This is a genomic window from Micromonospora sp. WMMA1976 (assembly GCF_027497335.1).
Taxonomy (GTDB): domain Bacteria; phylum Actinomycetota; class Actinomycetes; order Mycobacteriales; family Micromonosporaceae; genus Micromonospora; species Micromonospora aurantiaca.
In genome coordinates, this window is record NZ_CP114912.1 from 2,328,886 (window position 1) to 2,444,228 (window position 115,343).

Here is a 115,343-nt window from a genome sequence, read left to right on the forward strand (position 1 = left end):
GCCCGCGCGGGCCCGGCGGACGTCCGTTCGAAGCCCCGCCGTCCGGGTAACCGCCGCCGGACGTACTCGGGAGGGAGATCGGATGACCGGCACACCATCACCGCGCGGCGCGCCCGGATGACGGGGGTCACGGCGGCGACCCGGCTGCCGCCGATCGACGTCAGCCGGTGGGTGAACTCGGCGCCGCTGACGCCGCAGGAGCTGCGTGGGCGCGTGGTCCTGGTGGACGTCTGGGAGTACACCTGCGTGAACTGGATCCGCACCTCCCCGTACGTGCGGGCGTGGCACCGTGACTACCGCGACCTGGGGCTCACGGTGATCGGCGCGCACGCGCCGGAGTTCGGCTTCGGCCGGCTTCCGGAGAACATCGACCGGGCGATCCGCGACCACGGGCTCACCTACCCGATCGCGATCGACGACGACTACACGTTCTGGCGTGCCCTGCGCAACGACGCCTGGCCGGCGAGGTACCTCTTCGACGCCGACGGGCGGCTGGCCGACCGCTGGGTCGGCGAGGGCGGCTACGACCGGACCGAGTCGCTGATCCGGCGGCTGGTCGAGGCCGCCACGCCCACTCCCGCGCTGCCGCCGGTCACCCCGGAGGTGACCGCGTTCGTGACCGGCCCGCAGCCCACGTACGCGGGGATGACCCCGGAGACCTATCTCGGCGCGGACCGGGGTGTGCCCGGCACGTACGAGCTGACCGGCGACTGGCGGGTCGAGGGCGAGTACGTCGAGACGGGCGGCGCCGGTGCGGAACTGGTCCTGCCGTTCACCGCCGGTGAGGTGAACCTGGTGGCCGACCCGGGACCGGAGGGACCGGTAGTGGTTCGGGTGCTGCTGGACGGGAAACCGGCAGCCGACGCGCGCGGCACCGACGTGGGACCGGACGGCCGGGCCCGGGTCGACCGGGCGGCCATGTTCCGGCTGGTCGACGGCGCGACGCCGGGGGAGCACCGGCTCACCCTGCGCGCCGAGCGGCCCGGTCTGCGCGCGTACGTCTTCACGTTCGGTCCCTGACCCGACCCGAGGAGGACAGCCCGTGGCCGTCAAGACCATGACGCGTACCGGCACCGACATCCGCGAGTTCCGTGTCGACGTGCCGGAGGAGGACCTGGCGGACCTGCGGTCCCGGCTCGCGGCCACCCGCTGGCCGGAGCGGCAGACAGTCGACGACCAGTCGCAGGGCGTGCCGCTGGAGACGAGTCAGGCGCTCGCCCGCTACTGGGCCACCGAGTACGACTGGCGCAAGGTCGAGGCGCGGCTGAACGACCTGCCGAACTTCGTCACCGAGATCGACGGCCTGGACATCCACTTCATCCACGTCCGGTCCCGGCACGCCGACGCGCTGCCGCTGATCGTCACGCACGGCTGGCCGGGGTCGGTGATCGAACAGCTGAAGATCATCGGCCCGCTCACCGACCCGACGGCACACGGCGGCAGCGCCTCGGACGCGTTCCACCTGGTGATCCCGTCGATGCCCGGCTACGGCTTCTCCGGCAAGCCGGACCGGCCCGGCTGGGACCCGCAGCACGTCGCCCGCGCCTGGACCGAGCTGATGCGGCGGCTGGGCTACACCCGCTTCGTGGCCCAGGGCGGCGACTGGGGCGCGCTGATCACCGACATGCTCGGCGTGCAGGCGCCGCCGGAACTCGCCGGCATCCACACGAACATGCCCTGCGTGGTGCCGCCGGACATCGACGCGCTGCTGCAGAGCGGCATCACCGGCGTGAACAACCCCCTCGAGGAGCTGCCGGCCGGGCTCTCGACCGAGGAGCGGGCCGCCTGCGAGCGGATCGACTTCTTCTGGAAGCACTCCGCGTACGCGCTGATCATGACGACCCGTCCGGAGACGCTCACGGCGCTCGCCGACTCGCCGGTCGGCCTGGCGACGTTCATGCTCGACCACGACGCGGCCAGCCTGGACCTGATCTGCGCCGCCTTCGCCGGGCGGCCCGGCGGGCTGAGCCGCGACGACATCCTGGACAATGTCACGCTCTACTGGCTGACCAACACGGGCGTGTCGTCGGCCCGGCTCTACGCGCAGAACGCGCTGTCGTTCTTCGCTGCCAAGGGCGTCCAGGTGCCGGCCGCGGTGAGCCAGTTCCCGGACGAGATCCTGCTCGCGCCGCGCAGCTGGGCGGAGCGGGCGTACCCGAACCTGATCCACTACAACACGCTGGACCGGGGTGGGCACTTCGCCGCCTGGGAGCAGCCGGAGCTGTTCGCCCAGGAGATGCGGGCGGCCTTCCGGTCGCTGCGCTGACCGACGGCGGACGCGGCCGGGTGGGGCGCCCACCCGGCCGCGTCGGTACGCCCGGACTCAGACCTCGGTCAGCCGGACCGCGTCGGCGATGACCAGGCCGGCGGCGGAGCTCCACCGGCTGACCGCGACGCGGTTGGCGTCCCCGGCCGGCAGCGTGAACGTGCCGAGCGAGCGCCACTGCCCGCCGGTGGCCCGCTGGTCGACCACCACCGTCCGATTGCCGGTGGTGGTGGCGACGATGTACGGCGTGGCCGCGTTGTAGCCCGCGTTCGCCGGCCACCACGCCTCGACCCGGTAGTTGCCGGTACGCGGGACGTTGAACTTGTACCAGGCCGCGTCGCTCGCGGCGACCGGGTCCGCGTAGCGGTAGTCGGCGCCGTAGCGCTGCCCGGAGTACGTCGAGGTGCCCCAGCTCGCGCTGGCGGTGAACCGGCCGGCGGTGGCGTTGTCCACGATCGACGTCCAGCCGGTGCCACCGCCGGCCATCTTGGCGGCCACGTCGGCGCGCATCGTGTTCAGGTCGATGAAGGACGGGTCGATCTTGCCGGTGGTGCTGGTCTCCCGGTGGCCGCGGGCGTAGCTGGAGTCCCGGCCGAGCCGCTTGAGCACGGCGGCGGTGGCCGCGATGCTCGCGTTGTACTGGGCGGTGGTCATCCGCTGGTCGACGCCGTTGTAGTCGATCTCCCACCCGATCATCAGGGTGTTGCCGTCCCCGGCCGGGATCGGGCCGCTGCCGCCGCTGGTGCCGGCGTGGTTGCACCGGCCGGCGGAGATCACGTGGAACACGCCGTGGTAGTCCACGAGCGCCTGGCAGAGCGGGCCGGGCAGGTCGGACCGGCCGTTGATGCAGATGTTCAGCGCCGGGTGCGGGTTGGTGGCGCTGGACGTGGCGGCGGTGTGGTGCCAGAGCACGCCGATCGGGTCGAACGAACCGGAGCGCATCCGGTTGAGCCAGTCGCCCTCGACCACGACCTGTACGCCGGCGCCGCGCAGCACGTCCACGAGCCAGGGAATGGTGGCCATCACTGCTCCCCGAGCAGGTCGGCGAGGCACTCGGCCTTCGGCGCGGCGTGCGCCGTACCGGGACGGACGGCCACCGCGAGGGCGGCTGCCACCAGGGCGGGTACGCCGAGCAGACCTCGGCGTCGCAGACGGGGGGATCGTGACGTGGACATGGCGCTCCTCGGGTGACGACGCTCACCGATCGACGGATGTGAGTGCGGGCACGCTATACCGGCACCCGCCGTTCTGTCGATACCCTTCAATGATCGTTTCCGTCGTGAAAACTTTCGCCACCGCCATCTGTCGCCATTCGTCGATGCGTGGTAGAAATCCTGCCCAAGTCTCGCCGTCGAGCGAGGAATCCTTCACAGGAGGGGCGCCGATGAGAGCGATCGCCACGGCCCTGACACTTCTCGCCGTGCTCGCGGCCACGGCCCCGGCCGCGCCTGCCGCCGCGGCCGGGACGCCGGCCGCCGTCGCCGCGGTCGGCCCGCAGCCCGGCACCTTCACCGGCAAGGGCTTCGACACGTGCACCGCGCCGTCGCAGGCCGCGATGGACGCCTGGCTGAGCGCGTCGCCGTACCGCGCGGTCGGCGTCTACATCAGCGGCGCCAGCCGCACCTGCGCCCAGCCGAACCTGACCGCGACCTGGGTCGCCGACCAGACCCGCAAGGGCTGGCGGCTCATCCCGATCGAACTGGGCTACCAGGCACCGTGCGGCACCCGTACGCCGAAGATGTCCGCCGACCCGGCCACCGCCCGCGGGCAGGGGAGGACCGCGGCGGACAGCGCGGCCGCCGCCGCCGCGGCGCTCGGCATCGGCGCGGGCAGCACGCTCTACAACGACGTCGAGCAGTACCCGTCGAACGCGAGCTGCCGGGCCGCCGTGCTCTCCTTCCTCTCCGGCTGGGTCGAGCGGCTGCACACGCGCGGCTACCTCGCCGGCATGTACTCCAGCGGCTCGTCCGGCATCACCGACGTCTGCGCCGCCTACGACGACACCCGGTACCTGCGCCTGGACCAGATCTGGATCGCCTGGTGGAACGGCGTCGCGGACACCGACGGGGGCACGTACTGCGCCGACGACCGCTACGCCGACCAGCAGCGCCTGCACCAGTACGCCGGGGACGTCACCGAGACGTGGGGCGGCGTGACCATGAAGATCGACCGCAACTACCTCGACCTCCGGGCCGGCACGGCGACGCCCGCGCCGTGGAGCGTGACAGTGGACAACGCCACGTCGGGCGGGTTCAGCGCGGGCGCGGCGTGGGGCACGTCGGCGTACTCCGGGCAGCGGTACGGCGCCGACTACCGCTTCGCCACGCCGGTGGCGTCCAGCGACGTGGCCTGGTTCCGGGCGAGCCTGCCCGCGACCGGCTCCTACGAGGTGTCGGTGTGGTACCCGGCCGACCCCGGCTACAACGACCGCACCCCGTACCTGGTCGCCACCACGACCGGCAACCGGTCGGTGGCGGTCGACCAGCGCACCGGTGGCGGACGCTGGGTCTCGCTCGGCGTGTTCACGCTCGCCGCCGGGACCGGGGACAAGGTCGGGGTGAGCCGCTGGAGCGCCGGCGCCGGCTACGTGGTCGCCGACGCGGTCCGCATCACCCGGGTGTGAGGCCGCCGAACCGTGAGCCGGCTCCGCCTCGGCGGGGCCGGCTCACGGCGTGCTGTCAGCTCAGGTGCGCCAGCAGGGCGGTGGCCATGCCCTGCTCACCGCGGGCGTTCGGGTGGAACGGCGCGGCGGAGTTCTGCGGCACCAGTCCCTCCACCCAGCGGGTGCCGCTGCTCTTGCACGCGTCCCGCCCGATCGACGGCGTGTAGACGTCGGCGTAGCTCGCCCCGCCCGCCGCCGCGGTGTCGGCGAGCATCGTGTTCAGTGCCTTCTGGACCCCGCGCAGGTACGGCACGTCCTGGTAGGCGATCGGCACCACCGGCCAGCAACCGTACCCGCTGTCGGGCAGGATCGCCGGGTAGCCGAGCACCACCACGCGCGCGTTCGGCGCGGCCTGGCGGACCGCCCGCAGCACGGCCGTCACCTTCGGCGCGGTGGCGGCGATCCGGGCCCGCAACTGGTCCGTGCCGCCCGCGGTGAACCGGTCCTTGCAGGGCGACCCGAGCGGGCTGCTCACGCTCGCCTCGGCGCAGTCGCCGATGATGCCGGAGAAGCCGATGTCGTTGCCACCGATCTGGACGGTCACCAGCGCGGTGGCCGAGGTGACGGCGTTCACCTGCGGCGGCAGCGCGATGCCCAGCGCACCGTCCCCGCCGTACAGGATGTCCTCGGTGGTGGCGCCGGAGCAGCTCACGTCGGCGAACGACGACGAACCGGCGGACGTCGCGACCAGGGACGGGTAGTTGCGGTTGGAGCGCAGGCAGTTCAGGTCGACCTGGGTGGGCACGAGCGGGGCGGAGGTGTAGGAGTCGCCGAGCGCGACGTAACGCCCGGCGGGTGCGGCGGCGACGGCGGGTGCGGCGACGGTGAGCAGCACGCCGGCGGTGGCCGCGGCGACCGCGGCGAGTCTGGTGGCGGTCCGCATCAGCGGCAGGCGGGGACGGATCATGGGGCCCTCCCGGAGGGGTCCTGGTGGTGGTGCTGGGATTCTGTCCGCGCCTGTGACATGCGTCAATATAGACGATCCTCACTAAGTGGCGGTCCAGGATGTGGTCCGCCGCCGCCCCGCCGGCGTCGGCCGGTGTCGCGTACGTCACACTTTTCGGCGTCGTGGATGCCGGGTACAGGTCGATCGCCGATCGGTCGATCCGTTGCGTCACAACGGTCCCCGGCCCGTCACGCCTGATGGGCGGGCGGATGCCGGATCCGGGCGCGCACGCACCGGAGTGACCCCGGCACGGCTGGTGAAGAACGTATCGAATGTCGGCGATCGTGAATTTGCAGGCGTCATTACGCTGCGGGGTGGTTGATCGCCGGAACCACGGACGACAGGTGGAAGAACCTCAGATGAGTGACAATCACCCTCCCTACGGAGGCTATCCGGACCCGAACGCCGGAGCGTGGGGCAACCAGCCCGACCCGAACGCCCCGTACGGCGCGCAGCCGGCCTCCGGCGCACCCTACGGCTCGCAGCCGGCATCGGGTGCGCCCTACGGTGCGCAGCCCGCGTCGGGCGCCCCCTACGGCGCCCAGCCGGGGTCGGGTGCCCCGTACGGCGCGCAGCCGGGGTCGGGCGCTCCGTACGGCGCGCAGCCCGCGGCGCCGTACCCGGGTCAGCCGGGCTACCCCGGGCCGGCGCCGTACGCGCCCACCCCGCCCCCGAGCGGCGGCAAGAGCAAGGGCCTCATCGTCGGCCTCGCGGCCGGCGCGGTCACGCTGACGCTGCTGTGCTGCGGTGGCGGCCTCGCCTACGTCGCCTTCAACGGTGACGAGGAGGACCCGAAGCCGGTTGCCTCGGGCAGCGCCACCCCCGGGCCGGACAACAGTCCGTCCGCGACCCCCAGTGCGGGCGGGCCGGAGTCGACCGGGCCGGACGGGCCCACAAACAACGACTCGATCACCGCGCGGTACGCCAGCGAGATGTCGGCGGTCTGCGACGGGGGAGCGATCCTCAACGCCGCGCCGTACACCGCGCCGGCGGGCTCGAAGGCGTACGTCTTCTCCAACTCCCCGGACCGGCCGTCGTTCTGGTCGCAGAAGACGATCAGCTCGGCCAAGCCGTACTACGCGAAGTCGGCCGACTTCGCCACGGTGTCGGTCATCGGCTGCCTCAAGATGGTCGAGGGCAGCGAGGGCACGCCGAAGAAGTGCCAGTACAAGAACAGCGAGGACAAGGTCGTCACCGTCGACTACATCTCCTCGCGGTACACCCTGACCTTCCACGCCGCCAAGACCGGCGAGAAGGTCGGTGACGGCGGCACGGTGACCGCGCCCGCCGCCCGGTGCCCGAGCTTCATCTCCTACAACAAGGTGACGATGAAGTCGTACGCGTCGCCGGACAGCGGCACCATCGAGGCCGCGCTGGACCGCTTCCTCAAGTAGGTGACACCCGGTCGCGGTGTGCGGGTCGGACCGACCCGCACACCGCGACCGGCGTTCAGGCCGGACGCGGCCGGCCGTGCGCGTCCACGCGCTCGCGGGCGAACAGCCGCAGCAGCTCCGGCAGGTGGAGACGCTCGTCCGGGGCGCCGGGGTCGACCGGCACCAGCAGATTGTGCTGGACCAGATGCTCCACCATCCGGTTGGCCTGCTGCCGGGGCAGGCGCAGGATCTCCACCGCGCTGGCCGGGGTGATGAACGAGTCGGTGCGGGCCAGCGCGTGCAGCGCCCGGCGGGCGTCGACGTCCAGCGCCTGGTAGCTGACCGAGAGGCTGTCGCGTACCGAGATGTCCCCGACGGACAGCTCGGACAGCCGGTTCTCCTCGTCCTCCAGATGCGCGGCGAAGCCGGGCAGGGCGACGTCGGGCTGGGTGACGAGCCGGCTGCCGACGATCCGCAGGGCCAGCGGCAGCCGGTCGCAGGCCGCCGCGATCCGGCCGAACACCTCCGGCTGTTCCCGTACCCGGCGCTCGCCCGCGATCGTGGCGAGTAGTTCCACCGCGTCGGCCCGGTCGAGCGCGCCGAGCGTCAGCCGCCAGCCGACGTCCAGGTCCAGCAGGCGCTGCCGGCTGTTGATCAGCACCAGGCTGCGACCCGCCCCGGGCAGCAGCGGACGCACCTGCTGCGCGCAGTCGACGTCGTCGATGATGAGCAGCAGCCGCCGGCCGGCGAGCGCGCACCGCAGCACGGCCGAGCGCTCCCGGATGTCCTCGGACACGTCGGTCAGCGGCACGCCCAGCTCGACCAGCAGCTCCCGGATCAGCTCCCCGCTGCCGCGCGGCGGCTCGTCGCCGCTGTCGAAGCTGACGAAGAGCTGACCGTCGGGGAAGAGGTCGGCCAGGTCGTACCCGCTGCTCACCGAGAACGACGACTTGCCGACGCCCGGCGCGCCGGAGACGAGCACGACCCCGGCGTGCTCGTCGGCGCCGGCCGGGTCGGCGATCCCCTCGGCGATGGCGCGCAACTGGCCCGCCGTGGTGTCCCGGCCGACCAGGGACGGCGGTTTCATCGGCAGGGCCTGCGGGCTCGGCGGCGGGTCGGGCGGCGACGCGGGCCCGGCGCCGAGGGCCGCCGGCCAGCCGGCCGGTGGACGGACCTCGGCGGACTCCGCGTCCAGTGCGGTCTGGAGGGCGCCCTGGAGGGTGGGACCGGGGTCGACGCCGAGTTCGTCGACGATTCCGCGCCGGGCCTGCTGGTACACGGCCAGCGCCTCGGCCACGCGCCCCTCCAAGGTCAGCGCGGTCACCAGTTGCGCCTGCCGGCGTTCGTCGAGCGGCTCCTCGGCCACCATCCGGCGCAGCGGCGGGATGACCCGGGCCGGCTGACCCAGCCGCAGGCGCAGGTCGATCAGCTCGGTCGTCATCTCCCGGTGCTGTTCCCGCAGCGCCGTGACGGTCGCGCCGAGGTCGGTGCCGAGATCCGCCAGGTCCTCCAGCGGATGCCCGCCCCACAGCTCGACCGCCCGGTCGAACAGGTCGGCGGCGGCCTCGGGGCGGTCCCCCCGCGCGGCCCGGCGGGCCTCGTCGGCGAGACGCCGGAACCGCAGCAGATCCAGCTCGTCCTCGTCGACCCGCAGGTGGTAGCCGGTGCCGTCGTGGACCAGCCGGTCGGCCGAGTCGCCACCGCGGTCCAGCGTCTGCCGGAGCCGGTGCACGTACGTGCGCAGGTTGCGGACCGCCGACGCGGGCGGCGCGTCCGGCCAGAGGCCGTCGACCAGCCGGGATGTGGGGACAGTACGTCCCGGGCTCAGCAGCAGCACGGCGAGCAGCAGGCGGGGTTTGGTGCCGGTGAGCGTGACCGGCCGGTCGTCCACATGAACTGTCAACGGGCCGAGGACACTGAACCGCATCGATGCATTCCCCCGCTCCGCAGTACCGTCCACAGTGTGGTGTACCGATGGATTTCCCACCTTCGGCTGGGGAATGCCTCGCTCCCAGATGGTGCAAGTAATCACCGTTCGGTGTGTACTTCGTGACCCGGTGTCAGCTGTGCCGTCGCCCGCCGCGCCGCGTCGAGCACCGCCACCGCGTCCGCCACCCCGGCACCCGCCGACCGGCCCTCCCGGACCAGCCCGGCGAAGTCCTCCGCCTGACGGGCCAGGGCCGCGTACATGGTGGCGTCCCCGTCGGCCGGGTCGAGGAAGGTCAGCCGCTCATGGTCGCGGGTGCCGAAGACCTCCACCGTCGCCATGTCGCCGCCCCGGTGGTGCCGGCCGAGCGACACCAGCGCGGTGCCGCCGCCGGACAGGCCGAGCAACGCCTGCGCGCTGTCCACGTCCCGGCCGCGTACCGCCGGGTCGGTGACCGGCCCGGCCGGCTGCACCGCGAGCCGGTCGATCTCCTGCCCGGTCAGCCACCGGATCTGGTCGAACTCGTGCACGCCCATGTCCACGAAGATCCCGCCGCTGCCGGTCCGGAACGCCGCCGCCGGTGGTTCGCCGTCCCACTGCGCCGCGGCCACGAACAGCACCTCGCCGAGCTCGCCGCCGGCGATCCGCTCCCGCAGCCGTCGTAGCTGCGGGACGAACCGGCGCCAGTAGGCGACCTGGAACGGGATCCCGGCCGCGGCGGCCACCCGGCCCGTCTCCGCCGCCTCGGCCGGGCCGAGCCCGGCCGGCTTCTCGCACAGCACCGGCAGCCCTGCCTTGGCGGCCGCCGCGACCAGCGCGCCGTGCCGCCCGGTGGGCGCGGTCACCAGGAGACCGTCCGGCACGGCGTCCGCGAGCAGGTCCTCCACGCTCGGGTACGCCGGCAGCCCGGCGGCGGTGACCGCCTCCCGTGCCGCCGGAACCGGATCGACCACGTACCGGATCCGGACGGCCGGGTGGTCGGCCAGGGCCCGCAGGTGGTGGTGGCCCATCCGGCCCGCCCCCACCAGTGCCAGCCGGAACTCATCGCTGCCGGTCATCGTCGGTGCCCCTCTCCTCGTCGCTGTCGGTGCTGTCGTCGCTGTCGATGCCGTCGCAGCCGTCCGCGCCGTCGTCGCCCAGCCAGCCGGCCAGCGCGGCCACCACGGCCGGCGCGCCGGTGGCGAAGACCACGAACCCGTCGTGGGCCCACCGCCGGCTCACGCCGCCGGCGGCCTCGACCAGCGCGGCGCCGGCCGCGATGTCCCACGGCGCGGGGTCGAAGCTGACGAACGCGTCCAGCTCGCCGCGGGCCACCGCCGCCAGGTCACAGACCGTGGAGCCGGTGTTGCGCAGGTCGGCGACGCGGGGCGCGACGCCCACGAGCGCCTGGTACGCCCGCCGTCGCGGCCCCGGCGCGTTCGGCACCGCGAACGCGACCAGGGCGTGCCCCGGCTCGGCCTCGCGGTTCACCGCGACCGGTGCGTCGCCGTCGAGCACGCCGTCGTCGTCGAGTACCAGGCAGGCGCCGGTGGCCGGTTGCAGCACGGTGGCCGCGACCACCCGGCCGTCGCCCACGTCGCAGCCGGTCGCCACCGCGATGCTGACCGCGTAGCGGCTCGCCCCGTGGCTGAAGTTCAGCGTGCCGTCGAGCGGGTCGACGATCCAGCGCAGGCCGGAGCAGCCGTCGCTGGCCCCGGACTCCTCGGCCAGCACGGCGTCCTGCGGCCGGTCGCGGGCGAGCAGGCCGAGGATGGCCCGTTCGCTGGCGTGGTCGGCGCTGGTCACCGGATCCTGGGCCGCGCCGCCCTTGTGTTCGGTCTGCAAGCCCTTGCCGCGCGCCTCGCGGATCGCGTCCGCCCCGGCCCGCGCCGCGCGCAGGCTCAGGTGGCGCAGGTCGCCGGGAGCGGCACCGATGCTCATCGCGCCACCTGCGCTTCCCGCGGCGCGGCGACCCGCGCGTAGTCGCCGTCCACGAACAGCAGCGGAGGGGTCGGCCGGAGCAGGCCCGCGGAGCGGACCTCGCCCATCAGCACCGCGTGGTCACCGGCCGGATTCGCGGAGACCGCCTCGCAGCCGAAGTACGCCACCCCGTCGGTCAGGCGCGGGCAACCGGTCGCCCGCTCGTCGTCGTACGCCACACCCGCGAAGCCGTCGGCGCCCGCCGGCCGGCCCCGGCTGGCGAACCAGGCCGCCTCCTCGCGCTGGTCGTCGCCGAGCACCGTCACCGCGAACCGGCCGGTACGCCGCACCGCGCCGAGCAGCCGGCAGTCCCGCCGCAGGCAGACCAGCAGCATCCGGGGCGACAGCGACACGGTGGTGAAGGAGTTGACTGTCATCCCCACCGGTCCGTCGGGCCCGACGGCGGTCGCCACCGCCACTCCGGTGGCGAAGCGCCCGGCCACCGAGCGGAACGCCCGTTCCTGGTCCTGTCCGTTCCCTGTGCCGGTCATCACCGTGCTCCTCTCGTCGCGCCGCCGACCAGGTCGGCGGCCCGCCGCCGGTCGGTCTTGCCGTTGGCGTTCGTGGGCAGCGCGGCCACGTGGTGGATCCGCGCCGGCACCATGTAGGCGGGCAGGCGCTCCGCGCACCTGCGGGTCAGCTCGCCGGTGATCCCGTCGGCGCCGGTGTAGACCGCCCGCAGGGAGACGTCGTCGCCCGCGCCGAACGCCAGCACCACCGCGTCCTGCACCCCCGGGTGGCCGCGCAGGATCATCTCGATCTCGCCCAGCTCGATCCGGTAGCCGCGCAGCTTCACCTGGTCGTCCAGGCGCCCGTGGTGCACGAGCGTGCCGTGCTCGCGGCGGACCCGGTCTCCGGTGCGGTAGTACCGGCGGCCCGCGTACGTGACGAACCGGCCCTCGTCGTCGGCCGGGTCGAGGTAGCCGTCGAACCGCTGCGGCCCGTGCACGCACAGCTCACCGTCGTCCACGCCGACGGCACCGTCCTCGGCGCGCAGGATCGCGTCCAGCCCGGGGTGCGCGTCGCCGATCGGCACGGTGCCGTTGGAGGTCGCCGGCCAGTCCGCCGGATCCGCCGGCAGCCGGTGACCGGTGCAGGTCACGGTCAGCTCGGTGGGACCGTAGAGGTTCTCCACCACGCTGCCCGGCGCCGCCGCCGCCCACGCCCGCGCCTGCTCCAGCGTCAGTGGCTCGCCGGCGAAGAGGCTGTGCCGCAGGCCGGGCATGGCGCCGGGGGAGAGCATCCGCATCCGGCGGGCCAGCGAGACCACCGAGGGCACCGAGAACCAGTGCGTGATCCGCCGTTCGTTGACGAACCGTACCGGCGTCAGCACCTCGTCCGGCTGCGGCACCACGAGCGTGGCACCACCGCCCCAGGCGACGAACATGTCGAACACGGACGGGTCGAAGGTCAGGTCGAAGGTCTGCGACAGCCGGTCACCGGGGCCGACCGGGTAGCGGTCCCGGCAGTACGCGAGGAACGCGTCCACGTTGCGGTGCCGGACCGGCACGCCCTTGGGCCGCCCGGTCGAGCCGGAGGTGAACAGCAGGTACGCCACGTCGTCCGGCGCCACCGGGGCGGCCGGCGGCGCGACGGCGGGCGCGCCGTCGAGGCGTACCGTAACCGCGTCGCCCGTGACCTGCGCCGCGGTCGCGGCGCCGGCGTCGTCGACCACGAGCGCGTCCACGCCCGCGTCCCGGCACTGCCGGGCGGTGCGGGCCGGTGGGAAAGCCGGGTTGAGCGGCACCACCACCGCTCCGGCACGCAGCGCGGCCAGATAACCGGCGTACGCGGGCAGGCTGCGGGCGGCCAGCAGGCCGACCGCGCGCGGGCGGTGGCCCACCACGGCGTGGATCCGCCCGGCGAGGCCGTCGGCGAGGTCGCGCAGCCGGCGATAGGTCACCGGCTCCCCGCCGACCTCCAGCGCGACCGCTTCGGGCACGCGTGCCACGGTCTGCTCGAACCAGGAGTAGAGACTCACGGCGTTGCTCCCTTCACTGTGCTGTCGTCGATCGGTCTTCCGGCGCGGGACGCCGCGCTCAGGTCACCGCGCCCGCCAGTTCGTCGGCGTGGTCGGCGATGCCGGCGAGCATCGCGCCGGTGGCGCCACCGGCGATGCCGAACATGGCCGCCTCGGTACGCAGCTGCGCCTCTCCGCCGTCGCGGAACGCGTCCGCGCCGCGCAGGCGCACCGCCTCGGCGGCGACCCGGTCCACGGTCTCGGCGGCGCTGACCTTGAGCAGCATCCCGGTGACCGCGGACGGGACGGCGGCCGGCGCGTCCAGCAGCGGCGCGCACAGCGCGTCGAGCTGGTGCGCGGCGACCAGGCACCGGGCGTACCGCTCGCGGACCGCCGGGCGGTCCCACAGCGTGCCCGCCCCGTCCGGCCGCCGCCGCAGCCAGTCGTGCAGGCCGGCCAGCATCCGGTGGCACATCGCCCGGGCCCACAGCGCCCCGGCGACCCGTTCGACGCCGACCTGCCGGGCGAACCCGGCCAGCGCCCGGCCGGGGCGGCCCAGCACGGCGTCCGGGCCCAGCGCCACGCCGGCGAAGCGCAGGTGGCCCACGCCGGACCCGGCGAACGCCCGCCCGGCGGACCCGACCGTCACGCCCGGCGCGGCGGCGGGCACCAGCACCCAGCAGAAGCTGGTGAAGTGCCGCGCCTCGCGGTGCCGGGCCAGCACCAGTGCCGCGTCGCAGCTCGTCGCGTTGGTGATCCAGTCCTTGCCGCCGTCCAGGACGGCGCCGTCGTCCCCGGGCTTCACCCGGGTCGTGGCGTCGAGCAGATCCGAACCCGAGCCGGCGGCGTCGGTGACGGCGAGCGCCACCACCGTCTCGCCGCGCAGCATGCCGCGCCGCGCGGTCTCCGCCGCGCCGGTCACGCCGGCCAGCAGCGGCAGTACGGTGGCGACCTGGACGCAGACCGACAGCGTCACGCCGAGCGGGCACCGGGCGTCCAGTTCGGTGAGCAGCGCCGACAGCCGCCGGGGGTCCGGCTGGACGCCGTCCGGGTAGAGCGCCTCGATGATCCCGGCGGCGCCCAGCGCGCGCCACACCGCGCCGGGGTCGGTGGGGTCCGCGCCGGACAGGGCGGCCCGCACCGCGGCGGCGTCGTCCCCGGCCGGCGTCGGCTCAGGCAAGACGCACCCCCGGGTCGCGCAGCGACAACGCCCCGTTGGCCAGCCGCAGCCGGTCGTTGGCGTAGTTCAGCGAGGCCGAGCGCAGATCCCGGAAGGTGCGCTCCAGCGTCAGCGGCGAGTCGGTCAGGTAGCCGTGGCGCAGGCCGGTCAGCTCGACCAGCTCGTCGGCGGCGGCGAAGGACTCCTCGGCCGCCCGGATCTTCAGCGTGTTGAGCAGAAGCTGCACCGGCGCCGCCGACATGTCCGGTGCGTCGGTGACCACTGCGACGGTGTGCCGCAGCAGCGCGTGCGCCGCGTCCAGCCGGGTGCGGATGCCGGCCAGCCGCAGCAGCACCAGCTCGGAGGAGGGGGCGAACTGCCGCCGTCCCGCCTCGCTGCGGGCGTGCCGCAGCACCCGGGCGTACGCACCGGCGGCCGCCCCGATCCAGGCCGCCGACCAGCCGACGTGGGCCAGCGGCGCGAAGACCCGGGTGGCGATCTCCCGGAACCCGCCGTGCTCGCCGATGACCTGCCACTGCGGCACCGCGCCGCGCAGCCGCATCGGCACGCTGTGCGTGGCCCGCATGCCCAGCGGGCGCCACCCGCCGGTCACCTCGGTCTCCACCTGGTCCCGGTCGGCGTAGACCAGGTCCACCTGGGCGGCCGAGCCGGCCCCCGGCGCGCGGGTCGTGATGAGGAAGGCGTCCGCGTACGGACCGCCGGTCACGATCGGTGCCTGCCTGTCGATCCGCAGCATCTCGCCGTCGTGCTCCAGCGCCGACTCGGCGGTCAGCAGGTGACCGCCCTTGCCGGCCTCGGTGGTGACCGAGCCGAGATACCGCTCGCCCCGGGCCACCGTCGGCAGCACCTCGGCGCGCAGCTTCTCGCCGCCGTACGCGGTGATCGCGGCGACCTGCTGGCAGTGCATGGCGAAGACCATCGCCACCGACATGTCCACCCGGCCCAGCGTCAGCGTGACGTCGACCAGGTCCGTCAGCGTGCCGCCGGCACCGCCCTCGGCGGCCGGGACCAGCAGCCCCAGCAGCCCCGTACGGCGCATGGCGGTCAGCGCCTCGGTCGGGAAGGCGGCGTCCTCGTCGGACTGGCGGGCGTGCTCCGCAGCGACCTCGGCGACGGTCTCGGCGGCCGGGGCGTACCCGGCGGTCGCGGTCATCGGGAACCACCGCCGACCGGGGCGCGCAGTTCCTCGACCACGCCCCACAGCCCGCCGGCCGTGGCGAAGGTCGAGTCGACCAGCTTGTCGTCGGGCACGGCGACTCCGAACGTGTCCTCGATGGCGAACAGCAGCTCGATCTCGCGCATGGAGTCCAGGCCGAGGTCGCGCAGGCGCGACTCCTCGGTGATCTCGTCCGCGCCGGCGAACTTGAGGAACGGGCGGAGCAACTCGGTGAATTCGGCGTTCATTGACGTCACCTTTCTTCTCGGGTTTCGGCAGTGGCGCCCGGCGCGTCGACCGGGTGCCGCGTCAGGGTCAGCCGGGACGTCTCGACGACGCGGTCGCCGTCGCAGACGACCTCGACCGGCGCCGGGTGGCCGAGGAAGGCCAGCAGGCTCGCCGAGAGCCCGTACGCCCCGACGTTCGGCACGGCCAGCACGTCGCCCGGCCGCACGTCGGGCAGGTTCGCGGCGCGGGCCCAGGTGTCCAGCGGCGTGCACAGCGGCCCGGCGACGATCGCGGCCTCCAGCGGCGCGCCGTCGCGGCCGTCGGCGGCGTGCAGGGCGGGTACGAGCGGCGGCAGCCGGCGCAGGCCGGACATCCCGCCGAGGTGGTTGATGCCGGACTCCAGCACCACCACCGGCGTACCCTGCGACCGCTTGACGTCCAGCACGCGCGTCAGCAGCGTGCCGGCGGTCGCGGTGAGGAACCGTCCGGACTCGAAGGCGACCGTCGGCGCCCCGTCGCGCCAGCCGGGGAAGAGCTCGTCCAGGGCCGCGGCGACCCGTTCGGCGAGGCCGGTCAGGTCCGCGTTGCGGCCGGGCCGGGCGAACGGCGCGCCGAAGCCGCCGCCGAGGTCGAGCAGGGTCAGGTCGATGCCGAGCAGGTCCCGCAGCCGCCGGGCGGTACGCGCCGCCGCGGTGAACTGGGCCACCAGCGCGTCCACCGAGTCGACGTTGCTGCCGGTGTAGAGGTGGAATCCGCGTACCGGGGCCGACGGGCGGGAGCGGAACCGTTGCGGCTCCTGTTCGATCCAGTCGGCGTCGGCGCCGAACTGGGACGCGACGCCGGTCATGGTGAGCCCCTGACCCGGGTTGGGCACCCGGTCGTTGACCCGCAGCAGGCACCGCACTTCGACGCCGTGCGCGGTGGCGATCCGGTCGGCCTGGTCCAGGCCCTCGGGCGAGTCGACGGAGAACCAGCGGACACCGGCGCGCACCGCCTCGGCCACCTCGGCGTCGCGCTTGCCGGGTCCGGTGTAGAGCATGCGCTCGCCCGGCACACCGGCCCGTAGCGCCGCGGCCAGCTCGCCCGGCGAGCAGATCTCCGCGTCGCAGCCGGCGGTGTGCAGCGCCGCGACCAGCGCCGGGTGCGGGTTGGCCTTGAGCGAGTAGAACAGCCGGCTGGGCGCGGGCAGCGCGGCGACCAGGGTGGCGTGGCTGGCGCGTACCCGGGCCAGGTCGTAGCGGTACGCCGGGGTGTCGAAGGGCAGGTCAGCCATCGTGCTCACCCGCCAGCCGGGCCAGCGCCCGCCGGTCCACCTTGCCGTTGCCGGTCAGTGGCAGGTTGGGCAGCACGACGCAGCGCGCCGGCACCTTCATCTCCTCCAGCTGTTCCCGCAGCCGGCGCAGCACGTCGGCGGGGGTCAGCGCGGCCACCACGAACAGCGTCGCGCCGTCGCGGCCGTCGGCCGGCGGCAGCACCCCGGCCGCGTCCACGCCGTCGACCCGGTACGCGGCGGCCTCCACCTCGGTGGCGCTGACCCGGGTGCCCTTCTCCTTGTAGACGTCGTCGCGGCGGCCGGCGAAGTGGACGTACCCGTCGGCGTCCACGTGACCGTGGTCGCCGGTGTGCAACTGCGGGAACAGCCCGTGGGCGCGGCGGAAGCGTTGCGCTGTCAGTTCGGGTCGCCGCCAGTAGCCGGCCATCACGTGCGGGCCGCGTACCACAAGCTCGCCGCGGACGCCCGGTGGCTGACGCCGCCCCTCGGCGTCCACAGTGAAGATCTCGGTGCCGGGCAGCGCGCGCCCGCAGGCGCCGGGCCGGCGCAGGTCGGCGTCGGGCGGCATGATCGCCGCGCGTTTGCACTCGGTGAGGCCGAACATCAGCTGGACGGCCAGGCCGGGCAGCAGCCGGCGCAGGCCGGCCAGCACCTCCGGCGGCATGGCGGCGCCGGTGTTGGTGAGCAGGCGCAGCGGCGGGCGCGGCGCGCCGGCCCGGCCGAGCAGCCGCAGCAGGTTGATCGCGAGCGACGGTACGCAGGGCAGCACCGTGGCGCCGGACTCGACGAGGGTCGCCAGCAGGCGGCCTCCGGTGTCCCCGGGATCACCGAGGCGCAGCCGGGCGCCGGCCACGGTGCTCAGGAAGATCTGGTAGAGGCCGTAGTCGAACGACGGCGGCAGCAGGACGTGCACCACGTCGTCGGGCCGGTAGCGCAGCTCCGACTGGATCGCCCGGACCGCGAACGTGACCTGGGCGTGCGTGGACACCACGGCCTTCGGCATGCCGGTGCTGCCGGAGGTGTAGATCAGGCAGACCGGGTCGACCGCGAGCGGGGCCGGGCCGGTGGGCGCGTCGCCGATCGCCGCGGCGGACGCGGCGTGCCGCGCCTCGGCCGCCCTGTGGACCGGGACGCCGCGGGCGCGGGACAGGCCGGTCAGGACCGGGTCGTCGGTGAGGACCAGGCCCGGTTCGGCGTCGTCGAGCACGTGGGCGAGGGCGACTTCGGGGGCCGGCGTCCGGAGGACGACGAAGACCGCGCCGGCCCGGGCGACCGCGTACAGCAGCGCCGGCAGGGTCGCGTCGGCGGGCAGCGCCACCAGCACCCGGTCGCCGCGCCGGACGCCCTGCCCGCGCAGCCAGCCGGCCAGGCGCAGGCTGTCGGCCCGGACCTGACGGTACGTGAACTCGACGGTCCCGTCCCCGGCGGCGGGCGCGTCGGGCCGCGTGTCGGCGGTGCGGTCCAGCAGGTCGTGCAGCAGTTCGGTACTCATCGGGCACCTCCGGTGGCGGCGCCGAACATGGCGCACAGGGAGCCGACGTCGCGCAGGTCGGCCGCGGACAGCGCGGTGGCCGGCACCTCGACGCCGAGCCGGCGTTCGACCCGGTCGATGACGTCGACCAGCCGGAACGAGTCGAAGCCGGGCAGTTCCCGGAGCACGTCGGTGGTGCGCAGGGCCGAGCCGTCCAGGTCCAGGGTGTCGCCGAGCGCGCCGAGCACCGCCGCCCGTACCCCGTCGTCACCGGCCCTCTCCGGCGCGGGCGGCGCGGCGTCGTCGCCGGTCGCGCCGGCCGGTCCGGCGATCGACTCCAGCGCGGCCAGGTGCTCGGCGATCAGCTCGCCGAGCGCGTCCGCCAGTTCCGGCGCGGCCGGCCGGCCCGCCTGAGCCCGCCGCAGCGCCACGTAGCTGCGCGTGGCGAGCTGCTGCCAGCGCGCGGCCTGCCCGGCCAGCGCGGAGGCGGCGTCGGGCGCGACCGCGGCGAGCCAGCGTTCGTGCAGGTCGCGGGCGCGGGCCAGCAGCCAGACGTCGAGGACGAAGCGGTGCAGCCCGGCCACCGTGTCCAGGGCGGCGGTGCGGGTCAGGTAGCCGTCGATCTCCGGGCGGGCCCGGCCGGCCCGGGCGGCGTTGCCGGCGAGCATGGCCGGTACGTCGAGCTCCGGGGCCGGGTGCGCCGTCACCGCCAGGGTGTGCGCGCCGCCGGCCAACGCCGTGTCGAACACGGCGTCGGGCAGCCGCCACACGCCGGGACGCGCGGGACCCCAGGCGGTGTCGTTGTGGTACGCGTCGACCACTGTGACCTCGTCCGGCGCGGCGGCCGTGACGAGGAAGCTGTGCCGCATGTGCTCGTGGTCGTGGTAGGGGCACCAGGGCAGGTCGTACGCGTCGGCGGTGACGTAGAGCGGCTGGCCCGGGGCGGACAGCCGGCGCACCTGTGGCCCGTCGAGCTGCATCCACCGGCCCTCCACCCGCAGGCCCAGCAGGTCGACCGCCTCGGCGGCCCGGTCGTCCGAGGTCGCCTCGACGGTGACCAGGCCGTCCTTGTCCCGGGTGTGGAACCCGAACCGGGCGCCGAGGGCGAGGTGGCTGCCGGACCCGTTCGCGTGGTCGGCCAGCAGGGCGAAGCTCGTCTGGAGACAGTCCAGCGCGGTCGCGTGCAGACCGGTCAGGATCGGTGTCCACACCGGATCCGTGCTCGGCCGGTCCGGCGCGTTCGGGACGTGGTGGGACATGGGAACTCCTCGTTACGGATACGTGGGCGGGGCCGCCGGCGCGGTGGGTGCCGCGCCGGCGGCCGGTGCGAAGGTCAGCTGTCGGTGCGGCCGTCCAGCCCGTTGGCCCAGGTGGCGAGCGCCTGCGCCTGCTCGGCGAGCGCGTGCTCGTCGGTGCCGATCGGGTCCTTGAAGAAGAACCCCAGCTCCTCGATCGGGCCGACGTGCCCGGCCCGGTGCGCCGCGGCGGTCAGCCGGGCCAGGTCGAGCACCAGCGGGGCGGCCAGCGTGGAGTCCACTCCGCTCCAGGTCAGCTGCATGGACATCCGGACGCCGAGGAAGCCCTCGAACGAGACGTGGTCCCAGGCGGTCTTGTGGTCGCCCAGGTCCGGCACGTTGTCGATGTGCAGCGGGGCGGTGACGTCCTCACCGAGCAGCGCGGGCAGCACGCCCGACTTCGAGCTGAGCTTGCTGCGGGCGTTGCGCGGGTCCTCCAGCGTCGCGCCGTCACCGCCGCCGAGCAGGTTGACCCCGGCCCAGGAGAGCACGTGCAGGGCGCGGGAGGTGAACATCGGCGCCAGGGCGGTACGCAGCAGCGTCTCCCCGGTCTTGCCGTCGGAGCCGGCGAACGGCACGCGCTCCCGCTGCGCCATCATCTCCAGCGCGGGCAGCCGGGCCCCGGTGGACGGGGTGAAGTCGACGAAGCCGCAACCGGCCTGGAACGCCGCGTACGCGACCACCGAGCTGGCCGGCAGCGCCTTGTCGTCCGGGTCGGCCATGGCGCGGGTCAGCGCGTCCAGGTCGTCGTACTCGGGCCGGTGGTCGGCCGGCGGCTCGGTCGAGGAGACGTTGATGACGACGACCCGGGACAGCCCGTGGCGGCTGCGGAACTCCTCGATGTCGCCGGCCAGCCGGTCGACCACCTCGGCCAGCGGCGCGGTCTCGGTACGCGCGTCGTACCCGGTGCGCAGGTTCTGCTCGACCTCGGGCAGGCTGCCGCGCACGGCGGCCAGCACCGGCGCCGGGATGACACCGGAGTCGACGAGCGACTCGGCCTTCTTCTCCAGCGGCGTGTCGACGATGTCGTGCCCGCCGACCACCATGTCGTTCCAGCTCGCCAGCGGCGCGTCGCGCAGCATGCCGGTGTCGGTGACGCAGCCGGTCGAGTCGGCCATGCCGGCGCGCAGCGCCAGCAGACCGGTGATCGCGGTGGTGGCGACCGAACCGCGGGCGCCGTTGAGCCACACGCCGACGGGTGCGTCCGTGTCGGGGGACGGGGCGTGCGAGGTCTCGCGTTGGGTGACGGTCACGGGAAGACTCCTTCTCTGGGTGCGCCGGGACGGCGCGGTTCAGCGGGTGAGCACCTTGGTGACGGCGGCGGCGATGTCCTCCATGTCCTGTTCGGTGCCGAGGAAGGTGCTGTGGTGTGTCTGGACGGTGTGGGCGGCGAGCCACTCGGTGTTGGGGTACGTGCGCTCCCGGTGGATCGCCGCGAAGCGTTCGGCCAGCGGCGCGAGCAGCGGCTTCGTCCACGGCTGGAGCAGCCGGCTGCGGTGCAGCGGCTCGTCGGTGCAGTAGAACCGCCGGCCCAGTTCGGCGGTGAGCGCGGCGGCCGCGGCGGCGTTGTCCATGCCGGCCGGCAGCTCGTCGAAGACGATCGTGCCCTCGTAGATCGAGATGCGCGTCTGGTCCGGCGCCGGTTGCAGCAGCCGTACCCCGTCGACGCCGGCCAGCAGCTCGCCGAGCAGCCGGTAGTTGTGGTTGCGCACGTCGTGCTGCTCGTCCAGGGTGGTCAGCTGGGCGCAGGCCACCGCGGCGGAGAACTCGTTCAGGCAGAAGTTGGCGCCCTGCACCCCGGCGCTCTCCTCCAGGTCCAGCTCGCCGGCCGGCGTCCGGTCGCCGCGGTAGCGGCGCGAGTCGGCCCGCAGCTCCTCGAGCACCGGCGCGAGCGTGTCGTCGTCGGTGACCACGGCCCCGCCCTCACCGCAGGTGAGCACCTTGCCGTGCTGGAAGCTGAAGCAGCCGAGCCGGCCGAGCGAGCCGGCCTGGCGGTCCTGCCAGGTGGCGCCGTGGGCCTGCGCGCAGTCCTCCACGACGGAGATGCCGCGCGGCCGGGTGACCGCGTCGAGCGCCGGCACGTCGGCCATGTTGGAGGCCCAGTGCACCGCGACCACGGCGCGCGGGTCCACCGACAGGTCGATGTGGTCCGGCCCGACGCAGCCGGTGTCGCGGTCGACGTCGACGAGCACCGGGACCAGGCCGGCGCGCAGCGCGGCGGTCGCGGAGGCGGTCCAGGTCAGCGCCGGTACGAGCACCGTCTCGCCGTAGCCGAGGCCGAGTGACTCCAGGGCCACGACGAGGGCGCTCGATCCGTGGTCGACCGGCACGCAGTGGCGGGTGCCGACGTAGCGGGCGAAGTCGGCGGCGAAGCGCCGCTCGTACAGGCCGGTGCCGCCGACGGACGGGCTGCTGATCGCCCACCGGCCGCCGGTCAGCACCGCGGAGAGGTTGCCGGCGGCGTCCGGCGCGGGGATCGGCCAGCGTGGCCACGGACGGTCGGGCGGGCGGACCGGCCGGCCACCGTCCACGGCGAGCCGCCGGTCGAGAGGAATGGAGGTCGTCATGTCCTCGACCTTGATGCCCATCGATACATCAGCGGTACACACGCGGTAGCCGGCCCGGCCGGCGCCGTGTATCGGCGTTGTATCCGGGTGGTCGAACCTCGGGACATGAGCCGATCCGCATCGCACGTGAGCGAACCGACCGAACCCCGCGCCGTCACGCGCGGCGTCTCCGTCGTCATCCCGGTCAAGGACCGGGTGGCGGAGATGCGCCGTCAGCTGCGCAGCCTGCGTGACGCCGCCCCGAACTGCCCGGAACCGGTGGAGGTGGTGGTCGTCGACGACTCGGCGCCCGGCGCGGCCGCCGCGCACCGCGCCGCCTGCGCCGAGTACGGCGCCCGCTACGTGCGCGGCCCCCGGCACGTCGGCGCCAAACGGAACCTGGGCGTCCGGCACGCCCGGTACGACCTGCTGCTGTTCACCGACTCCGACTGCCGGGTGCCGGCCGACCTGATCACCCGGTACGCGGCCCGGCTGCGCGCCTCCGGCGAGGAGGTCGCCGGCGTCACCGGCCCGGTGATCGTCGAGCCCGGCGACAGCGCGTTCTTCCGCGTGATGCGCCGCTCCTACCTGCTGCTCGGCGACCTGACCCGGCCGCTGCACTACGAGCGCGTGTCCTGGGGCGCCGGGGCGAACATGGCGGTGAAGCGCTCCGTCTTCGAGGCGGTCGGCGGATTCCCGGAGGACTCCCCGATGCCGCTGGGCGGCGAGGACCTGCACCTCGGGCTGCTGCTCACCGACGCCGGCTACGTGCTGCTCACCGACCCGGACGGGGTGATCACCCACGACACCGGCGTCGCCGACACGTTCCGCGCTGTCGCCTACCGGTTCACCACGTACGGGCGCTCCGAGCAGTGGCTCTGCCTCGCCCACCCGCACCGGCGCAGGTTCGTGCTCAACACCGCCAGCACGCTCGCCGTGACCGCGCTGGCCGGGATGCTGACCGCCCGGCGCAGCGGTGGGCGCAGCCTGCTCGCGGTGCCGGCCGTCGCGGCCGCAATGATCGCCGCGAAGACACCCGGCCGGCTCGGCGGCGACCGGGGACCGCGCGCGGTGGCCGAGTCGATGGCCTGCGCGGCGATCGAGACGCTCTTCGACGGGGCCGCGTTCGTCACGTCGCTCCGGCTCGGCCGCCCCGACCTGCTCTTCACCGGCTTCCGCGCGCCGGACGAGGCCGACTACCAGCCGTACGGGGCGGACCACCGGCCGGTCGCGCCGGTGGCCGTGCCGCCGGTGGCGGCCTGACGGAGGGAGTGGTGGTGCCGACGACGTACCCGCTGGCCCCCGGCCAGCAGATGATGTGGGAGTTCATGACCGCGCTCGACCCGGGCCACCCCGGCGCCTCACGGCTCGTGGTGGTGGAGTTCCGCCGGCTGCGGGGCACCCTGCGGGTCGACGTGCTGCGGCAGGCGATGCAGGACGTGGTGGACCGGCACGACGCGCTGCGGATGCGGTTCGACCGCATCGGCGTGCAGCCCGAGGTGCGGATCCTGCCGCACGTCGAGTCGCCGCTGGAGTACGTCGACCTGTCCGGCCTGCCGCCGGCCGAGCAGCAGGCCCGCGTCGAGCGGATCGCGTACGCGCACCGCAACGACGCGTTCGACCCCGGCCGGGCGCCGCTGTGGCGGGCCGCCCTGGTCCGGCTCTCCGAGACCGAGCACGTGCTCGCGCTCTGCTTCTTCCACATGGTCTCCGACGGCTGGTCGTGCCGCGTCGTGGTGGAGGACCTGTGCCACGCGTACTCGGCCCGGCTCGGCGCGGCCGATCCGCAGCCGCCGCTGGGCGTGGATCCCACCGCGCTCGCCGCGCTCCAGGAGGCGGAGCAGGCCGGCAACGGCGTCGACGCCGCCGCCCGGGCCGCGTACTGGCGGGACCGGCTGCGGCCGGTGGAGCCGTACCAGCTCTTCCCGGCGTCGCCGCCGGCGCCGGACGTCGCGCTCAGCGCCGAGGTGGCCACCCGTTTCGCGTTCCCGCCGGAGGTCACCGCGCGGCTGCGTCCGGCCGCCCGGCGGGCCCGCACCAGCCCGTACGTGCTGCTGCTCGCCGCGTACCTGGTGCTGCTGTCGCGGCGGGCCGGCCGGTCCCGGGTGGTGCTGGGCACCACCACGCTGGGCCGGGAGAGCCCGCTGTCCCGGCAGCTCGTCGGTCAGTTCACGAACAACGTCTACCTGCCGGTCGACGTCGCGGCGGACGCGCCGATGAGCGCGGTGGTAGGCGCCGCGCACACCTCGCTGGCCGAGGCCGTCGCGCACGCCACCGCGTTCCACCGGCTGGCCCGGGCGGTCCGCCCCGACTTCGCGGCGATCCGTCCCTGGCCGGACAACCACCTGTTCGACGCCTGGTTCCAGTCCGCCGCGTCGGCGTCGCCGGTGCTGCACTGCCCGGGGCTGCGGGTGGAGCCGGTCGACATCACCGCCCGGCCCGCGCCCGGCACGCCGCCGCCGGTGGTCGCCGCCGACGTGCCGCCCGAGTGCCTGCCCGTCTGGGTCAAGCGGGGTTCGCCGATCGTCGTGGTGGACGACGACCGGGCCGGCGGCGTGGTGATCCGCAACCGGGGCGTCTTCGGCGACGACCTGGTACGCGGCCTGATCGACGACTACGTCGCGGTGGTCTCGGCGCTCGTCACCGACCCGGGAACCACCCCGGAGCGGGTGCGCCTTCCTGACGGTGCGTGCTTCCTCGACCACGCGATCGGGTAGGAGTCCCGACGGACCGATCGGAGAGAGGTACGACGACCATGACGGACACCTCGACGAACCAGCACACGGCGGAGCAGCCCGCGCCGCCGGTGCCACGCTCGGCCGTACGGGCCCGCTGGTCGGTGGCGCTGCTCTTCGTCATCATGGGCCTGGCCATCGGCGGGTGGTCGGCCCGCGTACCGGAGGTGCGGGACGCGGTAGGCGTCGGCAACACCGGCTGGGGCCTGGCGAACATCGCCACGAACGCCGGGGAGCTGGTCTCCCTGGTCGTGGTGGCGGTGCTGATCAGCCGGATCAACACCCGCCGGCTGGCGCTGGCCGGGGCCGCGCTGATCCTGCTCAACGCGCCGCTGCTGGCCGCGTCCACCACAGTGGTGGCGCTGGTCGGCGGTCTGGCGGTCTGGGGCTTCGCGGCGAACCTGCTGGCCACGCCGATGAACGCCCAGTCGGTAGAGGTGCAGAAGCGCTACGGGCGGCCGATCCTGTCCACGTTCCACGCCGGCTTCAGCATCGGCATGCTGGCCGGTGGTCTCTGCGGCACCGGCGCCGCGGCGATCGGGATGTCCCCGTCGGCGCAGATGGCCGTCACCAGCGTCCTGCTGGGCGCGCTGCTGGTCGGCACGCACCGCTGGCTGCCCGATACGCCCCGGCAGGAGACGAAGGACGGCGAGGACCGGCGCCGGCTGCGCGACCGGTTCACCCCGCAGCTGCTGCTGCTCGCGGTGATCGCGTTCCTCGCCTCGTTCATCGAGATGGCCGGCGCACAGTGGAGCGCGCTGTACGCGACCGAGGTGGCGGGCGCCGCCGCGGTGCTCGCCGCGGCCACGTACACCTGCCTGTCGCTCGCCGCGACCGTCGCCCGGCTGGTCGGTGACCGGCTGGCCGGCCGGTTCGGGCGGATCCGCTTCGTGCGGCTGTCCGCGCTCGTCGCCACAGTGGGTGTGGCGCTGCCGGTGGCGTACCCCCATCCGGCCGCGGTGATGGCCGGCTTCGGACTGCTCGGCTTCGGCCTGGCGTGCGTGACCCCGACGGTGCTCGGCTTCGCCGGCGAGCAGCCGGGCCTCACCTCCGGTGAGGGCGTCTCGGTGGTGGCGATGGGCCAGTGGCCGGGTGCGTTGCTCGCGGCGCCGGTGATCGGCCTGCTCGCCGGTGCCCTGAACCTGCGCAGCGCGTTCGTGGTGGTGGCCGTGATGGCGATCGCCGTGGTGGCGTTGATCGGACGGGTCCGGGCGACGGCGCTGCCCGGTGAGAGCCCGGTCCCGCCCCGGCCGTGACGGCCGGGGCGGGGGCGGCGGTCAGAAGTCGTCGTCGAAGGTGACCGACCCGGTCACCCCGACCTGGTACGCCGACACCCGGCGTTCGAAGAAGTTGGACAGCTCCTGCACGTCCTGCAACTCCATGAACGTGAACGGGTTGCCGCTGCCGTACATCGGGGCGATGCCGAGCACGGCGAGGCGCCGGTCGGCCACGTGCTGGAGGTACTCGCGCATGTCCGCCGGCGACATCCCGGGCACGCCCTGCCCGAGCAGGTCGTCGGCGAAGCTCACCTCGCACTCCACCGCCTCGGCCAGCATCTCCTTCACCTGCTTCTCCATCTCGTCGTCGAACAGGTCCGGTTCCTCGGCGCGTACGGTCTCCACCACGTCGAAGGCGAACGCCATGTGCATCGACTCGTCCCGGAACACCCAGTTGGTGCCGGAGGCCAGCCCGTTGAGCAGGCCCCGGGAGCGCAGGAAGTAGACGTAGGCGAACGCGCCGTAGAAGAACAGGCCCTCGATGCACGCGGCGAAGCAGATCAGGTTGAGCAGGAACGCCCGCCGGTCCGCCCGGGTCCGCAGTTCCCGCAGCTCGAAGACGGAGTCGATCCACCGGAAGCAGAACTCGGCCTTGCGGGCGATCGACGGGATGTTCTCCACCGCCGCGAACGCGGCGAACCGTTCCTTCTCGTCCGGCACGTACGTGTCCAGCAGGTTCAGGTAGAACTGGACGTGCACCGCCTCCTCGAACAGCTGCCGGGACAGGTAGAGCCGGCCCTCGGGGGAGTTGACGTGCTGGTAGAGGTTGAGCACCAGGTTGTTGGCGACGATGGTGTCGCCGGTCGCGAAGAACGCCACCAGCCGCGACACCAGGTGCCGTTCGGCGGGGGACAGCTTCGCCAGGTCGGCGAGGTCCGAGTGCAGGTCCACCTCCTCGACCGTCCAGGTGTTCTTGATCGCGTCCTTGAACCGGTCGAAGAAGCGCGGGTAGCGCATCGGTCGCAGGGTCAGGTCCATGCCGGGGTCGAGCAGCATGTGCCGGGTCGGTGCGGTGGTGGTCACTGGCATGCCTCGCAGCTCTCGGGGTTCTCCAGGGAACAGGCCAGCGCCTCGTCGTCGCTCACGGAGGAGACCACGCCGGAGACCGGGGCGAGCGCCGGCGCGACGGTGGCCTGCTGGATGCGGGTGGCGGGACGGGAACGCAGGTAGTAGGTGGTCTTCAGCCCGGCCTTCCAGGCGTACAGGTACATCGAGGACAACTTGCCGATGGTCGGCGCGCTCAGGAACAGGTTCAGCGACTGGGACTGGTCGACGAACGGCGCCCGCGCGGCGGCCAGGTCGATCAGCGCCCGCTGCGGCAGCTCCCAGGCGGTGCGGAACAGCTCCCGCACCGGCGCGGGCAGCTCGGCGATGTCCTGCACCGAGCCCTCGGCCCGCTTGATCCGGTCGCGGACCTGCGGCGTCCACAGCCCGCGCGCCTTCAGCTCCCGCACCAGGTACGTGTTGACCTGGAGGAACTCCCCGGACATGGTCTCGCGCTTGAACAGGTTGGACACCTGCGGCTCCACGCACTCGTAGCAGCCGGCGATGGAGGCGATGGTGGCGGTCGGCGCGATCGCCACCAGCAGCGAGTTGCGCAGCCCGTGTGCGGCGATCCGCTCGCGCAGCGCCGCCCACCGTCCGGCCTGCGCCGGCTCCGCGCCCCACAGGTCCGGGTGCAGGTCACCCTTCGCGGCCCGGGTCTGCGGGTACGCCGGATGCGGCCCGAACCGCTCGGCCAGCCCGGCGGAGGTCTCCAGCGCGGTCAGCAGGATCTCCTCCTGCACCCGGGTGGACAGTTCCTTCGCCTCGGCGGAGTCGAACGGCAGGCGCAGCGTGAAGAACGCGTCCTGCAGGCCCATCAGCCCGAGCCCGACCGGCCGCCAGCGCGGGTTGGACGCCGCCGCCTGCTCGGCCGGGTAGTAGTTGATGTCGATCACCCGGTCGAGGAACACCACAGCGGTGCGTACCGTGGCGCGCAGCCGCTCCCAGTCCACCCCGTCGGCGCTGACGTGTGCGCCGAGGTTCACCGAGCCGAGGTTGCACACCGCGGTCTCGGTGTCGTCGTTGACCTCCAGGATCTCCGTGCACAGGTTGGACAGGTGGATCACGTTGCCCGGCTCACCGGTCTGGTTGGACAGCCGGTTCGCGGCGTCCTTGAACGTCATCCAGCCGTTTCCGGTCTGCGCGAGCGTGCGCATCATCCGCCCGTACAGGTCCCGGGCCTTCACCGTGCGCACCGCGTTCTTCTCGGCCGCCCGGTACGCGGCGTCGAACGCCTCGCCGTACAGGTCGGGCAGCTCCGGGGCGTCCGACGGGTCGACGAGCGACCACTCGCCGTCGGCCTCGACCCGCCGCATGAACTCGTCCGGGATCCAGTTGGCGAGGTTGAGGTTGTGCGTCCGCCGGGACTCCTCGCCGGTGTTGTCCCGCAGTTCCAGGAACTCCTCCACGTCCGGGTGCCACGGCTCCAGATAGACGCAGGCCGCGCCCTTGCGCCGGCCGCCCTGGTTGACCGCTGCCACCCCGGCGTCGAGCGTCTTGAGGAACGGCACGATGCCGTTGGACCGGCCGTTCGTGCCCCGGATCAGCGCGCCCCGGCCGCGCACCCGCGACCAGGCGATGCCGATGCCGCCGGAGAACTTCGACAGCTTCGCCACCTGGTGGTACCGCTCGTAGATCGAGTCCAGCTCGTCGCGCGGCGAGTCGACCAGGAAGCACGACGACATCTGGGTGTGCCGGGTGCCGGAGTTGAACAGCGTGGGGGAGCTGGGCAGGTACGCGAGGCTGGACATCAGCCGGTAGAAGCCGACCGCCTCGCCGGGGGTGCGGGACAGCCCGCAGGCCACCCGCAGCAGCCAGTACTGCGGCGTCTCCACCACCAGCCGCGACTGCGGGTGCCGCAGCAGGTAGCGGTCGGCCACCGTGCGCAGTCCGAAGTACTCGAACCGCCTGTCGGCGTCCGGGTCCACGGCGTCGTCGAGCTTGCGGGCGTGCCGGGCCACGAACGCGGCCGTCTCGTCGCCGATCAGGCCCAGCCCGTGCGCGTACGCGATCGACTGGCTGAAGCTCGCCACGCCCTGACCGCGGACCTCCTTGTCCACGTACGCGGCCAGCAGCCTTGCTGCCAGCTTCGAGTACTGCGGCTCCTCGCCGATCAGCTCCGCCGCGGTCTGGATCGACAACCGGTCCAGCTCGGCGGTCGTCGCCCCGTCGTAGAGCCCGCTGATCGTCTTGGTGGCCACCCGCAGCGGGTCCACCTCGTCCAGGTCGGCGACCCAGCGCTCGACCGCCCGGACGATCTTGCCGACGTCCACCGGCTCGGTGTCGCCGTCCCGCTTGCGTACCCGCATCGCCGGCCGGCGGGCCTCGGACCCGCCGGTGGCGGACGGGGGACTCTCCTGCACGACAGTCATGACCTCTCCTCGCTGTCACCGTCTGGAGACGGCGGGAGACGCCAACGGGCACGGCGCGGCCGGCCCGGCTGCTGGCGTCGGTCGTCCCGCGCGACCTCCGGCCGCCGTACGCGGAGGCGTACGGCGCGCTGGCAGGTCTTCGGACTCGCGGGCCCGACCGGGGTCGCCGGTCGCCTACCGGCCGTCGCTTCCCAGGCCGGTGGCCCAGTGCTGTTGACGGCTGTCGTTCCCACTCACCGCTGCGGGGCAGTCCCGGATTCCCACCGGGTTCCCTCTTGCCTCGGCCCCGCCCCGGAGGGCTCGGCCGAACCAGCTGCGGCACCACCATATATGGCGGTGAGGGCTTGTGTGCAACACCAGATGTCGTGTCGGCGTGTCGGAATGATCTCACTGTCCACAGTGCCTACCCCCGATTCCGGCGCGACCCGGCGGGCGCGATACTCGGCGTATGGGGAATACCGGGCGCCGCTGGGCGTGGGTGGCGGTCCTGTTCGTCGGCGTCGGGCTTCACCTGCTGGTGCTGGAGACACTGGCCGGCACCGGGACCGTCACGTTCGTACCGGCGCTGATCGTGCTCGGCGCGTGCGTCGCGCCCGCCACGTTCCTGGCCTTCGCCCAGGGACGGCCGGCCCGCCGCCCGGTCCCCGGCTCCGTCGTCGGCGTCGCCGCGCTCCTCGGCGGCGTGGTCGGCGTGGTCGCCGCCGGCTGGCTGGAGTACGGCACGCTGCACCGCCTCGGCGTCCTGCCGATGGCGCTCGTCGGCCTGGCCGAGGAGACCGCCAAGCTGATCGTGCCGGCCGGCATCCTGCTGCTGTGGCGGCGGCACCCGTCCCCGGCGCAGGGCCTGGTGATCGGCGTGGCCTCCGGCGCCGGGTTCGCCGCGCTGGAGACCGTGGGGTACGCGTTCGCCGTCTTCGTCGGGTCGGAGGGCAACCTCGGCGCGGTCGAGCGGACGCTGCTGGTGCGCGGTCTCACCGCGCCCGCCGCGCACCTGGCCTGGACCGGGCTGACCGCCGCCGCGCTGTTCACGTTCGCCGCCGCGCCCGGCGGCCGGAGACTGGCGGCATTCCTGCTCACCTTCGCCGCCGCCGTCACGCTGCACACCTGCTGGGACACGTTCGGCACCCAGCCCGCGTACGTGTTCATCGGCGCCGTGTCGCTGGGCTGGGTGTTGCTGCGCCTGCACCTGGACCGCGAGCGGCCGCCCGCGTCCGGGACGCCGGTCGTGCCGGCATCCCGGGAGACGGCAGCGCGTGCCGGCTGAGCCGGGCGGCCGGCCCTCCGGCTCCGCGCCGCCCGGCACGTCAGCCGACGGCCAGCCGGACGCCGAGCGCGACGAAGGCGACAGCGCAGAGCCGGTCGACGCGCCGCGACCAGCGGCTGTCGCCCCACCGCCCGGCGAACCGGCCGGCGCCCACGCCGAGCGCCAGGTCCACGGCGAGCTGCACCGCGACGAACAGCGCCCCGAGCAGCACCAGCTGCGCCGCCACCGGGCCCGCCTCGGGCCGGACGAACTGCGGCAGGAACGCCACACTGAACAGGATCATCTTCGGGTTGAGCAGGTTCGTCAGCAGCCCGCGCCGGAACGCCCGCCCGGCGCCGCCGTCCGGGCGGTCCGCCGGGGCGCCGGGCCGGCCGGTGCCGCGCAGCGCCCGCAGGCCCAGCACGATGAGGTACGCCGCACCGGCCCACCGGATCGCGGTGAACAGCACCGGGGACGCGGCGATCAACGTGGCGAGCCCGGCCACCACGGCGGCGACGTGCACCGCTTCCCCGGCGGCGACCCCGAGCGCGGCCACCGCGCCCGCCCGCGGGCCGTACCGGGTGGCGTTCGCGAGCACGAACATCATGTCCGGCCCCGGGGTGAGCATGAGCACCACGATCGCGGCCAGGTAACCGGCGAGCGTGGCCGCCGACAGTCCGAGCACCGCTCAGCCCTCCCCGGCGCCGTCGAGCAGCGCCCGGCGCAGCGCCAGCCGGTGCTCGCGCCGGATCTGCGCCTCCCGGTAGCGCCGCCGGTCACCGTCGGTCTCGGCGTGCAGCGGCGGCACCGGCCGGGGCTGCCCGTCGTCGTCGACCGCCACCATCACCAGGTGCGCGGTCGCCACGTCCACCGGCGGCACCGCGCGGTCCCACCGGTCCGCGCTGACCTTCACCGCCACCTCCATCGAGCTGCGGCCGGCCCAGGTGATCCGGGCGTCCACGTGCACCACGTCCCCGACGCGTACCGCACGCAGGAACGCGGTCTCGTCGATGGCGGCGGTGACGGCCGGGCCGTCGGAATGGCGGGCGGCGACCACACCGGCGACCGAGTCGATCAGGTTCAGGATGCGCCCGCCGTGGACCGTGCCCATCAGGTTGGTGTGGTGCTGGTCCATGATCTGCGACAGGGTCAGGTGCGAGGCCGACGGTGGTCGGCCGGTGAGCGTGATGGTGTCGGGCACTGTGCGGTTCCGTCCTCGCAGAAGCGGACCGCCGACCGGCCGGGGTGTGCACGTCGAGGACACGCCGACGGCCCTGCGTACGACGTGTCACCCGCCCGACCCACCCGCGAGGTCGACGGCGGCGCGCACCGGTGGTACGCGCGACGCGGGCAGGTCTTCGGACTCGCGGGCGTGACACGAGGTCGCCTACCGGCCGTCGCTTCCCAGGCCGTGGCCCAGTGCTGTTGACGGCTGTCGTTCCCACTCACCGCTGCGGGGCAGTCCCGGACTTCCACCGGGTTCCCTCTTACGACACCCGGCCGTCGCCGACCGGGTGAACCAGCGCTTCCCGCAGCGTAGCCCAGCGCCCGAGGCCGGCGGCACAGGCGTCAGGCCGGCGCCGATCCCGTCACAGCGGCAAGCGGCGCCGCGCCGAACGACACCGCGAACCGCTTGCACCAGATCGACACGCTGCGCAGGCCGTCCAGGTCCACCGACGCCGGGATGTCGTACGCCTGATCGCCGATGTTGCCCTTGAGCCGGCCCAGCTCGACCCAGCGGCCGTCGTCGAACACCTGCCAGCCGGCCCGGCCGGGCAGCACCTTCCGGTCGGTGAGCCACACCCGCAGGTCGGGCCCGTCCGAGGTGTCCAGTCCGCGCAGGAGCAGCTGACGGCGGCCGTCGGCGAGACGGACCAGCTGCGCCCGGCCGGACGTGTCGTGCTCGTGGGTGACGAAGTCACCGGCGGCGAGCACCACGTCGGCGGGCGGTGCGCCGGTCGGCGACGGGCCGGCCGCCGGTGAGCCGGTCGTGCCGGCCGGCTGCGGCTCCGCCACGGTGGGCAGCGCCTCGCGTACCTCGCGGTCGGTCACCAGCCGCCACGGCTGGAACAGGTACAGGCTCACCCCGAGGCCGGTGACGGCCGCGACGGCGAGCACCGACAACACCACACGTCTTCTGCCCATGCTCCGACGGTAGGCGCGGACCCGGCGGAAAGATCTTTCCGTCCGCTTACGGCTCGACCGCGGGCCGCCGCGCCGGGACGCCGATGGGTAGCGTCTGGCGCATGGGGCGCTACGTGCTCGTCGTCGACGACGACCGGACGGTGAGCGACGTCGTCCGGCGCTATCTGGAGCAGGACGGTTGCCGGGTCCGGCTGTCCTTCGACGGGCCGGACGCGCTCGCCGCGGCCGAGGAGGAGCCGCCCGACCTGGTGGTCCTCGACCTGATGATGCCGGGTCTCGACGGCATCGAGGTGTGCCGGCGGCTGCGGCGCCGGCTGCCCGGCCTGCCGGTCGTCATGCTCACCGCGCTCGGGGACGAGGCCGACCGGGTCGCCGGGCTGGAGGTCGGCGCGGACGACTACGTGACCAAGCCGTTCTCGCCGCGCGAACTGGTGCTGCGCATCAGGTCGGTGCTCCGGCGCGCGGCCCCGCAGGACCGGGGACCGGCAGGGACGCTGCGCGACGGCGACCTCACCGCGGACACCGGCCGCCGCGTCGCGGAGCGCGGCGGGCAGCAGCTGTCGCTGACCGTACGGGAGTTCGACCTGCTCGCGTTCCTGCTGGCGAACCCGGGACGCGCCTGGTCACGGGCCGAGCTGCTGGACCGCGTGTGGGGCTGGCGGTTCGGCGACCAGTCCACAGTCACCGTTCACGTCCGGCGGCTGCGGGAAAAGATCGAGGACCACCCGGCGCAGCCGCGCCGCATCGTCACCGTGTGGGGCGTCGGTTACCGGTACGAGCCGTCGGAGGCGTCCCGGTGAACGAACTGATGGTCATCGGGCTCTACGCCCTGCTCGCCGGCGCTGCCGTCGGCGCGCTCGGCGTCGGCGCGTTGCGGCTGGTGCGCCACCGGTCGATCCTCGCGCACATCGCGGTGCTGCTCGCGGTCACCATCGCCTCGGTGACGGCGGGCGTCACCGCCGTCGCCCAGGCCATGTTCCTGTCCGCGCACGACCTCCAGGTCGTCCTCGTCACTGTCGCGGCGTCCGCGGCGCTCAGCCTGGCCGTCGGGGTGGCGTTCGCCCGCCGCCTCGCCCAGGCGGCGGTCTGGGCCGACCAGGCCCGGCAGCGGGAGCGGCAGCTGGAGGCCGGCCGCCGCGAGCTTGTCGCATGGGTCTCCCACGATCTGCGTACGCCGCTGGCCGGGCTGCGGGCGATGGCGGAGGCGCTGGAGGACCGGGTGGTCGAGGAGCCGGCGGCGGTGGCCGAGTACCACCGCCGGATCCGGGTCGAGACGGACCGGATGACACGCCTGGTCGACGACCTGTTCGAGCTGTCCCGGATCACCGCCGGAGCGCTGCGGCCCGCGCTGTCCCCGGTGCCGCTCGGCGACGTGGTCTCCGACGCGATCGCCGCCACCGCGCCGCTGGCCGCCGACCGGCGGGTCCGGGTGCTCGCCCCGGAGACCGGCTGGCCGACCGTCCGTGCCGCCGAGGCCGAACTCGCCCGCGTCGTGACGAACCTGCTCGTCAACTCGGTGCGGTACACGCCACCGGACGGCACTGTGCGCATCGACGCCGGGCGGGACGACGACGACGCGTGGCTCGCCGTCTCCGACACCTGCGGCGGCATTCCCGAGGCGGACCTGCCCCGGGTGTTCGACGTGGCGTTCCGGGGCACCCGCGCCCGTACCCCCGCACCGGCCGGCGCCGACGAGTCGGCGCCGGCCGGCGGCGGGCTGGGTCTGGCGATCGTGCGCGGACTGGTCGAGGCGCACGGCGGGCGGGTGCACGCGCACAACGTGACCGGCGGGTGCCGGTTCGTGGTCCGCCTGCCGGCGGTCTGACCGGGCCGGTCAGGCGGCGTCCGGGGGACCGGTCTCCACCAGGCGTCCGTCCGCCAGGCGCAGCCAGCGGCCCACGTCGATCGCGGCGAGGAACCGCTCGTCGTGGCTGACCACCAGCAACGCGCCCCGGTAGGCGTGCAGCGCGCTCTCCAACTGGCCGACGCTGACCAGGTCGAGGTTGTTCGTCGGCTCGTCGAGCAGCAGGAGCTGCGGGGCCGGTTCGGCGCCCAGCACGCACGCGAGTGTGGCGCGCAGCCGCTCCCCGCCGGAGAGCACACCGACCGGAAGGTGCGCGCGCGGGCCGCGGAACAGGAAGCGGGCGAGCAGGTTCATCCGCTGCGCGTCCGGGGCCTGCGGCGCGAACGCGGCCAGGTTCTCCGCCACGGTACGGTCCAGATCCAGCAGGTCCAGCCGCTGCGACAGGTACGCGATCCGGCCGTCCGCGCGGGTGATCCGGCCGCTCTCCGGCTCCAGGTCGCCGTCGATCAGCCGCAGCAGCGTCGACTTGCCCGCGCCGTTGTCGCCGAGCAGGGCGATCCGTTCCGGACCACGGATCGTCAGGTCGACCCCGTCGGCGGCGAACAGCGACCGCTCGCCGTGCCGGACCTGCACCCCTTCGGCGCTCAGCAGCGTGCGTCCGGCCGGGACGGTGGTGGCGGGCAGCTCCACCGTGATCGTCTTCTCGTTGCGCAGCGCCCGCTCGGCCTCGTCGAGGCGCGCCCGGGCGTCGTCGACCCGCCCGGAGTGCATCTCGTTCGCCTTGCCCGCTGCCACCTGCGCGTCCCGCTTCAGGCCGCCGGCGACGATCCTCGCCAGACCCGCGTTCTTCAGGTTCCGGGAGGCGTTGCCGGCTCGCCGGGCCGCCCGCTCGCGGGCCTCCTGCAACTCCCGCTTCTCCCGCTTGAGGTCCTGTTCGGCGCTGCGGACGTTCTTCTCCGCCACCTCCTGCGCGGCCCGTACGGCCGCCTCGTACGAGGTGAAGTCGCCGCCGTGGAAGCGCATCTCACCGCGATCGAGTTCGGCGATGCGGTCCATCCGGTCCAGCAGCGCCCGGTCGTGACTGACCAGCAGCAGGCAGCCGTGCCACTGTTCCAGCACGTCGTAGAGCCGGTGCCGGGCGCCCAGGTCGAGGTTGTTCGTGGGTTCGTCGAGCAGCAGCACGTCGGGCTGCTTGAGCAGTTGCGCCGCCAGCCCGAGGGAGACCACCTGCCCGCCGCTGAGCGTGCCCAGGCGCCTGTCGAAGGCGAGGTCGCCGAGGCCGAGCCGGTCGAGTTGCGCGCGGGTGCGCTCCTCGATGTCCCAGTCGGCGCCGATCGTGGTGAAGTGCTTCTCGTCGGCGTCGCCGGCCTCGATGGCGTGCAGCGCCGCGATCAGCGGGGCGATCTCCAGGACCTCGGCCACTGTCAGGTCGGCGGCCAGCGGCAGGCTCTGCGGGAGGTAGCCCAGCACGCCGTCGACGGTCACCGACCCGGCGGCCGGGCGGTACTCGCCGGCGATCAGCTTGAGCAGCGTGCTCTTGCCGGCGCCGTTCGGCGCGACCAGACCGGTCCGGCCGCCGCCGAGGGTGAAGGAGAGGTTCTGGAAGACCGGGGTGTCGTCCGGCCAGGAGAAGCTCAGGTTGGAGCAGACGATGAAGGAATCGGACATCGGGAAGACGACCTCGACGATGAGGGCGGGCGGACCTCAGCCGCCCGGCGGGGGACACGGTCTCGGGGTACGACGGAACGACCACGGCGCTCGCCTGCGGTCGGTCACATGTCCGGTCTCACCCGGAGATGTCGTCGTCACCCGCCATGTCTGGTCTCCCTGCCTGCCTGATCGCCACTGGATCACTCCGGTCCACCGTAGCACCGGCGGTGGTCGCCAGGCGGTCCTGGAGACGGGCGTGCCGGAACTGGTAGACCGGCCCCACCGTGCGCAGCACCGACCGGCGGTGCGCGTCGTCGAGGAATCGGAGCAGCCGCAGCGGCGCCACCCCGGTACGGCGCAGCTCGACCATGACGAGCAGGGCGCGCCAGGTCTGCGAGGACGTCACGCCGAGCAGGAAGCCGCCGACGATGCCACAGGCGATGCCACCTTCCGCCGATCCGGCGAGCCGCCCCACCAGGCCACCCAGGACGCCGAGCACGGACCCGAGCCAGAGGCCGCCGCCCACCGCGGACCACAGGTCCCGCCGCCAGGACAGCCGCGACGACACCGGGTCGTCCTCGTCCGCCGACCCGGCCATCGCCAGGTACACGCCCAGGGAGAGGCAACCGAGGAAACCGGTCGCGGTGAAGGCGAGGAAGACCGGGAAGGCCCGGCCGGACCCGATGCCTGTGACGTCGGCGCACGCGGCGACGAGGAGCCCGAAGAAGCCCAGGAACAACGCACCGGTGAGCCCGGCGCCGAGCACGTTCTCCATCCGCTGACGGCTGATCACCCGGCTCCACCTGATCCGGCGGAGCCGCAGTGGACGCCGGCCGATCAGCACGTCCCGGGAGAGCTTGGCGGTGAACGTGAGCACCAGCCCGAACGCCAGCCCGGCCAGGACGCCGAACGCCGGGCCGGCGAGCAACCCCGCGCTCAGTCCGGCGCCGAGGCCGGTGACGAGCACCGTCGAGACCGCGTACAGGTCCCAGGAGGTGAACGACGCCAGGTGCCACCACACCAGATCGCGGCTGCCCACCCGGTTCATCAGGTGGGCGAGGTGACCGAGCCAGCGCGCCGCCTGCGCAGCCGTGTAGCGCGGCTCCGGTACGCCGGGCTGGACGGCGTACGCCGCGGGGAGCACCCGGTCGAGCAGGGCGTCCTCCACCGCCTCCCGGCTGTGGTAGCGGTCGAGCAGCTCCGCGGCATCGTCGTCGGTGGTCACCGTGTCCCGGAACAGGCTCAGCATCAGCGGGCTGCGCAGCGCCTGCGCGACGGGACCGTCCGGCCGGTCGCGCACCTCGTCCACCAGCCGTTGCCACCCCGGCGGCAACGGCTGGGTCCGGCTCCTGGTGACGTACGCGGCGATGTCCGCGCCGGTCAGCGGCTCCAGCTCCAGGGCGGCGGCGCCGGAGAGGTGCCGGGCGGCGGCCACCGCCTCCACCAGCTCGCGGCTGCGGGTCGTCACCACCAGCCGGAACGTGGTCTGGACGTCGAGCGCGCGCAGGGCGACCGGTCGCAGCTCCGGCGGCAGTTCGTCCAGCCCGTCCAGGAAGAGGGCCACGTGCCCGCCCGTGACGAGCCGGCGGGCCGGTTCGAGCCCGCCGAGGACATCGTGATCGGCGGCCAGCCGGGCGGCCAGCCAGTCGGCGACCGGTTGCCGGCGCGGATCCCAGCCGGACACGGTCAGCAGCACCGGCACGGGTACCCGTGCGCGTTCCTGCTGCGGCAGGCGCTGCCGGTGCTCCAGCGCGTCGATCAGCAGCAGGACGACCGCTGCCGACTTGCCCGCACCGGGCCCGCCGAGCAGCAGGAGGCGGCCGGAGCCCAGGCCCGCGTACACCCGGAACAGGTCGTGCAGGTCGCCGTGGGCGAGGTCGGCCGCCCGCACCGGCGGGACGGCCGGCAGGGGCGGGAACCGGACCAGGTCGCCCTCGGTCGCGGCGGCGTCCACCGGCCCGGTGACCGGCCGGTCCGACCACCGCCAGTGGATACGGATCGGAACCGGCGCCCACAGCCCGCGTTCGGTCGCCGCGCGGCTCCACTGCGCGAGGACGGCGGCGGCCAGCTCGTCGGCCGCCCGCTGCGCCGCGGGGCCGGGGCGGCGTGCACCCCGGTGGTTGCGCCGCCACAGCCAGCCCAGGATCGGCCCGCCCGCCGCCAGGACGGCGAGGACCGACTGCAGCAGGGTGAGCTGCCGGTCGGTGGCGTTCGGCAGCCAGGCGACCGACGCGCCGAGCCCGGCCGCGACGAGCATCGCCAGCACCGACCAGACCCCCCGCCGCATCCCGGTAGTGTGCCAGCTGGCCGGCTGTCCACACAGGCCCGTTCGCCGAGCCGGGAGTGTTCCGGCCCTATGCTCCTGGCCATGTCCCAGGTGACTGCGAGCCGCTGGTTCGGGCCGGCCGGATCCACGGCCGGTGACGCCCAGGTGTTCGTCTTCCCGTACGCCGGTGGCGTCGCCGCCTCCTTCGCGCAGTGGCGGGACCTGGCCGCGCCGGAGCTGTCGGTGCAGGTCGCGCTGATGCCGGGCCGGGGCGCCCGGCTGCACGAGCCACCCGTGGGCGACCTCGCGGAGCTGGTGGACGCGCTGGCCACAGCCGTCGCCGAGCGGGCGTCCGGGCCGTACCTGCTGTTCGGCCACAGCCTGGGGGCGCTGGTGGCGTTCGAGGTGACCCGGGAGCTGCGCCGCCGGGGCGCGCCCGCGCCGCTGGCGATGCTGGTCGGCGGCGCGGAGGCGCCGCAGACCCGGCTGGTACGGCGGCGCGTGCACGACCTCGACGACGCCGGTCTGATCGACGCGCTGCACGACTTCGGGGCCACGCCGGCCGCGCTGCTGGCCGATCGCGACCTGATGGAGCTGATCCTGCCCGGGGTACGGGCGGACTTCGCGCTGTCCGAGCGGTACGCCTACCGCCAGGGGCCGCCGCTGGAGGTGCCGGTGCACGTGCTGCTCGGCGACCGGGACGAGCACGTGGACCCGGGCCGGGCCGCGGGGTGGGCGCGGGAATGCGTCACCGAGCCGCAGTGGCACGTGTTTCCCGGCGGGCATTTCTTCCTTACCGACCATCTGCCGGAAATCATCGACCTAATGCGACACATCGTCGCCAGTCACACCCCTGTGGCGGAATAGGCGACAAAGAACGGGTAAGGACTCGTACCCGTACCGGACCTTCCGCAATGTCCGGTATTCGACCTGGTGAACGGCCGAGAAGCGGTGTTAAAGTCTGCCATCCGTTCGCCGAAGGGACGTCGCTGACGAGGCGGCATACTGTCGCGTGCGCCGAGGTGTCCATGAGCCGGCCGTACCTTCCGTCCCTGGTCCTGCGCGATTACCTGCACACCGTGGCGACCCTCCACCCGCAACTGCGCGAACTGCTCGACTTCGGCCGCCCCGGCGCGGACGCAGCACTCGCGGAACTGGCCGGCACGGTCAGCGAGTTCGACACCGACTCCACCGGCCGGGGCGATTCCTACCGCCGGGCCCAGCGGGACACGCTCGTCCGCTGGACCGGCATGCGGCGGCTGCTGGACCTCGCCACCCCGGACGCCGCCGCCCCGGTCACGCTCATTCTCGACGTGCTCGGCGGCGACGGCACTGTGGCCCGCGCCGCGAGCAGCCAGTCCGCCTGCTTCGAGTCCAAACTGGCGTTCATCACCGGCGACCTGTCCGGCCACATGGTCGACAAGGCGCTCGCCCACGGCCTGCCTGCCGTCCGTCAGGCCGCGCACTTCCTGTTCCTGCGTGACGCCGGTATGGACGCGGTGCTGCTGGCGTACGGCACGCACCACATCCCGGCGGCCCGGCGGCCGCAGGCGGTGGCCGAGGCGGCCCGGGTGGTCCGGCCCGGCGGCCGGATCGTGCTGCACGACTTCGACGAGTCCAGCCCGATGGCCGGGTTCTTCGGCGAGGTGGTGCACCCGCACGCCGCCGGCGGCCACGACTACCGGCACTTCAGCCGCGCCGAGCTGACCGGACTGTTCACCGCGGCCGGGCTGCCGGTACGCGTCGTCGACCTGTACGACCCGCTGATCGTGCGCGCCGACAGCGCCGAGTCCGCCTCCGCGGGCATGCGCGACTACGTCGGCGACATGTACGGCGTGCGCGACTACTTCGCCACGCTCACCGATGACGAGGTGTGGGGGCTGCTGACCCGCCACTTCGACCACACCGGCTACCTGGCCGGGATCGGTCGCGACGACGTGCCGGCCCGTCCGCTGGTCTACCGGGCCGACGGGCAGTTCGTCGCCGAGGTGCCCCGGATGGCGATCGTCGCGGTCGCGACGAGGACGCGGTGAGCGCCGTGACCGGCCCGCGCGACCTGGCCGGCCCGCGCAATCTGACCGGCCCGCGCTACCTGATCGACCTGGTGCACCGGCCCGCCGGTGCCGACGACGACCGGCCCGCGATCGTCGGCCCGGACGGCGAGCTGAGCTACACCGCGCTGTGGGAGCGGGTCGGCGCGACGGCCGAGCTGCTGCGCCGCGCCCGCGTGCGGCCGGGTGACCTGGTGGGCCTGTACCTGCACCGGTCCGCCGACTATGTGACGTCGCTGCTGGCGACGCTCGCGGTGGGCGCGGTGGCGGTGCCGATCGACTCCGAGCTGCCGTCGGGCCGGGCCGAGCAGATGCTCGCCGCCGCCGCGCCCCGGCTCGTCCTGTACGCCGACCGGCCGCCTGCCGTCGCCGCGCCCGCGCCCACCGGGTGGCGGGACGTGCGTACCGCGCGGGCCGGGTCGCCGGCCGACCTGACCGATCGCACCGGCTGGCTGCCGCCGGGCGAGCATGCCGCGCTGGTGCTGTTCACCTCCGGCTCCACCGGCCGGCCCAAGGGTGTCGTGCTGCACCACGCCGGGCTGGTCAACCGGCTGGCCTGGGGTCACGACTGGTTCGGCTTCACCGCCGACGACCGGGTGCTGCACAAGGCGTCGATCGGGTTCGACGCGTCGGTGCACGAGATCCTCTCTCCGCTGATCGCGGGCGGCGCCGTTGTCGTCGCCGGGCCGGGCCTGCAGTTCGACAGCCTCGGGCTGGTCCGGCTGATCCAGCGGGAGGCGGTCACCACCGCGCACTTCGTACCGACCATGCTGCGGCACGTGCTCGACGAGCCGGAGCTCGCCGGCTGCGGCACGCTGCGGCGGGTGCTGTGCGGCGGCGAGGCGCTGGACATGCGGCTGGTCCGGCGGCTGCGCGAGGTGCTGCCGTGCGGGCTGTTCAACGGGTACGGCCCGAGCGAGACCTCGATCAACGTGTCCTACTGGGACTGCGCCGAGGCGTACGCGGGAAGCATCGCCCCGATCGGCCGGATCATCGACGGCGTCACCGCCCACGTGCTCGACGACGACCTGCGCCCGGTGCCCGAGGGCGGGACCGGCGAGCTGTGGATCGGCGGGGTCGCGGTCGGGCTGGGCTACCTGCGCGACGACGAGCGGACGGCGGAGCGTTTCCGCCCCGACCCGGCGCGGCCGGGCGCGCGGCTCTACCGCACCGGTGACCTGGTGCGGATCGCGCCGCAGGGCTTCCTGGAGTTCCGCGGCCGGGCCGACGACCAGGTCAAGATCCGCGGGGTCCGGGTGGAGCCGGGCGAGGTGGCCGCCGTGCTGCGCGAGCATCCCGCCGTGCACGACGCGGTGGTGGTGACCGTCCCGGACACCGACGACGGTCCGCGCCTGGTCGGGTACGTGGTGCCGCAGCCCCGGCAGGCCCCGGCCGTCGGCGGGCTGCCGCGGTTCCCGCTTCCGAACGGCATGGCGGTCACCGCGGCGTCGCCGGACGAGGCGGTCTTCCTCTACCGGCAGATCTTCGACCAGGCCGAGTATGCCCGTTTCGGCGTGCGCGTCGGCGACGGTGCCGTGGTCCTCGACGTCGGCGCCAACATCGGGCTGTTCTCGCTCTGGGCGTCCCGGCAGGCGCGCGACGTGCGGCTGATCGCGGTCGAACCGAACCCGGACACGCTGCCGTACCTGCGCGCCAACCTCGGCCTCTACGCCGGCTCCGCGTCGGTCGTCGAGGCCGCCGTGACCGACGCGGCCGGCACCGCCGAGCTGACCTCGTTCCCCGAGCTGAGCTACCTGTCCGGCCTCGGCGCCGACCGGGCCGGCGCCGCCTCCGACCTGGTCCGGTCGCACTACCGCCACGGCGGCGGCGACGCCGACGAGACCGAACAGGCGGCGCTCCTGGCCGACGCCCGGCGCCGCCTGGCCCCGGTGGCGCACGTGGTGCCGACGGTGACGCTGTCGGACCTGCTGGACCGCTTCGAGCTGGACCGCGTCGACCTGTTGAAGATCAACACCGAGGGTGCCGAGCTGAGCGTGCTGCGCGGGCTGCGCCCCGAGCACTGGCCCCGCATCCGCCAGGTCTGCCTGGAGGTCGAGCGCAGCAGCGTGACCACCCCGCAGGTGCGCGAGCTGCTGTGCGCGGCCGGGTTCGAGGTGCACGACATCGGCGACTGGAACGTCGGCGCGGACGCCGACGTCAGCTACGTCTACGCCGTACGGCCGCAGGAACCACCACCGGCGGCGACGCCGCGGGACGAGCCCGCCGACCACCTGCTGACCACCGGGCTGCTCCAGGGCTACCTGGCCTCGGCGCTGCCGTCCGCGATGCGCCCGGACCAGATCGTCCTGGTCGACCGGCTGCCCCGCCTGCCCAACGGCAAGGTCGCGCGGCTGGAGCTGCCACCGCCACCGCCCCGGCCCGCCGGGGTCGCGGCGGAGCCGGCCGGTGGCGCCCTCACCGACCGGCTGCGCGAGGCGTGGCGGGCCACGCTCGGCGTCGACGCGGTGCACGACGACGACACGTTCGTCGCGCTCGGCGGGCACTCGCTGACCGCGCTGCGGATGGCGCTGCGGGTACGGGAGATGGCCGGGCTGGAGGTGTCCCCGGCGAGCTGCCTGCGCGCCGGATCGTTCGCCGACTGGGTCGACCGGGTCACGGAGGCGGGGCGCGATGTCAGCCCGGTCCGCTGACGCGCGGCACGTCGTCGTGGTGGGCGCCGGCCGGCTGGCCCGCTCGCTGTGCCACACCCTGGCCGCGACGCCCACCCCGGTGCCGCTGCGCGTGACGGTCCTGGCCCGCGACCCGGACGCGGCGCACGCGCTCGCCCGGGCCGCGCGGGTGCGCGCCACAGTCGCCGGAACCCCCGTCGCCGTCACCGCCCGGCCGTTCACCGCCGAACCCGGCGCCGACCCGGGGGAGGGGTACGCCGCCGACGCCGCCTCGATGGCCCGGCTCCGGCCCGACGTGCTGGTCTGCGCCGCGTCCGCGCAGTCGCCGTACGAGCGGGCGGCGGCGCCGTCGGCCTGGACGGACCTGATCGCCGCGGCCGGCTTCGGGGTGACGCTGGCGCTGCAGGCCGAACTGGTGTCCCGGCTGGCCGCCGCGCTGGCCGGCGGCGCGCCCGGCGCGACGCTCGTCAACGGCGCGTTCCCGGACGCGGTCAACCCGCTGCTCGCCGCGCGGGACCTGCCGGTGCGCTGCGGCATCGGCAACGTGGCGACGCTCGCCGCGTGCCTGGACGCCGCGCTCGGCCGTCCCGGCCAGCGCCGGCTGGCGGTGCTCGGCCACCACGCCCACCTCGCCGCGCCCGGCCCCGACGACGAGGACACCGCCGAGGTACGCGCCTGGCTCGACGGCCGGCCCGTCCCGGACGTCACCGGCCTGCTCGCCGGCTACCGCGCGCTGCCCCGGCCGGAGCTGAACGCGCTCGCCGGGCACGCCGGGGCCGCCCTGGTGGCGGCGCTGGCCACCGGCGACGAGGTGACGGCGAGCCTGCCCGGGCCGCTGGGACTGCCGGGCGGCTATCCGGTCCGGCTCACCGGCGGCCGGACCGAGCTGCGGCTGCCGGCCGAGCTGCCGGTGGCGCAGGCGGTCGCCTGGAACACCGCCGCCGGGCGCCGCGACGGCGTCGAGGTCGGCGGCGGCCACGTCCGCTACTCGGAGCGCGCCCGGGCGGCGCTGGCGGCGTACCGGCCCGACCTGGCCGGCGGCTGGCACGCGAGCGAGCTGCCCGAGATCGCCCGCCGGTTCACCGCCCTGCGTGACCATCTGCGAACGGTGCCGCCGGCGCCGGCCCGGAGTGTGTTGGAGGAAGCCCGATGACCGTGACCACCCCGGCCACCCGCAACATGATCACCGACTACTACGACGTCGTCGCGTCGGCGGTGCGCCGGTGCGGCGCGGTCCCCGGCGACGCGCCCGGCACGCCCGGCTTCGCGCCCGGCTTCGACCTGCCCGAGCTGACCCCCGCGGTACGCGAGTTCTACGCCGCCGCCACGGTCAGCTGGTCCCCGCTGGGTCACTACGGCGGGCACGACCTGACGATGCTCGACCTCACCGCCAACCCCGGCACCCGCACCACGAAGACGTTCGCCTCGATGGTGATCGTCGCCCGCGCGGTGGAGCACATCCGGCGTACCGGTGAGCGGCTGTGCATCGTCACCCCGACCTCCGGCAACAAGGGCGTCGCGCTGCGCGACTCGGTGGCCCGCGCGTACGCGGCCGGGCTGGTGACCCCGGAGCAGCTGTCCATCGTGGTGCTGGCGCCGGCGGCGACCCGGCACAAGTTCCGCCACGACGCGCTCGCCGACGATCCCGCGACCCGCGCGGTCAACCCGCTGCTGCGGTACACCGGCGCGGACCCGGAGGGCGTGAAGGCGCTCGGCCGCGCGTTCGTCGACGAGTACGCCGCCACCGCGTACGACAAGCACGGCGTCACCCTCTGGTACACCCTCGACCTGCGCAACTACCTGGTCGCCGACGCCGCCCGGGCCGCCTTCGAGGCCGACGTGTCGCCGGCCACCGGCTCGCGCTGGCACGCGCACGCCGTGTCCAGCGCGTTCGGCCTGCTCGGCTACAACCTGGGCCGCGACGTACTGGAGGCGGCCGGCGACGCCGACCCGGCCGACCGGCCCGGTTTCCTGCTCGTGCAGCACCTCGGCACGCCGGACATGGTGCTCAGCCTGCGCCACGGTTCGTTCGAGCGGGACCACTGCCCGGCGTACACGTTCGACGAGAGCCGGGGCGTCTGGACGCAGGACGCCGACCTGCGCTTCCCGGCCGTCACCGACGACCCGGCCGAGGTGCTCGACCCGACGTTCTACACGCACCGCCCGGTGACCTCCCCGGCCATGAACGCACTCATCGAACGGCACGGCGGCGACGGCATCGTGGTGTCGCGGCGCGAGTGCGTCCGGCGCTACCCGGTCGCCCGGCAGTGGCTCGCCGACGCCGGTCTGACCCTGCCCGAGGATCCGGCCCGGCTGCGGGAGTGGTCGATCCTGATGGCGCTGACCGGCGTCTGCAACGCCGTCGACCGGGGCCTGGTCCCGGCCGGGCACGAGATCGTGGTGCACGGCACCGGCAGCTACTGCGACGACTTCCGGATCGCCGAGGCGGACGCCGAGGTGTCCACGCTCGCCGACGTGGTCGCCGCCGCCCTGGACCAGCGGTGAGCCCGTCTCCGCAGCCGCTCGGCCTGCCGCCGCGGTTCGCCGCCCGGGCGCGCGCCGCGGGCGCCGACCCGGCCGCCGTCGTCCTCACCGCCACGGCTCTGGTGGTACGCCGGTACACCGGATCCCCCGTGGTGACGCTGCGGCACGGCGGCGACCCGGTGACGCTCGACCTGACCGCCGACGCGCCGATCCGGGAGTTGTGCCGCTCGGTGCGCCCGGCGTCGCCGGACCACCCGGTCGACGCCACTGTCGAGGTGCGCCCCGGCCTGGCCGGCGTCACCGTGTCCGGGCTGCCCGCCGCGTACGCCGACGACCTCCGCGCCGACCTGGCCGACGTCCTGTCCACGCTGGACCCGGACGACCCGTCGGCGGGGGTGCTGCCGTCGGCCCGCTACGAGCGGCGTCCGGCGCCGGACCTGTGGCGGCTGCACGGCGGCGACGGCACCGAGGCCGGCCGGGTATGCGGCGACACCATCCCGGCCGCGTTCGCCGCGGCGGTGCGGGCGTACCCGGAGCGGGCGGCGGTGCTCGCCGACGACGCGACGGTGACCTACCGGGAACTGGGCGCGGCAGTGGCCGCGACCGCCGAAGCGCTGGCCGGGCCGGGTGACGTCGCGGCGCCGGTGGCGGTGCTGTGCCGCCACGGCGTCGCCACGATCACCGGCATCCTGGCGGCGCTGGCGTCGGGGTCGCCGTACGTGCCGCTGGACCCGGCGTACCCGGCGGCCCGGCTGGCCGCGATGCTGCGCGACGCAGGCGTCCGGGCGATCGTCGCGGACCCCGGCCACGAAGAGCGGGCCGCCGCGCTCGCGGCCGACGCGGGGCTGGAGCTGCCGGTGGTGTCGTTGCGCCGGGGCGAGGCCGGCGTGCCGGTGCCGGCCGGGCCCGCGCGCCCGGACGACCCGGCGTACGTGCTCTACACCTCCGGGTCCACCGGGAAGCCGAAGGGCGTGGTGCAGAGCCACCGCAACGTGCTGTTCGGTGTCCGCAACCACGTGCGCAACTTCGCCGTCCGGCCGGACGACCGCACGAGCGTGCTCACCTCGTTCGGCTACGACATGGCGGTCACCGACACGTTCAGCGCGCTGCTGTCCGGCGCCGCCGCCGTCCCGGTCGACGTCCGCACGCACGGCCTCGGCCATCTCACCGGCGCGCTCGCCGACCGGGGCGTCACCGTCTACCACTCCACCCCCACCGTCTTCCGGTACGTGGTGGCGAGCCTCGGCGAGCACGGGCGGCTGCCGTCGGTCCGCGCCGTCGTCCTCGGCGGCGAGGAGGTCACCCGGCACGACGTGACGCTGGCCCGGCGGGCGTTCGCGCCGGGCGTGGTGTTCGTCAACGGGTACGGCACCACCGAGATCAGCTTCGCCGCGCAGCACCACCTGCCGCCGGACGCCGACCCGGGGCGGGCAGTCGTGCCGATCGGGCACCCGCTGCCGGGCGTCGAGGTGGTGCTGACCGACCCGGCCGGACGCCCCGCCTGCCTCACCGGCGAGGTGGTCGTGCGGACCCCGCACGTCGCGCTCGGATATCTGGGCCTGCCGGAGCTGACCGCGGCCCGGTTCACCGAGTACGACGGGGTGCGCGCGTACCGGACCGGGGACATCGCGCGGCGGCTGCCCGACGGCACGCTCGTCTACCTGGGCCGCGGCGACCGGATGGTGAAGATCCGCGGCTACCGGGTGGAGCTGGGCGAGATCGATGCGTGCCTGGCGGCGCAGCCCGGCGTGGCCCACGCGGCGGTGGTGGCGCGGCGAGGCGCGTCCGGCGCTGGCGAGCAGGAGATCGTCGCGTACGTGGTCGCCGCCGCCGGGACTGTCGTCGAGCCGTCGGCGCTGCGGGAACGGCTGGCCGCCGTGCTGCCGGACTTCATGGTGCCCCGGGCGGTGGTGGCGGTGCCGGAGCTGCCGATCGGGCCGACCGGCAAGCTCGACCAGGCCGCCCTGCCCGACCCGGACGCCGGAGGACCGGACGCTGGAGTACCGGTCACCTCCGGGCCGCCGGCCGGGCCGGTCGAGCAGGCCATCGCGGCGGGCTGGTGCGCGGTGCTCGGACTGCCCACAGTGGATCGTCTGGTGAACTTCTTCGAGGCGGGCGGGCACTCGCTCCAGCTCGCCCTGGTGCAGGGGTACCTGGAGGAACACCTCGGCCGCCGGGTGCCGCTGGCCCGGCTGGTGGAGTTCCCGACCGTGGCGGCGCTGGCCGCGTACCTGGAGACGTCAGGGGACGCTGCGGGCGTACCGGAGGACGGCCGGCTGGCCGCGGTCGGACGCCGGATGGCCCGTCGCGCCGCCGCGCGGGCCGCGGGCGGTGGGGAGGGACGGGCGTGAGCGCGGACGAGCGGATCGCGGTGGTGGGCCTGTCCTGCCGGGTCCCCGGCGCGGACGACGCGCAGGCGCTGTGGCGCAACCTGCTGTCCGGGGTGGACTCGGTGCGCCGGACCCCGGCCGGCGAGGGCGTGCCGGGCGGACCGGACTGGGTACCGGCGTTCGGCCGGCTCGACGACCTGGAGGGTTTCGACGCGGACCTGTTCGGCTATCCCGCCGAGGCGGCGGCGCTGCTCGACCCGCAGCACCGGCTGTTCCTGGAGGTCGCCTGGCACGCCCTGGAGGACGCCGGGATCGACCCGGACCGCGACCCGGCCCAGATCGGCGTGTTCGCCGGATGCGCGCCCAACCGCTACCTGCACCACCACCTGCTCGGCAACCCCGCGCTGGCACCGGCGGCGGGCACGCTCGCCGAGGACTGGGACGATGCGCTGACCGGTTCCGGCTGCGACTACCTGCCGACGCGGACCGCGTTCGCGCTGGGGCTGTCCGGCCCGGCCGTGGCGGTCCAGACCGCCTGCTCGACAGCGCTCGTCGCGGTGTGCCAGGCCGGGCAGAGCCTGCTGGACTACCGCTGCGACGTGGCGATAGCGGGCGGCGCGGCGGTGGTGTCCACCCGGCAGGCCGGGTACCGGCTGCGGCCGGGCGGGCTGCTGGCCACCGACGGGATCTGCCGCCCGTACGACGCCGCCGCCACCGGGCAGGTGTTCGGCAACGGCGCCGGGGCGGTGGTGCTCAAGCGGCTCGCCGACGCCCGCGCCGACGGCGACCACGTGTACGCCGTGCTCGCCGGGTGGGCGGTGAACAACGACGGCGCCGACCGGCCCGGCTTCACCGTGCCGGGCGTGTCCGGGCAGGCGGCGGTGCTGGCGGAGGCGCTGGCGTCGGTGGGCTGGGACGCGGCCGACGTGGGTTACCTGGAGGGGCACGGCACCGGCACGCCGGTCGGCGACGCGATCGAGGTGGACGCGCTGGCCCGGGTACGCCGGGGCGCCCGCGCGCCGCTGCTGCTCGGCTCGGTGAAGGGCAACCTCGGCAACCTGGACGCGGCGGCAGGCGTGCTCTCGCTGATCAAGGCCGTGTACGCGGTCCGCACCGGGCAGGTGCCGGGTACCGCGCACTTCACCGCCGCGCACGGCGACATCGACCTGGCCGCAGCGGGTGCCGAAGTCGGCGCGGAGACCCGGCCGTGGACGGGGGAGCGACGCGCGGGCGTCAGCTCGTTCGGCCTCGGCGGCACCAACGCGCACGTACTCGTCGAGCCCGCGCCCGCGACGGACGAGCCGGACGCCGGGGCACCCGGCCCGGTGGTGCTGGGACTGTCCGCGGGCAGCCCGGCGGCGCTGCGGGAACTGGCCCGGCGGCTGGCCGTCCGGCTTGCCGACGGCGACCTGGCGGTGGCCGACGTGGCGCACACGCTCGCGGTGGGACGGCGGCGGCTGGCGTACCGGGACGCTGTCGCCTGCGCCGACGCGGGGGAGGCGGTGCGCCGGCTGACCGCGCTCGCGGCCGGCGACCCGGCCTCCGACGACGACGCCGCAGTTCGCGCCTGGCGCGCCGGTGACGAGCCGGCCGTCCCGCCGGGCCGGCGGGTGCCGCTGCCCGGCTACCCGTTCCGGCGGACCCGGCACTGGATCGAGGCACCGCGATGACCGTCCGCGACGATCAGCGCGACCAGCGGGTCGGTCCCGAGCTGCCCTACCCGCAGGTGTGCCTGCCCGACCTGGTCGCGGCGCACGCCCGGCGGCGTCCCGGCGCCCCGGCCGTGGTGCAGGGCGACCTGACACTCAGCTACTCCGTCCTGGTCGGCCGGGCCGCCGCGCTCGCCGCGTCGCTGCGTGCCCACGGCATCGGCGCGGACGACCTCGTCGGCGTCTGCGTGGACCGCCGCCCGGACCTGGTGGTCGCGCTGCTCGGCGTGCAGACGGCCGGCGCCGGGTACGTCCCGCTCGACCCGGCGCTGCCGGCCGGACGGCTGCGGGAACTGGCCGCCGAGGCCCGCCTGCGTGTCGTCGTGGGTACGCCCGCCGCCGAGGCGTTCACCGGACGCACCGTGCTGGACGTCCCCACCGGCACCGCGCCCTGGCAGCCGACCCCGGCGACGCTCGGCACCACCGCGTACGCGATGTTCACCTCCGGGTCGACCGGGCAGCCCAAGGGCGCGGTGATCGAACACCGGGCGCTGACCGAGAAGATCACCTCGATCGCGGAGTTCTCCGGGTTCGACACGGCGACCCGGTGCCTGGCGTTCGCCTCGATCGGGTTCGACGCGTCGGTGGCCGACATGCTCGCCCCGCTCGCCGCCGGGGGCACAGTCGTGCTCGCCGGTGACGCCGAGCGGGCCGACCCGACCCGGCTCTACCGGATCTGCGCCGAGCAGGCAGTCGACGTGGTGGTGCTGCCGCCGCCGATCCTGCCGCTGCTGGACCCGGACCGGCTCTCCGGCGTGCGGCTGGTCGTCACCGGCGGCGAGGCCACCGGCCCGGAACAGGTCGGCCGCTGGACCGCCGGCGGGCGCCGCTTCATCAGCGTGTACGGCCCGACCGAGGCGACGGTGCTGGTGACCTGGTTCGAGGGCAGCGGCGACTGGACCCGGCCCATCCCGATCGGCCGGCCCGCCGCCAACCACCGCATCCACCTGGTCGACGACGAGCTGCGCGAGGTCGGCCCGGGGGAGATCGGCGAGGTGCTCGCCGGTGGTCCCGGGCTCGGCCGCGGATACCTGTTCGACGCCGCCCGCACGGCGGAACGGTTCCTCCCGGACCCGTTCTCCGGCAAGCCGGGGGAGCGCCTCTACCGCACCGGTGACCTGGCCCGGTGGCTGCCGGACGGGAGCCTGGAGTTCCTCGGCCGGGCCGACCGGCAGGTCAAGATCCGCGGGCAGCGGATCGAGCTGGGCGAGGTCGAGGCGGTGCTGCGCCGCCACCCGGACGTCGACCTGGCCAGCGTCCAGGTCCGCGCCGGCGCCGGCGGTCAGGAACTCGTCGCGTACGTGGCGACCGGCCTGGCCCCCGCCGAGCTGCGCGACTACTGCGCCCGGCTGCTGCCGCCCGCCGCCGTACCGGCCCGGATGCTCACCATGCCCGCGTTGCCGATCACCATCAACGGCAAGATCGACACCGAGCGGCTGGCCGCGCTCGACCTGGCCGGACCGGCTCACGTGCCGTCCGGCGAGCCGCCCGCCACCGACACCGAACGCCTCGTCGCGCAGGCGTGGGCGGCGCTGCTGGACGTCCCGGCGGTCGGCCGCGACGACGACTTCTTCCACCAGGGCGGGCACTCCATCACCGCCATGCGGCTGGTCGCCGACCTGCGCGAGCGGCTGGGCCGCGACCTCGCCATCGAGGACGTGCTGGTGGGGCGGACGCCACGCGGCATCGCCGCCCGCGCCGTCGCCGCCGCCGGAACCGGCCCGGCCGACGCCGCCGTCCGGGGACGGCCACCGGCGCTGTCCCCGGCGCAGCAGCGGCTGTGGTTCCTCGACCGCTACTTCCCGGCCGCCGCGTCCGCGTACAACGTCGCGTTCGCCGAACGGATCACCGGCCCGCTCGACGTGGCGGCGCTCGCCACGGCGCTCACCGCGGTCGCGGACCGCCAGCAGATCCTGCGCTGGCGCATCCCGGAGCGCGACGGCGTGCCGTACGCGGTCGCCGACCCGTCCACACCGGTGCCGCTGCCGGTACGCGACCTCGCCCCGGGCACCGATCTCGCCGGCCATCTCGCGGCGAGCGCCGCCACACCGTTCGCGCTGGCCACCGACACGCTGTGGCGGGCCGAACTGATCCGCGCCGGCGCCGACGAGCACGTGCTGGCCGTGTACGCCCACCACGCCGTGTTCGACGGCTGGTCGCAGTCGCTGTTCTACGCCGACCTCGCCGCCGCGTACCGGGCCGCGCTCGGGGACGGGCCGCCACTGCCGCCGCTGCCCGCCACCTACGGCGACTACGTGGCCTGGCGCGCCGACCGTGCCCGGCGCCGCGCCGCCGCCGACCTCGACTGGTGGCTGGAGCACCTGACCGGGGCGCCTGTGGTGCTGCGACTCCCCGGGGGACGGGACCGGCCGGCCGAACAGACGTACACCAGCGCGACGGTGCGTACCCGGCTGGACCGGGCCGCCACTGCCGCGCTCACCGACCTCGCCGCCGGGCTCGGCGCGACCCCCGCCGCCGCCGTACTCGCCGCGTTCACGCTGGTGCTGGGCCGGCGTACCGGCCTGCCCGACCTGGTGGTCGGCACCCCCACTGTGGACCGGCGGGCCGCCGACTTCGAACCGATGGTCGGCTTCTTCATCGAGATCGCGCCGCTGCGGCTGCGCCGGACGCCCGGGGCCGGCTTCGCCGCGCACGTCCGCGCCGCCTGGGAGGAACTGCTCGCCGCGCTCGCCCACCCGGAGGCACCTGTCGAGCGCATCGTCGGCGGTCTCGGACTGGGCGGCCTGCTCGACCGCAGCCCGCTGGTGCAGGTGCTGTTCAACATGTACACGTTCGACGAGCCCCGGCTGGACCTGGCCGGACTGTCCGCCGAGCCGGTGCCGGTGCCCGCGCCCGGCTCACCGTTCGACCTCACGCTCTACGGCATCACCCGGGACGGGCGGCTGCGCGTGGAGATCGTCTTCAACCCGGACGTCTACGGTGAGGCCCTGATCAGCGACGTGCTCGCCGACGTCGAGCGGTTGCTGCGGGCCGGCGCCGCCGACCCGGAGCGGCCGGTGGCCGAGCTGCCCGCCTGGACCGCCGTCCCGGCCGGGACGGCCGGCGACGTGCCCCGGGCCGCCCGCGTCACCCGGGCCGCGGGTCGCGCCGGGGTGCCCGCCGCCCGCCCGGCAACCGCCACCGAGCGGCGGATCGCCTCGGTCTGGTGCGACGTGCTCGGCGTACCGGAGGTGGCCGCCACGGACAGCTTCTTCGACGTCGGCGGCGGCTCGCTCGCGGTCGCCGTCGTACAACGGCAGCTCAACCGGCTGCTCGGCACGAACCTGCGGGTCGTGGACCTGTTCCACCACCCGACCGTCCGCGCGCTCGCCGCGCACCTGGACAGCCTCGGTGCCCCGTCGTCCGGCGAGGACGCCGAGGACGAGGCGGTGGCACGGGCCGCGCGCCGGGGCGCGCTGCGCCGCCAGCGGGTCCAGCGCCGCCCGGTGGTGGAGGAGGAGCCGCGGTGACGTACCTGGTCCCCCTCGGCGACACCGGCTGGTCGGTGTGGCGGGACGTGCTGCTGCGCAGCGCCGGGTTCCCCGCCGACGGACTGGACCGCCTCGCCGCGCCGGACTGCGCCGACGCCGCCGACCGGCACCTGTCCGGTGAGCTGGACGAGGCGTCGTTCAGCGCCGCGTACGCCACCGCCGTCCGGGCGTCGTCGGCGGCGCTGTGCGGGATCGCCGCCGACCCGCTGTTCCGCGAGGCCGTGGCCTGGCAGAACCCGGAGGCGATGGTGGCGCTGGACGGGCTGCTCCGCGACGGCCCGGACGCACCCCGCAACGTGCGCCGCCGGGGCCGGGAGAACGTCGTCGCCGGGTACTGGCAGCGCTACGTCGCCAAGTGCGAGACCATCGGCTTCTTCGGGCCGGTGTGCTGGGGCACCGTGGCACCGGGCGCGCCCGGCGTCACCGCCGTGCCCGGCCCCGGGCTGCTCCGCCGCCGCGCCGTCCACCTCGAACACTGGGCGCTCGCCGCGTACGCGGACCGGCTGGCCCCCGACCCGCAGGTCCGGCAGTGGCTCGCCCCGGTCCGGGCGCCGCACGTCCACCTGGCGGACCGGGTCGTGCACCGGCCGGCCCAGCGCCCGGAACCGGTGTCGCTGAGCGAGTCGATCGCGCTGTGCCGGTGCGACGGCACCCGCCCGGCCCGGGACGTCGTCGACGACCTGGTACGCGACGGGCAGACCGGCGTACGCCGCGCCGAGGAGGGGTTCCTGCTGCTGACCCAGCTCGTCGAGCGAGGGCTGCTGCGCTGGGACTTCGACCTGCCGCAGGGCTTCGCCGCGCAGGAGCACCTGCGGGAGCGGATCGCCGCGATCGGTGACCGGGACTGCCGCGCGCGGGCGCTGGCCGGGCTGGACCGGCTGGCCGCCGCCCGCACCCGGGTCGCCGACGCCGCCGGTGACCCGGCCGCCCTCACCGCCGCGCTGGCCGCGCTGGACGCCGAGTTCACCGCGCTCACCGGGCTGCCGCCGCGCCGCCGGGCCGGGCAGAACTACGCCGGGCGGGCGCTGTGCCACGAGGAGACCGCACGCGACGTGGACCTCACCGTCGGCGGCGGCCTGCTCGACTCCCTCGCCCCGGCGCTGGACCTGCCGCTGCGGGCGGCACGCTGGCTCACCGCCGAACTGGCCACGGCGTACGGCGACGCGCTGCGCGACCTGTACGACGACTTGAGCGGCGACGGCCCGGTCCGGCTCGGTGACCTGTGGTTCGTCGCGCAGGGGCCGCTGTTCGGGCCCGGTGACCGGCCGGTGGACCGGGTCGCGGCCGAGTTCGCCGCCCGCTGGGAACGGGTGCTCGGGCTGGCCGGACTGCCCGAGGGAACGGCCCGGGTGGAGTTCGGCGCGGCCGAGCTGGCGCACCGCGTGGCCGACCGGTTCCCGGCGGCCCGTCCCGGCTGGAGCGCGGGCCGGGTGCACAGCCCCGACCTGCAACTGTTCGCCGAGTCACCCGAGGCGCTGGCCGCCGGCGAGTTCGGGGCGGTGCTCGGCGAGCTGCACGCCGCGTACGCCACGTTCAACGCCGAGCTGTTCACGCACTGCCACCCCGACGTGGACCGGCTGCGGCGCGCGTACGCCGCCGACCTGGGCCCGCGACGGCTGCGCCCGCTCTACCCGGTGGACTTCCCCCGCGTCGGCGGGCGGCTGTCCGCGTCCCTGCCCGGGCCGGACGATTACCGGCTCGCGTTCGCCGACGCGCCCGGCGCGCCGCACGACCGGCTCGTCCCGGCGAACGCGGCGATCGTGTCCGAGGTGGACGGCATGCTGGTGGCGACCGGCCCGGACGGCTCGCGCTGGCCGTTGGTCGAGGTGTTCTCCGACCTGATCGCGGTGCACGCTGGTGACGCGTTCAAGCTGATGACCGACCGCCCGCACAGCCCCCGGGTGACAGTGGACCGGCTGGTGCTGGCGCGGGAGACGTGGCGCACCACCGTCGGGGCCACCGGCCTGGCCGACGTGGTCGACCAGGCGCGGCGCTACCTCGCGGTACGCCGCTGGCGGGCCGCGCTGGGCCTGCCGGAGCGGGTCTTCGTCCGGGTGGCCACCGAACTGAAGCCCACCTACGTGGACCTGACCAGCCCGCTCTACGCCAACCGGCTCTGCCTGCTGCTGCGCGCCGCCCGGCGGGCCGGCGGCGACGACGTGGCGGTGACCGTGTCGGAGCTGCTGCCCGCGCTCGGGCAGGCGTGGCTGCCCGACCGCGCGGGCCGCCGCTACGTCAGCGAACTGCGCCTGCACATCAGCGATTCGGCCGAGCCGGAGGTCATGGCGTGAACGAGACAGTGGAGCCGATCGCGATCGTCGGGCTCAGCCTGCGCGTACCGGGGGCGGCGTCGGCGGACGAGTTCTGGCGCAACCTGGTCGTCGGCGCCGAGTCGCTCACCCGGTTCACCCGCGCGGAGCTGCTGGCCCGGGGCGTTCCCGCGGAGCAGCTCGACGACCCGGCGTACGTGCCGGTGGCCGCGGTGCTCGACGGCGTGGACCGGTTCGACGCGGAGCTGTTCGGGCTGAGCCCCCGCGACGCGGAGCTGACCGACCCGCAGCAGCGGCTGTTCCTGGAACACGCGCACGCCGCGCTCACCGACGCGGGCTGCGACCCGGCCCGCTACGACGGCGAGATCGGCGTGTACGCGGGCGGCAACGCCGACCTGTACCAGTGGCTCAACGTCCGGCGGAACCCGCGGGCGCTCGCGGACGCCGGTGAGCTGCGCGTGTCGCTCGGCAACAAGCCGGACTACCTGGCCAGCACCGTCGCGTTCCGGCTCGGCCTGCGCGGCCCGGCGATGACGGTGCAGACCGCCTGCTCGTCGTCGCTCGTCGCGGTGCACCTGGCCGCAGAGGCGCTGCGCAGCGGCGAGTGCGACACGGCGCTCGCCGGCGGCGTGTGCGTGGAACTGCCGCACGGCGTCGGGTACGTCGCCGACGAGGGCTACACCTCCGCCGACGGGCACTGCCGCCCGTTCGACGCGGACGCCGACGGCACCGTCTACGGCAGCGGCGTCGGCGTGGTGGTGCTCAAGCGGCTCTCCGACGCGCTCGCCGACGGCGACGACATCCGGGCGCTGGTCATCGGCAACGCGGTGAACAACGACGGCTCGGCCAAGGCGAGCTTCACCGCGCCGAGCGTCACCGGTCAGGTGGAGGTGGTCACGCAGGCGCTCGCGGTGGCCGGCGTCGCCCCGCGCTCGGTCGGGTACGTCGAGGCGCACGGCACCGGGACCGTCCTCGGCGACTCGATCGAGCTGGCGGCGCTGAGCACGGCGTACGGGCGGCGCACCGCCGAGCGGGGCTGGTGCGGCGTCGGCTCCACGAAGGCCAACATCGGTCACCTCAGCGCGGCCGGCGGCGTGATCGGCCTGATCAAGACCGTTCTGTCGATGCGGCACCGGCTCATCCCGCCCACAGTCAACCACGACCGGCCGCACCCGGACATCGACATCGAGGCGAGCCCGTTCTACGTGGTGTCCACGCTGACCAAGTGGGAGCCGGAGGACCAGCGACCGCTGCGGGCCGGTGTCAGCTCGCTCGGCCTCGGCGGCACCAACGCGCACCTGGTGCTCCAGGAGGCACCGCCGCGCGTACCCCCGGAGCCGGATCACGGCGGCGGCGAGCTGCTCCAGGTGTCCGCCGCGACCCCCGACGCGCTGGCTGCCGCCTGTGCCCGGCTGGCCGAGCGGCTCACCGGCGCGCCGGAGTTGGAGCTGCGCGACGTGGCGTACACGTTGCGGGAGGGCCGGCCGGCGTACCGGCACCGGGCCGCCGTCGTCGCCGTCGACCGGGCCCGGGCCGCGGCGGCGCTCACCGACCCGAAGCGCCGGGCCGCCGGGGACGCCGCGACGCCGCCCCGGGTGGGCCTGCTCCTGCCCGGCCAAGGCGCGCAGCACTCCGGCATGGGCGCGCACCTGGCCGCTACCGAGCCGGTGTTCGCCGCCGCCGTGGACGAGTGCGCCGCGATCCTCGGCTGGGACGCGGGTGAGATGATCTTCGACGCCGGACCCGGCGCGGACGAGCGGCTGGCCGAGCCGTCGGTGGCGCAACCCGCGCTGTTCGCCGTCGAGTACGCGCTGGCGGTGCTGTGGCGGCACTGGGGCGTCACGCCCGCCGCGATGATCGGCCACTCCGTGGGCGAACTGGTCGCCGCCACTGTGGCCGGGGTGTTCGACCTGCCGGACGCGCTGCGGCTCGCCGCCGCCCGGGGCCGCCTCGTGCAGGCCGCGCCGGAGGGCCGGATGCTCGCCGTGCAGCGCGGCGCCGACGAGATCGCGCCGCTGTTGCCCGGCGGCGTGGCGGTGGCGATCAGCAACGGCCCGCACACCTGCGTGCTGGGCGGTGCCCCGGCACCGGTAGCCGCCGCCGAGGACCTTCTGCGCGAACGCGGCATCGGCTGCACGCCGCTGCGGTCGCCGTACGCGATGCACGTGCCGCTGCTGGCGGCGGTGCGCGACGAGTTCGCGGCGCTCGTGGCGGCGGTGCCGCGCCGGGCGCCGGACCTGCCGGTGTTCTCGGCCGCGACCGCCGCGCCGTTCACCGACGAGCAGATCACCGACCCGGCCTACTGGGCCGACCAGCTCTGCCGGCCGGTGCGGTTCGGCGCCACGGTGTCCGCGCTCGCCGCGACCGGCGCCGCCGACGACTGGCTGCTGCTGGAGTGCGGCCCCGGCCGGCAGCTCGCCGGTCTGGCCCGGCTCAGCCTGCCGGCGGGGGCCCGGGCGCCGCTGCGCACGCTGCCCGCGCCGGGGGAGCGGCTGACCGACAGGCAGACCGCGTACGAGGCGGCGGGCCGGCTGTGGGCGGCCGGGGTGCCGGTGCGGCTGCCCGCCTCCGGCACGCCGCGCCGGGTGCCGCTGCCCGGCTACCCGTACCAGCGCGCCCGGTACTGGATCGACCCGGAACCGGTGGCCGCACCCGCCGAACCGGCCACCGGCGAGCGGTACGACGACGGCGTGGTCGAGGTGCCGGTCTGGCACCAACTGCCCGACACGACACCCGTCGAGGCGCCCGGCCCGCTGCTGCTGTTCGCCGCCGGGGAGCGCGGCACAGCGCTCGCGGACCGGCTGCGCGAGCGCGGCGCGGACGTCACTGTGGTCCGCCCCGGAACGGCCTTCGCGGTCCGCCCGGACGGCTACCGGCTGCGCCCGGCCGGCGTCGCCGACCACCAGCGCCTGCTCGACGAGTGCGCCGACGACGGCCGGGCCGCCCGGATCGTGCACGCGTGGGCGCTCGACGGCGACCCGGCCGGCCCGGACGCCGACGCCGTGGCGGCGGCCCAGGAACACGGGTACCTCGCGCTGCTGACGCTGCTGGAGGCGTTGCCGGCCGCCGACGTGACGCTGGACGTGGTGACCGCCGGGACGGCCGACGTGACCGGCGCCGACCTGCTGCGCCCGGAACACGCCACAGTCGCCGGGGTGGTGCGTTCGGTGCCGCTCGAGCGTCCGGGCCTGCGCTGCCACTGGGTCGACGCCGACCCGGCCGAGCCGGGTGCGGACGCGCTGGCGGACGAACTGCTCGGCGCCGAGCGGGCCGAGGCGGTCGCACTGCGGCTGGGCGGGCGCCGCTGGACGCGCGGGTTCTCGGCGGCGCCGGCTCGCCGGCGTGCCGGGCCGGCACTGCGCGACGGCGGGCGCTACCTGATCACCGGCGGACTGGGCCGGATCGGCGGGGCGTTCGCCGCCGAACTGGCCCGCCGGGGCGCCCGGCTGGTGCTGGTCGGCCGGACCGCCCGGCCGGACCTGGTCGAGGCGCTGGAACGGGCCGGGGCGCAGGTCCGCCACGTGCGCGCCGACGTGACGGACGTGGACGCGCTGCAGGCGGTACGCGCCGACATCGAGGACGACCTCGGCGGACTCGACGGCATCGTGCACGCCGCGCGGCTGCCCGACACCGGGCTGTCCGCCGGGTCGCGGCTTGCCGAGGCGACCGCCGAACTGCTGCCGAAGGTCACCGGCACGCTGGCGCTGCGCGCGGTCTTCGGCGATCTGCCGCTCGACTTCGTGCTGCTCAGCTCCTCGGTCACAGCGCTCGCCGGTGGCCTGGGCCGCGCCGACGACACGGCCGCCAACGCGTTCCTCGACGCGTACGCGCGCAACCCGCACGGCTGGCGGGCGCCGGTGCTGTCGGTGGCCTGGGGCGCGTGGCGGGAGGAGGGCGTACCCGACCACGACGGGCTGGCCCCGGACGCGGCGGTACGCGCGGCGTGCCGGGCCCTCGCCGAGGGGCGGACCGGCTCGGTGGCGGTCGGCGCCTACACGGTGGAGGCGGTCGCCGGGCACGAGCGGCGGCTCGCCGCGACCACGGCGGCCACCGCCTCGACGGTGACCGCCACCGACGGCGACCTCACCGCCACCGTCGCCCGGATCTGGCGCGACGTGCTGGGCGTGGCCGAGGTCGGCCCGCACGACGACTTCTTCCGGCTCGGCGGCACCTCGCTCGTGGCCGCGCAACTGGTGCTGCGGATCCGGCAGGCGGTGGGCGCCCGGCTGTCCATGCGGGTGCTGTTCGACGCGCCCACCGTCGCGGCGATGGCCGCCCGGATCGAGTCGCTGCGCGCCGCCCCGTCCGCCTCCGCACCGGCCGAGGCGCCCATCCCGCGCCTGCGCCGACCGGGACGGCCGGGATGACCGAGTCACGCCACGACGTCACGCCGGTGGACGACGTCTACACCGTTCCCGCGTCGTACGCCCAGGAGCGGGTCTGGTTCACCGCCCAGCTCAGCCCCGGGCAGCCGCTGTTCACCATGACCGACGCGGTCACCCTGCCGGCGGGCGCCGGGCCGGAGCAGGCGCTCGCCGCGCTGCGGGCGGTCACCGACCGGCACGAGGCCCTGCGTACCACGCTGCGCCTGCACGACGGACGGCTCTACCAGGACATCCACCAAGCGGTCCCGGTGGAGCTGCCGGTCACCGACCTGTCCGCGCTGCCCGGGCCGGAGCGGGACGCCGCCCGCGCCCGGATCGTCGCCGAGCACGCCCGGCTCGACCTGCCGATGGACGCGGCCCCGCTGTGGCGGGCCCGGCTGCTGCGGCTCGACCAGGACACCTGGTGGCTGCTGTTCGCCGGGCACCACGTCGTCCTCGACGGCACCTCCCTGCTCCACCTGCGCGCCGAGCTGACCGAGCTGTGCGCCGCCGCCGTCGCGGGCCGCGCGCCGGACCTGCCCGAGCTGCCGATCCAGTACGCCGACTACGCGGCCTGGGAACGCGACCGCCTCGACGGCCCCCGGTGGGACGAGCTGCGCGAGTACTGGCGGGAGGCGCTGACCGGCCTGCCGGCAGTGCACGCGCTGACCACCGACCGGCCGCGCCCGGCGACGCTCACGTTCGACGGCGCCGACGTCCGCCGCACGCTGCCCGGCGACGTGACGGCGGCGCTGCCCGAGCTGTCCCAGCAGGCCGCCGCGACCCCGTTCATGGTGCAGCTCGCCGCCTACGTGGCGCTGCTGCACCGGCTGTCCGGGAGCGACGACGTGGTGGTCGGCATGCCGGTGGCCGGCCGGGACCGGGCCGAGCTGGAACCGCTGCTCGGCATGTTCATGAACATGCTGGTGCTGTGCTTCGACGTGTCGGGTGACCCGCCGTTCCTGACGCTGGTCCGCCGGGTCCGCCGGGTCGTGCTCGACGCCTGGGACCACCAGGACATGCCGTTCCAGAAGCTCGTCGAGGAGCTGGCGGTACGACGCGACCCGGGCGTGCCGCCGCTGTACCAGCTCACGTTCCACCACCTGCCCACCGGCCGGGGCGAGGCGTTCGGCGGCGCAATGGACGACCTCTCGCTGGAGATCGCCGGGAACGAACTGCGGCTGGAGTACCGCACCGCGCTGTTCGAGCGCGCCGCGATGGAGGCGTTCGCGGACCGCTACCTGCTGCTGTTCGCCGCCGCGGTGACGGCGCCCCGGACCCGGGTGAGCGCGCTGCCGGTCATGCCGGACGCCGAGCACGCGGCGGTCGTGACCGGCTGGAACGCCACCGCCGCGCCGGTTCGCCGGACCACGCTGGCGGAGCTGTTCGACGTCCAGGCCCGTCGTACGCCCGACGCTGTCGCGCTGGTCGACGGCGACACCCGGATGACGTACGCCGAGCTGTCCGACGCCGCCGAGCAGGTGGCGTCGCGCCTGGTCGCGCACGGCGTGGGACCGGAGTCGGTGGTCGCGATCCACGAGCCCCGCTCCCGCCGCCTGATCGCCGGGCTGCTCGGCATCCACCGGGCCGGCGCGGCGTACCTGCCGCTGGACCCGGACCACCCGCCGCAGCGGCTGGCCTTCATGCTCGCCGACGCCGGCGCCGGGGTGCTGCTGGCCGACGAGGTGCCGGACGGGCTCACCGTGCCGAGCACCGTGCTGCCGCTGACCGCGCCGGATGCGCCGAGCACCGCCGGGGGCACCGCCGCCGGACCGGGGAACGCGGCGTACGTGATCTACACGTCGGGCTCCACCGGGCGGCCGAAGGGCGTGGTCAACGAGCACGCCGCGATCGTCAACCGGCTCGACTGGATGCAGGACGCCTTCGCGCTCGGCCCGGACGACGTGGTGCTGCACAAGACACCGATCGGATTCGACGTGTCGGTGTGGGAGGTGTTCTGGCCGCTGCTCGTGGGCGCGCGGCTGGTGCTCGCCGCGCAGGGCGGGCACCGCGACCCGGCGTACCTGCGGGAGCTGATCGAACGGGAGCGGATCACCACTGTCCACTTCGTCCCGTCGATGCTCGACGCGTTCCTGTCCACCGCCGGCCCGGCCGACCCGGCCCGCTGCGGGTCGCTACGGCGGATCGTGTGCAGCGGCGAGGAACTGCCCGCGGACCTGGCCCGCCGCGCCGTGGCCGCGATCCCGTCGGCGGCGCTGCACAACCTGTACGGACCCACCGAAGCGGCGATCGACGTCACCGCCTGGGCGGCCACGCCCGACGCACTGGCCGGCGTGACCCGGGTGCCGATCGGCGCGCCGATCCGCAACGTCCGCACGTACGTGCTCGACGAGGCGATGCGCCCGGTCCCGGCCGGCGTGGCCGGGCAGCTGCACCTCGGCGGCGTGCAGGTGGCCCGCGGTTACCTGAACCGCCCCGGACTCACCGCCGCCTCGTTCGTCCCCGACCCGTTCGGCGAACCCGGCGGCCGGCTGTACGCCACCGGCGACCTGGCCCGCTGGCGTGCCGACGGGACGCTGGAGTTCCTCGGCCGCATCGACGACCAGGTGAAACTGCGGGGCCTGCGGATCGAGCTGGGGGAGATCGCCGCAGTGCTGCGCGAACAGCCGGGCGTCGGTTCCGCCGCCGTCGTCGTGCGCGGCGCCACGCCCGCCGAGCAGCGCCTCGTGGCGTACCTGACGGGCGAGGCCCCGGAGCCGGCGGAACTGCGGGCGGCGCTGAAACGGCGGCTGCCGGAGTACATGGTGCCGTCGGCGTTCGTGACGCTCGACGCGCTGCCGCTGTCCGCAAACGGCAAACTCGACACCGCCGCGCTGCCCGCGCCCTCGTCCGGTGTCGCCCCCGCGCAGCGCCGTCCCCCGGTGACCCCGGTCGAGCAGACGGTGGCCGCCACCTGGCGCGACGTGCTCGGCGTACCCGAGGTGGGCCTGGACGACGACTTCTTCGAGCTGGGCGGGCACTCGCTGCTGGCGATCCGGATGCTGGCGCTGCTGCGCGAGGCGTACGGGCAGGTCGACGTCGGCGTGATGGACGTGTTCGCGCACCCGACGGTGCAGGGGCTGGCCGCGCTGATCGACGCCCCGGCGGACGGGGACCGGCAGCGCCCGCTGCTGTACGAGCTGACCCGGCCGGTCCCGGCGGACCAGCGGGTGCGCTCGTACGTGTGCGTGCCGTACGGCGGCGGGCTCGCCAGCATCTACCAGCCGCTCGCGGACGCGCTACCGGCCGGGCACACCTTGTTCTCCGTGGCGATCCCCGGCCACGACGTCGGCGTCCGCGACGCCGAGCTGCCCTTCGACGAGCTGGTCGAGCGGTGCGTGGCCGAGATCGAGGAGCGGGTGGACGGCCCGCTGGTCCTGTACGGCCACTGCGTCGGCGGCGCGCTGCTGACCGGTATCGCCCGGCGGCTGCACGAGCGGGGACGCCCGATCGAGGCGATCTACGCCGGTGGCGTGTTTCCGACCGCCCGGCCGGACAACATGCTCGGCCGGCTCGTCGACTGGGCCGACTCCCGGGGCGCCGACCGGCGGTACGAGACGTTCCTGCGCTCGATCGGCGCGGAACTGGCCGACCTGGACCAGGCGCAGGTCGACCGGTTCGTGCACCACGTACGCCGGGAGGCCGCCGAGGCGCAGGAGCGGTTCACCGGGTGGCTGGACGGCGAACCGGTCCGGGTGCCCGCACCGGTGATCTCCGTCGTCGGAACCCACGACGTGCTCACCGAGTACTACGAGGAGCGGTACCGCGAGTGGAGCTTCCTCGGCGAGTCCACCGCGCTCGTGGTGCTCGACGAGGCCGGGCACTACTTCGTCAAGCAGCGGGCCGAGGCGCTCGCCGAGGTGCTCACCCGCACCCATCCCCGGCTCGCCGCGCCGGCCGCCGCGCCGCGCCGCCTCGCCGGTGACGGCTGGGCACTGGCGGCCACCAGCACCGATCCGGTCACCGCCGAGACCGGCGTGCAACCGGGCGTACGCCGGTTCCTGGCGATCACCGCCAGCCAGCTCATCTCGTCGACCGGCTCGGCGCTGACCCAGTGGGCGGTGCCGGTCTGGGTCTACCTGGAGACCGGCTCGATGCTGTGGTTCGGCCTGTCCGGGGTGATCGCGTACCTGCCGGCGCTGCTGACGCTGCCGGTCGCCGGCGCGGTCGCGGACCGGTTCGACAGGCGCCGGGTGCTGCTGGCGGCGTGCGCGACGGCGGTGACCGCGGAGGCGCTGCTGGCGCTGCTGCTGTGGACCGACCGGCTCGGGCTGGCGGCCGTCTACACGCTCGTGTGCGTGCTCGGCGCGGCGTCGGTGTTCCAACGCATCACCTACCTGGCCGCGATCCCGCAGGTGGTGCCGAAGCGCTACCTGGGGCACGCCAACGGCATCGCGCAACTCGCGGTCGGGCTCAGCTCGCTCGCGGTGCCGCTGCTGGCTGCGGGTCTGCTCGCCGCGATCGGCCTGGCCGGCGTCCTGGTGATCGACATCGTCAGCTACGTGGTGGCGATCGGTGTGCTGGCCGCGGTGCGGTTCCCCGACCTGCTCGGCCGGCGCCGCAAGGAGCCGTTCCTGGCCGAGCTGATCGGCGGTGCGCGGATGACGTGGGCGGAGCCGGGCTTCCGGGCCATGCTGGGCTTCTTCTCGCTCTACAACCTGTGCCTGGCGAGCCTGCTGCTGGTGCCGCCGATGGTGCTCGCGTTCGGCACGATGGGTCAGGTCGGCACGGTGGCGTTCGCCGAGGCGCTCGGCGCCGTCCTCGGCGGGCTCGCCATCGCCGTGTGGGGCGGCCCGACCCGGCGCCGGATGCCCGCGCTGATCGCCATCGCGTTCGGCGTGGCGGTCAGCCTGGTGCTCAGCGGCGTCCGCCCGAGCCTGCTGCTGGTGGCGCTCGGCAGCTTCGGCGTGGGGCTGGGCCTGGGCCTGCACAACGGCATCTACCTGTCGATCATCCAGGTGAAGGTGCCGCAGCGGTTCCACGGCCGGGTGCTGGCGATCATCCAGACGCTGACCTGGGCGACGCTGCCGCTGGGCTTCGCCGTGCTGGTGCCGCTGAGCGGGTCGCTGCTGGAACCGATGTTCGCCCCCGGCGGGGCGCTGGCCGGCAGTGTCGGCGCGCTGATCGGCACCGGCCCCGGCCGGGGACTCGGGTTCGCGTTCGTGGTGTCCGGGCTGGCCCTGGCCGTGGTGGCGCTCGGCGCCTACGGTGTCCGCCGGTTGCGCCGGTTCGACACCGAGACCCCCGACGCGCCGGCGGACGCCACCGAGTGGCTACCGCACCTGCGCCGGGTCGACGATCTGTAGCCGCAGCTCCGAGGCGTACGCCCGGCCGGTCCCGTCGGTCAGCCAGGCGTCGTCCGGACCGGGCAGCAGCTCGGTGACGGTGAGCCCGACCTCGTCGCCGCCCTTGGCGTGCGCGCCGCGCAGCAGCGTGCACAGCAGCCGGGTGTAGACGCCGCTGGTCAGGTCCACGTAGCTGGGTTTGAGTTCGGTGTCGACCCGCACGAAGATCCGCTCGGGCAGGCCGAGCGCGAGCCGCCAGCGGCGTACCGCGAGGTAGCGTTCCCGCTCGCCCTTGACCGTGTGCAGGCCGGTCTCGCCCACAGTGGTGCGCCACGTCTCGCGGACCAGCACCAGGCCGTCGACCGTGATGCGCGGCGTGCGCCCGGCGTTGCCGGCCAGCTTCCACGTGTCGAACACCTGGTGGTCGAACAGCGGCGCGAACACCTCCAGCAGCGGCCACCGGCGCCCGTCGTCGGCGTGCGCGGTCAGCGTGCCGTCGTCGTCCGGCCGCACGGTCAGGGCGGTGATCGGCACGAGGCGGTCCGGGTCGGCGCCGGGCGCGTCGACGAACCCGAGCTGGGCGTCGGCGGGCCCGTGCAGCCACTCCGCGATCCGGGCGGTGTGCCGGGGCCAGTCCACCGGCGGCAGCAGCCGGACCCGGCCGCCGGGCAGGTCGGCGCGCATCCCGTCGCGCAGCCGCCGCGGGTCCGGGTGCCCGTACGCGAAGAAGTGCGTGTCGAACGCGGCCAGGGCCACGTGCAACTCGCCGAGCACGACGGTGAAGTCGCCGCGCAGCAGCGCCGCCTCGTCCGGGGCGCACACGTGCACGTCCGGGCTGTGGATGCGGGCGGCGGCCCAGCCGGGCGCGTCGGCGGGAAACGCGGCGGCGACCCGCTCGGTCAGGGCGGCGGCGTCGAACCGCAGCTCCCGGGCGTCGGAGTCGGCGTCGGCCAGGCCCAGCACCTCTGCCCACCGGTCCAGGAACTCGGCGGTGACTGCGGCGGCGGGCGGGTCCGTCCCGAACACCACCGCCTGCGCCAGGAACCACAGGTCGGCCACGGGCACGTCGTCGGTGGCCGACTCCGCCGCCAGGTCGCGGTACAGGGCGGCCAGCGCGTCGGCGTACGCCTGCCCGATCGCCGCGGTCAGCCACCGCGCCGACAGCAGCAGCGGTTCCAGCGGCGCGAGCCGTGCCAGCAGCGCGTCACCGAAGCGGACGTCCAGGTCGCGGACCGTCTCCAGGTGGCACAGCGTGCGCCCGGCGTACACCTCGCCGGGCTGCTGCCGCGCGTCCCGTCCGGTCAGTTCCACGAACCGCCGGTCCAGCGCGGACATCGCGGCGGCCAGCGCGTCCGGGCCGTCGGCGGCGGCCACCGCGTCGCGCAGGTCGCTCACCGTCGCGAGGTCGCCGAGCACCCGCTCGCGGACCGGGTCGTCGCCGATCGCGGCGAGCTGCTCGCGCAATGCGTCCTCGGCCGTGAGGTCGACCGGCAGGTCGAAGCCGATCCGGAGCACGCCGCGCCCGGCCAGGTCGTCGAGCTGCGCGTGCACGTCAGCGGCCCGGCGGAAGCCGCTCGCCGGGTCCGCGAGCAGCGCGGCGACCAGGTCGGCCACGCGCGGTCCGCGTCGCGCCAGCGTGAGCAGCGCGGCGGTCGCCGCCGGGAGCGTCTGCGGTGGATGGTGCGGGTGCCGCAGCACGCGGTCGCGCAGGCTCAGGTGCGGGGCGAGCCGCACCGGCAGCCAGTCCCGCACGCCTGGTACGCGGGCGAAGGCCGCCGCGAGCGCGTCCAGGCCCCACCGTTCCAGGAACACCTTCCGGGTACGCGTCAACGCCGCACCCTGACGCACCGTCGCGATCGGAGCGCTGCCGCCCAGCTCGATCCAGCAGATCGGCCCGAAGAAGCCCACCGTGTCGTTCTTCAGGCAGTACCGCTGCCAGTACTTCGCGACGACCTCCTCCCGGTGCCGGCGGCGCAGGTTGCGCGGGGCGTGCGGGCCGTCGCGCCGGATCGCGTCGACGGCGAGCAGGACCGCCGGGTTCTGCCAGGTCAGCGCCGTGCGGAAGGCGTCGTCGCAGGCGATGTCGTAGACCGCCTGCCCGAGGTCGGCAGCGGCGGCGTCGAACGCCGCAGCGAACTCCGCGGCGTCGCCGTCCCCGCGCAGGTGCCGGTCGGCCGCCTCCGCGAGCGCCGGAGCGGCGAACCGGCTCATCCCGTCGGCCGGAAAACCGGCCGACCGGAGCAACGCGGAACGCCATACGTGCCAAGGGGTTCCGGGCAGGGACGTGAGATGCTCTCGGGGCATGGGGGAATGGTAAGCAGCGGCGGATCTGCGGCGGGACGGTCGAGCATGAGCTTCGGGCTGGTGTCCTTCGGTGCGGCGCTCGGCGACCCGGCGCCCGTCGCCGACGTGGTGGCGCAGTACACCGACGACGTCAACCGCGTCCTCGGCTACGGCTACCGGCGGGTGCACCGCGCCGCGCCGGACGTCGGCCTGACCGACCTCGCCGAGCGGGCCGGCCGCCGCGCCCTGGACGCCGCCACGCTGCCCGCCGCGCGGGTGGACCTGCTGGTGCTCGCCGTCACCGACCTCACCGAACACCTCTACTGGGACGCCGCCGCCGACCTGGCGCACCGGCTCGGCGCGGCCGGTGCCGAAGCGGTGCTGCTCACCCAGGCGTGCACCACCGGCGTGCTCAGCCTCGACACCGTCGCCGGAAAGTTCGCCACCCACCCGGAGTACGCCACCGCGCTCGTGATCGCGGCCAACCGGACCTGCGAGACGTACTGGAACCGGATGGACACCCAGCCGATGGTGTTCTCCGACGGCGCGGTGGCCACAGTGGCCCGGCGCGGGCATCCCCGGCTGCGCTGGCAGGTCACCGAGGCCGCCACGGACGGCCGCTACGCCGGGTTCTACCGGCTCGACGGCGGTGGCGCGGCGGCGCCGTTCGCCCCCGGCGCCGAGCCGCCCGCCGCCCGCGACGTGTGGCACGTGATGGAGTTCTTCGACTACGACCCCGAGCAGTTCGCGCAGTACGCCCGCCACCTCGACGAGCGGATGGTGCGGGTCACCGAACGCGCCTGCGAGCGGGCCGGCGTCACCGTCGCCGACCTGGCGCGGCTGATCCTGGTCGCCGACAACGAACGCGCCATGACGTCGCTCGCCGAGGCACACAAGGTGCCGCCGGAGCGGACCAACCGGGAGCTGGCGGCCGAGTACGGGCATCTCGGCGCGGCGGATCAGTTGTTCGGACTGAGCCGTCTGCTCGACGCCGGTGAGCTGCACGACGGCGACCGGGTCGCGTTGATCTCGCTGGGCCGGGGCACCCACTGGGCCTGTACGATCATCGAGGTATGAGCATGTCCAGCCGGCTGGTGCGGCTCGTCGCCGACGTGCTGGAACTGCCCGTCGACCAGGTCGACGCGCAGACCGGCCCCGCGACCACCGCCGCGTGGGTGAGCCTGCGGCACCTCCAGATCGTCGCGGCCGTCGAGGACGCGTACCGGATCTCGCTGACGCCCCGGGAGATCCGCACCGTGCGGTCGGTGGCCGACCTGCGCGCGCTGCTCGCCCAGCGGGGCGTCCCGGAGTGAGCGTCGCGCCGGCCCCGCTCGACGACGCCGACCTCGGCGCCGGGCTGCTCATCCGCCGCTTCGAGGAGCACCTGCTGCGCCTGTACGCCGACGGTCACCTCGCCGGCACCACGCACACCTGCCTCGGCCAGGAGTACGTCCCGGTCGCGCTGGCCCCGCTGCTGACCGGCGACTTCGTGTTCAGCAACCACCGCGGCCACGGGCACTACCTGGCGCACTGCGGTGACCCGGAAGGGCTGCTGGCGGAACTGCTCGGCCGCGACGGCGGGGTGTGCCACGGGTACGGCGGCAGCCAGCACCTGCGCCGGGACCGGTTCCTGTCCACCGGCGTGCAGGGGGAGAGCCTGCCCGCCGCGGTCGGCGTGGGCCTGCACCTCAACCGCACCGGGCAGGACGCGATCGTGGTGGCGTACATCGGTGACGGCACGTGGGGCGAGGGCGCCGTCTACGAGGCGCTGAACATGGCCGCACTGTGGCGGGTGCCGCTGCTCGTCGTGGTCGAGCACAACCGGATCGCCCAGTCCACCCCGACCACCGCGCAACTCGCCGGCACCATCGCCGGCCGGGCCGCCGGGTTCGGCATCACCGTCAGCGAGTCCGACTCGCTCGACCTCACCGAGGTGCGCGCCGCCGCCGTGCCGCACGTCGAGCGGGTCCGCGCCACCCGGACGCCGCACGTGCTGGTGCAGCACACGGTCCGGCTCGGCCCGCACAGCAAGGGCGACGACACCCGGTCCGCCGGCGAACTCGACCGGCTGCGCCGCCTCGACTGGCTCCAGCGGTACGCCGAGGCGTACCCGGAGCGGTTCGCGGCCGCCGACGCGCGGGCCCGGCAGCGGGTCGCGGAGGTCTCGGCCGAGGTGCTGGCCCGGCCGCTCGCGCGCGGAGCGGCGGCGTGACGCGCGCGGAACGGGTCAGCCGCAACCTGAACCGGGCCCTGCACGCGCTGTTCGCCGCCGACGAGCGGGCCTGGCTGCTGGGGGAGGACGTCGCCGACCCGTACGGCGGGGCGTTCAAGGTGACCCAGGGCCTCTCCACCGCCTACCCGGACCGGGTGCTGTCGACGCCGCTGAGCGAGAACGGCATCACCGGCGTCGCGGGTGGCCTGGCGTTGTGCGGCGACACAGTGATCGTCGAGATCATGTTCGGGGACTTCGCCGGTCTCGCGTTCGACCCGATCCTCAACCTGATCACCAAGTCCGTCGCCATGTACGGCGAGCGCACCCCGATGCGGGTGGTGATCCGCTGCCCGGTCGGCGGTGGGCGGGGCTACGGCGCGACGCACAGCCAGAGCCCGCAGAAGCACTTCATCGGCATCCCGCACCTCGCGCTCTACGAGCTGTCCCCGCTGCACGACGCGGCCGACGTGCTGGCCGCCGCGCTGCGCCGCGACGAACCGGCGATGCTGTTCGAGGACAAGATCCTCTACACCCGGCGGCGGTACGTGGACGGCCGCGTCGACGACCGCCTCGCCTTCGAGTTGCGCGGCGCGGACGGCAACTGGGCCCGCGTCCACGACCCGGACGCCACCGGCGCGCCCACGCTCGTCATCGCGCCGGGCGGGGTCGCCGACCGGGCGATCGCCGCCGCCACGCGGGCCGCCGAGCGGGGACGTCCGGTCGAGGTGCTGGTCCCGGCGCGGCTCTACCCGGTGGACGTGGACGGCCTGCGCGACCTGCTCGACGGCGCGCACGGCGTGATCGTCGCCGAGGAGAGCACCGCGGGCGGCACGTGGGGGAGCGAGGTCGCGGCCCGCCTGCACGCGGAGGCGTGGCCGCTGCTGCGCGGCCCGGTCGAGCTGGTCAGCTCCGCCGACCGGGTCATCCCGTCCGCGCCGCACCTGGAACAGGCCGTGCTGCTCGGCACCGACGCGATCCTGGACCGGATCATGCGCCTGCCCGCCCCGAGGACGGCGGCCGGCGACCGGGGTGGACGGACTGTCGCCGGCCCGGCGGCTCCGGCCGGCGTGTCTCCGGGCGTCCCGGTGGACGTACCCCGGCTCAACCCCAACGACGACAGCTACGTGCTGCTGGAATGGCTGGTCGCGGACGGCGCCACTGTCGAGGCCGGCGAGCCGGTCGCGGCGGTCGAGACGTCCAAGGCGATCGAGGAGCTCGCCGCGACGCAGGCCGGCGTGCTGCGCCAGGACGTGGCCGCCGGCGCCGACTGCGCCCCGGGCACGCCCATCGGCCGGATCCTGCCCGAGCCGGCCGTGCCCGCCCCGGTGGAGCCGCCGGGCGCGCCCGCTGCGGCGTACCCGGAGCCGGTCGAGGCCGTGGGGACGCGGACCGTGCCGCCGGGACGGCCGCTGCCACCGGCGCAGCGCCGCATCGCCGACGTGGTGTCCACCTCGCACCGGGAGATCCCGGTGGCCTTCACCGCCGTCCGCGTGGACGTGACGGCAGCGCTCGCGTACGCCCGCCGCGCCGCCGACGAGACCGGCGCGTCGGTCGGCCTGACCGAGGTCGTCATCGCCGCCGTGGCCGCGCTGCACGAGCGGTTCAGCGGCCTCTACGCCCGGCTCACCGGCGACGGGTTGGTGGTCGACGCGGAGGCGCCGTCGATCGGGCTCACCGTGGACGTCGGCACCGGACTGTTCCTGCCGGTGATCCGTGACGCGGCCGGACTGGACCTCGGCGACCTCGCCGACGCCGTGGTCGCGCTGCGGATGAAGGCGCTGCGCGGCCGGCTCCGCGAGGAGGACATGGCCGGCATGAACTTCCTGGTCGCGCTGAACGACACACCCGGCGTCACGGTGGCCCGGCCGGTCGTCCCGCCCGGCGTCACCTGCGCCCTGTCGGTGCCGGACGTGCACCGCGAGGTCGTGCTCGACGGCGACGGCGGGGTACGCGAGCGGACCGTGGCGGACCTGGGTCTGGCGTACGACCACCGGCTCGTGAACGGTGCGCAGGCCGGGGCGTACCTGGCCGCGCTCGCCGAGGTGCTGCAACGCTGACGGTCACTGCGGCCCGGCCGCCGTGCGGTCGTGGCGCGTGCCGGTTGCGACGCCGGACCGGTGAGAACCTTGCGGCAGCGGTGCCTCTGGCCGGGGGATGACCGAACCTGCATCATAGATGTCCATGAGTGCGCAGCAGTCCGCGGCCCGCATGTCGGTGGCCGGCCCGCAGCGCGACCGATGGGCCACTGTGCTCGGTCACGTCACTTCAGCGATCCCGGCCGGCACCGCCTACGTGCTCGTCGACGGCCACGAGCGCCACGCGACGGTGCTGGCCGACCGTCTGGCCGCCGCCCTGCGCGACGCGGGCCGCCCGCGCATACGACTCAGCCGGGCGATCTGCGCCGGCCCCGCCGACCTCCGTGGCGGACTCACCCCCGGTTCCGTCGTCATCGCCGCCGGCCCCGCCTGGCGGGCCCAGCTGCCCACCGGCCACTGGCACCTGACGATCCGGGTGCGCGGCGCCTCCCCGGAACGCGGACGCCGCCACCGGAGCGACGCCGCCGACATCGTGGTCGACCTGGCCGACCCCGCGTGGCCGGTGATCCGGCACATCGGCGCCTGGTTCACCCACACCGACGCCTGGTACCGCACGGAGACGCAGGCGTTCTTCGCCGCCCGCGCCGCCACCTGGGACACCGAGTCCGGCGACGACCTCACCGCGTACGCCGCCGCCGTCACCGACGCCGCCATCCCCACCGGAGCGAACGCCATCGACGTCGGCTGCGGAACCGGCCGCGCGCTACCGGCCCTGCGCGACGCCGTCGGACCAGCCGGCACCGTTCTCGGCGTCGATCTGACCCCCGCCATGATCGACGTCGCGCGCTCCCGCGCCCACGCCGCCGACGCCGCGCTCGCCCTGGCCGACGTCCGCCGCCTCCCCCTGCCCGGCCGCGCCGTCGACGCCGTCTTCGCCGCCGGCCTGCTCCTGCACCTGCCCGACACCGACGCCGGACTGCGCGAACTCGCCCGCGTCACCCGCCCCGGCGGCCGGCTCGTCCTCTTCCATCCCTCCGGCCGCACCGATCTCGCCGGTTGCGGCACGCATAGCGGTGATCCGCTCACCGAGACGTCCCTGCGCCTCGCCGCGCACCGCACCGGATGGCACCTCACCGGCTACGACGACCCGCCGCACCGGTTTCTCGCCCTCGCCACCCGGCGGTGACCTTTCGCGGATGAGCAATCTGGGAGAAGAGGGGCTCACCCCATGACGTCTAGCGTCGATGCGTGTACGTTCCGTGATCGCCGGCGAGGGGGATACCGCATGTCGAACGGGTTCATCGGCGCGCTCAACGGTCGTCATCACTGCGTGGCACTGTCGGGCTTCATGGTGGTCGTGCTCGCCCACTGGGCGGAGCATCTGGTTCAGGCGTACCAGATCTGGGTGCTCGGCTGGCCCCGCCCGCAGGCGCGGGGTGTCCTCGGTGAGTTCTACCCCTGGCTGGTCACGTCCGAAGTCATGCACTACGGGTACGCGCTGCTCATGCTCGTCGGTCTGTTCCTGCTGCGCCCGGGGTTCGCCGGGCAGGCGCGCACCTGGTGGACGATCGCCCTGGCCCTCCAGTTCTGGCATCACATCGAGCACCTGCTGCTGCTGATCCAGGCGCAGACCGGGCACTTCCTGTTCGGCAGCGCGGCGCCCACGAGCCTGCTCCAGGTGGTCTATCCGCGCGTCGAGCTGCACCTGTTCTACAACTCCGTCGTCTTCATCCCGATGGTCGTCGCCATGTACCGGCACCTGCGGCCCTCCGCCGCCGAGGAGCAGGCCACGGTGTGCACCTGCGCCGGCCGCCGGGTGGCGCCGGCGCTGGCGGTGTCGCGGGGTGGTGTGTGACCCGCGCCGGGTGGGCGTCCGCCGTCGTCGTGGGCCTCGCGGTGCTGTTCGGCTGGACCGGGGCCGCGTGGGCCGGCTCCGGCGCGGCGAGCAGCGTCCCCGCCGACGGCGCCGTCCTCACGTCGGCGCCGTCGGCGGTCGAGCTGGTCTTCACCGGGCGGCCGGTGGCAGCCGACTCGCACGTGGCCGTGCGCGACGCCGCCGGACGGTCGCTGGCCGTCGGCGAGCCGCGGCGAAGCGGGGACCGGTCCCTGGTGCAGACGGTACGCAGCGCCGAGCGCGGCGATGTCGTCGTCGCCTACCACGTGGTGCTCGCCGACGGCAGTGAGAAGAGCGGCACGCTGTGGTTCAGCGTCGGCACCGGTGTGCGGCCGGCCCGGGCGTCGGATCAGGGCGCCGAGGCGGCCGCCCCGCTGCACGAGCACGGGATCGATCCGTTGAGTGCCGTGCTGCTCCTGATCAACGCCGTCGTCGTGTTCGTGGCGGTCGCCATGCTCGTCCTGCGGCCACGGCGGAGCGTCGAGCCGCCGCCCGCCCCGGCTCAGCACCCGGAGATGAGCAGCCGCTGAGCCCGGCCGGGCGCGGCGGGCAGACCCCACAACGCGTCCACCGCGGCCATTCCCGGCCCGAGCGGCACCGGCGGAAGGTTGAGCCGCCGGGCCGCCGCCACCGCGCCGGGCGTTCCGTGCGCCATGCCGGCGCCGCTCCAGATCGACCACTCCGCCACCAGCGTCACCGCCGCCGGCAGGTCGGCCGCGACGCGTACGGCGCAGCGCCGCAGCAGCTCGTTCGCGAGCGCGTACGCGCCGAGGCTGCGGTGCGGCCGCTCGGCCGTGATCGAGCCGAAGACGAGCACCCGGCGCAGGGCATGGCGGTCCACCGCGTCCAGCGCGTGCCGCAGGCCGTCCACCTTCGCCGCCTGGACGGCGCTCAGCCCGGCCGCCGTGCCGGCCGTGACCGGGCCGCCGCGCAGCAGCCCGGCGCAGTGCACGACGCCGGCCAGCCGCAGGTGTCCGGTGGCCGCGAGTGCCCGGCGCAGGGCGGCGCTGTCGGTGACGTCGGCCCGGAGCACTGTCACGCCTGTGGTCCCCGCCATCCGGTCGAGGTGCCGGCGGCCCGCGGTGCCGAGCCGGTCGGGCGTGGCCGTGTCGGCCAGGACCGGGTGCAGGCCGTGCCGGCAGGCCAGGACGGCGGCGGCCCGCAGGCCGAGCCCGCCGAGTCCGCCGGTGACCAGCACGGCTCCGCCGGGACCGGCGGGGCCGGCCGCCGGGGGCAGGTGAACCGGCTGCCAGTCGGTGGTGCGGAGCCGGCCGTCCCGGTCCACCCGCACCTCGCCGGCGACCGGGGAGGCGGCAGTGACCAGGTCGGTGGCGGCGCGCACCGCGGCCGGTGCGGGGCCCTCGGTCAGCTCCGCCACCACGCAGGACAGGCCGGGATGCTCGACCGCCGCGGCGCGTGCCAGGCTGCCGCCGCCCGCGCCCAGGTGCACGACCGCGAGCCGGCTGCCGCGTGCCACGGCCGCCCGGATCGCCCGCAGCAGGCGCCTGTTGTCGACCCGGTGGAAGGCGCGGCCGAGCAGCACGGCGACCGCCTCCGGTGCGTCGTCGCGGCTCGCCGCCCGCAGCGCCGGGGCGAGCGGGTGCCGCTCGGGGCCGACGATCGTCCACCGGTACGCCCGCGCGTCGCCGGGCGGCGCGGCCTCGCGTTCCCGGGGCGTGCGGATGTCGAGCGCGGTCCTCATCGCAGGACCGCGAGCAGGGTGGGGATGGCCTCGGCCTGGAAGTCCACATCCACGTCGAAGTCGTTGATCATCCCCTCGAGGACGAGCAGCGACATGAGCGGGAAGACGAACTCCGGCGCCGCCGTGATGCCGTACCGCCGCTGCAGGTTGAACAGCTCCGCGGCGAACGGCGCGAGCCGGAACTGCCCGGCGGTGCGGCGGTGGTTGCGCACCACGAGATCCCGTACGCCGGCCTGGAACGCCTGCACGTCGCACCCCGGCGGTACGTGTTCGGCGCTGCGCAGGATGACCTCGGCGGCCTGCTGGCCGCGACCCATTGACATGGACAGGAAGAACTCGGCGAACAGCCGCCGTACGTGCGGCTCGAGCCGGACCACGAACCCCGCGTCGAGCAGCACCACCTCCTCGACCCGCAGGTAGAGGTTGCCGGGGTGCATGTCGCAGTGCACGAGCCCGTCGACGAACAGCATCCGGTACACGCCGTGCAGCACCCGCCGGACGATCTGGCGGCGCTGCTCGCGGTTGAGGTCGCCGGGCTTGAACTGCCGCAGGTCCGGGATCCATTCCATCACCAGGACGCCGTCGCGGCAGAGCGCCGGCCGGGGTGCCGGGATCCGGAACGCCGCGACATCGGCGAGGTTCTGCCGCAGCTGTAGCAGCGCGGTGGCCTCCTGCGCGAAGTCGAGCTGCCGCAGCACGGCGGTGGAGACGTGGCCCAGCATGCGGCGCATCGGCACCTTGCGCAGGCCGGGCAGGCGTTCCAGCAGCCCCGCGCCGGCACTGAGCAGGTCGAGGTCGCGGCGCATCTGCGGGCCGATGCCGCCGCGCCGCACCTTGACGGCCACCGGCGTCCCGTCGTGCAGCCAGGCCCGGTAGACCGAGGCGATGCTGCCGCTGGCCACCGGCTCGCTGCCGATCCGCGCGAAGGGCGTGCCGTCCGGGTAGGCCGCGTCCAGCACCGCGCGCGCCTCCCGGGCGGACATGGCCGGGACCCGGTCGTTGAGGCGGGCGAGCTTGTCGCACCACCGGCCGGGCAGCAGGTCACGACGCGTACCGAGGATCTGGCCGCCCTTGACGAAAGTCGGGCCGAGCCGGGTGAGCAGTGCGGTCACCCCGGCGGTGGTGGGCGAGGCCCGCCGGGTGAGCCGCCGGCCGGCCGCGACGGCGAGGTGCCGAGCCGTGATCGCCGCCCAGGCGGCGGCGCGGCCGGACATCTGCGGGAGGGACGAGCGCGGTACGGACGTGGGCGTGTAAGCCACCATCGGAGCCCCCGATCGCTACATGTACTGACAGCTTAGGGAGGGATGGAAAGGCGTGAGAAGTGTCCAGGTTCATTTTTCTATAGCGTCGTCGATGTTGAGCCTGACGGAACCGACCGAAGGGAATGCGAGATGGCGATCGACCTATGCAACAAGTCTCCAGTGTCCGCCGACGGTGAGGTCCGGACGTGGCCGCAGGAAACCGCGCTGCTCGAGGATCTCGGCACCGAACAGCGCGATGCGCTCAACTTCGCGTACCGCACCACCCTGAGCAACGTGGATCCCCGGCTGGTGGCCGGCGACCCGGCGGCGTGGGCGAGCGACTTCGGGTACGCCCTCAACCGGGTGGCGATCCGGCTCGACAACCGCACCAACGACGAGCTGCGGCACGACGCCCTGCACCACGCCGACCCGGCCATGCGCGAGCAGGCGATGTACGAGTACGCCGACCGCGACCAGGCCGACGCCTTCGAGCTCCTGGAGCAGGTCGTCCGGCACGACACCAACCGGGAGGTGCGGTGGGACGCGCTGTGGGCGATCGAGAAGCTGGGCGGTGCCCAGGCGATCTCGACGCTGCAGAAGTTCCTCGGTGACGCCGACCCGGAGATCGCCGAATGGTCCAAGCTGTTCATCAGCGAGCTGCAGAGCGGTGACCCGTCGTTCGACGGCCGGGACGCCCTCTACACGCCGGGCCGCACCTTCGACGAGACCATCTACCTGCTGATCCACTGCGACCTGTACGTGCGTCTCGACGAGTCGAACACGCACTGGGGCAAGATCTCGCTGGCCCCGCAGGGCCTCGCGCGGATCTACGGCCAGGCCCACGCCTGTCCCAACGTGCAGACCCGCGAGCGCCAGCTGGTGATCGCCAAGACGATCTCCGGCCTGCACGCCGACGGCTCGCCGCACTGCGACAACTACCTGTTCCGCGGCTTCACCGACCGGACGCGCCGCGACCGGGGCAACTTCTTCTTCGAGTCCCTGGTGCCGCGGACGTTCTTCAAGTCCGGTCGCGCCGACGACCCGAGCGAGGGCGTGCGCAAGGCGAACATCGGCTTCGCCCGGTACGGCACCTGGCACCTGGAGCCGAAGTTCCAGATCCGCGAGGAGGCCGCGATCCGCTACGTCCGCGGCCGCTTCCAGGGCTGGGGCTACGTGAACCTGGCCCGCATCGCGGGCCGCTCGATCGAGCAGGTCCTCACCCCGGGCAACGGCGTGCTGTCCACGCTGCACGACCCCGAGGTCGGCCCGATGACCAACGCCTTCATCCTCGGCACGTTCAAGGGCAAGCTGAACGACTGGGACGGCGACGGCCGCATCGACATGAACTCGCGTGACGTGTACTCCACCGTCGACGGCGAGATCGACTCCGACCAGGACGGCGTCGCGGACGAGCCCGGCCTGACCTGCTGCGACCACACCACGCTGATGCCCTGACGGGCGAGGCACCCCGCATCCGTTCCCACGATCCATGCGATGCGTCCGGGCGGCCGAGGCCGCGCCGAACTCTCAGGAGGAGAAGACAATGACAGCCCCCGCCAGCAAGCCCTCCGTGATCTACGGCCGGCCGGTTCCCACCGACGGCGTCCCGAACCGGTACGTCGGCACGGAGGTCAAGCCGTGGACGCCGCCGGTCCCCGGCATCGACAACCTCGGCATCACCTCGGTCGACACGTTCGCCGTGCCCGGCGTCGGCGAGTACACAGTGCCGTTCGAGGGCTACGTCCGGGTCGTGCGCTCGGAGCCGACCTCCGAGGACTGGGCGACCGCCGAGGTCTACACGAACCTGATCGAGATGAAGATGACCGGCAGCTGCGAGGAACTCGGCGAGATCACTGTCACGCTGAACCCCGACTGCCTGTCGACCGGCCAGATCCGTACCCCCTTCGACCCGTACGCCGGTGAGGGGCCGTCGGCGAAGGCCTGCCGGATGGCGGTCGGTGCCATCTTCGACATGCCGAAGCTCGGCCTGAAGCTGATGAACAAGGAACCGATCATCCTGACCATCGACGACGTCCGGCAGATCCCGCCGGCCGGCTCGCCCGGCAAGGGCCAGATCTACCGGATGCTGCCGCTGCACGACACCCGGTACCCGGAGAAGGACCCGGTGGCGTACGTGACCAGCCTGCGGTTCACCATGGGCGGTTACCTCGCCGAGGACGCGATGTAGCAGTGAGATGGACGCGGGCCGGACGCGACGTGGTCCGGCCCGCGCTCGCTGGCCGGGAGGAGGGACGATGGACGACCACAGTGGTGACCGGGGTCGACGGCTTCTCGGCGCGCCTCCGGTCCGGACGGCGATCACCGTGCCGGTCGGTGTGGACGAGCTGTGGGCGGCCCTGACCGACCCGGTCCGTCTCGCCGCCTGGTTCGGCACCACCCGCGGCGACTGGCACGTCCGGACGCCGTGGCGGATCGACTTCGGCGACGGTGACTTCTTCGTGGTCACGCCGGTGCGCGTCACCGACCGGCTCATCGAGTTCACCTGGTCGTTCCTCGGCGTCGGGCCCGAGCAGCACATCACCTGGCGGGCCGAGCCCACCGCCGGCGGCGCGCGGCTCACCGTCGAGGACGCCGACCCGGTGCGGCCGCCGGCCGAGATCGAGCAGATGCGCGCCGGCTGGACCGACTTCCTGCAACGACTCGACGGGTACCTGCGCACCGGACGCTCGACGCGCTACGACTGGCGGTCCGACATCGACGGCTCGGTGGACCTGCCACCGGCCTGGGACGCGTTCGAACCGTCGCTGCTCTACCGGTGGCTCCCGGTGGCGAGCGACGGCTTCCGGCCCGCCTGGTTCTTCGTCGTCGACGCCGACGGGCCACGTCGTTTCCCGCTCGACGACTGGTCGGTGCGGGAGGGCACGGTGACGTTCACCGTGCAGGTCACCGAGCGCGGTGCCGGCACCACCGCCGAGCTGGCCCTGCACCGGCTGGCCGACCGTCAGCGGCTGGAGTTCAGCCACCAGGGCTGGCGCCATCTCGGGCTGCCGGACAACCGCGCGCACGCGCTGCGCCGCCGTTTCGCCGCCGCCTGGACGGCCGCCGCGGACTGCGCGCGGGAGCTCGCCCGCCTGTCGGTACCGCCCGGATAGGCGGTCACTCGCCGCCACCACATTGTCATGCAATACTCAAGTAGCATGACAGCCGGAGGGTGGACGAAGTGAACGCGGTCCGCGGGAAACGCTCCTATGACCAGCAGTGTGCCCTCGCTTACGCGTTGGATGTGGTGGGCGAGCGGTGGACCTTGCTCGTCATTCGCGAACTACTCCACGGCCCGCGTCGCTACAATCAGTTACTGGAAGCGCTACCCGGCATCGGCACCAACCTGCTCGCCGCCCGGCTCGCCGCGCTCGTCGACGCCGGCCTGCTGACGCCCACCGAACCCCGCAAGCGCACCGGTGGCTACCAGCTGACCGACCTGGGCCGCTCGCTGCACGAGCCGATCCTCGGGCTGTCCCGCTTCGGGCTCGCATACGCCGCTGGGCACGAGCTGCCCTCCGGGTCCACCGTACGCGCGTCCTGGGCCGTCCTCGCCATCGAGGCGATGGTGGACGACGGACGCACCGGCGAGATCGACGAGAGCTACGAGTTCCGGGTCGACGAGGAGATCTTCCACGTCGACGTGCGGGCCGGTCACGCCGAGGTCGTGGCCGGGCCGGCCGACGCGCCGTCGCTGACCGTCCGGACCGACGCGCGCAGCTTCTTCAGCCTCGGCATGCGGCAGCTCGACCCGATCGAGGCGCTGGTCAGCGGGCAGGTCGCGGCGGTCGGCGTGCCGGCGGCGGTCACCCGCTGCCTCCGGCTGCTCGGCATCACCCCCGACGTGGCGGTTTCCACGGACCGGCTGGCCGACGTGGGGCCCGCCCCGGTGTGACGCCGCCGGTCCGCGGACGAGAGGTGAGGGAGCACAGATGAGCGAGACGTTCGGCGGCACACTCGTGTGCGAGCAGGTCGGGGCGTGGACCTATGTCACAGTCCCGCCCGAGATCGCCGGCCGGCTGGGCACCGCGGCGCGGATCCCGGTGACCGGCCGGATCAACGATACCCCGTACGCCGGCTCGGTGATGACCGGGCCGAACGGCAACCGCTACATCGTGGTCAACAAGACCGTACGCGCCGCCGCCGGGGTGGAGGCGGGAGACGACGTGCGCGTCACCCTGGAACCGGACACCGAGGCGCGCACGGTGGAGGTGCCCGACGACCTGACCGCCGCGCTCGGCGATCATCCCGATGCCCAGGCATTCTTCGCCACGTTGTCCTACTCGCGGACCAAGGAGTACGTCACCTGGATCACCGGCGCCAAGCGGCCGGAGACCCGGGCCCGGCGGATCACCCAGGCCGTCGAGCTGCTCGGCGCAGGCCGGGTGCTCAAGGGCTGACCCCGGGGGATCGGCGCGCTGCGCAAGTTGCGAGAAGCGGCGAGACCCCCGGCCTTCCTACGATCGGCGTACGCGTTCCGGCCCCGGACGGCGGCACGCGACGCACCTGATCCTGACTCCCACGCACCGATCGACGCCACGCGGGCGGCGACCGGTGATCAGTGGTGCCCGTCAGCGGCCCGGTGAGCGTCCGCCGTCCTCGAGCCGGCCCAGGTCGCACCCCAGGGAGGCAGACCGTGACCGTCGAATCGGCAGAGCTGAACGGAGCACACACCACGGAGACGTCCTGGCCGGACTTCGCCGAACTCGAACCGTCGCGGGCCCTGGACACCTTTCCACCGCTCAACGCGATCCAGGCCCGCTCCATCGTCCAGGACCGCTGGGAACGCCTCGTCGCGGTCGTCGAGATCCCGAACCCGATCGAGCGGGTCTGGCAGGCGCTCACCACGCCGGAGGAGATCCGCTCCTGGCTGGCGCGGTGCCGCGGCTCACTGACCGCCGTCGGCAGCGACGTCCTGCTCGACTTCGAGGACGGCGAGTTCTTCCACTGCCGGCCGCTCGTGGCGGAGCCGCCGCGTGACGGCCACGCCGAGCTCAAGTACTTCTGGCGCTGGGTCGGCGTCGGACCGGCCACCCGGGTCGTCTGGGAGCTGGACGCCACCGGCGACGGCGGCACCCGGATCACCGCGACCGAGGAGGCCCTGAACTCGCCGTCGGACTGGCGCGGCTGGAACGGCAACGGCTGGCCGGGGATCCTCGACCAGCTCGCCGGCTACCTGCGTACCGGCACGACGTGGCGCTGGCCGTGGCGGCGGATGGGTCCGTACGTGCAGATCGAGCTGGAGTCCACGCCGTACGACGCCTGGGAGCTGCTGACCAAGCCGGAGTCGCTGCGCTACTGGCTGCAGCGCCGCTTCGGCACGTTCACCGACGGCGACAAGCTCACGCTGATCATGGGAGACGCCAGCGGCGTGGTGGAGATGTCGGTGCACCGCCACGTGGAGCCCAACCAGCAGTTCCCCTCCTACCTGCCGTGGCTGGAGTTCGGCCTGCGCCGGGCGTCGTGGCCGGTCGAGCTCAACGGCAAGCTCTACATCGAGCCGGCCGGCGTGGGCCGCAGCCTCTTCCAGATCTTCGTGGACAACTGGGAGAACCTCCCGGCCGAGCTGCAGCGCGAGGAGCGCGAGATCATCTGCGGCTTCTTCCGCGACTCGATGGTCCGGGCGCAGAACCTGACCTCGCCCCGGCCCTCGCCGTCGCACCAGCACGGCTGGACCTGACCCGCGTCGTCACCCTCCGAGGAAGGCAGCTGCGATGACCCTGTCCGACCAGGTCGAGACCGGGGCGCCGGACGCCCTGATCCAGCTCATGTCGCCGGCCGCCGCCGCCGACCCGTACCCGATCTACTCCTGGCTGCGCGAGACCGCGCCGGTCTACCGCAGCCGGTTCGGCGCGTACCTGGTGAGCCGGTACGCCGACGTGCAGTACGTGCTCAAGCACGCCGAGGTCTTCCCCGGCGCGCACCCGGACGCGATGGCGCAGATGTTCCCGCAGGCCGTCGAGCACGAGGCGTACGACGTGCTGGTCAGCTCGCTGGTGGGCAGCAACCCGCCCAAGCACACCCGGCTGCGCAAGCTGATCGGGCACGGGTTCACCAGCCGCCGGGTGGCCGACATGCAGGCCTCGATGGAACGGTGGTCGGACCGGCTCGTCTCGGACGTGCTGGAGCGCCTGGTCGACGGGGCCACAGTGGATCTGCACACCGACGTCTCGGTGCCGATGCCGATGCACATGATGTCCGACCTGCTCGGCATCCCGGAGCCGGACCGCGAGTCGCTGGCCCGCAACGTGCCCGAGATGATGAACGTCGTCGACCCGGCCGCGACACCCGACGCGGTCCGGCGGGCCGACGAGGCGTTCCGCGAGCTGGGCACCTACTTCGACGCCATGATCGCGCAGCGCCGCCGGGACCCGCGCGACGACCTGGTCTCGGCGCTCGTGCAGGTGCGTGACGCCGAGGACGGCAGCCTCGACGACGCCGAGCTTCGTACCCTGCTGTTCACCCTCTGGTCGGCCGGCTTCGAGACGACGGCGACCGCCATCGACAACGCGATGTTGCTGCTGCTGGAGGACCCGGGGCGCGGACGCTGGCTGGACACCGAGGACGGCACCCGCAGGTTCGTCGAGGAGACGCTGCGCTTCGAGTCGTCGGTGCAGGTCGCGCCCGGCCTGCGCTTCACCGGCGCGGACGTGGAACTGGGTGGGGTCGTCATTCCACAGGGCTCCCAGGTGCGGCTGCTGATCGGGTCCGCGAACCGGGACCCGGAGGCGTTCCCGGACGCGGACGCGTTCGACCCGGGCCGCGCCGGTCCCCTGCCGCTGAGCTTCGGCGCCGGCATCCACTACTGCCTCGGTGCGGGTCTGGCCAGACTGGAGATCGCCGTGTTGCTCCGCCGGCTGCGCGCCGCCGCTCCCGGGCTGGTTCTGGCCGCCCCGCCGGTGCGGCGGCGCACAATACCGCTCCGCGACTTCGCGTCGCTGCCGGTACGGCTCCGTCAGCTCGACTGACACTACGCGAAACGCAAGCTCATTAACTGCGCGAAGATATAGTGGATGATAGGGTGTCGCCATGGCGGACGCGATCAGAGCGCGAGACATCAGCAAGCAGCTAGGCAAAAGTAAGGTTGTCAGCGCCTTGTCGCTGGACGCCGCGCCCGGCACTGTGGTGGGCCTGCTCGGCCCCAACGGCGCCGGCAAGACGACGACGGTGCGGATTCTGTCCACTCTGCTGCGGGCCGACTCCGGCACCGTCGAGATCTACGGCGTCGACGCCGCGAAGCAGCCGGGGCGGGTCCGTTCGATGATCGGGCTCACCGGCCAGTTCGCCGCCGTCGACCCGGTCCTCACCGGCCGGGAGAACGTCGAACTGGTGGCCCGGCTCTACCGCATCGGCCGGGCCGAGGCCCGCCGGCGCACCGGTGAGGTGCTCACCCGCTTCGGTCTGGACGAGGTCGCCGACAAGCAGGTGAAGACCTACTCGGGCGGCACCCGGCGGCGGCTCGACCTCGCCACGAGCATCCTCATCCGCCCGCGCGTGCTCTTCCTCGACGAGCCCACCACCGGCCTCGACCTGGAGTCACGGCTCGGGTTGTGGGCCGAGATCGAGATGCTGGTCCGTGAGGGCACCACAGTCCTGCTGACGACGCAGTACCTGGACGAGGCCGACCGGCTGGCGAAGACGATCACCGTGCTCGACAAGGGGCGGGCGGTGGCCCAGGGCACTCCGTCGGAGCTGAAGTCGCGCGTCGGCGGAGACCGTGTGGAGTTCGTCCTGGAGGATCCCGCCCGGCTCGACGACGCGGTCGCCCTGCTGCGGACGCCGGGCGCCGAGGAGCCCGTCGTCGACCGGCCGCTGGCGCAGATCACCGCCCGGATGGGCGACGATCTCGTCCGGGTCGCCGACGCGCTGAACCGGCTGGCCGACCACGACATCCGGGTGGCGACCCATGTGGTCCGGCGCCCCACCCTCGACGACGTCTTCCTGGCCCTGACCGGCAGCCGCGCCGCCGCTGCCGGCGTCGCCACGTCGTCCGCTCGGAAGGGAGAGGGCAAGTGACCGTCGACGAATCGACGACCCGGCAGCGGGACACCCCCACGCCGGCGTGGGAGGCACCGCCCGAGCGGCGGGGGCCCGGCTGGTTCGTGGGTGACGTGCTGCTGCTGGCCGGCCGCAACATCCGGCACATGCAGCGCCGCCCCGACCAGCTGATGGCGGCGATCCTGCAGCCGATGATGTTCTTCATCCTCTTCACCTATGTGTTCGGCGGCGCCATCTCGGTGCCGGGCGGCGACTACAAGCAGTTCGTGCTGCCCGGCGTCTTCGGGCAGATCGTCGTCTTCGGCGGCATCGCCGGCATGTGCGTGGGCATCGCGGAGGACCTCCGCAACGGCATGATGGACCGGTTCCGCTCGCTGCCGATGAGCAACAGCGCGGTGCTGATCGGCCGCACCCTTGCCGAGACCTTCCGCAACCTGATCGCGCTCGTGGTCACCGGCGCGGTCGGGTACGCCTTCGGGTTCCGGCTGCACGGCACGTTCCTGCAGGTGCTGGCGGGGATCGGCGTGCTGCTGCTGTTCGGCTTCGCGCTCTGCTGGGTGCTGTCGATCGTGGGCGTCACCGCCTCCAGTGCCGAGGGCGCGCAGAGCACCGCGATGCCGTGGATGTTCCTGCTCGGCTTCGTCAGCTCGGCGTTCGTGCCGTCCGAGTCGATGCCCGGCTGGCTGCGGCCGTTCAGCGACAACAGCCCGGTGACGCTGACCATCAACGCGGCGCGCGACTACTTCAACGGTGTCTCACCGGGCGGGGACGCCCTGGCGTCGGTCCTGTGGTCGCTCGGCCTGCTGGTGGTCTTCGTGCCACTGGCGACGGCACTGTTCCGCAAGGCCACGGCACGCACCTGACGGTGGGGGTCGACCCGGCGATCGGCAGGAGGAACCCACGACATGGAGGTCATCGGCGTCGGCTTCGGCCGTACCGGCACCGCCTCGCTGCGGGAAGCTCTCAACATTCTTGGGATGGGTCCCACGTATCACACGAAGGAGATCCTCAAGGACCCCGCCCGGCTGGCCGGCTGGCAGGCGGCTGTGGGCGGGGCCGACGTGGACTGGGACCAGGTGTTCGCCGGCTATCGGTCCACAGTCGACTGGCCCGCCGCGGCGTTCTGGCGCGAGTTGGTGGAGCGGTACCCGGAGGCGAAGGTCATCCTGACCGTGCGCGACCCGGTGCAATGGCACCGCTCGTGCATGCGCACCATTTTCATGGCGTACCGGCAGGATCTGTTCAGCCGCCTCCTCGTCCCCGCCATGCAGTTGCCGCTGCGGGCTCTCGATCGGCGTTTCGGCGCGTTCAACGAGATCTTCGACGGCGTTTTCCGCCGCCATTTCGGGGACGGGCCGATTCAGGACGAGAAATACGCCGTCGAGGTTTTCGAAAAGCACGTCCGCGACGTCCAGGAATGCGTTCCGGCTGAGCGCCTCCTGGTCTATCGAGTATCGGAAGGATGGCCCACCTTGTGTAAGTTCCTCGGTGTGGGAGTGCCCATCGTCGCCTTCCCGCACGACAACGACCAGGATGCCTTCCAGCGGGACAGCCGACTGTTCGTCACCCGCGGCCTGGCCCGCATGGTGACCGGTCCGGTGCGCCGCGCGGTCGGCCGGTTCCGGCGGACGCAGGACGCCCCGGAGGCGGCCGGCCAGAACCGCTGAGGCCGCCGTCCCGGGCGTCCCGCCGACCGCTCCGGCACTCCGGTCGTGTCCGGCGCTGCCGCCGCGGCCGGCCTTCGGCCTGCGTTCGTCCGGCCGACCCGTTTGCACGATCCCTGCGACCGGACGGGAGTGTCGATGGACAAGGAACTCGAGGAGTACGCGGACCGCGCCTGGCGCGGTGACGAGCCGCTGTTCGCCTACTACAAGGGTGAGCTCCGTAAGGACGGGCTCCGCCGGATCGACGACGGTGTGTGGATGTGGGCGGCGACCGGCAACGTCTACGTCTTCGAGACGGCCGACGGCCTGGTGCTCTTCGACACCGGCGACCGCAACACCGCGGCCGCGCTGCACGCGGCGGTGCGGGCACGCAGCACCGCACCGGTCGTCACCGCCGTCTACTCCCACGGCCACATCGACCACGTCCTCGGGCTGTCACCGTTCGAGGCGGAGGCCGCCGAGCGCCACGACCCCGGCATCTCTGTCGTGGCGCACGCCGCCGTGCCGGAGCGCTTCGCCCGGTACCGGCTGACCGCCGGGTACAACGCGACAGTCAACCGCCGGCAGTTCCGCGCTCCCGGTATCACGTGGCCGACCGACTATCGCGAGCCCGACCGCACCTACCTCGACACGCTCACGCTGCGGCACGGCGATCTGACGATGGAGCTGCGGCACGGTCGCGGCGAGACGGACGACGCGACGATGGCCTGGCTGCCCGAGCGGCGCATCCTGTGCTGCGGCGACTTCTACGCCTGGGTGGCGCCCAACGCCGGCAACCCGCAGAAGGTCCGCCGCCACGTGGCCGAGTGGGTGCGGGCGCTGCGCTGGATGGCCGGCCTCGGCGCCGAGATCCTGCTGCCCGGCCACGGTCTGCCGGTGGTCGGTGCCGACCGCGTCCGCGAGACGCTGCTCGGGTCGGCGACGTTGCTGTCGACACTGCACGACGGTGTGGTGGCGATGATGAACGAGGGCTGCACGCTCGACGAGATCCTGCACGCCCCCCTGGTCACGCCGGAGGTGTCCGCCCTGCTGGCCCAGCCGTGGCTGCGCCCCACCTACGACGATCCGCAGTTCATCGTCCGCACCGTCTGGCGCACCTACGGCGGCTGGTACGACGGTGACCCGGCCACCGTGCGACCGGCGCCGCGCGCCGACCTGGCCGCCGAGGTGGCGCAGCTCGCGGGCGGAGCGTCCCGCCTGGCCGAGCGCGCCCTCGACGCGGCGGACCGCGGCCGGCTCGACCTCGCCGGTCACCTCGCCGAGTGGGCGGCGTTGAGCGCTCCCGAGGACCGTGACGTGCAGCGGGCCCGCGCCGACGTGTTCGGGCGGCTCGCCGCCGGCACGCCGGCGTTGATGGCGCAGGGCATCTACACCTGGGCGCAGGCCGAGGCCCAGGCCAAGGCCGACGACGTCGACCCGTGGTCGACGATGCGCGGGGGCCGCTGGGCGCCCTGACGCCGGAAAACACGGCCGGACAGGACGGTGGGGGTGGTACCCGGATCCGGGTACCACCCCCACCGTCCTGCCGTCAGTCGCCGGACTCCTCGACGATCATCACGCCGTTGCCGTCCGGGTCCTCCACCGAGAAGAACGCGCCGAACGGGGCGTCGAAGACCGGCGACGCCTCCACGCCCGCCGAGGCCAGCTCGTTGTGCAGGCCCTTGACGTCCTTGCACGCCACCGAGATGTGCTGCGCCCCGGGGCGGAGACCGCCCACGCCCCAGGTGGCGAGCACCACTGTGGTCTCGCCTCCCGGAGTGCCCAGCTGCAGCCAGCGCAGGCCCGGCTCCGGCGGCATCTCGTCCGGGGTCATCTCGTGGTCATTGATCACCTCGAATCCGAGGCGGGCGTAGAAGTCTTTCGCCTTGTCCTGGTCGGTGACCGGGATGGTGATCAATGTGATGTGGCTGATTCCCATGGAATTTCCCATCTCACGGCATATGGGCGAACAGTGCGATCATCCTACCGAACCGGTCCCCGTTGTGCATGCCTGAGACGCGCATGTCCGGCGCGGATTGTCATGGTCGCGCCGGACGAGTGCGATGGCGAGATCAGTTCGATTTCACCATTTCCCGGCGCAGGGTGTCGGCCGCGTTTCCGGTACGCATTTCACACACCCGGACGAGCGTGTCGTAGGCGACGAGCGCCCCGCGTACCGTCTCGTTGTAGAGATCCTGCGCGGCCACGCCGAGGTCGCGCATGGGCTGCATGAACAGCAGGAAGAACGCGTTGAAGTCGTACCCGTTCAGGATCTCCTCGCCGATCGGCTCCATGCGCTGGAGCAGCTGCACCCGCACCCGCAGCTTGCGCAGGTAGGCGATGCGCGACTGGGCCATGCCGGCGAAGCCGCCCTCGCCGGCCTGGATCAGCCGGTTCTCGAAACACTCGTCCCGGCCCTTGGCCAGCGCGAGTGCGCTGTACCGCTGCAGCTCCCCGTACTCCCGGACCGCGGTGTCGATCTGGTCGACGGTCCCGTCCAGGGCCCGGAAGGTCTGCGAGTAGGTCTTCAGGACGCCCGCCATCTGCTCGGCCACGTTGGCGGCGTCGAACGAGCCGTCCGGTGACACGGCTCCGGCGGAGGCTTCGACGACGTACCGCACCGTGTCGTCGAGGCAGGCCAGCGAATCGAGGCAGTCGCGAACGGCGCGCAGCGTCGCGCCGGTCGCGACCGCGTCGGACACCAGACCGGTGACGATCTCGGCGGCGTCTCCGGCGGCGTAGTTGGTCGGGGGGCACTCATTGTGTAGACCCAGTACACCCACAGCTTCCTCCCTCACTGGTGATCGAGCTCTCCCTCGACCCTAGGGGCGCTGCGGGGGCCGGGACTTCTCCTGTGTTGCCCGCCGGTACGGCCGGCCCGGATAGGCAAGCGGCGAGAAGCCGGGCCGCGGACCGGCGCGAAGAATGATCGCGGAGAGCGCGGCGAACCTGCGGAAAGGGTGGTGCCCGATGCCCGGCGACGCGACGACGGATGCGGTGTCGACTCCGGAACTGGCGGAGGTGTTCGACCGGGCGGCCCCACGCTACGACCGCACCGGCGTCCGCTTCTTCGGGCCGATCGGCGCTCGCCTGGTGGCAGGGCTCGATCTGCGCCCGGGCGAGGACGTGCTCGACGTCGGCTGCGGGCAGGGCGCCTGCACCGTCCCCGCCGCCCGCGCCGTTGCGCCGGGCGGCTCGGTGATCGGCATCGACGTGGCGCCGGTCATGGTGGAGGGCGCCCGCGCGGAACTCGCCGACGAGGGCCTGACGAACGCGGAGGTACGGATCGGTGACGCGGCCACACCCGGCTTCGCCCCGGCCCGGTTCGACGCGGTCGTCGCGGGCCTGGTGATGTTCATGCTGCCCGACCCGGCGGACGCCGCGGCCCGCTACCGACGGCTGCTGCGCCCGGGCGGCCGCTTCGCGATGACCACGTTCGGCGCCGACGACCCCGCGTTCTTCCACGTCACCGACGCCGTCGTGCCGTACGTGGACGGTGGCATGCCCCCGGTCCCCGGCCGCACCGACAATCCGTTGCGCTCCAAGGAGGGGATCCACCGCCTGCTGCGCGACGCCGGCTTCGCCGACACGCGGATCGAGGACGAGACGCTCGACCTCGAGTTCACCGACCCGCGGCAGTGGTGGGCCTGGCTGTGGCAGACGGCCGGCCGGATGGTGCTCGAGCGGGTGCCCGCGGAGCGGCTGGGTGCGGCGCGGGCGGCCGCCGAGGCCCGGATGGAGGAGGTCGCCGCCGACCGCGGACGCCTGGTCGTGCACTGGAACGTCTGGTACTCGTACGCCACCGCCGGCTGACTTCGAGCCCGTCCCGAAGGGGGATCCGTCATGGCCGCAACCAGCCCGCCGACGTTGCAGGGCCTGCCGCTGTTCGGCAACGCCTTCGCCTTCATGCGTGACCCGGTCGCGCTGGCCCGCGCCGGCTACGCCGAGCACGGTCCCGTGTTCGCACTGCGGATGGGGCCGCGGCGCTCGGTCGTCGTGGCCGGCGTCGAGGAGAGCCGGCACGCCATCGCGCTGCCCGAGACGATCCTCGCCGTCCAGCCGGTCTACCAGTGGCTGAAGCCCATGTTCGGCGCGGTCATGCAGGCCGCCGACCACCCGGACTACCTGCGTCAGCGGGCCGCGTTGCTGCCCGCCTTCCACAGCCGCAACCACGCGGACTACCTGGCCGCCATCATCGGTGAGACGAGCGACTGGATGGACCGGCTCGGCCCGCGCGGCGAGTTCGACGCGCGCGCCGACCTGGAGCGGCTGAGCATGGACATCGCCGTACGCCTGTTCCTGGGGTCCGGCTTCCGCGCCCGGCACGGCGACCGGTTCCGGTCGCTCTTCCTCGACATCGCGGCCGGGATGGAGTTCTTCCTGCCGGCCAACCTGCCGACGCCGCGCCTGCGCCGGCGCGACCGCGCGCGCCGGGAGATGTTCGAGCTGATGGGGCCGCACCTGCGGGCGGTCCGGGAGGATCCGGACACCGGACGGTACGGCTTCCTGCCGCACCTGCTCTCGGGCGGCGCGGCCTTCGACGACGAGACCGTCATCGGGCTCATCCTGATCCTGGTGTACGCGGCGTACGAGACGACAGCGGCCCAGATGGCCTGGTCGCTCATTCTGCTGCTGCAGCACCCGAAGGAACTGGCGGCGATGGAGGAGGAGATCGCCGATCTGCCCCGGCAGGCCGGCGACTGGACCGTCACGGACCTGCACCGGCAGCGACGGCTGTTCGAGGCGCTGCTGGAGTCCCAGCGGCTGCGGCCGGTCACGACGCTGCTGACCCGGCAGACAGTCACCGCGTACGAGGTCGGTGGTTTCACCGTGCGGGCCGGCTGGCAGACGCTGTTCTGCCCGCCCGTGACGCACCGCGTGCCGGAGGTGTTCCCGGACCCGGACCGGTTTGACCCCGACCGGTTCAGCAGGGACCGGGACGCCGACGGCCGGGCGGCAGCCGGCCTGCTCAACCTCGGCGGCGGCCTGCACGCCTGCCTGGGCGCCCGCTTCGCCGACCTGGAGATGAAGGCGGTGCTGGCGATGCTGACCCGCTCGTACGACATGGAGCTGGGGATCGCCGAGCCGCGGCAGGCGCCGGGGCTGGGTGTGGCCCGGCCCGCGTCGTGCCCGGTGCGGTACACCGCCCGGTCCTGACCTCGTGGCCGTCGGTGGACCCGGTTCCACCGGCGGTCACGGGCACCGGCACGGCCGGGGCTCTCAGCGGACCTGCGCCCGCCGCGGCCCGGCCTGGGACTCGAGCATCAGCAGGGGGAACGCGAGCAGCAACGGCGGATCCAGCAGGGCCGGCCGGCGCAGCGGGATGCCGACCGCGACGGTGGCCTGCGCCGCGACCGGCTCGTCGGGGATCTCGGCGGCGCCGACACAGATGCCGGCCGAGGGCTCCTCGGTGAGGACCTCGCCGATGGTCGCGTCGGTGCGGGCGCTGACCGCGAGCACGCTCGCCCGGCCCGCCGCCGCGAGCGGTAGCGGGAACACCGCCGGCGAGAGGATCGCGGCGCAGGACGAGGGCCGTTGCTGCGGTATTCCGGACCGGAAGGTGGCGACCACGGTGAGGCCCGGGTGGCCGTCCGGGCGGGCCCCGACGTGGAGGAGCGCGAACGGCTGACGTGCGGGGGCCGGTGGGGTGGAGACCAGTTCGCGCAGGGGCAGGTCCGCGACGGCCCGGCCGTACGTGCGGAAGCGGCCGGGTGACACACCGACGAGGCGGGTGAACTGGGTGGTGAAGGTGCCGAAGCTGGAGTAGCCGACCGCCATGCTGATGTCGGTCGCGCTGGCGTCGCTGCCGAGGAGCCGGCGTTTCGCCTCGGCCATCCGCACGGCGGTGAGGAACCGGCCCGGCGTGACGGCGGTCAGCATCCGGAACACGCGGTGGAAGTGGAACGGGCTCATCAGCGAGGCCCGGGCGATGTCGTGCAGCCGGTGTGGCTCGTCGAGGTGGCGCCGCATCGAGGTCACCGCCTGGGTGATCGCTCCGATGTGCACGGAAGCCGCGGTCGCGGTGGTGGTCCCTGTTTCGTGGACGGCAGGCATGGGGCGTCGGACCTCCTGAGGGGATTGCGGAGATCGATCAACGACGGCAGCAGCAGGGCCGGATGGACGTCGGCGGAGCGCTGTCCGACTCGATGCTATAAATTCATATAGCAATCGGCAAGCCCGTGAGAGCTATGTGTGAACAGTCCGCCACGGTAGGTGCTGCACCGGTTGGAGGGTAGCTGCGCCATTTTCGGCACCGGCAATCGATTTCATAGGTTTGTTTCCCGACAGAGCGCATTCGCCACCGAAGGCGCCGCGCCGAAACGGTCGAGCAGTTGCAGACCGATCCGGCGGATTGTCCGCAACATTCGATAGGATGTGCCGTGCTCGTCATGCCGGGCCATCAGGAGCGACTTGTCGACCAGGCGGTTGAGCAGCGGACGCAGGTCGATCCGGACCTCCCGGTCGCAGTAGGAACGGGCCGTCCTCTCCACCATGTCCGGGCTCACCGGTTCCTCCATCCCGCTGACCAGCGCGAGGCACTGCTGTTCGGCGAGCGTGAGCCGGTCCACTGTGCGTACCACCGCCGCGTGCAACGAGCGGTGGTGCGCGGGCGTGCCCCGGCGGCTCGCGTCCAGCAACCGCAGCGGGTCGCGGCACTGCTCGGCGAGTTCGGGCAGACCGGTGGTGCGCAGCACGCGGGCGGCCAGTTCCAGCGCGAGCGGCAGGCCGTCGAGCCGGCGGCAGATGGTGGCGACCAGGGCGCAGTTGTCCTCGTCCACCGAGAAGGACGGGCACGCCTGGGTGGCGCGCCGCGCGAACAGCGCCACGGCGGGCACGCGCAGCAGCGCCGCCGGGTCGGCCGGAGTCTCCGGCCCGGGCGGGCGGAGCGGACCGATCGTCAGGATCGTCTCGTACGGCAGGCCGAGCAGCTCCCGTGAGGTGACCAGGACGCGCGCCTGCGGACAGGACCGCAACAGGTCGTCGACGAGCCCGGCGCAGGGCTCCAGGACGTTCTCGGCGTTGTCCAGGAGGAGCAGTAGCTGCTGGCCGGCCAGATCGTCGAACGGCCGGGCCGCAGGGGCGTGACGCTGCGGGAGCATCGGGTGCAGGGTTCGCCGTACCGCGTCGGCCGCCTCCGCGGCACCGCAGGCAGTGGCCAGTTCCACCACCGCGACGCCGTCACGGAAGTCCCCCCTGGCGGCGGCCGCCGCCGCGCGCGCGACAGCGCTCTTGCCCACCCCCGCGGGCCCGCTCAGCGTGATCAGCCGCTGCTGGACGAGCAGGTCACGCAGCTGTCGCAGCTCGGTCTCGCGGTCGATCAGCGGGTCGACCGCCGGTCCCGGCCCGAGCCAGCCGCCGGGTGGTGCTGGGACTCGGCTCCCGCCGGCGGCTACCAGTTGCCGGTGCACCCGGCGCAGCTCGTGGCCGGGTTCGACGCCCAGCTCGGCCTGCAGCCGGGTGCGGATCCGGTCGTAGTGGGACAGCGCCGAGGCACCGTGGCCGGCGCGCCGCTGGGTCTCCAGGTAGAGCGCCTGCGCGGCCTCGTTGAGGGGGTCCACCTGGGCGAGACGTTCGGCGGTGGGCAGGACCGCGACGGCGCCCTTGCTGGTCAGGCCGGCCCGGACGTACGCCATCGCCACTGTGGTCCACTTTCCCCGAAGCAGGGTGACGTCCTCGCACCCGGGCAGCAGGGACTCGAGATCGGTGGTCAGCGAGGCGGGCCACTCGCCGAGTGCCCGGCGCAGCAGGCCGTACGCCTCGCCGGCGGCACCGGAGGCCAGCAGTTGCAGCCCGTGGTCGGCGTGGCTGTGGAAACGGCTGACATCCACCGCGTCCGGTGGCAGCCGAAGCTGGTAGCCGGTGCCGCTGTGCCCGATCACGTTGGTGCGGCGCCGCGCCGGGGTGTCCGGCTCCATCACCTGGCGCAGCCGGGCGATGTACGTGTGCACCAGCGACTGCGGGGTGCCGGGCGGCTGGTTCTCCCAGAGGGCCTCGATGATCTCGTCGATCGGCACCGGGGTGCCGTGGCGCAGGGACAGCAGGGCGATGATTGCCCGTTGTTTGCGGGACCCGAGGTCGACCTTGCGGGAATCGATTACTGCGTGGGTGGCGCCGAGGACTTTAATCTCCACAATTGCCGCACGCAACACGTTGCCCCCAGGTCGCCCGTATCGACGTCAACCAACGTCAGAGTAGTAATTAATTCGGGAAACCTGAAGTGCACAAATATTGCGCCGTAAATTGGTTTTCTATATGTAGCCTGGGTTGTGTGCCGAGGACCGGGCGGCCGAAGGCCGAGTTGGTGTTGACCGACGAGGAGCGCGCGACGCTGGTGCGCTGGTCGCGGCGGGCGAAGTCCTCTCAGGCCCTGGCGCTGCGGTGCCGGATCGTCCTGGCGTGTGCCGAACCCGGGGCGACCAATGCCGCAGTGGCGGCCGACCTGGGGGTGTCGCGGCCGACGGTGGGGAAGTGGCGCAGCCGTTTCGTGCAACGGCGTCTGGAGGGTCTGGCCGACCGGGACCGCCCGGGCCGGCCGCCGTCGATCGGCGCGGACCGGGTGGAGGAGGTGCTGGTGTCCACGCTGGAGGAGGCGCCCCCGGGTGCTACCCACTGGTCCCGCAGGTCGATGGCCGAGAGGACCGGGCTGTCGCGGTCGACAGTCGGGCGGATCTGGCGCCGATTCCACCTCAGACCGCACCGGGATCCGCCGTTCAACCTCTCGGCCGACCCGGTGTTCATGGCGAAGGTGGTCGATGTGGCCGGGTTGTATCTGAACCCGCCGGCCGGCGTGGTCGCGCTCGTGGTTCACGAGGCGGCACGGATCCCGCCAGGGCCGCCGACGGCGCCCGGCCGGCCTGCCCCGGAGCGCCCGCGCGCCGGCGCCGCCGGCCTGTTCGCCGCGCGCACCGTGGCCGACGGCGCCGCCGCGGGCCGCAGGTACCGGGCGGCGGATCTCAAGAGGTTCCTCGCCCGGGTCGACGCCTCGGTCCCCGCCGAGCTGGACGTTCACCTCATCTGGGACAACCACGGCGCGCACCACGCCCCGGCCGTCACGTCCTGGCTGGACCGGCACCCCCGCTTCCGCGTGCACGTCACCCCGACCGACTCGGCCTGGTTCACCCAGCTCGATCGCTGGTTCGGCTTCCTCGCCGACCAGATGGTCCCGCGCGGCACCCCCCAGTCAGTGCAGGCCCTGGAGGTCGGCATCAGCGCGTGGGTCGCGGAGCGGGGCGAGAACCCCGGCCCCTTCACCTGGACGAAGACGGCCGAGGAGATCATCGAGTCCCTCGGTCGATTTAATAAACGGACATCTGGCGCGGGCGAGTAGTGAGATCGGCCGCGGAAACGCGATTTCGTTACTATATGTAATTCAAGTTTTCTTCAAGAACGGATGTGCAGACTGGCGCCGCACGGACACTGTGGACCGACTCCGCGGGAGCGTCATGAGAACCGACAACGCCACGCTCGACGAAACCCGCCCCCGTAGCTGGCGCCGCCTGCTGCATCAGCCGGACCGCCTCGCCGACTTCACGGTCCGGGGCTTCGCGTCCGACCCGCCCGAGCTGCGCGCGAGACTGGAGACCGCCGCGGGAACCTTCCTGGACGGCTTCAACGCGGGACTCGACGCCCCCGCCGGCGCGCCTCCGCGATTCGACGACCAGCCGGACCACCTGCGCGGTTTCGCCGTGGAAGGGCTGGCCATGCAGGCCGCACTGCTCGACCTCCTCGTCCCGGGCAGCCGCCGGCTGCCGGCCGTGCTGCGCCTGCACGGCCCGGCCCACATCCACCTGATCCATGTCGGCGTGGGATGGGCGATGGCCAAGCTGCGCTGGCCGTTCTGGGCCCGGCTGTCCGGCCTGGACCCGCTGCTGCGCTGGCTCGCGCTCGACGGCTGGGGCTTCTCCGCGGGCTTCTTCGCCGACGCCGGTGGGCTGCGCCGCATCACCGCCCACCCGCGCCGGTGCTCCGAGCGCTGCGCCATCCGCTACCAGGGTGTCGGCCGCAGCCTGTGGTTCCGGGGCACCGCGGTACCCACCCGGGTGGCGGACCTCGTCGCCACGCTGCCGCAGTGGCACCACGGCGACGCCTGGAGCGGTGTGGGCCTCGCCGCCGCGTACGCCGGCGGGGTCTCGCCGGAGGGACTCGCCACGCTGCGCGAGCGTGCCGGAGCGCACGCCGGCGACCTCGGCCAGGGTGTGGCCTTCGCCGCCGCGGCCTGGCAGCGCAGCGGCTGGACCCCGCCCGAACTCGCCAGCACCGTGCACGCGCTCACCGGCACCGACCCGCGTACCGCTGCGGACTGGACCCGCGAGGCCGAGGCCGGGCTCCGCACGCCCGCCACCGGCCCGGTCGAGTACCAGACGTGGCGGCAGCGCATCCGCGCCCGCGTGCTGCTCGCGTCGCTCTGATCCGCCCGCGACCATCCGAGGGGGAACCTGTGCCGTCCGCTGTTCGTAGAACGCTCGTACCCGCCCTGGCCGTGCTGCTGTGTGTCGTGGCCGGCCTGTTCACCCGGCTGCCGTCGGTCTCCGCGTCCGACGCCGACGCCCTGAGCGCCCGCTTCGCCTTCACGCCCGCTCCGTTGAACGCCACCGGGGACACCCGCCGGCTCCGCGAGGTCCAGCCCGCACTGAACCATCTCGCCGCGTGGATCTCCGCGGTCGGCGCAGGCGTCGGCCTCGGCGACTTCGACGGCGACGGCCTGCCGAACGACCGCTGCCTGGTCGACCCCCGCGACGACTCGGTCACCGTGGCGCCGGTGCCGGGCACCGGCGAACGGTACGCCGCCGTCACCCTCCAGCCGGCCGGTGTCGCGTACGACGCCCGCACCACAGCGCCGATGGGATGCCTCCCCGCCGACTTCAACGGCGACGGCGCACTCGACGTCCTGGTGTACTTCTGGGGCCGCGTACCGCTGCTCTACCTGCGCCAGCCCGGCGGCGGCGCACCCGGCGCCGCGGGCTTCCGGGCGAGCGACGTGGTCGCTCCCGGCGAGATCTGGAACTCGACCACCGCCAACGTCCTCGACGTCGACGGCGACGGCGGCCTGGACATCCTCATCGGCAACTACTTCCCGGACGGCGCGCGGGTGCTCGACCGGACCGCCGCCGACGACCCGGTGATGCGGATGCAGGACTCCATGTCCCTGGGCCGCAACGGCGGCCGCAACCGGCTCCTGATGTTCGACGGGAACACCCCCGCCGCCGGCGGCGCGCCCGTTCCCGCGTACGCCGACCGGTCCGACGCCTTCACCACCGGCCAGGCGCGGGCCTGGACCCTGGCCACCGGGGCGCAGGACCTGACCGGCGACGGCCTGCCGGAGCTCTACTTCGCCAACGACTTCGGGCCCGACAACCTGCTGGTGAACGAGTCCCGTCCCGGCCGGCCCGAGTTCCGCGAGGTGAGCGGCACGCGCGACCCGCTGGCCCCCAAGTCCAAGGTGATCGGGCACGACTCGTTCAAGGGCATGGGCGTCGCCTTCGACGACCTGAACGCCGACGGCCGGCCGGATCTGCTGGTCAGCAACATCACCTCGCCGTTCGCCCTGCAGGAGAGCAACTTCGCCTTCGTCAGCACAGGCGGCCGGTTCACCTCCGGGCGCGCGCCGTACCGGGACCGCAGCGAGGAACTCGGGCTGTCCCGCAGCGGCTGGGCCTGGGACATCAAGGCCGCCGACTTCGACGCCGACGGCCGCCGCGAGATCACCCAGGCGGTCGGCTTCCTGCACGGTGGCACCGACCGCTGGGCCGAGCTCCAGGAACTCGCGATGGCCAACGACACCTTCCTGAAGTACCCGTGGGCCTGGCCGAACTTCCGGCCCGGCGACAGCCTGTCCGGCCACGAGCGCAACCCCTTCTTCGTACGCGGGCCGAACGGCCGGTTCGTCGACGTGTCGAAGCGGCTGGGGATGACGAGCACCCAGGCCTCCCGGGCCATCGCCGTCGGCGACGTCGACCACGACGGGCGGCTCGACATGGCGGTCGCCAACCAGTGGGCCGCCTCGGAGCTGTTCCGCAACACCGGTCCGGCGACGACCCACCTCGGGCTGCGGCTGGTGGTGCCCACCGCCAACGGCGCGACCCGTGCGGCGATCGGTGCCCGCGTCGAGGTGCGCCGCGCCGACGGTACGACGCTGACCGACCAGCTCTACCCCGCCAACGGACACACCGGCGTGAACGCCGACGAACTGTACTTCGGCCTCGGCGGCAGCCCGTCCGCCCAGGTCCGGATCACCTGGCGCGACGCCGCCGGACAGCACGAGACGAGCACCACGCTCGCCTCGGGCTGGCACACGGTCACGCTGCGACCCGAGTCCTGATCGAGGAGAGAACCATGGCCAACAAGGACCCCCGGATCGTCGCGCTGCGCCGGTTCGCCCTGTCCATCACCGTGTTCACGCTGCTGGGGCACACGGTCCTCGGATTCGAGCAGTCGTGGCTCACGCCGATCGCCGCGCTGCTCACCGCGTACGCTCTCGAGCTTCTCCTGGAGACGCTCGAGGCCCGCGTCGAGCGCCGCCCGGTCCGCTACCGAGGCTCCGCCATCGACCTCGTCAACTTCCTGCTGCCCGCGCACATCGGCGGACTGGCCTGCGCGATGCTGCTCTACGGCAACGAGCGGCTGTGGCCCACCCTGTTCGCCGTCACCGTCGCGATCGCGAGCAAGTACGTGGTGCGGGTGCGCTTGACCGCCGGGGGAGCGGCGAAGCACGTCCTCAACCCGAGCAACTTCGGCATCGTCGTGACGCTGCTCTGCTTCACCTGGGTGGGGATCGCACCGCCGTACCAGTTCACCGCGAACATCAACGGGATCTGGGACTGGGTGGTGCCCGGCGCGATCCTGGCCGCCGGCACGATGCTCAACGCCAAGCTGACCCGGCGCGGGCCGCTGGTCGCCGCCTGGGTCGCGGGCTTCGCCGCACAGGCGGTGCTGCGGTCGGTGATCTTCGACCACGCTCTGGTGGCGGCGCTCCTGCCGATGACCGGCGTGGCGTTCGTCCTGTTCACCAACTACATGATCACCGACCCCGGAACCACCCCGCACGCGCCGCGCCGGCAGGTCGTGTTCGGTCTGGCCACCGCGGCGGTCTACGGCACGCTGGTGCTCCTGCACATCGAGTTCGGGCTGTTCTTCGCGCTCACCACCGTGTGCGTCGGCCGCTGGGTGGTGATCGTGACCGCCCGCCGGATCCGCGAGCGGCGGCAGCCGGTCACCGGACCCGGTGCGCCGGAACGCGCCTCCCAGTCCGCCGTCCCGGTCGGAGCCCAGGCATGACCGGCACGAGAGCCCCGATCGTCGTGGTGGGCATGGCCTGCCGGTACCCGGACGCCGCGGACCCGGGGCAGCTCTGGCAGACGGTGCTCGGGCGCCGGCGCGCCTTCCGGCCCCTGCCACCGGAACGGCTGCCGGTCGCCGACTACCACCGGCCCGGACCCGAGGAGGTCGACCACACGTACGTCGACCGCGCCGCCGTCCTCAGCGACTGGGTGTTCGACCGGTCCCGCTTCCACGTGCCCGGTGAGGTCTTCCGGGCGGTCGACCTGACCCACTGGCTGGCCCTGGAGGTGGCCGCGGACGCGCTCGCCGACGCCGGCTGCCCGGCGGGCGCGGGCCTGCCCGACGACCGGGTCGGCGTGCTGCTCGGCAACTCGATGACCGGCGAGTTCAGCCGCGCCAACGGGCTCCGCCTGCGCTGGCCCTACGTGCAGCGGCTGCTCGCCGAGACGCTGGCGGGGCTGGACCTGTCGGACGCCGAGCGGGAGAAGCTGCTCGCCGCCGCGGAGGACCGGTTCAAGGAGCCGTTCCCGCCGCCGGGCGAGGAGACGCTCGCCGGGGCGTTGTCAAACACCATCGCCGGCCGGATCTGCAACCACTTCGACTTCCACGGCACCGGCTACACGGTCGACGCCGCCTGTGCCTCGTCGCTGATGGCTGTCGCCACGGCCGCCCGGATGCTCGCCGACGGCGATCTCGACGTGGCGCTGGCGGGCGGTGTGGACCTCAGCCTCGATCCGCTGGAACTGGTCGGCTTCGCCCGCGTGGGCGCGCTGGCCACCGGCGACATGCGGATCTACGACTCGCGGCCGACCGGGTTCCTGCCGGGGGAGGGCTGCGGGATCCTGGTCCTGTGCCGTGAGGACTTCGCCGCGGAACACGGCCTGCGGCCGTACGCGCGGCTGCACGGCTGGGGCACGTCGTCGGACGGCAACGGCGGGCTGACCCGGCCCGAGCCCGCCGGCCAGCTGCTCGCGCTGCGGCGCGCGTACGACCGGGCGGGTCTCACTCCCGAGCAGGTGTCGTTCGTGGAGGGGCACGGCACCGGCACCGCTGTCGGCGACGAGACCGAACTGTCCGCGCTGCGCGACCTGCACGCCGGCCGCCGCCTCCCGGCGGTGCTCGGCAGCGTGAAGGCGAACATCGGGCACACCAAGGCGGCGGCCGGAGTCGCCGGGATGATCAAGGCCGTACTCGCGATCCACCACCAGGTGATCCCGCCGACCACCGGCTGCGAGTCACCGCATCCCGCACTGGCCGCCGCCGGGTCGCCGCTGGTGGTGACCGACGAGCCGACGCCGTGGCCCGGCCCGGACCGGTACGCGTCGGTCAGCGCCATGGGCTTCGGCGGCATCAACGCCCACGTGGTGCTGGGCGGGATCACGCCCACCACCCGCCGGGTCGTCACCGACGCCGAGCGCCGGGCCGCCCGTCCCATGCCGTCCCACGAGGTGGTGGTGTGCGCGGCGGCCGACCGTGCGGCCCTGACCGCGCGGCTGACCGACCTGGCCGATCTGGCCGGCCGGCTGTCCCGGGCGGAACTGGGTGATCTCGCGGCCACGCTGGCCGCGGAGCCGGTCGCCGAGGGCGCCGTCCGGTTCGCCGCCGTGGTACGCGACCCGGACGGCCTGGTCCGCGCCGCCCGGCGCGCCGTGACCGCGCTGGCCGACGCGGACACCGAGCTGTTCGACCCGGAGGCCGGTGTCTTCCTCGGCGCCGGCGCGGCGCCCCGGATCGGTTACCTGTTCTCCGGACAGGGATCCCCGGTCCGTCCGGGCGCGGGCGCGCTGGGGGAGCTGCTCGACGGACCGCTCGCCGGGTACGACCCGGAGGTGGAGGTCGCGGCGGGCGCCGTGCCGGACACCGCAGTCGCCCAGCCCGCCATCCTGCGGGCCTCGCTCGCCGGTCTGACCTGGCTGCGCCGGCTGGGGGTGGAGGCCGAGGCGGCCGTCGGGCACAGCCTCGGCGAGATCGGCGCGCTGTGCTGGGCGGGGGCACTCGACGACAAGGAAGCCCTCGACCTGGTACGCGTTCGAGGCCGGCTGATGAGCGACGCGCCGGGTCGCGGCGCGATGGCCGCCGTCGCCGGGCCCGCGGACCGGGTCCGCGAGCTGCTCCGCCCGGGCCCGGTCGTGGTCGCCGGGGAGAACAGCGCGGAGCAGTGCACGGTGTCCGGCCCGGCCGCGGAGGTGGCCCGGTTCGTCGCCGGCGCCCCGTCCGCCGGCCTGCGGGCCACCGCACTGCCGGTCTCGCACGCCTTCCACTCGCCGATGATGGCTGCCGCGAGCCTCGCCCTGCGCGATCACCTCACCGGACTCGCCGGGCGGGCACCCCGACGGCCGGTCTGCTCCACGGTGACCGGTGACTGGCTGGACACCGGCACCGACCTCGCCGGCCTGCTCACCCGTCAGCTCGTCGAGCCGGTCCGCTTCCGCGACGCGCTGGCGCGCCTGGCCGAGCGAACCGACCTGCTGATCGAGGTGGGCCCCGGCGCCGTGCTGGCCGGGCTGGCCGCGGATCTGCCGGACGCCCGCGTGGTGGCTCTCGACTCGGGCGCGCCCGGCCCGCACGGCATCGCCACCGTGACCGCCGCGCTGTTCGCGACGGGCGCCGGGCCGGACGTGGGCGCCTACTACGCGCGCCGGGCGTGCCGCCGGCTCACGCCGGACTGGCGGCCGGTCTTCCTGCGCAACCCCTGCGAGGGCACCGGCGGACCGGCGCGGTCGCCGCAGCCGCCTCGTCCCCGTCCGGCGCCCGCCACGCCGACATCCGCCCCGCCCGTGGTCACCGTGGACGACACCGACCTGCTGAGCGCCGTCACCCGGCGGGTGGCGGCCATGGTCGAACTCGACGCGGCCACGCTGCGCCCGGACACCCGGCTCGTCGCCGACCTGCACCTCAGCTCGCTGCGGGTCAGCCAGCTCGCCGTGGACGCCGCCGCGGCGGTCGGCCGGTCGGCACCTGCGGTCCCGGCCGCCCTGGCCGACGCCACCATCGACCAGCTCGCCGCGATGCTCGCCACGCTGCCGGCGGCAGGGGAGGCCGACGCCCCACCGGCCGGCATCGCCAGTTGGGTGCGCGCCTTCACCGACCGGTTCGTCGAGTCCGCCGCCCCGACGACCAGGCCGGGCGCCCGGCGCGGGTGGACGGTGCTCGGTACCGAGGACCACCCGCTGAGCAAGGGGGTGGCCGAGCACTTCCCGCTCGCCGACCCCCCGGACGCGCGGTTGCTGCTGCTGCCACCGGGCCTCACGGTGCCGGCGGAGCTGGTCGTGACCGCGCTGCGCGCCACCGCCGCCGACGGGCTGCCGCTCGTGGTGCTGCACCACGGCGGGGTGGGCGCCGCGGTCGGCCGCAGCCTCGCCGTGGAGCGGCCGGGCGCCGCGGTGATGGTCGCCGAGACCCCGGTGGACGACCGCTGCCTCAAGCTCGTCGCCGAGGCGTCCGTCGACTGGACCGGCTACGTCGAGGTCGTCTACGACGAGGACGGTGTCCGCACCACCCGGGTCGCCGCTCCGCTCGCGCTGTCCCGCCGGGACGAGCGCATCCCGCTGGCTCCGGGCGACGTGCTGCTGGCCACCGGCGGGGCGAAGGGCATCGGGCTGGAGTGCGCCGCCGCGGTGTGCCAGGCCACCGGTGCCACGGCGGTGCTCTTCGGGCGCAGCCCCGGCACGGACCCGGAGGTCCGGGACGGCCTGGACCGGCTGACCGCGCTCGGGATCACCGCCGGCTACCACGCCGTCGACGTCAGCGACGGGCCCGCCGTCACCGTCGCCGTCACCGCCGTCCAGAAGCGGTACGGACCGGTACGCGGGCTGCTGCACGCCGCCGGCCACAACACGCCGCGGCGGATCGAGGACGTGACCGTCGAGGGTCTCCGCGCGACGCTGGCACCGAAGGCCGACGGCTTCGACCACCTGGTCGCGGCCCTCGGCGACGATCTGCGCTTCGCCGTGGCCTTCGGATCCGTCATCGGCCGCACCGGGTTGACCGGCCAGTCGGAGTACGCCGTCGCCAACGAGTGGCTCGCCCGGCGCTGCGCGGAACTGACGCGGGAGCGGCCCGGCACCCGTTGGCTGACGGTGCAGTGGTCGGCCTGGTCCGGCGTCGGCATGGGGGTCCGCCTCGGCGTCCTCGACGCGCTGGTGCGCGACGGGCTCGAGCCGATCAGCGTCCCGGCCGGCACCGACCTGCTGTTGCGCCTGCTGGCGGCACCGGACACCGGGCCGTGCGTGCTGGCCGCCGGTCGTCTGCCCGCCGGACCGACCCTGCGCTACCGCGACGACGACCGCACCGGCGGGCGGTTCGCCGAGCGGGTGCTGGCGCTGACGCCGGGGGTGGAGAGCGTCGTCGGCGCCACCCTGACCGCCGGCACCGACCCCTACCTGTCCGACCACGTCGTCGACGGCGTCCCGCTGCTGCCCGCCGTGCTGGGGCTGGAGGCGATGACGCAGGCCGCCACAGCGCTCACCGGGGCGCCAGGGACGCCGGTGCGCCTCACCGGCGTACGGCTCGAACGGCCGGTGACGGTGACCGACCGGCGCGACATCCGGGTCGCGGCGCTGGTCCACGACGACGGGCGGGTGGAGGCCGCGCTGCGCAGCGACGACACCGGCTTCGCGGTGGACCACTTCGCGGCGGTCGTGACCACCGGCGCTGTGCCGGCACCCGATCCGGCGGTGCCGGCGCCGGCCGTGCGGCTCGGGGAGCCGGGCCTGCCGGCGACGGGCCTCTACGGCGGCCTCTACTTCCACGGGCCCGCGTTCCGGCGGGTGCGCGGATATCACGCGCTGAGCGCGTACCGGTGCGTGTTCTCGGTCCGCGCCGAACCCGGCACCGCGTGGTTCGGCATGTACCTCGACGCGTCGCTGCGGCTCGGCGACCCGGGCGCCCGTGACGCCGTGCTGCACGGGCTGCAGGGCTGTGTCCCGGACCGGCGCGTGCTTCCGGTCTCCGTCGAGCGGATCACCGTGTGGCACCGGCCGTCCGGCGTGCTCACCGTCACCGCCCGGCAGCGCGCGGAGGACGGTGCCGAGTTCGTCTACGACGTGCTGGTGACCGACGAGTCGGGCCGCCCGGTCGAGGAGTGGACGGGGCTGGTCCTGCGCGCGGTGGCCGAGATCGGCTGGTCCGAGATGCCGGCGTTCCTCGCCGGTCCGGCAGTGGCCCGGCGGCTGCGGCACCGGCATCCCGGCATCGATGCCGCGGTGCTCCCCGCGACGCGCGGCGACGGAGGGCCCACCGTCCGGTTGGCCGACTGGCTCGACGGCGCCGCGCTGGGCGAGCCCGCAGGTGCACGGCACGCCGGCGACGGTCGGGTCACGGCGCCGGGCGGCGGTGGCGTCTCGGCCAGCCACCTCGACGACCTCGTGCTCGTGACGGTGGCCCCGGGCCCGGTCGGCGTCGACTGGGAACGTGTGGACGACCGCCCGCCGCCGCTGGAGGAACGGCACCGGGCCCTCGCCGTGCGGCTCGCCGCCGAGTCCGGGGAGGACGAGGTGGTTGCGGCCGTCCGCGTGTGGACGGCGATCGAGGTGACCCGCAAGCTCGGGCTCGGGCCCTCGGCGCCGCTGGTGTTCACCGGCCGGGAGCCGTCCGGCACGCTCGGCCTGCGCAGCGGCGACCACGTCCTGAGCAGCGTGCTGCTGCGGACGGCCGGGGACGCGCGGCAGGTGGCGGTGTGCGTGGGGACGCCGGCATGAGCGCCCCGGTCTACCGCTACCGGCACCGGGTGACGTTCGACGAGACGAACCTGGTGGGAAACGTCTACTTCGCCCACTACGCCCACTGGCAGGGGCACTGCCGGGAGCACTTCCTCGCCGAGCAGGCGCCCTCCGTGCTCGCCGCCCTGTCGGACGGGCTGGCGCTGGTCACCGTGTCGATGTCGGTCGAGTTCTACGCCGAGAGCCACGCCTTCGACACGGTCGAGATCGAGATGTCGCTCGTCGAGCTCAACGGCAATCGCATCACGATGGGCTTCGACTATCGCCGGGTCCGCCCGGACGGCGCTCCCGCCGCGCTGATCGCGCGGGGCCGGCAGACGGTGGCCGTCATGGAGCGGGTCGACGGTCAGTTGCAGCCGGCCCCGGTGCCGGCCGACCTGGCGGCCGCGCTCGCCGTCTACCGCCGTCCCGCGGCGGGGGTGTGGGTCCGATGACAGTCGGCGTCATCGGCTGCGGGCGGATGGGCGTCGCCGTCACCCGCGCGGTCGCCGCCGCGCGCTGCAGCGTGCTGCTCGCCGGACGGACACCCGGGGCGGCGGCCGCCGCCACCGCCGGCGTACCGGGAGCCTTCGCCGCCGACATCCGCGTCGTCCTCGAACGGGCCTCCCTCGTCGTGCTCGCGGTTCCGCTCGGTCCGGCCTGCCGGGTGCTGACCGAGACCCCGGTGCCGGGCCGGGGCCGTCCGCTCCTGGACGTCACCAATCCGGCGCTCGGCGGCGAGGAGGTGCCGCCCGGCTCGTCGGGGGCCCACCTGATCGCGGCGGCGGCACCCGCCGGCTGGCACGTCGTCAAGGCGCTGAACACCGTGCCCGCGGCGATGGTCGGCGAGCCGCGCTGCGGCGGGCTGCCGGTCTCCCTGCCGCTGGCCGGCGACGACGCCGGGGCCAAGGGGGTCGCCGGTGCGCTGCTGTCCCGGCTCGGCTTCGCGCCGATCGACGTCGGCGGGCTCGAACACGCCCGGGAGCTGGAGTCGCTGGCCATGCTCCTCCAGGCCGTCAACCAGCGTCACGGCGTACACGGGCGGATCGGGCTGCACATCTGCGGCCCGGACGGCCCGGTGCGATCACTCCACACACCCGCGGTGCCGGGTGTGCGTCTCCCGTAACCGATCACCCATCGAGGAGGAACCATGTCCGTAGCCGACCGGGGAGCAGTCCCGGTAGTCACCGTCGACGCGACACCGCAGGGCCGCACGTCCGCGGCCCTCGGCTTCGCCGTGGCGGGCGCGGTGGCCGGGGTGCTGCTCGCCGTCGCCTGGTCGTTCACCTTCGTCGACTCGGTGATCGGCGACAACATCGCGAACTCTCTCCTGGGTCACGACGCGAAGGCGACGGCGATCGGCGGCTCCGTCGCCGGGCTCGCCTTCGCCTTCGTGTCCGGCCTGGCCGGCACGTTCACCGCCTGCAACGTCGCCGCGTTCGGGATGGTCCCGCAGGTCACCAGGGAGACGACGAGGTCCGGACTGCGCGGACTGCTCGCCCCGCTGGGCTGGCTCACCGCCGGGAGCATGGCTGTCGCGCTGACCTACGGTGCCGTGGGCGTGCTGCTCGGGGACCGTCTGCCGCAGCTGTCCACCGCGACCACGGCCGGCGGCGTACCGGTGCGGCTCGTGCAGGCGTCCGTCGTGTTCGGGCTGGCCGGCCTGGCCCTGCTCTACCTCGGCCTGGCGGCGTTGAAGCTGGTTCCGGACCCGTTCGCCGGCCGGCCTCGGGCCCGCCTGGTCGCGCTGGGCGTCATCATCGGCGCCTTCCTGATCGGCCGCCCGTTCCCGCTCTTCCACAAGCTCTTCCTCTACGCGGTGGCCGACAAGAACCCGGCGTACGGCGCGGCCGTGTTCGGCCTGCAGACGCTCGGCAACATGCTGGTGATGGTCCTCGTCGTGGTGATCGCGTCGAGGCTGACCGGCGGGCGCCTGCTCACCGCCCCGAGCCGGCGCGGCACCGTGCTGTCGGGCGTCGCGCTGGTGCTCGTCGGCGTGTTCCTCATCGTCTACTGGGACGTACGGGTGCCGGCCCTCTTCGGGGTGGGCTGGTTCCCGACCGCTCCCTGGAACTGATCCTGCCGCCCCGAGCTGCCGGTGCCGGCTCAGCCGGCGCCGGCAGCGACGCCGGTCCCTGTCCGGCGGCGTGCCGCACCGGCCGGTAGGCGGGTGACCTGCGTTACCTCTTGCCGAGACGGGAATGTGATCACCGGGGGCGCATTTGACTCACTGTGTGAGTGCCGCACCCGCCCGCGCCCGGTCGCACGACCGGGCCGGGACGCCCCAGACGACCGATGCCGCCCCGACGCCCACCCCTGGTGACCTGATGAGCCGAGGCCAGCGGCTGAAGCTCGTGCTGGTCCTCGGCTCGCTGATCGCCGTGGGTCCGCTGACGATCGACATGTACCTGCCCGCGCTGCCCGCGATCGTCACGGACTTCGCCACCACGTCGGCGGCGGTCCAGTTGACGCTCACCGGCACGCTCGCCGGGCTCGCCGTCGGGCAGCTGCTGATCGGGCCGCTGTCGGACGCGGTCGGGCGGCGCCGCCCGCTGATCGCCGGCCTCCTGCTGCACATCGTGGCGTCGGCGCTGTGCGTGATCGCCCCGAACGTCGCCGTCCTCGGCGTCCTGCGCGTCGTGCAGGGCCTCGGCGTCGCCGCGACCGCCGTGGTGGCGATGGCGGTGGTGCGTGACCTGTTCAGCGGCGCGGCGTTCGCCACGCTGTTGTCCCGGCTGCTGCTGGTGATGGGCGCGGCCCCGGTCCTCGCGCCGACGCTGGGCGGCGGCGTGCTGCGGTGGACCGACTGGCGCGGCGTGTTCGTGGTCCTGGCCGTCTTCGGGGTGCTGCTCGTCGTGCTGGCCACGATCGCGCTGCCCGAGACGCTGCCGCCCGTGCGGCGCCGGCGCGGCGGAGTCGTCGCGACCGTCCGGACGTACGGCGGGCTGCTGCGGGACCGGGTCTTCGTCGGGCTGGTCCTGGTCGCCGGGCTGGCCATGGCCGCGCTGTTCGCGTACGTCGCGGGGTCGTCGTTCGTGCTGCAGGACGGGTACGGGCTCGACGAGCAGCAGTTCGGCCTGGCGTTCGGCGCGGGCGCGATCGGCCTGATCGGCGCCACCCAGTACAACGTGCGGCTGCTGCGGCGCTACCCGTCGCAGTGGATCCTGGTGACCTCGCTGGCGGCGGGCACGGTGGCCGGGCTGGCGCTGGTGGTGTTCGCCGCGACCGGCTTCGGTGGGCTGCCCGCCCTGCTGGTGTCGCTGTGGCTGGTGCTGGCGGCGGCGGGCCTGGCCATGCCGAACGCCCCGGCGCTGGCGCTGTCCCGCCACGGGGAGGCGGCCGGCACCGCCTCGGCCCTGCTCGGCGCCGTGCAGTTCGGCGTGGGCGCGGTGGCAGCGCCGCTGGTGGGCGTACTCGGCACCGGCGCGGTGGCGATGGCGCTGGTGGTGGCCGGCGGGATGGTGGCGGCGCTGGTGGTGCTGCTGGTGGTCGTGCGGCCGTCCCAGCTCGCCGGCCTGGAGGCGGCACCGGCGGTCGCTGTCGCGCACTGACCGGGCCGCCCGGATCGCGCCGGGTGCGCGCGGTGCCTACGCTGCTGCCATGACCGCCCCGGCCCGCATCCTGGTCGAGGGGATCCACGGCTCCGGCAAGTCGACGCTCGCCGCGCATCTGGCGCAGCGGTTCGGTCTGCCCTGGCATCCGGTCGACGACCTGCTGTGGGAGCCCGGCTGGGTCGAGGTGCCGGTGGCCGAGCAGCGTCGCCGGATCGAGGCGATCTGCCGGCGCGACAGCTGGATCCTCGACGGCGCGTACCACGGCTGGCGGGACGTGGTCCTCGGCCGCGCCGACCTGGTGATCGGCCTGGACCTTCCGCGCGCGGTCTCGTTCCGGCGGCTGCTGCGGCGCACGCTGTGGCGGCTGGCCGGTGGCGAGCTGATCTGCAACGGCAACCGGGAGACGCTGCGCAGCGTATTGTCCCGCGACTCGATCCTGGTGTGGCACCTGACCGGGTTCGGCCGGGCACGGCGGCGGATGCGGGCCTGGGCGGCCGACCCGGCCGGGCCGCCGGTGCTGCTGTTCGGCGACCAGGCCGCGCTCGACGACTGGCTGGCCCGCGGAGCGCCGCTGCCGCCGCATGCCGGCCCGGACCGGGGCGGCATGCGGCCGCTGACGTGACTACATCGGGAAGCGGCCCTGGCGCCACTGCCAGTGGCGACCGGCCCGCATGTGGTCGATCACCGCGCGCTGGAGGGCGGTGCGGCGCGGCAGCCGGTCCAGCGGCGTGCTCAGGCTGCGGAACACGAACCGCAGCACCTCGACGTCGCCGTCCGGCGTGTCCTGCTCCTGGTGGGGCTCGAGCGTGAACCGCCGCTGGAACCGGATGATGTTGGAGTCCTCCGGCAGGTATTCGCGCAACTGCGGGTCGAGCAGCCAGGAACCGCAGGAGAACGCGGTGTAGCGCTCGCCGGGGAAGTGGCGCGGGAAGAACGCGCGGGCCCGGTCCAGCGACGCGTCGACCGCCTCCGGGGTCAGCGGTCCCGAGTCCGGGATGTGCAGGCCGATCGCGCCGCCGTCGCCGCGCTGGTGCTGGAGCCGGCCCAGCTCGTAGAGGCCACCGCGCACGTGCAGCGTCAGCCAGCTCTGCATGACCGGCCAGCCGTCGCCGTTCATCCGCCGGTCGACGGCGAGGTTGTTGCCCAGGTCGGCGAGTGTCGCCCAGGACACGTCGTCGGGGACGCCGTGGTCGCGGTGGTAGGCCCGGACCACGTCGACGAGTGCGAGGTACGCGTAGACGTAGAGGTGCCGCCAGGCCGGACCCCGGTCGCGCGGCAGCGCCGGGCCCGGGGTCAGCCAGGCGTGGCCGCCGAGGTCGGCGCGGACCAGGGCGGTCGAGCGGTCGAGCAGCCAGCGCAGCTCGGCGGTCCACAGTGGTGACCCCGGTTCCGGCCAGCCCGCGAGGATCTCGGCGGCGTCGTCGGGGCGTACCGCGAGCCGGGCCAGCAGGGCCGGCGCGTCCGCCCGGCCGGGCAGCGGCGCGGAGGGCAGGTCACCGGCGAGCCGGTGCACCCGGTCGACCTCCTCGGCGGGCACGCCGAGCCGGCCGGCGACGTCATCGACATTCATGGCGGTGACGCTACCGGCCGGCGCCCGCCCCGACCGCCCCGTGCGTGCTCAGCGGCGTTGCTGGCACGGCACGCAGAAGCGGGCCGAGGGCAGGATCTCCAGGCGGGCGGTCGGGATGTCCAGCCCGCAGCGCTCGCAGACGCCGTACGTGCCCTCGGACATGCGCTTCAGCGCCTGGGCGGTGTCCGCGACGCCCTGCCGGGCGGTCTCGACGAGCCGGCGCAGCGTGTCCGGGTCGTGGCCGCCGTAGTCGGGCTGCCGCGTGTGCAGCGTCAGCTCGGTGAGCTGGTCGGTGTACTCGCCGAACTGCCGGTCCAGCAGTTCGCGCAGCGTTTCGGTGCGGTTGAGGGCGTGCGTCATGATCAGGCGTTCCTTTCCGGGCGGCGCGGGGTTTCGTGCGGGTGTCGCAGGGCCGAGATGGCGGCCATGCCGGCGCCGGTCAGCGCGGCGGTACGCGGTGACGCGGCCCGGTGCACCGTCGCGCCGAGCGTGGCGACCAGGCGGGCGGTCACGTCGGGCCGGGTGGCGCCGTCACCGATGACGATCGGGCCACGGGCCAGCGCGTCGCGGACCAGGGGCCGTAGCGTCGCGTCCTGCCGCAGCTCGCGTACCAGCCGGGCGGTGGTGTCGGCGAGCATGGCGGCGGTCGTCGCGTGGTTGAGGTCCCGCGTGCCGACATCGGCCCGGCGGGCGGCGACCACCCGGCCGTCCTCCAGCAGCGCCACCTCGGTGAGCTGGGCGCCGATGTCGGCGACCAGCAGGGTGCCGGCGGCGGCGCCGGCGCCGATGGCACCCGCCCGGACGCTGTCGAGGAACAGCAGCCGGGACGGCGCGAGCACGGCGGTGAGCACCCGGCGGGTCGCCTCCTGCTCGGCCGGCGCGGCGAGCACCGGACGGCAGGCCACGACCAGCGCCCCGACCGGGACCGGGGTGCGGTGGTCGCGCAGGATCCGCCGCAGCTCGGAGACGCAGGCCGGGCCGTCGATGATCCGGCCGCGCCGCACGACCGGGCTGCGCAGGCCGTGGCCGAGCGGGACGCTCAGCGTCCGGCCCGGTCCGAGCCAGATCCGCAGCAGGCTGCTGCCGAGGTCCACGGCGATCGGCGCCGCGTCGACGGTGACCGGCGGGCGGCTGCCGTGGGAGCGGCCGATCAGCATGCCGGTACGGACCGGTGGGCGAATGGCGGTGACAGGGTGCGGCATACCGACCTCTTTCGGATCAGGGTGCCCAACGGGCGGTGGACGTGCGGGGGAGGGGCGTGGCCGGGGCCGCGGGCGTCGGATTCACTCGACGACGCCGGCGGCCGGGGGCTCAGACGCGCTTCTGGTCGCCGCTCGCAGATCGGGACGCGAGGAGACCGGCGAACACCGGTGGCGGAGCCATCGACGTGCGGGTCATGCTCACCACCTCCTCGCTACTCGGGTACCGCCTCGGACCTCCAGCGTCGCCGGGAACGTCGCGCGCGGCACTGCGCACCACCGGCCAACAAAGGGCGCAATGATTGCCGGTCGCCGGAACCCGGATCCGCCCATACCCCCTGGCTATGGTTGACACATGGAGAACGCGAGCTCAGCTCGAACGTCCACCGCGTCGCCGTAGCTCCGGCCGGCTCCGGCCGGTCCCCGGCGGCCGCGTGCGAAGGAGGTCCCCGTGATCGTCGAACGTACGAACCTCCCCGGCATCGGGGTCCGGCACACGCTGGTCACCGAGGAGGGCCGTCGCATCGGGGTGATCGACTACCAGGTGGGCGGCCGGCGTGACGTCGTCCACGACGACCCGGACGACCCGGACCGCATGGTCACGCTCACGCTCACCCGTGACGAGGCGTCGGCCCTGGCCAACCTGCTCGGCTTCCCGGAGCTGGTCGCCGTACCGGCCTGAGCCGCCGGTCACACCGGCGGCGGGCCCGGGCCGGCGCCGGTCCTACGCCGGCAGCGGCCGGCGCGGCCAGTCCAGTGCCCGCGCGCCGAGCACTGCGGCGTGCAGCGTGAACCGGTCCCGCGCGTCGGCGGGGTCGTAGCCGCTCAACGCCCGGATCCGGGCCAGCCGGTAGGTGACCGTGCGCACCGACACGTGCAGCCGGCGGGCGGCCTCGGTCGACACCTCGCCGCAGGCGAAGTACTCGGTGAGCGTGTCCAGCAGCGGCTCGGCGCCACCACGCGCCTGGGCCAGCGGCGTCAGCACCGCCCGTACCAGGTCGACCATGGCGGGCTGGTCGCGCAGCAGCACGCGGTAGATCAGCAGGTCGTGCGCGTCGATCACGGATGCCTCGCTGTGCAGGCGGCGCGCCGTGGTGAGCGCCTCCCGGGCCTCCTCGTACGAGCGGGCGATGCCGTAGACGCCGGGGTGCGGACGGCCCACCGCCACCTGCCACGGCCGGCCCCGCACCAGGCGGTCCAGCTCACCGTGCATCAACGAGCCGAGGTTGCCGGTCGCGCCGGCGCCGCGGCCCCGGTCGGCGGTCACGGGATCCGCCGGGGCGATCACCACGAGCAGTCCTTCCTTCGTGGCCACCAGCACGTCCCGGTCACCGAGCCGGTCGAAGATGACCCGCTCCAGCGCGCTGATCGCCGCCTCGGTGTCCGGCAGCCGCCGGCCGGGCGCGGCCAGCGCGACCTGGTGCACCCGGGCCAGGTCCAGGCCGAACGGCTCGGCCCGTTCCACCAGCCCGCCCAGGTCGGAGTCGCCGCGCAGCAGGTCGTCGACGAGTTCCCGGCGCAGCGACTCCTCCCGCCGGACCAGTTCCCGGCGGGCCACCGCGTACCCCTCGGCGAGCGTGGCCACCGCGGTGTCGACCACGTGCAGCACGGCGTCGGCGGCGGCGCGGACCGCCTCGCTGTCGTCTGACCGGTCCAGGTGCGGCAGTTGCCGCCAGACGCGCCGCGCCGCGGAGAGGTAGAGACGTACCGCCCGGCCGGCGGAGATCCCCTGCTCGGCGGCGCGCCGGCCCAGCGCGCCGACCGCGTCGAGTTCGGCGCGGCGCGGGCGGCGGCCGGTCACCGCCGCGTCGGTCAGCAGCCGCAGGTAGTCGCCGAGCAACTCCACCGGCACGCCACCGGCGTCGGCGCCCGCCGCGCGGGCCACCTCGGCCAGCCACTGCTCGTCCTCGCCGCCCGCGACCGGCGCCGGACGGCGGGCGCTGTCGGTCATCGCGGTCCCCCCGGGCGGGGCCGGCACCGGACGCCGGCCCATCGCATCAGCCTAGGCGGGCCGTCCGGCGACCGGCCCGCGTGCGCCGCCTGTGTCATGCCCGCGACGACGGGTCGATCACCAGCGCCGGGCCGGTGCGCCGCCCGCCCAGGGGCCCGCGGGTCAGCAGCTCCGCGGCCCGCGCCGGGTCGTCGCCGGCGGCCACCTGATCGAGTACGTGCAGCCAGCGCTCGCGGTGCGCGTCGGTGAAGCCGGTGCCGACGACGGCGATCCGGTGGCCGGTGACCGGGCCGGGCGCGGCGTGCCCGCCCGGCTCGGTGGACCCGATCGCCGGCCCGGCCGGCACTCCTGCGGGGTCGGCGCGGTCCCCGGCGGCGACGACGAGATCCGGTGATCCGCACCGGATCGCGCGGACCGATCCGGCGCGGTCCACCTCCACGATCGTGGCGCGCAGGTGCCCCGCCGGGGCGAGGTCGCGGACCACCTTCTCGAGCGCGCCGGCCAGGTGCGGCAGGGTGCGCCGCGGTCCGGCGGCGGCCCGGCGGAACGCCTGCTCGATCGCCCGGCGTCCGGCGGGCGTGTCCAGTGCGGCGCCGGTGACAGTGCCGAGCAGGACGCGCAGCCCGCCACCGCGGACCGGTACGGCGGCGCCGATCTCGCCGGTCGTACCGCAGATCGCCAGCGCGGCGCTTCCCGGCCCGGCGGGCACGGTGAACACCGCGACGTCCGGCGGCGCGGCGGCGCGCGTCACCGCAGCGGTCCGCGTCCGGCGGCGCGCCCAGGCCAGGAGCGGCACCGCGGCCAGGCCGGCCGCCGAGGCGAGCAGCGCCTGCGGATCACTGCGGTGGCCGGGGACCACCGGTACGACGACGGACAGCGCGACCAGCACGCCCGCCAACGCCGACACCAGCGCCGCGACCCGGGGCCGGGCGGAGACGCCGAGCAGTCCCGGCAGCAGCACCCAGCCGACCGGCGTGCTGACCTCGGCGAGGCCCATCAGCATCGCGTTCCCGGTGGTGCCCGCCAGGGCGGCTCGCATCGGCAGCACGCCGACAACCCTATCGGGGCGACCGCCGGACGCCGACCGGTGTACCGGGCAAAGCAAACCTCACTCCTTACCCGAAACGCAGCGGAGCCGACACGACACGTTCGCGTGATTCTCTCGACATACCGCCTCGCCGAATCGCCGGTTAGGGTTGACGTACCGCAGGTCGATCTTGAGGAGTGTGTGTGCTGGTTCTGGTGGCGGTCCATGCGTTCGCAGCCGTGACCGCCCCCGTGCTGGTACGCCTCCTCGGTCGGCGGGCTCTCTACCTGCTGGCGGCCGTCCCGGCGGCGGCCCTGATCTGGGCGGTGACCCGCACCGAACCGGTCCGCGCGGGCCGGCCCGTCGTCGAGACCGTCACCTGGGTGCCGCAGCTCGGTCTGGAACTCGCACTGCGCATGGGCACGCTGTCCTGGCTGCTGGTGCTGCTCGTCGGTGGGGTCGGCGCCCTCGTGCTGGCCTACAGCGCGCGCTACTTCCGTTCCGACGATCCCGGCCTCGGCCGGTTCGCCGCGGTGTTCGTCGCGTTCGCCGGCGCGATGCTCGGCCTGGTGGTCTCCGACGACCTGCTGCTGCTGTACGTGTTCTGGGAACTCACCACCGTCTTCTCGTACCTGCTGATCGGCAGCGACCCGACCAAGCGGGC

General features: G+C 74.3%; 89 protein-coding genes and 2 riboswitches (1 of these 91 running past the window's edge). Of the genes, 53 read left to right on the forward strand and 36 right to left on the reverse strand.

Annotated features, from left to right (window positions below; genetic code table 11):
* Positions 1 to 117: 117 nt before the first annotated feature.
* Together O7546_RS10830 and O7546_RS10835 are read left to right on the forward strand one after the other, a co-directional pair.
* Positions 118 to 1,020: a redoxin gene (locus tag O7546_RS10830; RefSeq protein ID WP_194799930.1), complete on the forward strand. Its 903-nt coding sequence runs from the start codon at positions 118 to 120 to the stop codon at positions 1,018 to 1,020.
* A 22-nt stretch (positions 1,021 to 1,042) separates the two neighbouring features.
* Complete coding sequence (locus tag O7546_RS10835; protein ID WP_281600857.1) at positions 1,043 to 2,266, forward strand: epoxide hydrolase family protein; 1,224 nt, start codon at positions 1,043 to 1,045, stop codon at positions 2,264 to 2,266.
* Between the two features lie 57 nt (positions 2,267 to 2,323).
* Here the strand turns inward: O7546_RS10835 and O7546_RS10840 are convergent, their stop codons facing one another.
* From O7546_RS10840 to O7546_RS10850, 3 genes are read right to left on the reverse strand one after another with little or no spacing between them, the layout of a single operon-like run.
* Positions 2,324 to 3,289, reverse strand: a complete 966-nt coding sequence (locus O7546_RS10840) for an N-acetylmuramoyl-L-alanine amidase (RefSeq protein WP_030268833.1) — start codon at positions 3,287 to 3,289, stop codon at positions 2,324 to 2,326.
* Positions 3,289 to 3,441, reverse strand: a complete 153-nt coding sequence (locus O7546_RS10845; RefSeq protein ID WP_194799931.1) for a hypothetical protein — start codon at positions 3,439 to 3,441, stop codon at positions 3,289 to 3,291. Before O7546_RS10845 ends, O7546_RS10840 begins: the two co-directional genes overlap by 1 nt.
* Before the next feature lie 22 nt (positions 3,442 to 3,463).
* On the reverse strand, positions 3,464 to 3,667 hold the full coding sequence (locus tag O7546_RS10850; protein ID WP_194799932.1) for a hypothetical protein: 204 nt from the start codon (positions 3,665 to 3,667) through the stop codon (positions 3,464 to 3,466).
* Between O7546_RS10850 and O7546_RS10855 the strand changes: the two genes are divergently transcribed.
* On the forward strand, positions 3,651 to 4,889 hold the full coding sequence (locus tag O7546_RS10855) for a glycoside hydrolase domain-containing protein (RefSeq protein ID WP_194799933.1): 1,239 nt from the start codon (positions 3,651 to 3,653) through the stop codon (positions 4,887 to 4,889). The genes O7546_RS10850 and O7546_RS10855 overlap by 17 nt on opposite strands.
* Before the next feature lie 55 nt (positions 4,890 to 4,944).
* Here O7546_RS10855 and O7546_RS10860 read toward each other — a convergent pair whose 3' ends face one another.
* Positions 4,945 to 5,835: an SGNH/GDSL hydrolase family protein gene (locus O7546_RS10860; RefSeq protein WP_194799934.1), complete on the reverse strand. Its 891-nt coding sequence runs from the start codon at positions 5,833 to 5,835 to the stop codon at positions 4,945 to 4,947.
* A gap of 398 nt (positions 5,836 to 6,233) precedes the next feature.
* Here O7546_RS10860 and O7546_RS10865 point away from each other — a divergent pair, with 398 nt between their 5' ends.
* Entirely contained in the window at positions 6,234 to 7,268 is a 1,035-nt protein-coding gene (locus tag O7546_RS10865; RefSeq protein ID WP_269696689.1) for a hypothetical protein, read from the forward strand.
* A gap of 55 nt (positions 7,269 to 7,323) precedes the next feature.
* Here O7546_RS10865 and O7546_RS10870 read toward each other — a convergent pair whose 3' ends face one another.
* The 13 genes from O7546_RS10870 to O7546_RS10930 all read right to left on the reverse strand — a co-directional run bounded on the left by O7546_RS10870 (position 7,324) and on the right by O7546_RS10930 (position 22,263).
* Positions 7,324 to 9,174, reverse strand: coding sequence for an AfsR/SARP family transcriptional regulator (locus O7546_RS10870; RefSeq protein WP_194799936.1), 1,851 nt, complete (start codon positions 9,172 to 9,174; stop codon positions 7,324 to 7,326).
* A 101-nt stretch (positions 9,175 to 9,275) separates the two neighbouring features.
* A complete protein-coding gene (locus O7546_RS10875) occupies positions 9,276 to 10,232 on the reverse strand; it encodes a Gfo/Idh/MocA family oxidoreductase (RefSeq protein ID WP_281600858.1) in 957 nt (318 codons plus the stop codon).
* A complete protein-coding gene (locus O7546_RS10880; RefSeq protein WP_281600859.1) occupies positions 10,216 to 11,094 on the reverse strand; it encodes an inositol monophosphatase family protein in 879 nt (292 codons plus the stop codon). Before O7546_RS10880 ends, O7546_RS10875 begins: the two co-directional genes overlap by 17 nt.
* The gene (locus tag O7546_RS10885; RefSeq protein WP_194799939.1) at positions 11,091 to 11,624 is read right to left on the reverse strand and encodes a flavin reductase family protein; all 534 of its coding nucleotides are present in this window, start codon (positions 11,622 to 11,624) and stop codon (positions 11,091 to 11,093) included. The genes O7546_RS10880 and O7546_RS10885 overlap by 4 nt, the downstream gene beginning before the upstream one ends.
* On the reverse strand, positions 11,624 to 13,114 hold the full coding sequence (locus O7546_RS10890) for an amino acid adenylation domain-containing protein (protein WP_281600860.1): 1,491 nt from the start codon (positions 13,112 to 13,114) through the stop codon (positions 11,624 to 11,626). Before O7546_RS10890 ends, O7546_RS10885 begins: the two co-directional genes overlap by 1 nt.
* Positions 13,115 to 13,172: 58 nt before the next feature.
* Entirely contained in the window at positions 13,173 to 14,273 is a 1,101-nt protein-coding gene (locus tag O7546_RS10895) for an acyl-CoA dehydrogenase family protein (protein ID WP_281600861.1), read from the reverse strand.
* Positions 14,266 to 15,426 carry an acyl-CoA dehydrogenase family protein gene (locus O7546_RS10900; protein WP_281600862.1) on the reverse strand — a complete coding sequence of 387 codons (1,161 nt, stop codon included), beginning with the start codon at positions 15,424 to 15,426 and terminating at the stop codon, positions 14,266 to 14,268. Before O7546_RS10900 ends, O7546_RS10895 begins: the two co-directional genes overlap by 8 nt.
* A complete protein-coding gene (locus tag O7546_RS10905) occupies positions 15,423 to 15,677 on the reverse strand; it encodes a phosphopantetheine-binding protein (RefSeq protein WP_135239575.1) in 255 nt (84 codons plus the stop codon). Before O7546_RS10905 ends, O7546_RS10900 begins: the two co-directional genes overlap by 4 nt.
* Positions 15,678 to 15,682: 5 nt before the next feature.
* Positions 15,683 to 16,930 (reverse strand): alanine racemase, encoded by a 1,248-nt coding sequence (locus O7546_RS10910; RefSeq protein ID WP_194799943.1) that lies wholly within the window; start codon positions 16,928 to 16,930, stop codon positions 15,683 to 15,685.
* On the reverse strand, positions 16,923 to 18,422 hold the full coding sequence (locus O7546_RS10915; protein WP_194799944.1) for a class I adenylate-forming enzyme family protein: 1,500 nt from the start codon (positions 18,420 to 18,422) through the stop codon (positions 16,923 to 16,925). The genes O7546_RS10910 and O7546_RS10915 overlap by 8 nt, the downstream gene beginning before the upstream one ends.
* Positions 18,419 to 19,660: an acyl carrier protein gene (locus tag O7546_RS10920; RefSeq protein WP_281600863.1), complete on the reverse strand. Its 1,242-nt coding sequence runs from the start codon at positions 19,658 to 19,660 to the stop codon at positions 18,419 to 18,421. Before O7546_RS10920 ends, O7546_RS10915 begins: the two co-directional genes overlap by 4 nt.
* A gap of 74 nt (positions 19,661 to 19,734) precedes the next feature.
* On the reverse strand, positions 19,735 to 20,949 hold the full coding sequence (locus O7546_RS10925) for an inositol-3-phosphate synthase (RefSeq protein ID WP_194799946.1): 1,215 nt from the start codon (positions 20,947 to 20,949) through the stop codon (positions 19,735 to 19,737).
* A gap of 39 nt (positions 20,950 to 20,988) precedes the next feature.
* Positions 20,989 to 22,263, reverse strand: coding sequence for a DegT/DnrJ/EryC1/StrS family aminotransferase (locus tag O7546_RS10930; RefSeq protein WP_281600864.1), 1,275 nt, complete (start codon positions 22,261 to 22,263; stop codon positions 20,989 to 20,991).
* 105 nt (positions 22,264 to 22,368) lie between these two features.
* Here O7546_RS10930 and O7546_RS10935 point away from each other — a divergent pair, with 105 nt between their 5' ends.
* The 3 genes from O7546_RS10935 to O7546_RS10945 are packed head-to-tail and all read left to right on the forward strand — an operon-like array spanning position 22,369 to position 26,233.
* Positions 22,369 to 23,505: a glycosyltransferase gene (locus O7546_RS10935; RefSeq protein ID WP_281600865.1), complete on the forward strand. Its 1,137-nt coding sequence runs from the start codon at positions 22,369 to 22,371 to the stop codon at positions 23,503 to 23,505.
* Between the two features lie 14 nt (positions 23,506 to 23,519).
* The gene (locus O7546_RS10940) at positions 23,520 to 24,959 is read left to right on the forward strand and encodes a condensation domain-containing protein (RefSeq protein ID WP_194799948.1); all 1,440 of its coding nucleotides are present in this window, start codon (positions 23,520 to 23,522) and stop codon (positions 24,957 to 24,959) included.
* Between the two features lie 38 nt (positions 24,960 to 24,997).
* Positions 24,998 to 26,233 (forward strand): MFS transporter, encoded by a 1,236-nt coding sequence (locus tag O7546_RS10945; RefSeq protein WP_194799949.1) that lies wholly within the window; start codon positions 24,998 to 25,000, stop codon positions 26,231 to 26,233.
* A gap of 21 nt (positions 26,234 to 26,254) precedes the next feature.
* Here O7546_RS10945 and O7546_RS10950 read toward each other — a convergent pair whose 3' ends face one another.
* Both O7546_RS10950 and O7546_RS10955 read right to left on the reverse strand, forming a co-directional pair.
* Positions 26,255 to 27,283, reverse strand: a complete 1,029-nt coding sequence (locus O7546_RS10950; RefSeq protein WP_194799950.1) for a ribonucleotide-diphosphate reductase subunit beta — start codon at positions 27,281 to 27,283, stop codon at positions 26,255 to 26,257.
* Positions 27,274 to 29,607 (reverse strand): ribonucleoside-diphosphate reductase subunit alpha, encoded by a 2,334-nt coding sequence (locus tag O7546_RS10955; protein WP_269698077.1) that lies wholly within the window; start codon positions 29,605 to 29,607, stop codon positions 27,274 to 27,276. The genes O7546_RS10950 and O7546_RS10955 overlap by 10 nt, the downstream gene beginning before the upstream one ends.
* A 175-nt stretch (positions 29,608 to 29,782) precedes the next feature.
* Positions 29,783 to 29,999: riboswitch (cobalamin riboswitch) on the reverse strand.
* A gap of 119 nt (positions 30,000 to 30,118) precedes the next feature.
* Here O7546_RS10955 and O7546_RS10960 point away from each other — a divergent pair.
* A complete protein-coding gene (locus O7546_RS10960) occupies positions 30,119 to 30,934 on the forward strand; it encodes a PrsW family glutamic-type intramembrane protease (RefSeq protein WP_269696701.1) in 816 nt (271 codons plus the stop codon).
* 40 nt (positions 30,935 to 30,974) lie between these two features.
* Here the strand turns inward: O7546_RS10960 and O7546_RS10965 are convergent, their stop codons facing one another.
* The 3 genes from O7546_RS10965 to O7546_RS10975 form a co-directional block, all read right to left on the reverse strand.
* Positions 30,975 to 31,598 (reverse strand): LysE family translocator, encoded by a 624-nt coding sequence (locus tag O7546_RS10965; RefSeq protein WP_194799953.1) that lies wholly within the window; start codon positions 31,596 to 31,598, stop codon positions 30,975 to 30,977.
* Positions 31,599 to 31,601: 3 nt separating this feature from the next.
* The gene (locus O7546_RS10970; RefSeq protein WP_030268885.1) at positions 31,602 to 32,114 is read right to left on the reverse strand and encodes an acyl-CoA thioesterase; all 513 of its coding nucleotides are present in this window, start codon (positions 32,112 to 32,114) and stop codon (positions 31,602 to 31,604) included.
* 130 nt (positions 32,115 to 32,244) lie between these two features.
* Positions 32,245 to 32,452: riboswitch (cobalamin riboswitch) on the reverse strand.
* A 30-nt stretch (positions 32,453 to 32,482) separates the two neighbouring features.
* Positions 32,483 to 33,058: a DM13 domain-containing protein gene (locus O7546_RS10975; protein ID WP_194799954.1), complete on the reverse strand. Its 576-nt coding sequence runs from the start codon at positions 33,056 to 33,058 to the stop codon at positions 32,483 to 32,485.
* A 101-nt stretch (positions 33,059 to 33,159) separates the two neighbouring features.
* Here O7546_RS10975 and O7546_RS10980 point away from each other — a divergent pair, with 101 nt between their 5' ends.
* Together O7546_RS10980 and O7546_RS10985 are read left to right on the forward strand one after the other, a co-directional pair.
* Positions 33,160 to 33,858: a response regulator transcription factor gene (locus O7546_RS10980; RefSeq protein ID WP_269696702.1), complete on the forward strand. Its 699-nt coding sequence runs from the start codon at positions 33,160 to 33,162 to the stop codon at positions 33,856 to 33,858.
* A gap of 8 nt (positions 33,859 to 33,866) precedes the next feature.
* A complete protein-coding gene (locus O7546_RS10985; protein ID WP_194800130.1) occupies positions 33,867 to 34,883 on the forward strand; it encodes an ATP-binding protein in 1,017 nt (338 codons plus the stop codon).
* A 9-nt stretch (positions 34,884 to 34,892) separates the two neighbouring features.
* Here the strand turns inward: O7546_RS10985 and O7546_RS10990 are convergent, their stop codons facing one another.
* Positions 34,893 to 36,530, reverse strand: a complete 1,638-nt coding sequence (locus tag O7546_RS10990; RefSeq protein WP_281600866.1) for an ABC-F family ATP-binding cassette domain-containing protein — start codon at positions 36,528 to 36,530, stop codon at positions 34,893 to 34,895.
* A gap of 118 nt (positions 36,531 to 36,648) precedes the next feature.
* Positions 36,649 to 38,799, reverse strand: coding sequence for a hypothetical protein (locus O7546_RS10995; protein WP_281600867.1), 2,151 nt, complete (start codon positions 38,797 to 38,799; stop codon positions 36,649 to 36,651).
* A gap of 81 nt (positions 38,800 to 38,880) precedes the next feature.
* Here O7546_RS10995 and O7546_RS11000 point away from each other — a divergent pair, with 81 nt between their 5' ends.
* The 11 genes from O7546_RS11000 (at position 38,881) to O7546_RS11050 (ending at position 65,413) form a co-directional block, all read left to right on the forward strand.
* A complete protein-coding gene (locus O7546_RS11000; protein WP_269696705.1) occupies positions 38,881 to 39,645 on the forward strand; it encodes an alpha/beta fold hydrolase in 765 nt (254 codons plus the stop codon).
* A 161-nt stretch (positions 39,646 to 39,806) separates the two neighbouring features.
* Positions 39,807 to 40,811: a class I SAM-dependent methyltransferase gene (locus O7546_RS11005; RefSeq protein ID WP_194799959.1), complete on the forward strand. Its 1,005-nt coding sequence runs from the start codon at positions 39,807 to 39,809 to the stop codon at positions 40,809 to 40,811.
* Positions 40,808 to 43,480 carry an amino acid adenylation domain-containing protein gene (locus O7546_RS11010; RefSeq protein ID WP_281600868.1) on the forward strand — a complete coding sequence of 891 codons (2,673 nt, stop codon included), beginning with the start codon at positions 40,808 to 40,810 and terminating at the stop codon, positions 43,478 to 43,480. The genes O7546_RS11005 and O7546_RS11010 overlap by 4 nt, the downstream gene beginning before the upstream one ends.
* Entirely contained in the window at positions 43,461 to 44,612 is a 1,152-nt protein-coding gene (locus O7546_RS11015; protein ID WP_281600869.1) for a potassium transporter TrkA, read from the forward strand. The genes O7546_RS11010 and O7546_RS11015 overlap by 20 nt, the downstream gene beginning before the upstream one ends.
* Positions 44,609 to 45,964, forward strand: a complete 1,356-nt coding sequence (locus O7546_RS11020; protein ID WP_269696708.1) for a DUF6002 family protein — start codon at positions 44,609 to 44,611, stop codon at positions 45,962 to 45,964. The genes O7546_RS11015 and O7546_RS11020 overlap by 4 nt, the downstream gene beginning before the upstream one ends.
* Complete coding sequence (locus O7546_RS11025) at positions 45,961 to 48,294, forward strand: non-ribosomal peptide synthetase (RefSeq protein ID WP_281600870.1); 2,334 nt, start codon at positions 45,961 to 45,963, stop codon at positions 48,292 to 48,294. Before O7546_RS11020 ends, O7546_RS11025 begins: the two co-directional genes overlap by 4 nt.
* Positions 48,291 to 49,943 (forward strand): polyketide synthase, encoded by a 1,653-nt coding sequence (locus O7546_RS11030; RefSeq protein ID WP_269696710.1) that lies wholly within the window; start codon positions 48,291 to 48,293, stop codon positions 49,941 to 49,943. Before O7546_RS11025 ends, O7546_RS11030 begins: the two co-directional genes overlap by 4 nt.
* Positions 49,940 to 53,452 (forward strand): non-ribosomal peptide synthetase, encoded by a 3,513-nt coding sequence (locus O7546_RS11035; protein WP_194799964.1) that lies wholly within the window; start codon positions 49,940 to 49,942, stop codon positions 53,450 to 53,452. Before O7546_RS11030 ends, O7546_RS11035 begins: the two co-directional genes overlap by 4 nt.
* Positions 53,449 to 55,764 carry a lantibiotic dehydratase gene (locus O7546_RS11040; protein ID WP_281600871.1) on the forward strand — a complete coding sequence of 772 codons (2,316 nt, stop codon included), beginning with the start codon at positions 53,449 to 53,451 and terminating at the stop codon, positions 55,762 to 55,764. The genes O7546_RS11035 and O7546_RS11040 overlap by 4 nt, the downstream gene beginning before the upstream one ends.
* Positions 55,761 to 60,110 (forward strand): type I polyketide synthase, encoded by a 4,350-nt coding sequence (locus O7546_RS11045; RefSeq protein ID WP_194799966.1) that lies wholly within the window; start codon positions 55,761 to 55,763, stop codon positions 60,108 to 60,110. Before O7546_RS11040 ends, O7546_RS11045 begins: the two co-directional genes overlap by 4 nt.
* Complete coding sequence (locus O7546_RS11050; protein ID WP_281600872.1) at positions 60,107 to 65,413, forward strand: non-ribosomal peptide synthetase/MFS transporter; 5,307 nt, start codon at positions 60,107 to 60,109, stop codon at positions 65,411 to 65,413. The genes O7546_RS11045 and O7546_RS11050 overlap by 4 nt, the downstream gene beginning before the upstream one ends.
* On the opposite strand, the gene O7546_RS11055 is transcribed toward O7546_RS11050, so the two are convergent.
* Positions 65,381 to 67,696 (reverse strand): lantibiotic dehydratase, encoded by a 2,316-nt coding sequence (locus O7546_RS11055; protein WP_281600873.1) that lies wholly within the window; start codon positions 67,694 to 67,696, stop codon positions 65,381 to 65,383. The genes O7546_RS11050 and O7546_RS11055 overlap by 33 nt on opposite strands.
* Before the next feature lie 45 nt (positions 67,697 to 67,741).
* Here O7546_RS11055 and O7546_RS11060 point away from each other — a divergent pair, with 45 nt between their 5' ends.
* The 7 genes from O7546_RS11060 (at position 67,742) to O7546_RS11090 (ending at position 74,347) form a co-directional block, all read left to right on the forward strand.
* A complete protein-coding gene (locus O7546_RS11060) occupies positions 67,742 to 68,752 on the forward strand; it encodes a 3-oxoacyl-[acyl-carrier-protein] synthase III C-terminal domain-containing protein (RefSeq protein WP_269696716.1) in 1,011 nt (336 codons plus the stop codon).
* The gene (locus O7546_RS11065; RefSeq protein ID WP_018786864.1) at positions 68,749 to 68,988 is read left to right on the forward strand and encodes an acyl carrier protein; all 240 of its coding nucleotides are present in this window, start codon (positions 68,749 to 68,751) and stop codon (positions 68,986 to 68,988) included. The genes O7546_RS11060 and O7546_RS11065 overlap by 4 nt, the downstream gene beginning before the upstream one ends.
* Positions 68,985 to 69,887, forward strand: a complete 903-nt coding sequence (locus O7546_RS11070) for a thiamine pyrophosphate-dependent dehydrogenase E1 component subunit alpha (protein ID WP_194799970.1) — start codon at positions 68,985 to 68,987, stop codon at positions 69,885 to 69,887. Before O7546_RS11065 ends, O7546_RS11070 begins: the two co-directional genes overlap by 4 nt.
* Positions 69,884 to 71,944: a 2-oxo acid dehydrogenase subunit E2 gene (locus O7546_RS11075; protein ID WP_269696718.1), complete on the forward strand. Its 2,061-nt coding sequence runs from the start codon at positions 69,884 to 69,886 to the stop codon at positions 71,942 to 71,944. Before O7546_RS11070 ends, O7546_RS11075 begins: the two co-directional genes overlap by 4 nt.
* A 124-nt stretch (positions 71,945 to 72,068) precedes the next feature.
* Entirely contained in the window at positions 72,069 to 73,109 is a 1,041-nt protein-coding gene (locus O7546_RS11080; protein ID WP_228531757.1) for a class I SAM-dependent methyltransferase, read from the forward strand.
* A gap of 99 nt (positions 73,110 to 73,208) precedes the next feature.
* A complete protein-coding gene (locus tag O7546_RS11085; protein WP_281600874.1) occupies positions 73,209 to 73,778 on the forward strand; it encodes a hypothetical protein in 570 nt (189 codons plus the stop codon).
* Positions 73,775 to 74,347 carry a copper resistance CopC family protein gene (locus O7546_RS11090; protein ID WP_269696719.1) on the forward strand — a complete coding sequence of 191 codons (573 nt, stop codon included), beginning with the start codon at positions 73,775 to 73,777 and terminating at the stop codon, positions 74,345 to 74,347. Before O7546_RS11085 ends, O7546_RS11090 begins: the two co-directional genes overlap by 4 nt.
* On the opposite strand, the gene O7546_RS11095 is transcribed toward O7546_RS11090, so the two are convergent.
* A complete protein-coding gene (locus tag O7546_RS11095) occupies positions 74,320 to 75,519 on the reverse strand; it encodes a KR domain-containing protein (RefSeq protein WP_269696720.1) in 1,200 nt (399 codons plus the stop codon). The genes O7546_RS11090 and O7546_RS11095 overlap by 28 nt on opposite strands.
* Complete coding sequence (locus O7546_RS11100; protein ID WP_194799975.1) at positions 75,516 to 76,733, reverse strand: AarF/UbiB family protein; 1,218 nt, start codon at positions 76,731 to 76,733, stop codon at positions 75,516 to 75,518. Before O7546_RS11100 ends, O7546_RS11095 begins: the two co-directional genes overlap by 4 nt.
* A 177-nt stretch (positions 76,734 to 76,910) precedes the next feature.
* Between O7546_RS11100 and O7546_RS11105 the strand changes: the two genes are divergently transcribed.
* From O7546_RS11105 to O7546_RS11155, 11 genes are all read left to right on the forward strand, one after another.
* Complete coding sequence (locus O7546_RS11105) at positions 76,911 to 78,215, forward strand: HEAT repeat domain-containing protein (protein WP_269696721.1); 1,305 nt, start codon at positions 76,911 to 76,913, stop codon at positions 78,213 to 78,215.
* Positions 78,216 to 78,303: 88 nt separating this feature from the next.
* Complete coding sequence (locus tag O7546_RS11110; protein WP_194799977.1) at positions 78,304 to 78,948, forward strand: DUF6073 family protein; 645 nt, start codon at positions 78,304 to 78,306, stop codon at positions 78,946 to 78,948.
* Between the two features lie 67 nt (positions 78,949 to 79,015).
* Entirely contained in the window at positions 79,016 to 79,873 is an 858-nt protein-coding gene (locus O7546_RS11115) for an SRPBCC domain-containing protein (RefSeq protein WP_194799978.1), read from the forward strand.
* Between the two features lie 68 nt (positions 79,874 to 79,941).
* Positions 79,942 to 80,655: a helix-turn-helix domain-containing protein gene (locus O7546_RS11120; RefSeq protein WP_194800133.1), complete on the forward strand. Its 714-nt coding sequence runs from the start codon at positions 79,942 to 79,944 to the stop codon at positions 80,653 to 80,655.
* Between the two features lie 37 nt (positions 80,656 to 80,692).
* Entirely contained in the window at positions 80,693 to 81,160 is a 468-nt protein-coding gene (locus O7546_RS11125) for a YdeI/OmpD-associated family protein (protein ID WP_194799979.1), read from the forward strand.
* A gap of 236 nt (positions 81,161 to 81,396) precedes the next feature.
* A complete protein-coding gene (locus tag O7546_RS11130) occupies positions 81,397 to 82,440 on the forward strand; it encodes an SRPBCC domain-containing protein (protein ID WP_194799980.1) in 1,044 nt (347 codons plus the stop codon).
* A gap of 34 nt (positions 82,441 to 82,474) precedes the next feature.
* Positions 82,475 to 83,728, forward strand: coding sequence for a cytochrome P450 (locus O7546_RS11135; protein WP_194799981.1), 1,254 nt, complete (start codon positions 82,475 to 82,477; stop codon positions 83,726 to 83,728).
* 127 nt (positions 83,729 to 83,855) lie between these two features.
* Positions 83,856 to 84,776, forward strand: coding sequence for an ATP-binding cassette domain-containing protein (locus O7546_RS11140; RefSeq protein ID WP_255533004.1), 921 nt, complete (start codon positions 83,856 to 83,858; stop codon positions 84,774 to 84,776).
* The gene (locus tag O7546_RS11145; RefSeq protein WP_281600876.1) at positions 84,773 to 85,621 is read left to right on the forward strand and encodes an ABC transporter permease; all 849 of its coding nucleotides are present in this window, start codon (positions 84,773 to 84,775) and stop codon (positions 85,619 to 85,621) included. Before O7546_RS11140 ends, O7546_RS11145 begins: the two co-directional genes overlap by 4 nt.
* A 42-nt stretch (positions 85,622 to 85,663) precedes the next feature.
* A complete protein-coding gene (locus O7546_RS11150; RefSeq protein WP_281600877.1) occupies positions 85,664 to 86,425 on the forward strand; it encodes a sulfotransferase family protein in 762 nt (253 codons plus the stop codon).
* A 135-nt stretch (positions 86,426 to 86,560) separates the two neighbouring features.
* A complete protein-coding gene (locus tag O7546_RS11155; RefSeq protein WP_194799984.1) occupies positions 86,561 to 87,877 on the forward strand; it encodes an alkyl sulfatase dimerization domain-containing protein in 1,317 nt (438 codons plus the stop codon).
* 73 nt (positions 87,878 to 87,950) lie between these two features.
* On the opposite strand, the gene O7546_RS11160 is transcribed toward O7546_RS11155, so the two are convergent.
* The gene (locus tag O7546_RS11160; protein WP_167796872.1) at positions 87,951 to 88,340 is read right to left on the reverse strand and encodes a VOC family protein; all 390 of its coding nucleotides are present in this window, start codon (positions 88,338 to 88,340) and stop codon (positions 87,951 to 87,953) included.
* Between the two features lie 133 nt (positions 88,341 to 88,473).
* Positions 88,474 to 89,184: a hypothetical protein gene (locus tag O7546_RS11165; RefSeq protein ID WP_194799985.1), complete on the reverse strand. Its 711-nt coding sequence runs from the start codon at positions 89,182 to 89,184 to the stop codon at positions 88,474 to 88,476.
* Positions 89,185 to 89,371: 187 nt separating this feature from the next.
* Here O7546_RS11165 and O7546_RS11170 point away from each other — a divergent pair, with 187 nt between their 5' ends.
* Together O7546_RS11170 and O7546_RS11175 are read left to right on the forward strand one after the other, a co-directional pair.
* On the forward strand, positions 89,372 to 90,214 hold the full coding sequence (locus O7546_RS11170) for a methyltransferase domain-containing protein (protein ID WP_194799986.1): 843 nt from the start codon (positions 89,372 to 89,374) through the stop codon (positions 90,212 to 90,214).
* Positions 90,215 to 90,244: 30 nt separating this feature from the next.
* Entirely contained in the window at positions 90,245 to 91,558 is a 1,314-nt protein-coding gene (locus O7546_RS11175) for a cytochrome P450 (protein WP_194799987.1), read from the forward strand.
* Between the two features lie 63 nt (positions 91,559 to 91,621).
* Here the strand turns inward: O7546_RS11175 and O7546_RS11180 are convergent, their stop codons facing one another.
* Both O7546_RS11180 and O7546_RS11185 read right to left on the reverse strand, forming a co-directional pair.
* Entirely contained in the window at positions 91,622 to 92,407 is a 786-nt protein-coding gene (locus tag O7546_RS11180) for an AraC family transcriptional regulator (RefSeq protein ID WP_281600878.1), read from the reverse strand.
* A 260-nt stretch (positions 92,408 to 92,667) separates the two neighbouring features.
* Positions 92,668 to 94,548 carry a BTAD domain-containing putative transcriptional regulator gene (locus O7546_RS11185; protein ID WP_194799989.1) on the reverse strand — a complete coding sequence of 627 codons (1,881 nt, stop codon included), beginning with the start codon at positions 94,546 to 94,548 and terminating at the stop codon, positions 92,668 to 92,670.
* Between the two features lie 122 nt (positions 94,549 to 94,670).
* On the opposite strand from O7546_RS11185, the gene O7546_RS11190 reads away from it, so the two are divergent.
* The 10 genes from O7546_RS11190 to O7546_RS11235 all read left to right on the forward strand — a co-directional run bounded on the left by O7546_RS11190 (position 94,671) and on the right by O7546_RS11235 (position 109,554).
* Positions 94,671 to 95,729, forward strand: a complete 1,059-nt coding sequence (locus O7546_RS11190; protein WP_194799990.1) for an IS630 family transposase — start codon at positions 94,671 to 94,673, stop codon at positions 95,727 to 95,729.
* Between the two features lie 115 nt (positions 95,730 to 95,844).
* The gene (locus tag O7546_RS11195) at positions 95,845 to 96,810 is read left to right on the forward strand and encodes a DUF1702 family protein (protein ID WP_194799991.1); all 966 of its coding nucleotides are present in this window, start codon (positions 95,845 to 95,847) and stop codon (positions 96,808 to 96,810) included.
* Positions 96,811 to 96,881: 71 nt separating this feature from the next.
* Positions 96,882 to 98,720: a CRTAC1 family protein gene (locus O7546_RS11200; RefSeq protein ID WP_269696725.1), complete on the forward strand. Its 1,839-nt coding sequence runs from the start codon at positions 96,882 to 96,884 to the stop codon at positions 98,718 to 98,720.
* Between the two features lie 14 nt (positions 98,721 to 98,734).
* The gene (locus O7546_RS11205) at positions 98,735 to 99,676 is read left to right on the forward strand and encodes an enediyne biosynthesis protein UnbU (RefSeq protein WP_194799993.1); all 942 of its coding nucleotides are present in this window, start codon (positions 98,735 to 98,737) and stop codon (positions 99,674 to 99,676) included.
* On the forward strand, positions 99,673 to 105,378 hold the full coding sequence (locus tag O7546_RS11210) for a type I polyketide synthase (RefSeq protein WP_281600879.1): 5,706 nt from the start codon (positions 99,673 to 99,675) through the stop codon (positions 105,376 to 105,378). The genes O7546_RS11205 and O7546_RS11210 overlap by 4 nt, the downstream gene beginning before the upstream one ends.
* On the forward strand, positions 105,375 to 105,833 hold the full coding sequence (locus O7546_RS11215) for an acyl-CoA thioesterase (RefSeq protein WP_194799995.1): 459 nt from the start codon (positions 105,375 to 105,377) through the stop codon (positions 105,831 to 105,833). The genes O7546_RS11210 and O7546_RS11215 overlap by 4 nt, the downstream gene beginning before the upstream one ends.
* A complete protein-coding gene (locus tag O7546_RS11220; protein ID WP_194799996.1) occupies positions 105,830 to 106,504 on the forward strand; it encodes an NAD(P)-binding domain-containing protein in 675 nt (224 codons plus the stop codon). Before O7546_RS11215 ends, O7546_RS11220 begins: the two co-directional genes overlap by 4 nt.
* Before the next feature lie 24 nt (positions 106,505 to 106,528).
* Complete coding sequence (locus O7546_RS11225) at positions 106,529 to 107,455, forward strand: hypothetical protein (RefSeq protein WP_281600880.1); 927 nt, start codon at positions 106,529 to 106,531, stop codon at positions 107,453 to 107,455.
* 250 nt (positions 107,456 to 107,705) lie between these two features.
* On the forward strand, positions 107,706 to 108,929 hold the full coding sequence (locus tag O7546_RS11230; RefSeq protein WP_194800134.1) for a multidrug effflux MFS transporter: 1,224 nt from the start codon (positions 107,706 to 107,708) through the stop codon (positions 108,927 to 108,929).
* Positions 108,930 to 108,978: 49 nt separating this feature from the next.
* Positions 108,979 to 109,554: an adenylate kinase gene (locus O7546_RS11235; protein ID WP_281600881.1), complete on the forward strand. Its 576-nt coding sequence runs from the start codon at positions 108,979 to 108,981 to the stop codon at positions 109,552 to 109,554.
* On the opposite strand, the gene O7546_RS11240 is transcribed toward O7546_RS11235, so the two are convergent.
* From O7546_RS11240 to O7546_RS11250, 3 genes are read right to left on the reverse strand one after another with little or no spacing between them, the layout of a single operon-like run.
* Entirely contained in the window at positions 109,555 to 110,502 is a 948-nt protein-coding gene (locus O7546_RS11240; RefSeq protein ID WP_269696731.1) for an acyltransferase domain-containing protein, read from the reverse strand.
* 48 nt (positions 110,503 to 110,550) lie between these two features.
* Positions 110,551 to 110,862: a TraR/DksA C4-type zinc finger protein gene (locus O7546_RS11245; RefSeq protein ID WP_194800000.1), complete on the reverse strand. Its 312-nt coding sequence runs from the start codon at positions 110,860 to 110,862 to the stop codon at positions 110,551 to 110,553.
* A 2-nt stretch (positions 110,863 to 110,864) separates the two neighbouring features.
* Positions 110,865 to 111,704: a rod shape-determining protein gene (locus O7546_RS11250; protein WP_281600882.1), complete on the reverse strand. Its 840-nt coding sequence runs from the start codon at positions 111,702 to 111,704 to the stop codon at positions 110,865 to 110,867.
* 448 nt (positions 111,705 to 112,152) lie between these two features.
* Between O7546_RS11250 and O7546_RS11255 the strand changes: the two genes are divergently transcribed.
* Positions 112,153 to 112,383, forward strand: a complete 231-nt coding sequence (locus O7546_RS11255) for a potassium transporter TrkA (protein WP_194800002.1) — start codon at positions 112,153 to 112,155, stop codon at positions 112,381 to 112,383.
* Positions 112,384 to 112,425: 42 nt separating this feature from the next.
* Here O7546_RS11255 and O7546_RS11260 read toward each other — a convergent pair whose 3' ends face one another.
* Complete coding sequence (locus O7546_RS11260; protein ID WP_194800003.1) at positions 112,426 to 113,652, reverse strand: helix-turn-helix domain-containing protein; 1,227 nt, start codon at positions 113,650 to 113,652, stop codon at positions 112,426 to 112,428.
* A 94-nt stretch (positions 113,653 to 113,746) separates the two neighbouring features.
* Entirely contained in the window at positions 113,747 to 114,691 is a 945-nt protein-coding gene (locus O7546_RS11265) for a hypothetical protein (protein WP_281601154.1), read from the reverse strand.
* A gap of 191 nt (positions 114,692 to 114,882) precedes the next feature.
* Between O7546_RS11265 and O7546_RS11270 the strand changes: the two genes are divergently transcribed.
* A protein-coding gene (locus O7546_RS11270; RefSeq protein ID WP_194800004.1) for a Na+/H+ antiporter subunit A crosses the window boundary here: on the forward strand, positions 114,883 to 115,343 show its beginning. 2,374 nt of this gene lie beyond the right edge of the window; 461 of the gene's 2,835 nt are visible here — the first part of the coding sequence; its start codon is at positions 114,883 to 114,885; the stop codon falls past the right edge of the window.

Excerpts from the sequence above, each read along its gene's own strand:
- O7546_RS10830 (WP_194799930.1), top strand. The coding sequence starts at position 118 with ATGACGGGGGTCACGGCGGCGACCCGGCTGCCGCCGATCGACGTCAGC.
- O7546_RS10840 (WP_030268833.1), bottom strand. The coding sequence starts at position 3,289 with ATGGCCACCATTCCCTGGCTCGTGGACGTGCTGCGCGGCGCCGGCGTA.
- O7546_RS10845 (WP_194799931.1), bottom strand. The coding sequence starts at position 3,441 with ATGTCCACGTCACGATCCCCCCGTCTGCGACGCCGAGGTCTGCTCGGC.
- O7546_RS10855 (WP_194799933.1), top strand. The coding sequence starts at position 3,651 with ATGAGAGCGATCGCCACGGCCCTGACACTTCTCGCCGTGCTCGCGGCC.
- O7546_RS10860 (WP_194799934.1), bottom strand. The coding sequence starts at position 5,835 with ATGATCCGTCCCCGCCTGCCGCTGATGCGGACCGCCACCAGACTCGCC.
- O7546_RS10865 (WP_269696689.1), top strand. The coding sequence starts at position 6,234 with ATGAGTGACAATCACCCTCCCTACGGAGGCTATCCGGACCCGAACGCC.
- O7546_RS10870 (WP_194799936.1), bottom strand. The coding sequence starts at position 9,174 with ATGCGGTTCAGTGTCCTCGGCCCGTTGACAGTTCATGTGGACGACCGG.
- O7546_RS10875 (WP_281600858.1), bottom strand. The coding sequence starts at position 10,232 with ATGACCGGCAGCGATGAGTTCCGGCTGGCACTGGTGGGGGCGGGCCGG.
- O7546_RS10880 (WP_281600859.1), bottom strand. The coding sequence starts at position 11,094 with ATGAGCATCGGTGCCGCTCCCGGCGACCTGCGCCACCTGAGCCTGCGC.
- O7546_RS10885 (WP_194799939.1), bottom strand. The coding sequence starts at position 11,624 with ATGACCGGCACAGGGAACGGACAGGACCAGGAACGGGCGTTCCGCTCG.
- O7546_RS10900 (WP_281600862.1), bottom strand. The coding sequence starts at position 15,426 with ATGACCGCGACCGCCGGGTACGCCCCGGCCGCCGAGACCGTCGCCGAG.
- O7546_RS10905 (WP_135239575.1), bottom strand. The coding sequence starts at position 15,677 with ATGAACGCCGAATTCACCGAGTTGCTCCGCCCGTTCCTCAAGTTCGCC.
- O7546_RS10910 (WP_194799943.1), bottom strand. The coding sequence starts at position 16,930 with ATGGCTGACCTGCCCTTCGACACCCCGGCGTACCGCTACGACCTGGCC.
- O7546_RS10915 (WP_194799944.1), bottom strand. The coding sequence starts at position 18,422 with ATGAGTACCGAACTGCTGCACGACCTGCTGGACCGCACCGCCGACACG.
- O7546_RS10920 (WP_281600863.1), bottom strand. The coding sequence starts at position 19,660 with ATGTCCCACCACGTCCCGAACGCGCCGGACCGGCCGAGCACGGATCCG.
- O7546_RS10930 (WP_281600864.1), bottom strand. The coding sequence starts at position 22,263 with ATGACGACCTCCATTCCTCTCGACCGGCGGCTCGCCGTGGACGGTGGC.
- O7546_RS10935 (WP_281600865.1), top strand. The coding sequence starts at position 22,369 with ATGAGCCGATCCGCATCGCACGTGAGCGAACCGACCGAACCCCGCGCC.
- O7546_RS10945 (WP_194799949.1), top strand. The coding sequence starts at position 24,998 with ATGACGGACACCTCGACGAACCAGCACACGGCGGAGCAGCCCGCGCCG.
- O7546_RS10950 (WP_194799950.1), bottom strand. The coding sequence starts at position 27,283 with ATGCCAGTGACCACCACCGCACCGACCCGGCACATGCTGCTCGACCCC.
- O7546_RS10955 (WP_269698077.1), bottom strand. The coding sequence starts at position 29,607 with ATGCGGGTACGCAAGCGGGACGGCGACACCGAGCCGGTGGACGTCGGC.
- O7546_RS10960 (WP_269696701.1), top strand. The coding sequence starts at position 30,119 with ATGGGGAATACCGGGCGCCGCTGGGCGTGGGTGGCGGTCCTGTTCGTC.
- O7546_RS10975 (WP_194799954.1), bottom strand. The coding sequence starts at position 33,058 with ATGGGCAGAAGACGTGTGGTGTTGTCGGTGCTCGCCGTCGCGGCCGTC.
- O7546_RS10980 (WP_269696702.1), top strand. The coding sequence starts at position 33,160 with ATGGGGCGCTACGTGCTCGTCGTCGACGACGACCGGACGGTGAGCGAC.
- O7546_RS10985 (WP_194800130.1), top strand. The coding sequence starts at position 33,867 with ATGGTCATCGGGCTCTACGCCCTGCTCGCCGGCGCTGCCGTCGGCGCG.
- O7546_RS10990 (WP_281600866.1), bottom strand. The coding sequence starts at position 36,530 with ATGTCCGATTCCTTCATCGTCTGCTCCAACCTGAGCTTCTCCTGGCCG.
- O7546_RS10995 (WP_281600867.1), bottom strand. The coding sequence starts at position 38,799 with ATGCGGCGGGGGGTCTGGTCGGTGCTGGCGATGCTCGTCGCGGCCGGG.
- O7546_RS11000 (WP_269696705.1), top strand. The coding sequence starts at position 38,881 with ATGTCCCAGGTGACTGCGAGCCGCTGGTTCGGGCCGGCCGGATCCACG.
- O7546_RS11005 (WP_194799959.1), top strand. The coding sequence starts at position 39,807 with ATGAGCCGGCCGTACCTTCCGTCCCTGGTCCTGCGCGATTACCTGCAC.
- O7546_RS11015 (WP_281600869.1), top strand. The coding sequence starts at position 43,461 with ATGTCAGCCCGGTCCGCTGACGCGCGGCACGTCGTCGTGGTGGGCGCC.
- O7546_RS11020 (WP_269696708.1), top strand. The coding sequence starts at position 44,609 with ATGACCGTGACCACCCCGGCCACCCGCAACATGATCACCGACTACTAC.
- O7546_RS11035 (WP_194799964.1), top strand. The coding sequence starts at position 49,940 with ATGACCGTCCGCGACGATCAGCGCGACCAGCGGGTCGGTCCCGAGCTG.
- O7546_RS11050 (WP_281600872.1), top strand. The coding sequence starts at position 60,107 with ATGACCGAGTCACGCCACGACGTCACGCCGGTGGACGACGTCTACACC.
- O7546_RS11055 (WP_281600873.1), bottom strand. The coding sequence starts at position 67,696 with ATGCCCCGAGAGCATCTCACGTCCCTGCCCGGAACCCCTTGGCACGTA.
- O7546_RS11060 (WP_269696716.1), top strand. The coding sequence starts at position 67,742 with ATGAGCTTCGGGCTGGTGTCCTTCGGTGCGGCGCTCGGCGACCCGGCG.
- O7546_RS11065 (WP_018786864.1), top strand. The coding sequence starts at position 68,749 with ATGAGCATGTCCAGCCGGCTGGTGCGGCTCGTCGCCGACGTGCTGGAA.
- O7546_RS11080 (WP_228531757.1), top strand. The coding sequence starts at position 72,069 with ATGAGTGCGCAGCAGTCCGCGGCCCGCATGTCGGTGGCCGGCCCGCAG.
- O7546_RS11085 (WP_281600874.1), top strand. The coding sequence starts at position 73,209 with ATGTCGAACGGGTTCATCGGCGCGCTCAACGGTCGTCATCACTGCGTG.
- O7546_RS11095 (WP_269696720.1), bottom strand. The coding sequence starts at position 75,519 with ATGAGGACCGCGCTCGACATCCGCACGCCCCGGGAACGCGAGGCCGCG.
- O7546_RS11100 (WP_194799975.1), bottom strand. The coding sequence starts at position 76,733 with ATGTCCGGCCGCGCCGCCGCCTGGGCGGCGATCACGGCTCGGCACCTC.
- O7546_RS11105 (WP_269696721.1), top strand. The coding sequence starts at position 76,911 with ATGGCGATCGACCTATGCAACAAGTCTCCAGTGTCCGCCGACGGTGAG.
- O7546_RS11110 (WP_194799977.1), top strand. The coding sequence starts at position 78,304 with ATGACAGCCCCCGCCAGCAAGCCCTCCGTGATCTACGGCCGGCCGGTT.
- O7546_RS11115 (WP_194799978.1), top strand. The coding sequence starts at position 79,016 with ATGGACGACCACAGTGGTGACCGGGGTCGACGGCTTCTCGGCGCGCCT.
- O7546_RS11125 (WP_194799979.1), top strand. The coding sequence starts at position 80,693 with ATGAGCGAGACGTTCGGCGGCACACTCGTGTGCGAGCAGGTCGGGGCG.
- O7546_RS11135 (WP_194799981.1), top strand. The coding sequence starts at position 82,475 with ATGACCCTGTCCGACCAGGTCGAGACCGGGGCGCCGGACGCCCTGATC.
- O7546_RS11150 (WP_281600877.1), top strand. The coding sequence starts at position 85,664 with ATGGAGGTCATCGGCGTCGGCTTCGGCCGTACCGGCACCGCCTCGCTG.
- O7546_RS11155 (WP_194799984.1), top strand. The coding sequence starts at position 86,561 with ATGGACAAGGAACTCGAGGAGTACGCGGACCGCGCCTGGCGCGGTGAC.
- O7546_RS11160 (WP_167796872.1), bottom strand. The coding sequence starts at position 88,340 with ATGGGAATCAGCCACATCACATTGATCACCATCCCGGTCACCGACCAG.
- O7546_RS11170 (WP_194799986.1), top strand. The coding sequence starts at position 89,372 with ATGCCCGGCGACGCGACGACGGATGCGGTGTCGACTCCGGAACTGGCG.
- O7546_RS11175 (WP_194799987.1), top strand. The coding sequence starts at position 90,245 with ATGGCCGCAACCAGCCCGCCGACGTTGCAGGGCCTGCCGCTGTTCGGC.
- O7546_RS11195 (WP_194799991.1), top strand. The coding sequence starts at position 95,845 with ATGAGAACCGACAACGCCACGCTCGACGAAACCCGCCCCCGTAGCTGG.
- O7546_RS11205 (WP_194799993.1), top strand. The coding sequence starts at position 98,735 with ATGGCCAACAAGGACCCCCGGATCGTCGCGCTGCGCCGGTTCGCCCTG.
- O7546_RS11210 (WP_281600879.1), top strand. The coding sequence starts at position 99,673 with ATGACCGGCACGAGAGCCCCGATCGTCGTGGTGGGCATGGCCTGCCGG.
- O7546_RS11215 (WP_194799995.1), top strand. The coding sequence starts at position 105,375 with ATGAGCGCCCCGGTCTACCGCTACCGGCACCGGGTGACGTTCGACGAG.
- O7546_RS11220 (WP_194799996.1), top strand. The coding sequence starts at position 105,830 with ATGACAGTCGGCGTCATCGGCTGCGGGCGGATGGGCGTCGCCGTCACC.
- O7546_RS11225 (WP_281600880.1), top strand. The coding sequence starts at position 106,529 with ATGTCCGTAGCCGACCGGGGAGCAGTCCCGGTAGTCACCGTCGACGCG.
- O7546_RS11230 (WP_194800134.1), top strand. The coding sequence starts at position 107,706 with ATGAGCCGAGGCCAGCGGCTGAAGCTCGTGCTGGTCCTCGGCTCGCTG.
- O7546_RS11235 (WP_281600881.1), top strand. The coding sequence starts at position 108,979 with ATGACCGCCCCGGCCCGCATCCTGGTCGAGGGGATCCACGGCTCCGGC.
- O7546_RS11240 (WP_269696731.1), bottom strand. The coding sequence starts at position 110,502 with ATGAATGTCGATGACGTCGCCGGCCGGCTCGGCGTGCCCGCCGAGGAG.
- O7546_RS11245 (WP_194800000.1), bottom strand. The coding sequence starts at position 110,862 with ATGACGCACGCCCTCAACCGCACCGAAACGCTGCGCGAACTGCTGGAC.
- O7546_RS11250 (WP_281600882.1), bottom strand. The coding sequence starts at position 111,704 with ATGCCGCACCCTGTCACCGCCATTCGCCCACCGGTCCGTACCGGCATG.
- O7546_RS11260 (WP_194800003.1), bottom strand. The coding sequence starts at position 113,652 with ATGACCGACAGCGCCCGCCGTCCGGCGCCGGTCGCGGGCGGCGAGGAC.
- O7546_RS11265 (WP_281601154.1), bottom strand. The coding sequence starts at position 114,691 with ATGCGAGCCGCCCTGGCGGGCACCACCGGGAACGCGATGCTGATGGGC.